The organism is Shewanella sp. SW32 (genome assembly GCF_025653365.1).
Lineage (GTDB): Bacteria > Pseudomonadota > Gammaproteobacteria > Enterobacterales > Shewanellaceae > Shewanella > Shewanella oncorhynchi.
The window spans coordinates 1-115343 of record NZ_JAKKSJ010000007.1; the positions used below are offsets into that span (position 1 = coordinate 1).

The 115343-nt window shown below is 43.1% G+C and carries 112 protein-coding genes and 4 pseudogenes (1 of these 116 running past the window's edge); 61 read left to right on the forward strand and 55 right to left on the reverse strand.

The genetic code is table 11. The features are described from left to right. The first annotated feature begins 281 nt into the window (after window positions 1–281). Both L5M28_RS05270 and L5M28_RS05275 read left to right on the forward strand, forming a co-directional pair. On the forward strand, window positions 282–1007 hold the full coding sequence (locus L5M28_RS05270; RefSeq protein ID WP_225741049.1) for a DUF3313 family protein: 726 nt from the start codon (window positions 282–284) through the stop codon (window positions 1005–1007). 116 nt (window positions 1008–1123) lie between these two features. Next, on the forward strand, window positions 1124–2617 hold the full coding sequence (locus tag L5M28_RS05275) for a patatin-like phospholipase family protein (protein WP_263202690.1): 1494 nt from the start codon (window positions 1124–1126) through the stop codon (window positions 2615–2617). Here L5M28_RS05275 and L5M28_RS05280 read toward each other — a convergent pair. The 6 genes and pseudogenes from L5M28_RS05280 to L5M28_RS05305 form a co-directional block, all read right to left on the reverse strand. After that, window positions 2610–3140, reverse strand: a pseudogene (locus L5M28_RS05280) (DUF3363 domain-containing protein); the annotation flags it as partial. The gene L5M28_RS05275 and the pseudogene L5M28_RS05280 sit on opposite strands and share 8 nt — an antisense overlap. Beyond that, on the reverse strand, window positions 3085–3207 hold the full coding sequence (locus L5M28_RS05285) for a hypothetical protein (RefSeq protein WP_263202692.1): 123 nt from the start codon (window positions 3205–3207) through the stop codon (window positions 3085–3087). The pseudogene L5M28_RS05280 and the gene L5M28_RS05285, both read right to left, overlap by 56 nt. After that, the gene (locus L5M28_RS05290) at window positions 3204–3752 is read right to left on the reverse strand and encodes a TnsA endonuclease N-terminal domain-containing protein (RefSeq protein ID WP_244096581.1); all 549 of its coding nucleotides are present in this window, start codon (window positions 3750–3752) and stop codon (window positions 3204–3206) included. Before L5M28_RS05290 ends, L5M28_RS05285 begins: the two co-directional genes overlap by 4 nt. A 274-nt stretch (window positions 3753–4026) precedes the next feature. After that, window positions 4027–4458, reverse strand: coding sequence for a hypothetical protein (locus tag L5M28_RS05295; RefSeq protein WP_263202693.1), 432 nt, complete (start codon window positions 4456–4458; stop codon window positions 4027–4029). Between the two features lie 503 nt (window positions 4459–4961). Then, window positions 4962–5369: a DUF6884 domain-containing protein gene (locus L5M28_RS05300; protein WP_259560945.1), complete on the reverse strand. Its 408-nt coding sequence runs from the start codon at window positions 5367–5369 to the stop codon at window positions 4962–4964. Window positions 5370–5840: 471 nt separating this feature from the next. Beyond that, window positions 5841–7577 (reverse strand): DUF4942 domain-containing protein, encoded by a 1737-nt coding sequence (locus L5M28_RS05305; RefSeq protein WP_259560943.1) that lies wholly within the window; start codon window positions 7575–7577, stop codon window positions 5841–5843. 733 nt (window positions 7578–8310) lie between these two features. On the opposite strand from L5M28_RS05305, the gene L5M28_RS05310 reads away from it, so the two are divergent. After that, window positions 8311–9090: a hypothetical protein gene (locus L5M28_RS05310; RefSeq protein WP_088213021.1), complete on the forward strand. Its 780-nt coding sequence runs from the start codon at window positions 8311–8313 to the stop codon at window positions 9088–9090. Window positions 9091–9333: 243 nt separating this feature from the next. Next, complete coding sequence (locus tag L5M28_RS05315) at window positions 9334–9945, forward strand: hypothetical protein (RefSeq protein ID WP_218737387.1); 612 nt, start codon at window positions 9334–9336, stop codon at window positions 9943–9945. 343 nt (window positions 9946–10288) lie between these two features. Here the strand turns inward: L5M28_RS05315 and L5M28_RS05320 are convergent, their stop codons facing one another. The 3 genes from L5M28_RS05320 to L5M28_RS05330 all read right to left on the reverse strand — a co-directional run bounded on the left by L5M28_RS05320 (window position 10289) and on the right by L5M28_RS05330 (window position 14430). Then, window positions 10289–10612 (reverse strand): hypothetical protein, encoded by a 324-nt coding sequence (locus L5M28_RS05320; protein WP_088213179.1) that lies wholly within the window; start codon window positions 10610–10612, stop codon window positions 10289–10291. 45 nt (window positions 10613–10657) lie between these two features. Next, the gene (locus L5M28_RS05325) at window positions 10658–10990 is read right to left on the reverse strand and encodes a hypothetical protein (RefSeq protein WP_088213178.1); all 333 of its coding nucleotides are present in this window, start codon (window positions 10988–10990) and stop codon (window positions 10658–10660) included. A gap of 62 nt (window positions 10991–11052) precedes the next feature. Then, on the reverse strand, window positions 11053–14430 hold the full coding sequence (locus tag L5M28_RS05330) for a phosphoadenosine phosphosulfate reductase family protein (protein ID WP_263202695.1): 3378 nt from the start codon (window positions 14428–14430) through the stop codon (window positions 11053–11055). A gap of 163 nt (window positions 14431–14593) precedes the next feature. Between L5M28_RS05330 and L5M28_RS05335 the strand changes: the two genes are divergently transcribed. The 10 genes from L5M28_RS05335 (at window position 14594) to L5M28_RS05380 (ending at window position 19525) form a co-directional block, all read left to right on the forward strand. Further along, a complete protein-coding gene (locus tag L5M28_RS05335; protein WP_011711674.1) occupies window positions 14594–15742 on the forward strand; it encodes a DGQHR domain-containing protein in 1149 nt (382 codons plus the stop codon). Beyond that, on the forward strand, window positions 15739–16041 hold the full coding sequence (locus L5M28_RS05340) for a hypothetical protein (protein WP_041413373.1): 303 nt from the start codon (window positions 15739–15741) through the stop codon (window positions 16039–16041). Before L5M28_RS05335 ends, L5M28_RS05340 begins: the two co-directional genes overlap by 4 nt. A 108-nt stretch (window positions 16042–16149) precedes the next feature. Next, a complete protein-coding gene (locus L5M28_RS05345; protein WP_011711673.1) occupies window positions 16150–16452 on the forward strand; it encodes a hypothetical protein in 303 nt (100 codons plus the stop codon). Between the two features lie 231 nt (window positions 16453–16683). Further along, entirely contained in the window at window positions 16684–16920 is a 237-nt protein-coding gene (locus L5M28_RS05350; protein WP_049796112.1) for a hypothetical protein, read from the forward strand. A 43-nt stretch (window positions 16921–16963) separates the two neighbouring features. After that, window positions 16964–17311, forward strand: coding sequence for a hypothetical protein (locus L5M28_RS05355; protein WP_011711672.1), 348 nt, complete (start codon window positions 16964–16966; stop codon window positions 17309–17311). 137 nt (window positions 17312–17448) lie between these two features. Continuing rightward, window positions 17449–18114: a tyrosine-type recombinase/integrase gene (locus L5M28_RS05360; RefSeq protein WP_011711671.1), complete on the forward strand. Its 666-nt coding sequence runs from the start codon at window positions 17449–17451 to the stop codon at window positions 18112–18114. Between the two features lie 69 nt (window positions 18115–18183). Next, on the forward strand, window positions 18184–18372 hold the full coding sequence (locus tag L5M28_RS05365) for a hypothetical protein (RefSeq protein ID WP_041413370.1): 189 nt from the start codon (window positions 18184–18186) through the stop codon (window positions 18370–18372). A gap of 80 nt (window positions 18373–18452) precedes the next feature. After that, entirely contained in the window at window positions 18453–18632 is a 180-nt protein-coding gene (locus tag L5M28_RS05370; RefSeq protein ID WP_069453480.1) for a hypothetical protein, read from the forward strand. A gap of 3 nt (window positions 18633–18635) precedes the next feature. Continuing rightward, window positions 18636–19277, forward strand: a complete 642-nt coding sequence (locus tag L5M28_RS05375) for a hypothetical protein (protein WP_069453481.1) — start codon at window positions 18636–18638, stop codon at window positions 19275–19277. Window positions 19278–19297: 20 nt separating this feature from the next. Continuing rightward, entirely contained in the window at window positions 19298–19525 is a 228-nt protein-coding gene (locus L5M28_RS05380; RefSeq protein WP_069453482.1) for a hypothetical protein, read from the forward strand. A 451-nt stretch (window positions 19526–19976) separates the two neighbouring features. Here the strand turns inward: L5M28_RS05380 and L5M28_RS05385 are convergent, their stop codons facing one another. Together L5M28_RS05385 and L5M28_RS05390 are read right to left on the reverse strand one after the other, a co-directional pair. Next, window positions 19977–20786 (reverse strand): ImmA/IrrE family metallo-endopeptidase, encoded by an 810-nt coding sequence (locus L5M28_RS05385; RefSeq protein ID WP_011711670.1) that lies wholly within the window; start codon window positions 20784–20786, stop codon window positions 19977–19979. Between the two features lie 9 nt (window positions 20787–20795). After that, on the reverse strand, window positions 20796–21140 hold the full coding sequence (locus L5M28_RS05390; protein ID WP_011711669.1) for a helix-turn-helix domain-containing protein: 345 nt from the start codon (window positions 21138–21140) through the stop codon (window positions 20796–20798). A gap of 200 nt (window positions 21141–21340) precedes the next feature. Here L5M28_RS05390 and L5M28_RS05395 point away from each other — a divergent pair, with 200 nt between their 5' ends. From L5M28_RS05395 to L5M28_RS05420, 6 genes are all read left to right on the forward strand, one after another. Beyond that, entirely contained in the window at window positions 21341–22372 is a 1032-nt protein-coding gene (locus L5M28_RS05395; RefSeq protein ID WP_011711668.1) for a nucleotidyltransferase, read from the forward strand. Between the two features lie 85 nt (window positions 22373–22457). Beyond that, a complete protein-coding gene (locus L5M28_RS05400; protein WP_243578511.1) occupies window positions 22458–24101 on the forward strand; it encodes a ThiF family adenylyltransferase in 1644 nt (547 codons plus the stop codon). Then, window positions 24085–24570 carry a Mov34/MPN/PAD-1 family protein gene (locus L5M28_RS05405; RefSeq protein WP_049796111.1) on the forward strand — a complete coding sequence of 162 codons (486 nt, stop codon included), beginning with the start codon at window positions 24085–24087 and terminating at the stop codon, window positions 24568–24570. The genes L5M28_RS05400 and L5M28_RS05405 overlap by 17 nt, the downstream gene beginning before the upstream one ends. Continuing rightward, window positions 24563–26128 carry an SAVED domain-containing protein gene (locus tag L5M28_RS05410; RefSeq protein WP_011711665.1) on the forward strand — a complete coding sequence of 522 codons (1566 nt, stop codon included), beginning with the start codon at window positions 24563–24565 and terminating at the stop codon, window positions 26126–26128. The genes L5M28_RS05405 and L5M28_RS05410 overlap by 8 nt, the downstream gene beginning before the upstream one ends. Before the next feature lie 80 nt (window positions 26129–26208). Further along, entirely contained in the window at window positions 26209–27147 is a 939-nt protein-coding gene (locus tag L5M28_RS05415; protein WP_011711664.1) for a CBASS cGAMP-activated phospholipase, read from the forward strand. Next, window positions 27144–28676 carry a nucleotidyltransferase gene (locus tag L5M28_RS05420; RefSeq protein WP_011711663.1) on the forward strand — a complete coding sequence of 511 codons (1533 nt, stop codon included), beginning with the start codon at window positions 27144–27146 and terminating at the stop codon, window positions 28674–28676. Before L5M28_RS05415 ends, L5M28_RS05420 begins: the two co-directional genes overlap by 4 nt. Before the next feature lie 276 nt (window positions 28677–28952). Here the strand turns inward: L5M28_RS05420 and L5M28_RS05425 are convergent, their stop codons facing one another. The 9 genes and pseudogenes from L5M28_RS05425 to merT all read right to left on the reverse strand — a co-directional run bounded on the left by L5M28_RS05425 (window position 28953) and on the right by merT (window position 33833). Beyond that, a complete protein-coding gene (locus L5M28_RS05425; RefSeq protein ID WP_226770039.1) occupies window positions 28953–29108 on the reverse strand; it encodes a hypothetical protein in 156 nt (51 codons plus the stop codon). A 123-nt stretch (window positions 29109–29231) separates the two neighbouring features. Further along, window positions 29232–29918 (reverse strand): annotated as a pseudogene (locus L5M28_RS05430) (DUF4113 domain-containing protein); the annotation flags it as partial. A 157-nt stretch (window positions 29919–30075) separates the two neighbouring features. Further along, entirely contained in the window at window positions 30076–30288 is a 213-nt protein-coding gene (locus L5M28_RS05435; RefSeq protein ID WP_000993245.1) for a DUF3330 domain-containing protein, read from the reverse strand. Between the two features lie 65 nt (window positions 30289–30353). Beyond that, a complete protein-coding gene (merE, locus tag L5M28_RS05440) occupies window positions 30354–30590 on the reverse strand; it encodes a broad-spectrum mercury transporter MerE (protein WP_001087807.1) in 237 nt (78 codons plus the stop codon). Continuing rightward, the gene (merD, locus tag L5M28_RS05445) at window positions 30587–30952 is read right to left on the reverse strand and encodes a mercury resistance co-regulator MerD (RefSeq protein ID WP_001277466.1); all 366 of its coding nucleotides are present in this window, start codon (window positions 30950–30952) and stop codon (window positions 30587–30589) included. The genes merE and merD overlap by 4 nt, the downstream gene beginning before the upstream one ends. 17 nt (window positions 30953–30969) lie before the next feature. After that, on the reverse strand, window positions 30970–32655 hold the full coding sequence (merA, locus tag L5M28_RS05450; protein WP_000209296.1) for a mercury(II) reductase: 1686 nt from the start codon (window positions 32653–32655) through the stop codon (window positions 30970–30972). A 38-nt stretch (window positions 32656–32693) separates the two neighbouring features. Then, the gene (merC, locus tag L5M28_RS05455; RefSeq protein ID WP_000522996.1) at window positions 32694–33119 is read right to left on the reverse strand and encodes an organomercurial transporter MerC; all 426 of its coding nucleotides are present in this window, start codon (window positions 33117–33119) and stop codon (window positions 32694–32696) included. A 27-nt stretch (window positions 33120–33146) separates the two neighbouring features. Next, window positions 33147–33422, reverse strand: coding sequence for a mercury resistance system periplasmic binding protein MerP (gene merP, locus L5M28_RS05460; RefSeq protein WP_000732275.1), 276 nt, complete (start codon window positions 33420–33422; stop codon window positions 33147–33149). 15 nt (window positions 33423–33437) lie between these two features. After that, window positions 33438–33833: a mercuric ion transporter MerT gene (merT, locus tag L5M28_RS05465; RefSeq protein ID WP_001294653.1), complete on the reverse strand. Its 396-nt coding sequence runs from the start codon at window positions 33831–33833 to the stop codon at window positions 33438–33440. Window positions 33834–33904: 71 nt separating this feature from the next. On the opposite strand from merT, the gene merR reads away from it, so the two are divergent. Then, on the forward strand, window positions 33905–34360 hold the full coding sequence (gene merR, locus L5M28_RS05470) for an Hg(II)-responsive transcriptional regulator (protein ID WP_001166628.1): 456 nt from the start codon (window positions 33905–33907) through the stop codon (window positions 34358–34360). Between the two features lie 407 nt (window positions 34361–34767). On the opposite strand, the gene L5M28_RS05475 is transcribed toward merR, so the two are convergent. Further along, a complete protein-coding gene (locus tag L5M28_RS05475) occupies window positions 34768–35244 on the reverse strand; it encodes a DM13 domain-containing protein (RefSeq protein WP_011711661.1) in 477 nt (158 codons plus the stop codon). A gap of 72 nt (window positions 35245–35316) precedes the next feature. After that, window positions 35317–36345 (reverse strand): IS30-like element ISShes10 family transposase, encoded by a 1029-nt coding sequence (locus L5M28_RS05480; RefSeq protein ID WP_011711660.1) that lies wholly within the window; start codon window positions 36343–36345, stop codon window positions 35317–35319. A 366-nt stretch (window positions 36346–36711) separates the two neighbouring features. Between L5M28_RS05480 and L5M28_RS05485 the strand changes: the two genes are divergently transcribed. Next, window positions 36712–36999, forward strand: coding sequence for a hypothetical protein (locus L5M28_RS05485; protein WP_004911214.1), 288 nt, complete (start codon window positions 36712–36714; stop codon window positions 36997–36999). 186 nt (window positions 37000–37185) lie between these two features. Here L5M28_RS05485 and L5M28_RS05490 read toward each other — a convergent pair whose 3' ends face one another. Both L5M28_RS05490 and L5M28_RS05495 read right to left on the reverse strand, forming a co-directional pair. Then, entirely contained in the window at window positions 37186–37926 is a 741-nt protein-coding gene (locus tag L5M28_RS05490) for a hypothetical protein (protein WP_011711659.1), read from the reverse strand. A gap of 2 nt (window positions 37927–37928) precedes the next feature. Further along, complete coding sequence (locus L5M28_RS05495) at window positions 37929–38864, reverse strand: AraC family transcriptional regulator (RefSeq protein WP_002123001.1); 936 nt, start codon at window positions 38862–38864, stop codon at window positions 37929–37931. Between the two features lie 122 nt (window positions 38865–38986). Between L5M28_RS05495 and msrA (L5M28_RS05500) the strand changes: the two genes are divergently transcribed. The 5 genes from msrA (L5M28_RS05500) (at window position 38987) to L5M28_RS05520 (ending at window position 41379) form a co-directional block, all read left to right on the forward strand. Then, window positions 38987–39475 (forward strand): peptide-methionine (S)-S-oxide reductase MsrA, encoded by a 489-nt coding sequence (msrA, locus tag L5M28_RS05500; RefSeq protein WP_069785042.1) that lies wholly within the window; start codon window positions 38987–38989, stop codon window positions 39473–39475. Window positions 39476–39478: 3 nt separating this feature from the next. Continuing rightward, window positions 39479–39739 (forward strand): glutaredoxin, encoded by a 261-nt coding sequence (locus tag L5M28_RS05505; RefSeq protein ID WP_005403706.1) that lies wholly within the window; start codon window positions 39479–39481, stop codon window positions 39737–39739. Window positions 39740–39770: 31 nt separating this feature from the next. Further along, window positions 39771–40211, forward strand: a complete 441-nt coding sequence (gene msrB, locus L5M28_RS05510; protein ID WP_005403705.1) for a peptide-methionine (R)-S-oxide reductase MsrB — start codon at window positions 39771–39773, stop codon at window positions 40209–40211. 54 nt (window positions 40212–40265) lie between these two features. Next, window positions 40266–40511: a glutaredoxin family protein gene (locus L5M28_RS05515; RefSeq protein WP_011711656.1), complete on the forward strand. Its 246-nt coding sequence runs from the start codon at window positions 40266–40268 to the stop codon at window positions 40509–40511. A 220-nt stretch (window positions 40512–40731) separates the two neighbouring features. Further along, the gene (locus L5M28_RS05520; protein ID WP_223846397.1) at window positions 40732–41379 is read left to right on the forward strand and encodes a peptide-methionine (S)-S-oxide reductase MsrA; all 648 of its coding nucleotides are present in this window, start codon (window positions 40732–40734) and stop codon (window positions 41377–41379) included. Window positions 41380–41598: 219 nt separating this feature from the next. On the opposite strand, the gene L5M28_RS05525 is transcribed toward L5M28_RS05520, so the two are convergent. The 3 genes from L5M28_RS05525 to L5M28_RS05540 all read right to left on the reverse strand — a co-directional run bounded on the left by L5M28_RS05525 (window position 41599) and on the right by L5M28_RS05540 (window position 45209). Next, a complete protein-coding gene (locus L5M28_RS05525; protein ID WP_002119794.1) occupies window positions 41599–42576 on the reverse strand; it encodes a sensor domain-containing diguanylate cyclase in 978 nt (325 codons plus the stop codon). Between the two features lie 617 nt (window positions 42577–43193). Beyond that, window positions 43194–44480, reverse strand: coding sequence for a GAF domain-containing protein (locus tag L5M28_RS05535; RefSeq protein WP_000257537.1), 1287 nt, complete (start codon window positions 44478–44480; stop codon window positions 43194–43196). A gap of 474 nt (window positions 44481–44954) precedes the next feature. Beyond that, entirely contained in the window at window positions 44955–45209 is a 255-nt protein-coding gene (locus L5M28_RS05540; RefSeq protein ID WP_263202697.1) for a hypothetical protein, read from the reverse strand. A 138-nt stretch (window positions 45210–45347) separates the two neighbouring features. Between L5M28_RS05540 and L5M28_RS05545 the strand changes: the two genes are divergently transcribed. The 7 genes and pseudogenes from L5M28_RS05545 to L5M28_RS05575 form a co-directional block, all read left to right on the forward strand. Next, window positions 45348–45509, forward strand: coding sequence for a peptide-methionine (S)-S-oxide reductase (locus L5M28_RS05545; protein ID WP_223290059.1), 162 nt, complete (start codon window positions 45348–45350; stop codon window positions 45507–45509). A 157-nt stretch (window positions 45510–45666) separates the two neighbouring features. Then, a complete protein-coding gene (locus L5M28_RS05550) occupies window positions 45667–46122 on the forward strand; it encodes a carboxymuconolactone decarboxylase family protein (protein WP_258011845.1) in 456 nt (151 codons plus the stop codon). Between the two features lie 137 nt (window positions 46123–46259). Further along, window positions 46260–46775, forward strand: coding sequence for a YkgB family protein (locus L5M28_RS05555; protein WP_011711654.1), 516 nt, complete (start codon window positions 46260–46262; stop codon window positions 46773–46775). A gap of 236 nt (window positions 46776–47011) precedes the next feature. Beyond that, window positions 47012–47458: a peptide-methionine (R)-S-oxide reductase MsrB gene (gene msrB / locus L5M28_RS05560; protein ID WP_011711653.1), complete on the forward strand. Its 447-nt coding sequence runs from the start codon at window positions 47012–47014 to the stop codon at window positions 47456–47458. A 2-nt stretch (window positions 47459–47460) separates the two neighbouring features. Then, window positions 47461–47961: a peptide-methionine (S)-S-oxide reductase MsrA gene (gene msrA / locus L5M28_RS05565; protein WP_011711652.1), complete on the forward strand. Its 501-nt coding sequence runs from the start codon at window positions 47461–47463 to the stop codon at window positions 47959–47961. 29 nt (window positions 47962–47990) lie between these two features. After that, window positions 47991–48530: a peptide-methionine (S)-S-oxide reductase gene (locus L5M28_RS05570; RefSeq protein ID WP_041413416.1), complete on the forward strand. Its 540-nt coding sequence runs from the start codon at window positions 47991–47993 to the stop codon at window positions 48528–48530. A gap of 15 nt (window positions 48531–48545) precedes the next feature. Then, window positions 48546–48815 (forward strand): annotated as a pseudogene (locus L5M28_RS05575) (IS481 family transposase); the annotation flags it as partial. 465 nt (window positions 48816–49280) lie between these two features. Here L5M28_RS05575 and tnpC read toward each other — a convergent pair. The 5 genes from tnpC to L5M28_RS05600 all read right to left on the reverse strand — a co-directional run bounded on the left by tnpC (window position 49281) and on the right by L5M28_RS05600 (window position 54981). Continuing rightward, complete coding sequence (gene tnpC / locus L5M28_RS05580) at window positions 49281–50840, reverse strand: IS66 family transposase (protein ID WP_099458459.1); 1560 nt, start codon at window positions 50838–50840, stop codon at window positions 49281–49283. 92 nt (window positions 50841–50932) lie between these two features. Then, window positions 50933–51268 carry an IS66 family insertion sequence element accessory protein TnpB gene (gene tnpB, locus L5M28_RS05585; protein ID WP_192937895.1) on the reverse strand — a complete coding sequence of 112 codons (336 nt, stop codon included), beginning with the start codon at window positions 51266–51268 and terminating at the stop codon, window positions 50933–50935. A gap of 37 nt (window positions 51269–51305) precedes the next feature. Beyond that, window positions 51306–54386 (reverse strand): Tn3 family transposase, encoded by a 3081-nt coding sequence (locus L5M28_RS05590; RefSeq protein ID WP_011787830.1) that lies wholly within the window; start codon window positions 54384–54386, stop codon window positions 51306–51308. 23 nt (window positions 54387–54409) lie between these two features. Continuing rightward, window positions 54410–54721 (reverse strand): type II toxin-antitoxin system RelE/ParE family toxin, encoded by a 312-nt coding sequence (locus tag L5M28_RS05595; protein ID WP_099458567.1) that lies wholly within the window; start codon window positions 54719–54721, stop codon window positions 54410–54412. After that, window positions 54721–54981, reverse strand: coding sequence for a type II toxin-antitoxin system Phd/YefM family antitoxin (locus tag L5M28_RS05600; protein WP_011787805.1), 261 nt, complete (start codon window positions 54979–54981; stop codon window positions 54721–54723). The genes L5M28_RS05595 and L5M28_RS05600 overlap by 1 nt, the downstream gene beginning before the upstream one ends. Before the next feature lie 319 nt (window positions 54982–55300). Here L5M28_RS05600 and L5M28_RS05605 point away from each other — a divergent pair, with 319 nt between their 5' ends. From L5M28_RS05605 to L5M28_RS05615, 3 genes are all read left to right on the forward strand, one after another. Further along, entirely contained in the window at window positions 55301–56239 is a 939-nt protein-coding gene (locus L5M28_RS05605) for a DNA replication terminus site-binding protein (RefSeq protein WP_263202699.1), read from the forward strand. Next, window positions 56236–56598 carry a hypothetical protein gene (locus L5M28_RS05610; RefSeq protein ID WP_263185336.1) on the forward strand — a complete coding sequence of 121 codons (363 nt, stop codon included), beginning with the start codon at window positions 56236–56238 and terminating at the stop codon, window positions 56596–56598. Before L5M28_RS05605 ends, L5M28_RS05610 begins: the two co-directional genes overlap by 4 nt. Window positions 56599–57048: 450 nt before the next feature. Then, window positions 57049–57636 (forward strand): hypothetical protein, encoded by a 588-nt coding sequence (locus L5M28_RS05615; protein WP_263185335.1) that lies wholly within the window; start codon window positions 57049–57051, stop codon window positions 57634–57636. A 42-nt stretch (window positions 57637–57678) separates the two neighbouring features. On the opposite strand, the gene L5M28_RS05620 is transcribed toward L5M28_RS05615, so the two are convergent. From L5M28_RS05620 to L5M28_RS05640, 5 genes are all read right to left on the reverse strand, one after another. Further along, window positions 57679–61890, reverse strand: a complete 4212-nt coding sequence (locus L5M28_RS05620) for a conjugal transfer protein TraG N-terminal domain-containing protein (RefSeq protein ID WP_263202701.1) — start codon at window positions 61888–61890, stop codon at window positions 57679–57681. Between the two features lie 16 nt (window positions 61891–61906). Continuing rightward, entirely contained in the window at window positions 61907–63310 is a 1404-nt protein-coding gene (locus L5M28_RS05625) for a conjugal transfer protein TraH (protein ID WP_263185333.1), read from the reverse strand. Next, window positions 63310–64299 (reverse strand): conjugal transfer protein TraF, encoded by a 990-nt coding sequence (traF, locus tag L5M28_RS05630; RefSeq protein ID WP_263185332.1) that lies wholly within the window; start codon window positions 64297–64299, stop codon window positions 63310–63312. Before traF ends, L5M28_RS05625 begins: the two co-directional genes overlap by 1 nt. Before the next feature lie 260 nt (window positions 64300–64559). After that, complete coding sequence (locus L5M28_RS05635; RefSeq protein WP_263185331.1) at window positions 64560–65267, reverse strand: hypothetical protein; 708 nt, start codon at window positions 65265–65267, stop codon at window positions 64560–64562. A gap of 23 nt (window positions 65268–65290) precedes the next feature. Next, window positions 65291–65848, reverse strand: a complete 558-nt coding sequence (locus L5M28_RS05640) for a hypothetical protein (RefSeq protein ID WP_263202703.1) — start codon at window positions 65846–65848, stop codon at window positions 65291–65293. Between the two features lie 1148 nt (window positions 65849–66996). On the opposite strand from L5M28_RS05640, the gene mobI reads away from it, so the two are divergent. The 19 genes from mobI (at window position 66997) to tenpIN (ending at window position 89795) form a co-directional block, all read left to right on the forward strand. Continuing rightward, complete coding sequence (gene mobI, locus L5M28_RS05645; RefSeq protein WP_263185329.1) at window positions 66997–67467, forward strand: conjugative transfer protein MobI(A/C); 471 nt, start codon at window positions 66997–66999, stop codon at window positions 67465–67467. A gap of 10 nt (window positions 67468–67477) precedes the next feature. Next, window positions 67478–68203 carry a hypothetical protein gene (locus L5M28_RS05650; protein WP_263185328.1) on the forward strand — a complete coding sequence of 242 codons (726 nt, stop codon included), beginning with the start codon at window positions 67478–67480 and terminating at the stop codon, window positions 68201–68203. After that, a complete protein-coding gene (gene mobH / locus L5M28_RS05655; RefSeq protein WP_263185327.1) occupies window positions 68203–70668 on the forward strand; it encodes a MobH family relaxase in 2466 nt (821 codons plus the stop codon). Before L5M28_RS05650 ends, mobH begins: the two co-directional genes overlap by 1 nt. After that, window positions 70661–72562, forward strand: coding sequence for a conjugative transfer system coupling protein TraD (gene traD, locus L5M28_RS05660; protein ID WP_263185326.1), 1902 nt, complete (start codon window positions 70661–70663; stop codon window positions 72560–72562). Before mobH ends, traD begins: the two co-directional genes overlap by 8 nt. Before the next feature lie 2 nt (window positions 72563–72564). Further along, on the forward strand, window positions 72565–73110 hold the full coding sequence (locus L5M28_RS05665; protein ID WP_263185325.1) for a hypothetical protein: 546 nt from the start codon (window positions 72565–72567) through the stop codon (window positions 73108–73110). A 21-nt stretch (window positions 73111–73131) separates the two neighbouring features. Further along, the gene (locus L5M28_RS05670) at window positions 73132–73788 is read left to right on the forward strand and encodes a DUF4400 domain-containing protein (RefSeq protein ID WP_263185324.1); all 657 of its coding nucleotides are present in this window, start codon (window positions 73132–73134) and stop codon (window positions 73786–73788) included. Between the two features lie 13 nt (window positions 73789–73801). Further along, a complete protein-coding gene (locus L5M28_RS05675) occupies window positions 73802–74791 on the forward strand; it encodes a S49 family peptidase (RefSeq protein WP_263185323.1) in 990 nt (329 codons plus the stop codon). A gap of 141 nt (window positions 74792–74932) precedes the next feature. Continuing rightward, window positions 74933–75271, forward strand: coding sequence for a hypothetical protein (locus L5M28_RS05680; RefSeq protein ID WP_263185322.1), 339 nt, complete (start codon window positions 74933–74935; stop codon window positions 75269–75271). Between the two features lie 168 nt (window positions 75272–75439). Next, window positions 75440–75724: a type IV conjugative transfer system protein TraL gene (gene traL / locus L5M28_RS24195; protein WP_218679028.1), complete on the forward strand. Its 285-nt coding sequence runs from the start codon at window positions 75440–75442 to the stop codon at window positions 75722–75724. Continuing rightward, complete coding sequence (locus L5M28_RS05685; RefSeq protein WP_263185321.1) at window positions 75721–76416, forward strand: type IV conjugative transfer system protein TraE; 696 nt, start codon at window positions 75721–75723, stop codon at window positions 76414–76416. Before traL ends, L5M28_RS05685 begins: the two co-directional genes overlap by 4 nt. Then, window positions 76400–77500: a type-F conjugative transfer system secretin TraK gene (locus tag L5M28_RS05690; RefSeq protein WP_263202705.1), complete on the forward strand. Its 1101-nt coding sequence runs from the start codon at window positions 76400–76402 to the stop codon at window positions 77498–77500. Before L5M28_RS05685 ends, L5M28_RS05690 begins: the two co-directional genes overlap by 17 nt. Further along, window positions 77500–78828, forward strand: coding sequence for a TrbI/VirB10 family protein (locus L5M28_RS05695; RefSeq protein WP_263185319.1), 1329 nt, complete (start codon window positions 77500–77502; stop codon window positions 78826–78828). Before L5M28_RS05690 ends, L5M28_RS05695 begins: the two co-directional genes overlap by 1 nt. Before the next feature lies 1 nt (window position 78829). Beyond that, window positions 78830–79330, forward strand: coding sequence for a hypothetical protein (locus L5M28_RS05700; protein ID WP_263202707.1), 501 nt, complete (start codon window positions 78830–78832; stop codon window positions 79328–79330). 489 nt (window positions 79331–79819) lie between these two features. Next, a complete protein-coding gene (locus L5M28_RS05705) occupies window positions 79820–80542 on the forward strand; it encodes a thioredoxin fold domain-containing protein (protein WP_263185317.1) in 723 nt (240 codons plus the stop codon). Then, window positions 80539–81405: a hypothetical protein gene (locus L5M28_RS05710; protein WP_263185316.1), complete on the forward strand. Its 867-nt coding sequence runs from the start codon at window positions 80539–80541 to the stop codon at window positions 81403–81405. The genes L5M28_RS05705 and L5M28_RS05710 overlap by 4 nt, the downstream gene beginning before the upstream one ends. Then, a complete protein-coding gene (locus L5M28_RS05715; RefSeq protein ID WP_263185315.1) occupies window positions 81402–82172 on the forward strand; it encodes a TraV family lipoprotein in 771 nt (256 codons plus the stop codon). Before L5M28_RS05710 ends, L5M28_RS05715 begins: the two co-directional genes overlap by 4 nt. Then, on the forward strand, window positions 82172–84769 hold the full coding sequence (locus L5M28_RS05720; RefSeq protein ID WP_263185314.1) for a TraC family protein: 2598 nt from the start codon (window positions 82172–82174) through the stop codon (window positions 84767–84769). Before L5M28_RS05715 ends, L5M28_RS05720 begins: the two co-directional genes overlap by 1 nt. 1096 nt (window positions 84770–85865) lie before the next feature. Beyond that, window positions 85866–86951, forward strand: coding sequence for a replication initiation protein (locus tag L5M28_RS05725; protein ID WP_263185313.1), 1086 nt, complete (start codon window positions 85866–85868; stop codon window positions 86949–86951). A gap of 2361 nt (window positions 86952–89312) precedes the next feature. Continuing rightward, window positions 89313–89795, forward strand: a complete 483-nt coding sequence (gene tenpIN, locus L5M28_RS05730) for a type III toxin-antitoxin system TenpIN family toxin (protein WP_263185312.1) — start codon at window positions 89313–89315, stop codon at window positions 89793–89795. 332 nt (window positions 89796–90127) lie between these two features. On the opposite strand, the gene L5M28_RS05735 is transcribed toward tenpIN, so the two are convergent. From L5M28_RS05735 to L5M28_RS05750, 4 genes are all read right to left on the reverse strand, one after another. Then, window positions 90128–90373, reverse strand: coding sequence for a hypothetical protein (locus L5M28_RS05735; protein ID WP_263185311.1), 246 nt, complete (start codon window positions 90371–90373; stop codon window positions 90128–90130). A 71-nt stretch (window positions 90374–90444) separates the two neighbouring features. After that, window positions 90445–91635 carry a hypothetical protein gene (locus L5M28_RS05740; protein WP_263185310.1) on the reverse strand — a complete coding sequence of 397 codons (1191 nt, stop codon included), beginning with the start codon at window positions 91633–91635 and terminating at the stop codon, window positions 90445–90447. Window positions 91636–91855: 220 nt separating this feature from the next. Continuing rightward, entirely contained in the window at window positions 91856–92311 is a 456-nt protein-coding gene (locus L5M28_RS05745; RefSeq protein WP_263185309.1) for a hypothetical protein, read from the reverse strand. 11 nt (window positions 92312–92322) lie between these two features. Further along, window positions 92323–97326, reverse strand: a complete 5004-nt coding sequence (locus tag L5M28_RS05750) for a DEAD/DEAH box helicase family protein (RefSeq protein WP_263202709.1) — start codon at window positions 97324–97326, stop codon at window positions 92323–92325. Between the two features lie 262 nt (window positions 97327–97588). Here L5M28_RS05750 and L5M28_RS05755 point away from each other — a divergent pair, with 262 nt between their 5' ends. Together L5M28_RS05755 and L5M28_RS05760 are read left to right on the forward strand one after the other, a co-directional pair. Then, on the forward strand, window positions 97589–98683 hold the full coding sequence (locus L5M28_RS05755; RefSeq protein WP_263185307.1) for a DNA-binding protein: 1095 nt from the start codon (window positions 97589–97591) through the stop codon (window positions 98681–98683). Between the two features lie 208 nt (window positions 98684–98891). Further along, window positions 98892–99160, forward strand: a pseudogene (locus L5M28_RS05760) (transposase); the annotation flags it as partial. Window positions 99161–99190: 30 nt separating this feature from the next. Here the strand turns inward: L5M28_RS05760 and L5M28_RS05765 are convergent. The 4 genes from L5M28_RS05765 to L5M28_RS05780 form a co-directional block, all read right to left on the reverse strand. Continuing rightward, window positions 99191–100924, reverse strand: a complete 1734-nt coding sequence (locus L5M28_RS05765; protein ID WP_263185306.1) for a phosphoadenosine phosphosulfate reductase family protein — start codon at window positions 100922–100924, stop codon at window positions 99191–99193. Window positions 100925–101351: 427 nt separating this feature from the next. Further along, window positions 101352–102137, reverse strand: coding sequence for a PRTRC system ThiF family protein (locus L5M28_RS05770; protein ID WP_263185305.1), 786 nt, complete (start codon window positions 102135–102137; stop codon window positions 101352–101354). Between the two features lie 47 nt (window positions 102138–102184). Then, the gene (locus L5M28_RS05775) at window positions 102185–102625 is read right to left on the reverse strand and encodes a hypothetical protein (RefSeq protein WP_263185304.1); all 441 of its coding nucleotides are present in this window, start codon (window positions 102623–102625) and stop codon (window positions 102185–102187) included. 393 nt (window positions 102626–103018) lie between these two features. Further along, window positions 103019–104932, reverse strand: coding sequence for a BRCT domain-containing protein (locus tag L5M28_RS05780; RefSeq protein WP_263185303.1), 1914 nt, complete (start codon window positions 104930–104932; stop codon window positions 103019–103021). A gap of 114 nt (window positions 104933–105046) precedes the next feature. On the opposite strand from L5M28_RS05780, the gene L5M28_RS05785 reads away from it, so the two are divergent. Beyond that, window positions 105047–105370 (forward strand): hypothetical protein, encoded by a 324-nt coding sequence (locus tag L5M28_RS05785; RefSeq protein WP_263202711.1) that lies wholly within the window; start codon window positions 105047–105049, stop codon window positions 105368–105370. Window positions 105371–105386: 16 nt separating this feature from the next. Here the strand turns inward: L5M28_RS05785 and L5M28_RS05790 are convergent, their stop codons facing one another. The 8 genes from L5M28_RS05790 to L5M28_RS05825 form a co-directional block, all read right to left on the reverse strand. Continuing rightward, complete coding sequence (locus L5M28_RS05790; protein WP_263185301.1) at window positions 105387–105743, reverse strand: hypothetical protein; 357 nt, start codon at window positions 105741–105743, stop codon at window positions 105387–105389. Next, entirely contained in the window at window positions 105740–106048 is a 309-nt protein-coding gene (locus L5M28_RS05795) for a hypothetical protein (RefSeq protein WP_263185300.1), read from the reverse strand. The genes L5M28_RS05790 and L5M28_RS05795 overlap by 4 nt, the downstream gene beginning before the upstream one ends. A 2-nt stretch (window positions 106049–106050) precedes the next feature. After that, window positions 106051–106797, reverse strand: a complete 747-nt coding sequence (locus tag L5M28_RS05800; RefSeq protein ID WP_263185299.1) for a PRTRC system protein B — start codon at window positions 106795–106797, stop codon at window positions 106051–106053. Window positions 106798–106848: 51 nt separating this feature from the next. After that, window positions 106849–108075 (reverse strand): hypothetical protein, encoded by a 1227-nt coding sequence (locus L5M28_RS05805; RefSeq protein ID WP_263202713.1) that lies wholly within the window; start codon window positions 108073–108075, stop codon window positions 106849–106851. Window positions 108076–108329: 254 nt separating this feature from the next. Beyond that, on the reverse strand, window positions 108330–108551 hold the full coding sequence (locus L5M28_RS05810) for a hypothetical protein (protein WP_263185297.1): 222 nt from the start codon (window positions 108549–108551) through the stop codon (window positions 108330–108332). An 11-nt stretch (window positions 108552–108562) separates the two neighbouring features. Further along, a complete protein-coding gene (locus tag L5M28_RS05815) occupies window positions 108563–108913 on the reverse strand; it encodes a hypothetical protein (RefSeq protein WP_263202715.1) in 351 nt (116 codons plus the stop codon). Window positions 108914–109006: 93 nt separating this feature from the next. Beyond that, window positions 109007–110719: a PRTRC system ParB family protein gene (locus L5M28_RS05820; protein ID WP_263202716.1), complete on the reverse strand. Its 1713-nt coding sequence runs from the start codon at window positions 110717–110719 to the stop codon at window positions 109007–109009. Window positions 110720–110800: 81 nt separating this feature from the next. Further along, window positions 110801–111208: a hypothetical protein gene (locus L5M28_RS05825; protein ID WP_263202718.1), complete on the reverse strand. Its 408-nt coding sequence runs from the start codon at window positions 111206–111208 to the stop codon at window positions 110801–110803. A 652-nt stretch (window positions 111209–111860) separates the two neighbouring features. Between L5M28_RS05825 and L5M28_RS05830 the strand changes: the two genes are divergently transcribed. Then, window positions 111861–113060 (forward strand): ParA family protein, encoded by a 1200-nt coding sequence (locus L5M28_RS05830; RefSeq protein WP_263185293.1) that lies wholly within the window; start codon window positions 111861–111863, stop codon window positions 113058–113060. Continuing rightward, a complete protein-coding gene (locus L5M28_RS05835; RefSeq protein WP_263202720.1) occupies window positions 113057–113989 on the forward strand; it encodes a ParB N-terminal domain-containing protein in 933 nt (310 codons plus the stop codon). The genes L5M28_RS05830 and L5M28_RS05835 overlap by 4 nt, the downstream gene beginning before the upstream one ends. 300 nt (window positions 113990–114289) lie before the next feature. Here the strand turns inward: L5M28_RS05835 and L5M28_RS05840 are convergent, their stop codons facing one another. Together L5M28_RS05840 and dnaN are read right to left on the reverse strand one after the other, a co-directional pair. Next, window positions 114290–114820: a hypothetical protein gene (locus L5M28_RS05840; protein ID WP_263185291.1), complete on the reverse strand. Its 531-nt coding sequence runs from the start codon at window positions 114818–114820 to the stop codon at window positions 114290–114292. 174 nt (window positions 114821–114994) lie between these two features. Continuing rightward, a protein-coding gene (gene dnaN / locus L5M28_RS05845; RefSeq protein ID WP_263185290.1) for a DNA polymerase III subunit beta crosses the window boundary here: on the reverse strand, window positions 114995–115343 show its 3' end. It continues 746 nt past the right edge of the window; the window shows 349 of its 1095 coding nt (coding positions 747–1095); its start codon lies beyond the right edge, outside the window; its stop codon occupies window positions 114995–114997.

Consider the following 115343-nt stretch of genomic DNA (forward strand, 5'->3'; position numbering starts at 1 on the left):
GTGCTTGTGCTGGCACCTGCTGCACAGCCAGACCCGCTTCGTTCATGAATTTGGCCGGAACCTCAACGCGTGATGTCTCCACCCTGTGAGGCGAGTGGCTGCACGCGGCGAGAAGCGTGATCGATAGGAATGCAACAGCAGTAAGGCCGCGGCGGGCGTAGGGATCGGACATGTTGAGCCACTAGGTTGTGAATTGAGGAGGCCGTCTTGACGGGCATAGTTCATGGCGTGTACTATACCGTCCAGACGGTTCAAAAATCAAGCATCTTTGGAGTTTCACCATGGCAACTCGTATGAAATCAAGCCCAGAGGAGTCGCATTCGGCGGACAACGGCGCTGAAGCCCCCTCCATCTCTAAGAAAGCGCAACAAACACGGGAGCGCATCCTTATGAAACGCCCTATTTCATTAATCCATTTTGTGCTGCTGGCAGGCCTCACGGCAACCTTATCTGGCTGTGCTTCAAACGGAATGACTCGATCAGGGTTTCTTGGTGATTACGATGTATTGGGAAAAACGAAGTACGAAAATGTTCTGCTCTTCAAGGCGCCAGGCTTTGAACCCAGTCGTTACCGGGAAATATTAGTCGAGGATGCTCAGGTAGTGACGGCAACTGGACGCATAGGTGGGCTTGAAGCTGAGCAAGTGCGAGAGCTTCTCGATCACGTCAACAGTGAACTGCGACATCTCCAAACTAAGTCCGAAGCTCCCGCATCGTCAGGCCGCATACGTGTGCGTGTGGCAATTACGACCATTGAGACGCCCAATAGAGCAGTCAACACCCTAACGACGTTGCTTGTTGGACCAGTGACAACTGGGGGAGCTAGTTTGGAGTTTGAGGCAGTAGATGAACAAACAGATCGTCGGGTGGCTGCTGCTAGCTGCTTCGAGCACGGCAACGCTCTCGCGGATTTCAAAGGCTCCTACACACTGCTCGGGCATGCAAAGTCTGCAATCACCACCTGCCTTGAACGGATCAATAGCGCTTGGAGAAGTGCTGGCTCGTGAATAGCTGCTATTCCATAACTTCGCGCGGATCGCGAGGAGCCTCATCAAGGGGATTCGTAGGGTGCCGTTCTTGTAACGTCTGCAGCATTCTGGAGTGGCTCTGCTTCGTCGCAAAATTGCCGGCGTTTCTCGTTCTTGTCTATTCGAAACGCTGCGTGGTGCTGCTTGCAGAGGTAAAGCGCCTGGAGGTGTGTAAATTCACACGATGGAGTTTGGCCGGTGTGCTGGCAACGGTAGTTCTGACAGGGTGTTCCACTTACCGTCCTTGGATCAACCCGACACTTTCCGACGCCGCCTTAATGTCTCTCGCCGAGAACGACCAACGCATCAGGCCGTCGGAGGTCAACCAACCGGTGGTTGTAGCGGTGACACTGTCAGGCGGGGGCGCTCGGGCGGCGGCCTTCGGCCTGGGCGTGCTGCGCGAACTCAAGGCCACACGCTTCGCGCTAGAGGGCCAGGAGACCACTCTGTTGGATCAGGTGTTCCTGGTCAGCGGAGTGTCGGGGGGCAGCATCCTTGCCGCGCACTTCGCGGCCTTCGGCGATGCCACGCTGACTCGTTTCGAGCCGGATTTTCTGCTTGTGCCTTTTGAGGGGCGACTCATACGTGAAGCTCTGGGGCCTGAGCGTCTTTATAGACTAACTTCACCTTGGTTTGGGCGCAGCCAGATCCTGGCTCAACGCTTGGACGAACTTTTTGAAGGCCGCACCTTTGGTGACGTGCGCCGACGACCGGGCGCGCCCGAACTGATGATCACGGCAACCGACCTCACGACCGGTGCCCCTTTCGATTTCACCACCGAGCAATTCCGGCTAATCTGTTCCGACCTCGATGCAACGCCGCTGTCTTTCGCGGTGGCGGCCTCGTCGGCAGTACCGCTGGTGCTGTCGCCCGTAACGGTGCGAAACAACGCCAATACCTGTCCGCCGCCTCTCCGATCTTTGCCTGTCAGAGGGCAAAATTACAGATCACGCATCCTGCAAAGCGGCATAGACAGCTACCTCAATGCGCACGATCGGCCCTATATCCACCTCGTGGACGGTGGTGTCTCCGACAACCTCGGCGTACGTCTGATGCTAGACCGGCTAGTAGCTTCGGGCTCAATGAGCGCCAATTTCTCGGAGGTCAAGCCCGGAAGCTTGCGCCGACTCGTGTTGGTGACGGTGAACTCCGAACGAGGACTGAGCGAGAGAGTGGACAGTAGCGACCGAGTTCCCAGCACGACGCAAGTACTTGAGTCGCTGATCTTCGGTGCCGGCGCTCGCGAGACCCAGGTGACGCTGGCCATGCTTAACGACGACCTGCAACACTGGCGTTCCGAGATTGTCCGCACCCGTGGCCAAGCGGACAGCCCCTTTGCGGCCGACGCAGAAATCTACGTAGTAAGCGTAAGTCTGAACGACGTGCCGGACGACAAGATCCGGCATTCGCTGCTGCGCGTGCCCACAGCCTTCACGATCGAGGCTACGGATGTCTTGGACCTGCAAACTGCGGGAGGCGAAGCACTGAGGCAATCCAAGGAGTTTATGGCATTGATTGAATCTCTAAGAAGAATCACAGCAGCCAAGCAGACTGCGCCTGGTACTCAGCTTCCCTTGATATCTAACTGATACCGATACTGGGCTTTCGTCCAAGTTCCCAAGAGGCACTTCCGCCGATAACCTTTGCGGCAAGCTGTTGTCCCAGTCGCGGCTCAATTACCGGCCGCCACGGCACAAGGCTGAACCCCATGCCGTCATCGAGCATCGCGTAGCGCCCGCTGGCGAGCATAATGGAACGCCGGTAGATACCGGCTACGCGCTGCCCGTCGGCCACCGGGCGATGCTCTAGGCCGGTTTCCGCCGCAATGTCTTTCGCGGCCTGCACTAGTTCCCGATTGCGTAGCGTGCCCAGCAGGTTGCGCGCGAGGATGACGCGCTGCCCGCGGCGCTGTGCCAGCCCCTGTTCTTCGAGGAAATCGGCTCGCTGCTGTATGGCCTGCTTGGTATCACCGCCAAAGCCCAAGTTGCCCAGCCCACGGCCACCGCCGATCAGTTGCTGGTCAAGCCAAGTCGCGCCGATGACGCGGGCCTGCCGTTCAATAGGAAGGTGTGATTTCAGCTCTACGGCTACATCGCCCAGCCGTTGCGCGTCGTTGAATAGGGGTATCGGGCTGCTTGACTAATTCAGACTCACTGAACTCATCCTCGAAGTCCATCATTCAATGCACCATACCGCGGGGTTACAATCGAGATCATCTTGTTTTAAGTTAACCTTAATCAATCCTTTATGTATAAGAGAATACAGATGTGAGCGGGTTTCCCCTAGTGTTAATGATTGCTTTGTTGCCACATCGTTAACACTAATTTTCCCTGTTTTTTTTATAAGATTGAGCAGTTCAACTTGAATGTCGCTCAAGCCGTAAACTCCCGAATATCGATGCAAAATTTTAAGATTATTTAGAATCGGGTTTACACGGATTTGACGTTCAGTAACCAATATAAGATCTGCACCTAAAGACTGAGCAGCCGCCTTCTTTGCTAGAAATTTAGCCCTAAAGATTGGATCGAATGTTTTACTATAAGGTTTGTATTCGTGGAACTTTACCGTCCCATCGATAAAGTGAACTATCGTATCAGGTGTATAGGGCAATCTTTTGCCCTCAAAATAGTAATAAAACCCTTCAGGCTGGCTACCAAACATCTCTATACAATCATTGTATTCATGATGAAAGCACGCATCAAATTCCAATGAACTTTCACACATTATCGTTTCGCTTACTTTTGCGCTAGCGAATTTAAATACGTTTTTGTTCGGTGATGGTTTGCGTAAGCTTCTTATATACATGAGTATAATTCGAACGAATAGTGTACATTTAGTGTACTGGCATGCAGTTTTTTGTCAATCTATGGGTTATTAATTGTTCAACATACTAATATTAAAGAAAATAGCTTTTGTAACATGATTACAAAAGCCATTTTTATGTCATTGAATGAGTTAAATTTGTCAGACTATGGGTACATTATGTCAATGTATGGGTTCAGCGACATTTTGATAGCTGTTGGCTCACCACCTTCCAGACCAGTGGATTGCTTTGCAAGGCACTAACAATCTTATTCAGCATAGGGATGGCCCCTTGAAGAAGAGCTAATTCAACCGAGTTAATCGGTTCGAAGTCGCCAGACTTGATAGCCTCGATGTCCTCGACGTAGAAATTGGCACCATCCTCAATACCGTTACCTTGGCCAAGGTTAATGCCGTAGGTGAACACGATGGGGGCATGGTCGCTATCGGTCAGCACCTCGGCATTGACCATGACTGCGAGTTCCAGTTTAACCAGCGGGTTAGGCGTATCGACGTAAAAGCTGTATTCCTGATAGTAGCTATCCGCGTCGCCGTTGTCCTCTAGGAACGGCAGGGGAGCTAACAAACTGGTCGCTTGGTCAAGGTAAATACTTGGGCTAATTTGCATCTTATTTCTCTCAGTTATTAATGTAAGATCATCATTGCATAGGTTCAATTTCTGGCAAATTTTGAGTAAATTCTACAGGATTTTAATATTACAAACTTGCTTCAATCATGCCGTAACGGGCATTGCTTCACCGCTAAGGCCAAACCGTTTAATCCCCGCGCTAATGCTATACCTGCTCCATTGCTTGCCGTTTGTATCCCAGAAAGCGACGCAGCCGGAGGGTGAGCACTCTATAAACGCAATCTCGCATGGCTCGGCAAATGTGGCATCCTGACACGCACCAGCAAGTCAAGGGCGCACCCAACCCCCAACGCTAACGACATGATGCAGTTCTTGCATTGGGGGAGAATCGGTAAACGTCCTCACAACCGTTTGGAGCAATCTTGAGCGCTGCCTAGCTAAATCAATTTCATTTACGAGAAGCCTCTTTAACTGGCCACGCTGACTTAATATCCCGCCTGTAGCTGGGACGATTTGGCTAAATCTGCCAGTTGCTTGATCAGCTAACTCAGAAAAGGCCTTTTGATACCGTTTTGGTAGCATGAGGTATAGAGGGCATCGTAGTTCATGGATTGGATATGGCGCTGGGCTTTGCTAACCAGAACTTTGTTAGCGCCTAACGTCGATACCCGTTCATCAGTCATTACCTGTTCGTAGGGCTCAATCAGCTCCGATGCGTGGATTAACCCATGCTTGGCGCTAAGGAAAAATAGGTTAAAAACCTGCGATAACTCTACTTGTGACCATTGCTTCACGATACTCAGATACCCCGTGCCTTGGTAAAAATCAAAGGCGAGGGCGTGGTGGGGCAGCTTCTTCTCACTACAGAGCAAAATTAGCGTCGGCTTCAACGAAACCAGCTCTTGCTGTAACGCATAGAATTGGCCTGCAACCGCTTGAGTAGTCCACAATAATTCTATTAAAAATCACTCCCCAAATGATTCATACCAAAGTCATGATCAAAGTCGTGACCGCTATCGATGCCTGAATGAGTCAAGTCAGCTCCTAAAGGATTACCTGCCACATCCAAAGCGCCGTTCAGCGTAAGCAACCCTGTAGCTGGATTGATAAGATAATCATGGTAAGCGCCCGTTCTACGATTAAAACCAGCCTAATCATCACATCCATATTGGTATTGATTAGCCACACATGGGATCGTACTTGGGATGATATTAAGCGGTGCTGCACGAGGAATTGCCGCAGGTAATGGGTTACCTTTGTTGAGCAAAACAATTAGGCCCGCGACGAACCCAAACACACCTATAACCAAATATGCAGCAAACATAGTCACCTCTAACAACTGAATTTCTTATCTGAGTAAAGGATCTCACAAATGCAAAACGGCGCAAAAATTGTACTTTGCGCCGTCTGAATAGGAGGGATTAAGCCGCCATCAAAAGGTTTTGATAGTTATGCGTTAACGATAACGAATGGCCAAACATTTCAGTAACTTCCACGACCTGAGATGCTGGAACCTCCATTTCATCCGCCGCTTCTTCTGCGCTACGAACCCAGCCAAACAACTTACCAGCCACTACATTTAACTTTAGCGCCAACTTAGGGTTCATCTTAATATGTAGGTTACCGTTAAGGTACGCACGAACTGAGAACAGTACCTCGCTAGAGCCGTTAGATTGTATGTATCTAAAATCGTGGGCTTTGTTGCTGGCCCATTTGAACTCATAAGCCTTTGGTGTGCCGCGTGTATCGAAACCAAGATTACCAGCGATGGTGACCAAATCAGTGATAAATTCGATTGCACGACAAGACAGACCGCATTGGTTGTAATAGCTGTTATAGTCGTAACCATTAACGATGCCGCCTACATTTTCCATTACACAGCGGTAGTCCAATTTGAAATGGGAGATGTGACCATTCTTGACCAGCTCACGATATCGCCAGCCGTCGTATTTGAAGGTGCGTTGGTTCGAAACATAATTCACCACGTTTGCCGCTTGGCACATAGATAGGTAGAAATCCTTGAACTGATCATCTTGAAGAGCATCAGCATGTTTTATTGCCCATTGAGCTATCGCATAGGCGTTTTCGGCAGTGAAATCGACGCTTACATGACGCTCCAATAGCTCTAGTAACGCTTTGCGATTAGATGATGTCAGGCGAGAAGTCAGCGCATCAAATTTAGAGAATAATTCCTTCCAAAACAGACTCTTGAGGCTCTTGATTTTGAGCTTGAGACTTTCCAGAACCGAAGATTTAGATACTTCCAGTTCTCTCAGTAAATCAGGGTCAATTTCAGCGAGTGCGGAATAAGTACCCATTAGCTTGGCCATCTGGTGATCGTAAAGCGATTGCATAGCCTTAACCATGTCACCACCTGGCACCAATTCATTGAGCTTTTGTTGAGTAGAATCGGATGGCCCTCTGAATTTTGCAGAATAATCACTTTCAGCCAAATCTAGGTCAAAGTTAGCGTCAAAGAACGCTTTGAAGGGGTCTACCTTGCATTGACGATGGTTTTTATACCCTAAATTCACCCGAATAATGTCAACCGGCACTGAATGACGGGTTTCGCGATCACAATCATTTTGGAAATCGAATGTGCCAATGACCTCAGCTTCGGCTTCACGTACTTTAATCGCGTTTTCAATATCTCGACTGCCAGACCAACGCTGTGGCAATACCAGATAGCACACCTCGGCATTAGCCTCAGTGATGACGCGGGTTGCCCATTGCTCAAAGGCAGAATAAGGAGGGTTACAGAAAATGACGCCAACTGGCTTATCAACAAGGGTTTGTTGATTAAAGTCAGTGCCAATAACCAGCACTTTTTTATCGAGCTGGCTGCAATGGACTAGGCTCTTTTCAATGGCGTACAGGTTGTAAAATGGTGGGCTCATTTCGCCGCGACGATCTTCAAGTGGCATGTTAAGGGCGCTTAAAACTCGGCCATCTCCGGCGCCAATATCAAGCAAGGATGACTCTCTGTTGTAAGACTCTAAGAACTTAGACTCAACCAAGTCGCGTCGAACTACATCAATGATATGCTCAGACGAAGGATACCACTCAAAATCCTGCTCTTCCGCCTTCAAGTGCCTTACACGTTGTGCGGTTGAAAAGTTTAACTCACCTTGTTCGGCTAACATGACGGAATGAGACATTTGGAACACCCTCTTAAGTTTCGATGTTCAAACTATCTCACGCTTTAAAAATCACGCAAATTTTGACATTAATATAGTGTCACCATACTAAATATTTATGGTTTAGTGTGTCCCACGCACTAATCAATCATGAAAAATCACGGTTAACGCCTGACAAACATACAAGGTCCGAGTCAAATGGGGTTATACTCGGCAAAGCGAGCGCAAAATCATCCATCCCACCCAGTTTAATATAGTGACACCACACTAATGCATCATGGCACCAACGCCACGCAAACCCTTCAGTATTGTTTAGTATAATGACATCACACTAATATGGTTTTCGGCTGGTGGGTACTCGTGTCCGATAACTGTAATTATCGGACGCGAGTAAAAACAGACGGGCAGGGGCAAGCATTGACTCCGCGGGTGTACTGGAATCGATTGCTGAGCTTCAGATCCCACATCATGAAACAGAGAGCGCTTATTGTCTTTTAGCTGTATTGAAAAGACGAATCTAATAAAAAAGTAATAAATCAGTGACGGAACAGAAAAATGCTTAATTATAAGGAACATCGTCAAGAACTATTGACCGTAACTATTTATTTTGGCATCTTAGCACTGGGATTCAGCAACCATTTCCATGCCACGCGGACAAAAGCTGTAGTGTTAAATAACGTCTAATCATGCATACATGCATTGACTGACGTGAGTGGCGCGTCAGTTAAATCCAATTATTATGGAGTATGTATTCATGCATCAAAATATATTAAAAGTACGCAGAAAATTTCTTTCTCAAGCAATTAATTATACTGTCGGAGAAAAAATTGTTAGCGGCAGAGTTGCTGCTGATATTTACGCACAAATTCTTGGGTTTGATAATAATAACACCCTAAATTATTTGCTTGGTCAGAACGATTTTAGAGCTAGAATGCTGGTTGAAAATGATTGGAATTATAACAATCAAAGAGCATTCAAAGTTATATCACAGCATATTCCAAATTTAACTTCTAGCATGTTATACGCCATAGAACAAATGTCGAAGCCTTGGTATACAAATGATTTAGAATGGCGCCCTACGCTTATTTCACTATTGAAAGGCGTAGAACATGTTGAGTATTTACGCTTTCGAAATAAATATGACTTATGTGACGGTTTATCATATCTTTTCATTTATCTAGCAAGCGACCAAGCCTATAATAACAAAGCAAAAAATAGAATTTACATGATTTGCTGCCTACTTAGTGATCTTATTGAGTCTGGGAGAATATCAGCGATAAGATGGTCTGATATTGCTGCTCTATATAATGAAGAACATTTCGATTTAATGGTTGAGTGGGTATTACACTCACGCGAAAAACGTATTCGAGATATAGAGTTGTTAGAGCGATTTGAAAATTATGCGTTCAAAGATTTTTCGAATTTCAGCACAAATAGTATCGGAGTAGAACCGTTCCAAAATCTTTTCCGTGAATTAGGTGTTGATATTGATAATTTATGCTTACCACATTATTTAGAGATAGATTGGGTTTGAGTCGAAATTCGTATCACCTTGGCAAAGTATGACAGCAATGTATATTAATGGAGATGGGGATGATTTTGATGACCGATTTAAATTTCTAGTCCCAAATAAGGAGGATCTTGACTTTTCTGGACAACATTCATAGAGAATTGTAAACGTTTAGGGTTTGCATTTGTTTGAAGCGTCAATAGTGCAATTTAACCAACTGCAAAATTGGTTGAAAATTATCATACGAAGCTGAGTACGAGAAAAATTATGAAAAAATTTATAGAAGATACACTTTTGATGTTGCTAGGTGCTCTTATCACGATGCTGATCATAGGGCTAGGTGAGCTACCTACATTAAGTTTTGAAACACTCATTCAGCTTTCGTTAGCAGTGGGTCTGGGATTCTTTATCCGCTTTGTGGTTAACAAAACACGTAAGCCAAAGCTTGTTCTGAATAAATTGGATAGTATTTCTGAGTGGGGGGAGTTGTCGAAATATGAGGATTACCAAAACCAGCATCCACCGTTTGATCTGAATAAATTGGATATTTATTTTGAGCCGAGTGAGATGGTGAAATATGCTGTTAAGTTTGAAGATACAACAATTAACCCCGATAGAGGCAATAATGGAAAAACCTCATTAGGGTTGCCGATTGAGTTACTACCGCCAGAATTGGAAATATATGAAAAGCAATTTTTCGATAAATCATGCAAACATCTATCGGGAGTTCTTGTTGATTTTAATACTGCCCTTAAGTTGCGTTACATTGCTGGAATGAATGGAACTAACGCAATGATCCGTGACTGCAAAGAAAGTTATTGGCAGGATAAGATAACGTTAAGCGGTACGCTAGCCTATACGCCTTCAAGTGATTGTTAGGGAAAAAATATGTATCAAAGTAAATTGGTTACTTGCGTCATTCGTTGTTCATAGATTGGTTTGCAACAAAGCAAATGGAAGCTAAGCAACGTGTATATGTCCCATACGAGACATTCATAATTTCGTTAGGCGCTTACAAACAAGTGCATATTAAACTGGATATTAGTACGAGTATCTGAATTGCAATTGACACACCGACAGAGGAATTGGCAGGTGATTTTGTTCACTATTTTAATGCCTGATATGAATAATTGACGTTAAGGGGCAAGCAGCCCCTTAAACAAAGAGTTTATCTAATATCCCTGTTATTGATTGCTGTATTTAAACGGTTAGTTGGTTAGCTTTAATCAGAAGTCTCAGTAATAGCCTTAATAATATTAATCGCCCCGACAATTATCATTATCATCGTTATTATGAGACCGAAAGGCGCCAATTCATGCGTTATCAAAAGGAAAGCTATCGGCAAAACCATCCCTAGCAGTATTAAGGCTAAACCGTTTTTAACCTTGGGGTGATTTTCTTTACCTTTAATGGAGTTTTTGAAAGTGTAAATCATACCCAATATCGCTAATGGGTACGCCATTGCCGACCAATTTAGATCCGCCATTGCATAAACTGCTAGAACAATCATCAAAATAGACAGAGTGCCTAACGTCTTTTCTACCATTTCACCCCCTAAGCTGTTGTTAATCCAGCATAGCAAGTCCCTGAATTAATTGAATAGGGCTTTGAGGATATTTTTAATTTTATCGGGTATTGGGCGACTGGTGCAGTCCAATAGCGCGTCTAAATCCAACGCCTGAGTAAAGCGTTTATTCGACCACGAATCGCCATACATTGATTCGGCCCAAGTGAGAGCCTGAGCCAGCGAGTGAAATTGGCGCCTTCCGGTGTAGCCTAAGCGGTGATCTACAGTCACGCCTACAAAGTGGATGCGGTAACTTGGAGGGATGCGGTTCGCTAGCCGGATAAAGGGCGTTTGCCATACTTGCGGCTTTTCCGCCAAACGTGGATTGAGAGGGTCTTTAAAATCGAATCTGGGCATGGCAAGGCTCCTGTTTAATTAAATACAGGATCTCACCAAGTCCAAATCACGCAAATTTTGCCTTACGCTGCCTTCTGCTTCAATGCCGCCAAGCGTGCCCCCAGAGTCATCTTGTTAGCTGCCTGCGGCATTGCTAGGCGCAGTACTCGTTGTAACGATTGGTTAAGTGACTCAATAAAGCTCAAGTTCTCTTCCATTGTTTCTAACGCTTTTCCCAGCAACAATTTGAAGTTGTCAGGGTTTGGCTTCCACCACTCCAAAATGGATTGGTCGTACACGTCGGCTGGCACCAGGGAGCCGACGGCGACCTTGTACTCTTCCCGCGTTAAGCCTTTACATAATTGCTGTTTGAGCGTTGATATAGCGTCGCTCCAATCATGGGTTGCTCGGTTAATTTCAGCGACAATCAAATTCAACGACTTGGCCATGAGTCTGCTGACATTGAGGTAGTCGCTCGGATGCTCTTTGAGTTGAACTAGCTGAGCAGGCGATAGCAGCTGTTTCAGTAAATCATCAATCTGGGTCACGCCGCCGAACATCAGTGCCAGCCACAATTTAGACACTCCAGCTTTCTGGGTTACCCCTACGTCTGAGGTATCAAATCTTATATGGAGTAAATGGCTATTAAGACCATCTATCATTTCCCTTACTGCCCAACCTGCTTCCTGAATAACGCGCTCGATATTAAGTCCTAGGCGCTCTACTGTGTCATCGTTGGTTAGGGCGGTTTTAACCCCGTGGCGCTGGGCATTTCGCTCCGCTCTAATGATATTAAGGATTTCTGTCTTATCCCTGCGATGCTGGGTCATATCGATGGCGCGGGGATGGTTCGCAACATCGATGTAAGGCATAGACTGAAAGCTGAACATTCCGAGCTGCTGAAATATCTGTGTGCGCTTTAAAATGGCTTGCAGCTGGCCCCAATAGCTCGTTTTAATGGTGATCACGCCTTCAGCTAACAAGGTTTCAGCCACATGGGTGCCACAGTAGCGCCGCACATCAATTGCTTTGTAGCCGTAGCTGTGGCGGTTCCGCCAAAAATAGGCCATAAAGTCCCTGTGAAGCTGCAAGGCGCGTCTTGGGCCATCAATGGCATACCATTTCTCAAGCGACAATTCGGATAGCTGAATGTTTTCTACCGTGGCAGCTGGGTCAAATGACAGGTCTTCGTGGGTCGCGATAGCCTGCTGAGTAAAGCCAGAGAAGTTAGGCACTAACAAAGAAGAAGTCTGTTGGTGTGCCTCATGTAATCTGCAGTCCAATTTTGGTTTGTAAAACACCATCCTAGAATTGCCCTTCTCAATACCCTGTTTGCTGATTTTAACGACACGGCGGGAGAACTGGTTTGCGCTTTCGGTCTTACGAGCTTCCGGCCTGTAGCCTGTCAGTAGACTAATGCTTTGCAGATACGGAATATTCAGCGATTGTCGTTGTTTTCCACCAAGCGCACTAGATAATGAGTCCGTAAACGCCTTACAGAGATTTTCGCAGCCGGTGTGATGGTCTTCTGGGCCGTATTGCTCACACAACGTATTCTGCACACCACAAACCCTGCTATCTATCTGCTGCTGAATTGACGGTAGCAGCAATGCTTTGGCTACCTCGTTGACCGTCCGGCCATTTACCTTAACGCTTATCCCTTCGGCGCGATAGGCAAATCGGTATTGATTAAGGCCTGCCTTAGTCAATAACCAGCATTCTTTGACATTGGACAAAGTGGTTTTCTGACCTTCCGGCACGAACTCAAAATTAATCGCATACTCCACCACGATATCGCCATTATGCTGAGCAAAGCGCGAGATGGTGCAGTTACGGTCTTCGTCGTAAACGTCTGACATATCATGCGGCCGCGTCCACAAGTCCAACAGGTTAACCGGATGTTTTGCAAAATCCTCTGCAACCTCAGATTTGAGGATGGGCATCATTACCGCCTCGGGTAAGGTTTGATTTACCTGAGTGCTGGTATCGTCCATTTCAGAGTTGAGTTTGGGGTAAGGGATCCAGCCGTGGCCAGATTCTAATTGCTTGAAAATTGCGTAAGGACGGAATGGCGCGGCCCCGATACCGTCAATGCTCCAGCGAAAAGATAATAGCAGGCTTTGTGCTTCGTCAAATAGGTAATTCAAGCTCTTGGGGTCTTGAGCCCACTCGCGGTACATTTCCAAAAATAATCGCTTGGTCTTAGGTGGGATATTAGGGTCGTTGGCGATGTCGCGATACCCTTCATGCTCGATTTCTCGACCGTTAGCAACAAGCTCTGCGAACTCCTTAGCAATCCGAATGCTATCCAATGTCAGCTGGGCGGCGTAACGCACCATCTTCTCTAAATACTTGGGTTTAAGGGTGTTTGGCTGTAGCGCGACGCGATTGTAAGTGACCGGATCGTAAGCTCGAGCATGAAGGGCTCTGGCGTCCATATCATTGCTTAAACGCCAAAGGTAATCCCTCACTCGAAGTGCATTTTCACTGCCTAACGCATTCCAGCGGGGTAATTTTGAAAGTCCTGTAGCTGAATTATCGGTTTTACCAACAAGGGTGCAGGTCACGCAGCCAAACCGTGCCTTACCCCCACAACCACTGTTTTTCTGCCCCACAATGATGTCGCAAACCTCATTTGAGCCATTGCCATAAAGCTCTAACAGAAGACCGAAGTTAGTCAGGTAAGTATCGATGACGATACCTGGGACTCGTTTAATGGGATTGCTACCGGCTATCCGAAGCAGGTCAAATACCTGTTCAGTTTCCCAGTGTTTAATCGGCGCCAGCTTATACATTTTGGAGCCAGCGGCTTCTACCTGTGCCATATCAGCCAGAATTGAGCCTGCCGTAATCAAGCTAAGCCCCTGCTTCTTCATGTTGCCTGCGCGGTGATGACTTTCGGCAATGCGACTGCCTACACAGCTAACCAGTTTGTAGCAGCTGCATTCACTGTACTTTTTAATCGCTTGCTTAATGTAGCGCTCGGACGGGTCTATTTTGAGAATAATGCTGCAATCTTGGTGACGTGTAACCGAAGGCACCAGTTTTTGCCCCCCAGTATACTTGATAAAATACTGGTCATTGATTGGCGGCTGAATAATGTCGTAGCAGAGATTAATCCCAATTTGCTTTCCAAACTCCAGTAATCGCTTACGGACATAATGGACGTACATTTTAAGCGCGATGGCTTCAGCCCCCGTATCCACGGTGACGACGAGTAATGGTCTCGATGGCTCGACTAAGCCAGCCTGAATGGATTGGCGATAGGCTTCGACTGCCATTAACACCACGACTGAACTGTCTTTCCCTGAGAGCCCACAATGCAACACCACCGGCTCACTTTCAATGAGTGTGCGAAGCGCAGAAACACCTTGGTTGAATTGCTCATAGACTACTTTTAAATTTTCTTGGTCTTGTGCATCGAACTGGAAAATGTCTACGAGCTGTTGGGGGTTGTTCATTGTGAATGTCGCCTTGATCAGAGATGACTAGATGATCTCGCACATCGCAATTCACGCAAATTTCCGCTTTAAAGCCCCAGAAATAACCCATTCAATCAGCAAAATTTGCCAGATCTCGGGTTCGTGAAATCATGTCTCTATCAATTTCGATGGAGCTAAACCGATGGCCACAACAGAACATCAATCAACACTTTTGCCACTGACACTTTTCAAGGCTAAAGAAGGCCTAAGCAATAAAGCCGGAGTCACGATATACGAAGGCGTGATTACTTTCGAAGAGCTCGCCAAGCACTTTCCCGTAGAGGCCAACAGTGACGTTTTAAGCGAGCAACTGAAACGCCAGCGGGATGTGGACTCAGGTCGTGTTAACGCCCTAAAGCGGTACTGGCAGGAAACCGACGCGGCAGTATTCCCGAATATGACTTTCTTCTGTAATGAGTTGACCGTCTTAGAAGAAATGAAGATAGGTAATCGGTCCGTGGTCACTGCGGAACTTCCTGCAACGGCTGACAGATTTATTGCTGACGGCCAAGGCCGAGCCACTTTTATTAAATGGCTGTTAGCCCAATACAAAGATCATTTTAATGATTTCACCGTCAGCTTTAAGCTCATTCATATCGCTGACGAATCTCTTACCACTCCGTTTGCGACAAAGCTAATACGCCAATTATTCAGTGATTACCATGTATCACTAAAAAAACCAAATAAATCAATTAGTCACCACTTTAACAGCCGTACACCGTTTGCTGCGTTATGTCATGAATTGCTTGAAATGGAAATTAGCCAAGGCAAACGACTCAAAGACCGAATAGGGCTGCACGGTAAAATCAATTGTGGAACAATGTGGAAATTCGACCAATTCAAAGCGATGGTTCTGAAGTTCATAGGAGTCTCAGCTTCTACAGCTGACAAATCATTAGCTGACGCAGAGCACTTTGAAGTCACGCTAGGAATTTGCCGGGATTTTCTGAAGGAAGCAATCTCCAAATTCCCAGTAAACATGCTCGATGGCCAAGACTACAAATCTCAGCATGAGGCCGCCATGTTTACGAAAGTAGTGTTCACCAATGGCTTAGGTCTACTTGGTAGATCAATATTTGATGCAATTGTGGTGAACGGCACGGGGGATGACTCTTTCAGTGTGTTCCAAAATCTGAATCTACCCATTGCAGATAAAGCGGATAAATTTTGGATAAAGCACAGCGTAGTCACTCACGAAGACCACAAGATAGTTCGCGGTAGCGATAAACGAATTGGCGCTCTACTGTGTCAACACCTGAAGGTATTTCCTACGTTGGAGCTAATGGCATGATCGTCGACCTGAAAGATTATCGCTGTCCAAATGCGCAAGTGGCACTAACAAGAGTGCTTGAAGCATTTGAAATCTGCAGCACCAACGAGCTAACAATCATCACAATTGAGCCCTCTCTAGAGCGAGCACTGGTCCATAGGATTGAACACATGAGCTATACGATGTTGATAACCCAGGCAACATCGCGAGATATCACAGATGAGATTGTGACCGCTTGGGGTGTGGATGTTGACGAAGATGATATTTCAGATGTTGACCAACAACATACACTTGTTGTTACTAAGCAAAGAACGGTTTAGATGTATTTTAGGGTATAAATTTTTTCAATTGGTTGCTAATCAATAATCAGCGCGGTATATATCCTTAATGCGGCATTGTGTTTCTTTTATTTTTAGTCGAGGTATGGGATGGGTATTGGTTCGGATTTGATGGTCGAGTTCGGCGAGGAAGAGCACGAAGATAACATTAGACATGAGATTGCATACAGAGCTGCCGTCTATGTCTTGTTTAATGGCTCTGACAGATTAGCAGCTATTCAAGCTGCGACTGGGCATGTTCTAGCACAGCATGAAGCTATTGCTAATCAAGAATATGCAGAGGATGAAGATGTAATTACTTTTTATGATCCTCGCCTTAATGATAGCCCTGTGCCTTTTCAATATCAGGCACAGATATCAGCTATTCAAGCAGAATTGATTAATTTGATTTAAGTTGCCTCAAAGTAGTTAATTATCATAATAAGCGCCCTTCGGGCGTTTTTTGCTTTCCGTGACGTTCTGGCCATCGGCTAAAGGCCACGGAAACGATGGAAAATGCAAAAGTTTAAAAATATCGCTTGCCTCAGTATGACAATTGTCATACACTATGTTTAAGGTTAGTGCGTCGTGCGTTAACCATCGGAGAGCCGAAGCGCATAAGCGGGTGAGGCGAAGGAAAGTATCATGGCAAATCTATCAATCAAATCTCGTAAAACTGGTGAAACTTTTAACTTCTGGATGCCGTTAGACGGAGGATATATTCGTCTTGAATCCCAAGGTCGCAGCGGGACTTTAGGCAGACAAATTTGTGTGGGCGGTGGCTTCATGGGTAACACACTTTCCGCACGTTCTGAGGCCAGCTTTGAAAAGCAATGTCGTAGCTGGTATCGCGCTTACATGCGCAATCAATCAAATATCTAACATCAAATTTATTAAGCCCTGTAATACAGGGCTTTGGAGTCTTATGAGCCAATTACCGCGCAATCCGAGTTTTACCCCGTCCCCAAAATTAAGGGCAAACCTTGAGGAAAGGAGAGAAGGGACGACCGAGCGCCTAAATCAGATTTGGGATCGCTACGAATATTTGCAACTCCAAGCGGGGATTCACTTAGAGTCAGCAGAAAAGCAAGTGTTGTTAAATGTGCTTTCTGGCTCATTTATCGAGCCGTCTTTTATCGAGCATTTGGCGCATGAGATCATAGATTCTGATGATTACATCGAGGGAATAGATGCTGCCAAGACGCTCTACGAAAAAGTTAAAAACGCCACTTATGCTGAATTGTTAGCTACCGTAGAGCGGCTTGGATACTGAACAAGTCCTCCAAAACTAGCGCCCTTCGGGGCGCTTTTGCTTTCCGTGAAAGGCTTACGGAATACCGTGTTAAACTGATTAGGCAGTGAAAAAATCCTATTGTCTGCATATCCCCAAATAAAGAGGAAATACAGACAATGAGCCGCGCTGACGCACTAACACCTGCCCAAATCAATCGAGTCCTGAAAACCTGCCAACTCATGCAGCATAGCGAAGGTAAACGCTGTGCTGTTGTACTTTCTCACGCCGCTATGCGCGTGACTGAGATTGCACTACTCAAAACTGAACACATCCTTTTTGCCAATGGCAAAATCAAAGAAGAAATCCACCTACCAGCCAGCATTTGTAAGATGTTGAAACCAAGAACCGTTTGGCTTACAAACAAAACATCGATGGAGATTATTCAGCAATGGATTGATCACCGCTTAGTTAAAAAGTGGGGCGTATCTGGCCGCGCTGACTTCCAAGGATTAATACCCGAGTCACGGTTTCTGTATACAGTTCGTGGTGCTCCTTACTCGATACAGCCGAAACCAAGGAAGCTCGAATCAGGAGAGGTACGAGAGTATTGGGCTTGTGACTCGCTAGAGCAGGCTATGAGGGAGATCTACAGGAAATGCGGATTACCCTTGGCATCCTCACATTCAGGCCGTAAATCGCTTTCTACGAATGCAGTAGTCAATGGCGTCCCGATTGAAACAGTAGCGCGAATACTAGGCCACGCCAGCCCTGAAACTACTATCGACTATGTTGTTATTCAACCAAAGCGAATCGAAGAAATGTGCGGTCTTGATTGGGTTTAACTTGTTGCCATTTATGAGCGAATAGCGCACACTGTAAAGTTGTTAGTTTCGTAAAATTTTGAGGAATTTATGGCGGAATCCGCAGATAAAGAGGCTTTTTCGGCATATTGCCGCGCTCAAGTTGGACTTGATGCAAAAGAGGTGGCAGATCTTGCCAAAGTACCCCGCCGCACGTTCTATGATTGGTGGGCAACTCGACGTACTGCTGTTGAATTGATCGTAGATGGTATTAAACATCGCAATAGCAAAAATGTGTGAATATCGCACATTACTTGTTGACTTGTGAGCGGTATTCGCTCACAATAAGCTAAGTTGAGTAATTGTGCTGAGGCTACAAAATGAGTATAAGAGAAGTATTAGATTATTTTTCTGCTGCTGTTAGAAAGCGTTGGGATAATGCTTGTTACTCAGTAGCTTGTGATATAGAAGCTAACAAACATTATGGCGACAAAGACTCCTTAGTTTTCCAAGCAAAACTATTTATCAAGACCTTCTTTAAAATCAAACGGAAAGTCTAAAAAATGACTGTAATTGTATCGGCTCCGTCTTATTTCAAATTTATCACGCAAGATTGTAATGTGTTTTTTAATCGCCAGTGGGATGAGAAGCGAAAAGCATTAATGCTTAATTTGACTTGGATTGATGACTTAGAAAACAAGCTCGACGAGAAATTTAGTCGCGACTACGAAAGTGATGATTTTCCATGCTACGATCTTTGGCCGCGAATTTGGTTTAACACATTCAATCAGTGCTCTAGGGACTCACACATCGAAGCGAAAGAGTACCTAAGTAAATTTCAATACTTCAAGATTGAAAATTGCGAGTTGTACCTAGATGACGATAAAGAAGAAGTGTATTTCTCAACACCACACTACGATCATGGCTCTATTGTTAAGATGATGGCAACTGACGATTATGACTCTGCTTTAACTGCGGCTTACGCCTATCTGAACGAGTATCGAGAATGGGAGATTCAACACAAAGCTAATTGGGAACATGCAAATTTGCTTTCTATGACAAACAATTCTGCGGATCATGATTCGCTTGTTGGTACGTTGCAAGAATGTGATGGTTGCAGTGCGTATACAACGATAGTTAGAGAAGACTTAAACGGCAATGTTTTTTGTCAAGCGTGTTCCTTTGGCGATGTGACACATCGTTAATTAATCGCGGAAAATCACGAATGGAAGAAAAACATCATTACCATGTATTTTATATTGGTTTGTCAAATCAGACAGGTCAGCAAGTTCAATGCACAGTGACTATCCTGAGTGTAATGCCAATTCAGTATCAATCTGATTTAAATGACATAAAAGCGTACATTGAGACAAATTACAATGTGAGTGATGTGGCTATTGTTAATTGGATGCCCCTTCTTGGGTTGGAACGTGCAGAATCTAAGTGCAATTAAAACTAACGGAATTTAAAGAGTAATTCGTGTCGCTGAAACCAAACCATGACATAGCAGCATACCTAGGAACAAGTACTTAGCTAAAACATATAACCATACATTGACATAAAATGTACTCATAGTCTGACAAATAGGAGCAACTATAAAATAACTAAAGTGAGAAACTGTAATTTTACTACGAATGTCTATTAAACCTTAGCAAAATCACTTTGGGACAATTCTGAGTTAAAGTCTTAACTCTAATTCGTCAATTTCAGATAAAAATTTCTATGGGGATAATACCCTCTTAAAGTAATAGAAAAACAAACTCCTAAATGGGTATCTTTGAGATCCCAATCAATACTATGTACCGTATTGAAATTTTAACCTTACAGTCGTTTACGACTCAGAGAAAACCAAGTTTGTTGCTATGACTATGTAACTGGCCTATTAGGTTTGCAAACCGCAAAAATTAGATGTCAACTTCTTCCAGGCAGTCATCATCGTAACTAAGTAATGTATAAATAAACCCGTCTTTGAGTACAATTGAGCTTGCATATAACTCCAGTAACTTCATGCCATCTCGCTCTGGTGTAACCCAATCTATCGGGTCTACAACGTCAAAGTCACTAGGAAATGCCTCTTGGCTGACATTTGTACAAGAATCCAATTGCTCTGAGGATAGGTTAGTTTGGTTTATATAAAAATTAAAATGCTTTGTAGGAACAAAACGCTTAAATTGCTTGTTTTGGTGGATTACCATCGCCACAGGCGCTTTCTCAAGCCATGATAGTCTTCTAAAAACAGCCTCCAAAGAGGTGTCGCATAGATCGGATATTTGTTTGATGTTATGCCAGTTTACGTCGCCATCAGTCAAAGACTTAACCAATCGCTTTGGCATTAGTAGCCCAGATGCAAAGCCATTAGCTTGGCGTTCGAGCGGATCTTTAAAATAATCTCCAAGCTCAGAGTTGCCACACGCAAAATCTTGAGAGGAGCCTTGCATTATGTGCATACAAACGTGGCCTGCTTCATGTGCCGCAGTGAAATTTAGCCGCCGAGAATCTGGAATATTGCTATTAATAATAATTCCAGCCCCATCTTGACTACCGATTGCCTTACCTAAAAACTGATCGGATACAAATGCATGGAATTCCATTCTGATAGGAAAGCTTTCGTCTGAAACGGCATTAATAAATTGAATTACTTTGATCGGTAACTGATCAAAACCCAGATCTTCAAGTAAAGATTCGGCCTCCATTGCTCCTTTTTGTTCTTCCATACCAACTCCTTACTTCTTGGTGAAGCGTTCCATCATTTCTCGCAATATACGCTGATCCTGTTCTGGCAGCTTATCAAGTTCTCCCCATTTTCGGTAGAACTCAATCGTTTTATCTCCAGAATCTTCTGGTGCATCTTCTCCTGTTATTTCATAAGGTTTAACACCCAATGCCGAAGCGATTTTCCTCAGCACAACAATAGTTGGCATTCGGCCTTCGTCCTTTTCGATCATGCTCAGTGCTGCCGCTGTTATCCCAGCTTCGCTAGCGAGCCTTGCCTGTGTCCAGCCAAGTAATTCTCGCATGTGCTTTATGTTTTTGCTGATAAGTGCGGCTTGCTGAAGTTTGTCAGCCATAAAATAACCCTCCGTTAATTTTTATATTAACAGCAGTTGATCTATTTAGCTAGAAGGCGTATGTTTGTAAACGATGGTTAATAAATTAACTTCTGTTAATAACCAGCGAGAGCGACATAGGTGTAGGTGCAGACCTTGTTCACCTGTGAGTTTGTCTTAGAGAGATTTGCAGTGAACAAATTTATAAGAGGTAGCTAACTATGTCTTTACAAAACCAATTCTCAAAATTTCACGACAAAATTAAATTAGGACGAGAGGATGATACTTACCGGGAAGCCAGGTCGAAGGACTCTAGTATCCTGGATGATTTAAGGGATGAATTTAAAAACGCAGGTTATCCAATAATTGAAACGTTTATTCAAGGTTCTTTAAGCACGCATACAGGCATAAAGCACCCAGTGGCTGACTTTGATATCGATAGAGCAGTTGTTATTGATGCAGATAATGCTCCTGATGATCCGGTTGAAGTTAAAAAACTTGTTCTAAAAGTTTTGGAAAAGCGTGGTTTTAAAAACGCAAGAATAAAAAAGCCTTGTGTCACTGCTGACTACATGAATTTAAACCTACATATCGACATAGTCATATACCGGAAACTAGGTCAGCAGTATGAACTGGCAGTCGGTAAGTTGAACTCAAATGTAGAAAACCGTGTGTGGTCTCCTGCAGAGCCAAAAAAACTGATAGAACATATTAATGATAGCAGCCAATACATCGGCTCTGCAGACCTGAAAATCAGACAGGTCAAACGTTTGGTCAGATACGTAAAACGCTGGAGAGATGAAAAATTCGGCCAAAATGTAGGCAAAAAAGTGTTTTCAATTGGACTCACACTAATGTTGAAAGATAAGTTCAGTCCATCTATCAGCAATGACGGTAAACTCAGTGACTTGCAATCGCTACGCGACACTGTTTCAGCAATTTTGAATGCCAATTATTTCCAGTGGGTTGATGATGGTAAGTACAAAATCGATGTGCGGTTACCGGTTCAACCATACAGAAATGTTTTTGAAAACAGTAGTATTGACACAGGAACACAGCTCTATAACAAGCTAAATGCAATGTTGACTAAACTCGATCAAGCATTAAACGAAGATTCTTTGCGTAAACAATGTGAAATCTTGCAAGGACTGTTCGGTGGTGACTTTGAAGTACCAGAAAAGGAGCAAGACAGTAATGCCAAAAAAGTGGCTTACAGTAGCGCTGGGGTAGTTGGAACGTCACAGGGGGCATAGTGTGCTAAGCGAAATAAAACAGCACCTTATCAACCAGGGCTTCAACTGCACAACCAGTGAAGTAGCTGGAGGTGAGAGGATCGTAGTGGAAACAACGATCCTTAATCATGGTATACAATTAATGCTGGTAGCAGATCCTCCCTACTACCGCCTGCCCGAATTTTTCTTAATTAACCCTGATTCCATTGGCAGGTTGGCTCATGTCTCTGTTCATGAATATGCAGGGATTCAGATTGGCACTGTTTGTGTTAATGCTCCAGAGTCACTGTCAGTAAATTTCGAACAACCACTATTAGTCGTAGAAGAATCGCTTCGGAGGCATATCTTGTTGTTAGAGAAATGCATAACGAATCCAGATTGGAACCATAGTGAATTGCTTCGTGAGTTCTCCAGTGAATGGTTGCGAATCTGTGCTCCAGATAGCTTTAAACCCCTACTGGCAAATATCGCAAGGCCGGTTCTACAAACATTATCGGTATATAGGCCAGTAGGTGGCAAGCAATTTGGCATCGAAAGCCACTATATGGTTCATCCGGCTGACGATTCGCTTTCGGTTATCAGTGATATTCAATTATCTATAGATAAGGGTAATCGACGCATAGCAGGAAAAGCGGTTGTTATTCCAATCGAGACACTTACTCCTGCACCTAAACATTCAGATGCTCTCGATGAATGGTATTTAAATACAATATCTTCGCTACCGGTAAAGGTTAGAAGTGATTTACAACAAAAATACGGTCAATGGCGTGAAACTGCTTATTGGCTCGTGTTTACTGCCAAAACTGTTAATGATGAACGTACTTGGTTCGCACTGAAACTTAGCGGTAAAACCAAAAATGCGCTACCACTATCAGATGAAAAGCTGAAAAACTGGAAATTGGAAGCTTTACCAATACGGCTATTCAATCAAGAGAATACTGTGGAACGTGGTGGAGGCATTCTGTCGTTAGCAGACAAAAAGGTAGCAGTGATAGGTGTTGGCTCAGTAGGCTGTGAAATTGCGCATAAGTTATCTGCTGCCGGAGTCAGGCATCTTACGTTAGTAGATCCTGATGTATACGAAATCAATAATCTGTATCGCCATGTTTTAGAACAGCATTGGGTAGGAGCACCTAAAACCGCAGCCCTAAGTGTCGCTCTTCAACGACAATTCCCCTGGTCTTGTGCACAATGGAAATTAGATAAACTGATGGAGTTTGCTCGCAGTAGCCGTATGAATGATTTTGACCTGATTGTCATTGCTATAGGCAATCCGACCCAGGAACGGTTGTTTAAACAATACCTTTTGGATAACAACTCAAAAGTTGCTGTCATGAACAGTTGGTTGGAAGGTTTTGGCGTTGGCGGCCACGCAACATTAGATATCCCTAGTTCAGAGGGATGTTTATTGTGCTCTTACGTTTGCCAAGAAACAGGTGTAAGAGGGCTTGTGTCAAATATGAATTTTATCGAACCCAATCAGGTAACCATGAAAAATATCGCTGGCTGTGGGGAACAATTTATTTCATATGGCGCAGCAAGTTCGGCTCAAACAGCTGTAATGGCAGCAAATTTGGCCATTCGGTATTTGGAAGGCAAACAAGCAAAGTCATGTAAAGTCAGTTGGAAGGGCTTAGATGAAGATGCAATGGCGGAGGGCATCAGGCTGACTCATCGTTACTACAATTTCAGCAGTTCGCTTGAATACTTACCTTTGGTTGATGAGGACTGTGATGTCTGCACTCATTGAGCAAGATACGGGCATCAAAGATACGAAAATTTACCTTTCCGAAGAACTAATTGACGTTTGGTATTCTTACAGGCAGATGTCACGTGATAGAAGTGAAGCTTTTGGAGCATTAATTGGTTCTCAGTCCGCTGACGCTAATGAATTTTGGCTAGAACACTGTACTACCCCTCAGAAAGAAGATTCTGCCACCAGAGTTAACTTTAATATGCGTGCTCCTCATCACCAGAAATCAGTTAATTCTTATTACGAAAGTTCGCATGGCAAACTAGGCTACTTGGGTACATGGCACACACATCCTGAACCAACACCCACCCCATCGTATATAGATATTGCAGATTGGAAGAAATGCATAAAACGTAACCCTGACAGAGAATTAGTCTTTGTAATTGTTGGTCAGAAAGACGTCTGTATCTTTCGGGAAATTAACGGGTCATTTAAACGAATTTTTAAGGAACAAATCGATGACTGACGAGAGGCTACATTTTCATCAAGCATGTTTTTATCCCATAGAGTCAATTGACAAGCTCGCAGAGTTTCTATTGGGCATTAAGACTTTTTTTGTGTGGGAGCATGTTGGATTACTTACCGATGAGCGTGTAAAAAACCAGATATATATATTGTATTCACATGAGTTCCGAGCCAGTTTTCGGCTTAACGTAATTGATGCGGAGCTTAAGGATGCTCTAACATTGATGGATTGTGGGGATAGTCTTGAGGTTCGCCACCTCCAGGGTCGCAACATATCTCAAAACGAATATGGAACAATAGAGTCGCTATTTAAAATATGGAATTCCTGTGTTAGCCAATCTAGAGTCTTGCCAGTCAATGACGTTATCGACTATATCTCTAGGAATATCGAACAGCGATTTAATAAAGGTCGTGGTAAAGATTTCACACAGTCCACAATTAATCAAGTGATGCGTGATAGTCATGGCTATTGTATGTTTGAAGGCTGCGGGGATAGATTGGATATTGATGATCTGACGGGGACATCTGGTAACTATTCATACTTGGCTCACAATGTTGCGTCATCCGAGAGTGGCCCAAGGGGTATACCTTATCTATCCGAAGAACTTTCTAATGAGCCAGCTAATATCTTGCTTCTATGCGACAAACACCACCGATTAATAGATCGAGTTGCGTGTGCTGATTACCCTGCATCCAGACTTACTCAAATGCGAACCGAGTTTTTAATTAATACTGAGAAATTACTTGAAGGACTGAGTTTCCAGCCTATTCCTGTATTTTCAGTTCTTTGGCCGGTAGGAGGCCATGTTGTTTCTCCCCCTGAATCAAGAGACATTGCAGGAAGCTTATCTAGGTTAAGAACTCGCATGAGAGGAGCATTGAATAATCTTAGTGACAATGAACGCCGATACAGAACCAAACCTGAACGGTTTACCAAAGAAATGGATGAAATTGTTACAGAGGAAGCAGAAACCATAGTTAATCAAACAAAAAATTATGGATATCGAGCGGCGCTATTCGCATTTGGGCCAATGCCTGCTTTGATCGGATTAGGAGCGTGTCTAGGAAATAAATCTGAAATCACGCCAATGCTCAGATACCGAGATGGAAACTGCTGGGTTTGGCCTCAGGATTCTCGCTCAGAAACACCTTACAAGGTGAACTGGAAGAGCGAAATAGGAAAATCATCAGAAGTCACGATCTCTATAGCATTAACTCAATATCCTGAAGTAATGAAAAAGACTGCAACAGCTCTCGGTTATCCTGAGATTGAAATCGTAGCCAAGCAAATGGGTAATGCGGCGATCCCGCATCCGGAAAACGGGTTAGAATTAAAAAGTGAACTTCATGCAATACTGCAAAAACTTCATGACCAATTTTCTGTGAAGCGTGTTCACTTGCTCATCTGTGCATCTAACGCTGCTTGTGTATTCATAGGTCAAGCCTTTGATCTCTATCAGCCAGCACTTCTTGTATATGACTTCGATGGTGACGAAATGAGGTCTAAACTGTCGATAACTCAAGTAAACGGAAAAGTTAATCTATCAATACCTCAATGAGTAGCCATCGTTAGAAGAGCCACTCTGTAGCATTACTAAAATTTGGTCAACTGGCGGTTTACAGAGGAGTAAGGATACATATGACTTTTAAGATTTTAAGCATTGATGGCGGTGGAATACGAGGGGTTTACCCTGCGCACATACTTAAATGTTTCGAAGAAAAACTCGGAATCAATCTCTTAGAGTCATTCGACATGATAGCTGGCACTAGTACGGGTTCCATAATAGCGGCTGGTGTTGCCTGCGACATCCGCGCAACCGAAATAGTTAACATGTACAAAGAACATGGCGAAGATATTTTCAAAAAGAAAAAGTCGAGAATACCTTTTAAGAAGCTTCGAAACATTACGCAACCGTTGCTTGAAAGCGTCTATGACTGTGGCAGTTTATATAAAGTTCTTAAAGGTGTTTTCAACGATAGTACGCTTGGGCAAATTGCCAAGCCTCTGATTCTACCTGCAACGGATGTTGGTAACGGCGGAGTTCATGTATTTAAATCGGCTTATGACCCAACGTTTAATCGCGATAGGTTGGTCAAAGTCAGAGATGCTGTTCTAGCATCTTGCTCAGCCCCAACATATTTTGACCCTCATAAAGTTGATGAGTACTTGTTATCAGATGGTGGTCTGTGGGCAAACAACCCAGCATTAGTGGCTGTTATCGATGCCCAAAAACGACTGGGGATAAATTACGATGATATACAAGTGGTATCCATCGGCACCGGTCATTCCAAAGTCGCCTATGGTTTAAAGCACAAGGGAGACTGGGGTCTTGCAACGGGCTGGAGGCATAAAGAATTTATAAGTTTCATGCTATCGCTTCAGAGCCAAAGCGCGTTGAATTATCTAAAGCTTCATTTGAAGCCTGAGCAAATATTAAGAATTGATTTTGAGTCAGATACTGATCTGCCACTCGATGACGTTTCTGAAATCGATAATTTGATCAGTTTAGCCGACAAGAATTTTACATATGGAAGTAAAGAGATTAGCAACTTTGTCTTAGGAGGAAATGTATCGTGACTCAAATAGTTTCTAGGGAAGAGGCCCTATTAACAGCGGCGAAAAAGTTGGATATTTCACCGACTAAATATAAGCAAGCGATTGATCGCTTTAATTCAATGAAAACGCACCTAGAGCAAGGTAACTATCCTGGAACATTTCGTGTCCCAGAGGTATACCTTCAAGGCTCTTTTAAGCTTGGAACAGAAATCCGCCCATTCAAAAATAGTAAAGATGCAGATTATGACATTGATTTGGTCTGCAACTTGGGGCATTCAAAACAGGCTGTACTAGCCTCCACTGTAAAAAATCAGGTTGGGGAACGGATTAAAGAGAATGGCACTTATTCCCGATTGTTAGATGATGAAGGAAAGCGCTGCTGGACTCTTAACTATGCTGAAGATGATGGGGTTGGATTCCATATGGATATACTCCCTTCTGTTGTAGAAAACAGTTTATTAGCCCGACCTCAATCAATTGCAGCTACAAATAAAGATCAAGAAAACAGCTACTCTTGGACAACGAGCAACCCGAAAGGATTTGCTGCATGGTTTTACGAAAGAAATGGCACTGTATTTGAACAAGCAAAATTAACTCAGAAACAACGCATCTTCAACAATCAAAGACAGTTGTACAATTCGATTGACGATGTTCCAAATATCCACGTTAAAACGCCGTTGCAGAGGGCCATTCAGCTATTAAAGAGACACCGTGACGTAAGGTTTTCACAATCAGATATTGAAACCTTCAAACCAATCTCAATGATCATTACTGTATTAGCTGCCAATAGTTATAACAATGAAGCAACTATCTATGACACGTTGAGAAATCTAATATCATCTTTAAACCAGCACTCTCATCAATTAAGCAATAGCTTTGTTTTTAATGATTACTACGCAAGAAATACCTACACATTGATAACTCGCACATCTGATGGGAAGTGGCTTATCCCCAACCCTGCTAATCCGGGAGAAAACTTCGCTGACCGATGGCATGAGGATGATAACGCAAGAGCAAAAGCTTTTTTCCGATGGGTGGATTGGCTCAGAGACGATTTCATCAATATTGATACCTTTATCGAGGAAGATAAGTTAACTAAGTCACTTGTTGATGTATACAAACCAACAAATCTACCTGCACTAAGCTTTAATGTGCCCCATAAGGAACAACTTCGATACCCTATTGTTGCAAACATATATTCAGCGAATATAAAAGCAAGTTATAAATCCAACATATATTGGAAAGAGTTTCAGTCTGGACAGCCTTTACTCAAAGGAAAGGAGTTAAAGTTCAAACTTAAGACTAATGTTCCGGCACCGTTCGACGTTTATTGGCAGGTAGTAAACACAGGTCAAGAGGCGGCAAATGTAGGGCAGCTTAGGGGGGAAATATCTACTCAATCAAACACGTCTGCAGACGAAATTTATCGAACAGAATCCACCTCCTACACTGGTGATCATTGGGTTGAGGGATTCGTCATCAAAGATCGTGTATGCGTTGCGAGAACTGGTGAATTTGTCGTAAGCGTCAGAGATAGGTTCGCTGTATGAATAACGTGAACTTCCAAGAAGAATTAAGTGCAAAAACTACAACACTTACGCTGCTAACTAATCTAGGCGTTGTAACATTACAAAAATTTGGTCAACTGATGAAATTCTGTAATGACGGCAAAAAGTTTCTCTGGCACGCTTTGGGGCAATATTGATTTACATTGGGAAGTGGTCATTTTCATATGATTCAATCAACGAAATCCATTTTTCAAGTTCGTCACCTTCGGCGGTATTAGGCAATGCATCAAACAGTTCGTCAATTCGCTTTAAAGCAGCTCAATACTCTTCTTCAGAACTTATTGATTTCTCTACACTATAAGGAATGACCTCTTTTCCAACAGAGGGGGCATCAAGCAATTCTGCTAAATCATTAGGTATTGGGGCCGTTGGATCACATTTTGAGAGCAATGTATTGAATTTCGAATTCTTCATTTAGTTCCTCCAGTCAAATCGCAAATGATCCTGAATACAATGTGGAGCAATACCAAAATATGGTCAACCCAACAGGACCGAACATTACAACTTCGGCCACAGATAAATTGAAAAGGGTCAAAATTAGCATTTTATCATAGGCAAACAGTCCCACTTGGTTGTGTACTGAGGGCTAAGCAGTTCTCGCCGCATAGCCCACTTTTGTTCGATTCCCTGTGCAGCTAAGAACAGCGTATCACGGCCATACCTAAAGTTAATGCCATCAAGCGCTTGCATCAAAGCAGGATTAGCTTTTGGCGCATTAAATAAGTCGAATTGCTGACGCTTGTCACAAACGAGGTTGATGAGCCCAACTCCGATTTTGTAGTAACGTACACCTTCTCTGAATAATTTGGGTGCAGCCGCTGAGACAGCCTGCGTCATTTCGACCGTGCTATTTGTCGCACATGGGAAATGGATCAGCGTTTTAAAGCTTTTAGGTTGATCATCAAAAGGCGAATTACTGGCGAACAGTAGCATTGATTTGCAACTAGATCCCTGTGCCCTTGCCTTCGCTGCTGCAATTCCAACATGCTTACTCAATGCCTGCAGTAAAGAGTTAAAATCGGTTATCCGCTCACCAACTGAACGAGTTGAAAATATCTGCTGTTTATCGGCTCTTGCCTGATCCCATTGTTTGCACTCGATGCCATTTAGCTCACGAACCGTACGCTCGATTTCAATGCTAAATTGCTTACGAGCATGCCCTGCAGGCATTTGTGCTAGGTCGTAGGCCGTTTTAATATTCATCAACTCTAGTTTTTTACTAATAGGGGACGATAGAGAAAACGGACAAAATCGTACGCTAAGCGTGCGGCCTGTCAGGTTGAGGCCCTAGAGGTTGCAGGCGAGTCGTCAGAAAATGCTGGAATCGGCCCTATTCTGACACTGCCCAAGGTTCCGGCCTGACGCCCAGTTAGGGCATGCCTCAATCTGACGGCTGCGAACCGCCAGGGACAGGCGCAATGTCAGATTCTGTCGCGGCCTTGGCGCGTGCCTGGAAGCGTTCATAGCAATCCAGCCCGCAGAAATGTTCGACGTATTCCGCGCCTTCCGGGGTGAAGGCGGCATCGAGCGGAATTTCTTTGCAGCATACGCAGCAGGTGGTGCAACTGGCAGTGTTCGGGGCGTTTGCGTTCATGGTGGTACTCCTCCAGATTGGTAGCGAAGCTCAAAGCTGCCCACTCTCGGCTGGCTGGGAAGCGGTCATGATCTTCCCTTGAAGGCCCGCAGCAGCCGCGTCACAGACAGGACAAACAAGCCGGTCAGCGTGAGGGCTGCAATACCCCAGTGCTCCCCGATGAACGCGCCGGCCGTCGTGCCGGCTAGCACAATGGCGAGAATCGGCAAATGGCAGGGACAGGTGAGCACGGCCAGCGCGCCCCACAAGTAGCCGGTGATCGGTTTGTGCGTCTCAGACGGCAAGTGCTCTGGGCTGTTCATGGCAGACTCTCCGCGTGCTGTGCCGGTTCGGTTGGCATGGCGGCCAGTTGCATTTCGAGGCTGGCCAGGGCCTCGCGCCGACGCTCGACGAGTTGCCGCAACACGGCAAGCTGCGCAGACGCACCGTCACCGTCCGCAGCATCCAGCGCCCGGCACAGCCGCGCCAGTGCGTCCAGGCCGATACCCGCTTCGAAGGCAGCCCGTACAAAGCGCAGCCGTTGCAACGCGGTGTCATCGAACAAGCCGTAGCCGCCCGTGGTGTACGCGACCGGCCGTAGCAATCCGCGCAGCAGGTAGTCGCGCACGATATGCACGCTCACCCCGGCATCAAGGGCCAGCCGGGACACTGTGTAGGCGCTCATTGAACACCTCCTTTTCCTCATCCGGCGCAGCACGAAAGCTGCTTCACGTCCTTGCTGAAGGTCTGCGCCGCGAGCTTCAGCCCTTCGACCATGGTCAGGTAGGGGAACAATTGGTCGGCCAGTTCCTGCACGGTCATACGGTTGCGAATGGCGAGCACCGCCGTCTGGATCAGTTCACCCGCTTCCGGGGCCACCGCTTGCACGCCGATGAGCCGTCCGCTACCTTCCTCGATGACCAGCTTGATGAAGCCGCGTGTGTCGAAGTTGGCAAGCGCACGCGGCACGTTATCCAGTGTTAGCAGGCGACTGTCGGTCTCGATCCCGTCGTGATGTGCTTCCGCCTCGCTGTAGCCCACGGTGGCGACCTGCGGGTCGGTGAACACCACGGCCGGCATTGCGGTCAGGTCCAGGGCCGCATCGCCGCCAGTCATGTTGATCGCCGCACGAGTGCCGGCCGCTGCCGCCACATAGACGAACTGCGGCTGGTCGGTGCAGTCGCCGGCCGCGTAGATGTTCGGGCTACTGGTGCGCATGCCCTTGTCGATGACGATGGCCCCCTGCGCATTGACGGCTACCCCCGCCGCTTCCAATGCCAGGCTGCGCGTGTTCGGTGTCCGGCCGGTGGCGACCAGCAGCTTGTCGGCGCGCAATTCACCGTGCGTGGTGGTCAGCACGAATTCACCGTCCATATGGGCGACCTGGCTGGCTTGCGTGTGCTCCAGCACCTCGATGCCCTCGGCACGGAAAGCGGCTGTCACCGCCTCGCCGATGGCCGGGTCTTCACGGAAGAACAAGGTATTGCGCGCCAGGGCCGTGACCTTGCTGCCCAGCCGGGCAAAGGCTTGCGCCAGCTCCAGCGCCACCACCGACGAGCCGATTACGGCAAGGCGTTCGGGAATGGTGTCGCTCGCCAGGGCCTCGGTGGAAGTCCAGTAGGGTGACTCTTTCAAGCCCGGAATCGGCGGGACCGCCGGGCTGGCACCCGTGGCGACCAGGCAGCGGTCGAACATCACGACGCGCTCGCCACCCTCGTTCAAACTAACGATAAGGCTCTGGTCGTCCTTGAAACGCGCTTCACCGTGCAGAACGGTGATGGCTGAATTGCCGTCCAGGATGCCTTCGTACTTGGCATGACGGAGTTCTTCGACACGGGCCTGCTGCTGGGCCAGCAGCCGCTCGCGCAAGATCGTCGGCGGTGTGGGTGGCATGCCGCCGTCGAATGGGCTTTCCCGGCGCAGATGGGCGATGTGGGCGGCGCGGATCATGATCTTGGACGGCACACAACCGACGTTGACGCAGGTGCCGCCGATGGTGCCGCGCTCAATCAGCGTGACCTGCGCGCCTTGCTCGACGGCCTTCAGTGCTGCCGCCATCGCGGCTCCACCGCTACCAATGACGACGACCTGCAACGGGCGTTCGTTGCCACTGGGCTTATCAGCGGCCCCTATCCAGCCGCGCATCTTGTCGAGCAGGCCGGCGCGGTTGTCCGTCGGTGGCGCATCGGCAAGCGTTGCCTCGTAGCCCAGTCCGGCCACGGCGGTAGTCAGCGCATCCGATGACGTGCCCGCCTCAATGGCGAGTTGCGCTGTGCCCTTCGGATAGGACACCAGCGCCGATTGCACGCCGGGCACTTTCTCCAAGGCTTCCTTGACGTGAGCCGCGCACGAGTCGCAGGTCATCCCGGTGATTTTCAGGGTGGTCATGTATTTTTCCTTTTCTGTGGTGGCTACGGCTGTTGCCGTCAGCCACGTTGTTCTGGCAATTCACAGCTGTCCGGCCCGCAGCGGCGATGTGCTGGCGAGATGAAATCCCAGACCGACACCCCAACCATCAAGGCCAGGCCGACATAGAGCAGTCCACCGCTCTGCCAGCCGTAAGCCCGCATTAAAAACACCGCTGCCAGCACCAAGATCGGGCCTATCGTGCCGAGCGCCGTGCGTCGCCACTGTCGATGATTGAGCCAAGCGATAGCATTGGCGAGTAACGCGATGCCGGCGAACATCGGCAGCAGGATGCCAATGAATAGCCCCTCGTACTGGCTCAAGAAGCCCAGTCCGATGGCCGCGCCAAAGCTGGCGATGGCAGGAAAACAGGCGGCGCAGCCCATCGCGGAAACGACGCTGCCGAGCGCGCCGGTTTTGCCAGCGATGCGCGTGATGAGTCCCATGTGTCGCTCCCGAGTTCGGTTAACGGATCAGCGTTTGAGGCTGGACGGATAGCCCGCGTCCTCGGTCGCCTTGGTCAACTTCTGGACGTTGGTCTTGGCATCGTCGAAGGTGACGACGGCCTGGCGCTTGTCGAAACTTACGTCGGTCTTGCTCACGCCCTCAACCTTGGAAAGCGCGTGCTTGACAGTGATCGGGCAAGAGGCGCAGGTCATGCCAGGCACGGACAGCGTGACGGTCTGGGTGGCGGCCCACACGGGGGCAACAACGGCAGCGAGGGCGAGGGCGGCAAACAGTTTTTTCATGATGAACTCCTGTGATTAATAGAAAAATGGCATGACGTAGGGAAATCCGAGCGAGACCAGGACCAGCGCGGCCACGATCCAGAAAATGAGCTTGTAAGTAGCTCGCACTTGGGGAATCGCGCAGACCTCACCCGGTTTGCAGGCTTGCGCCGGGCGGTAGATGCGCCGCCAGGCGAAAAACAGCGCGACCAGCGCTGCGCCGATGAAGATCGGGCGATAGGGTTCCAGCACCGTCAGGTTGCCGATCCATGCCCCGCTGAACCCCAAGGCGATCAAAACCAGCGGCCCCAGGCAGCAGGCCGACGCAAGAATGGCGGCCAGCCCACCGGCGAAGAGCGCGCCGCGCCCGTTTTGTGGTTCAGACTTTTGTGGTTCAGACTTTTGTGGTTCAGACTTTTGTGGTTCAGACATACGCTTGTCCTTTCAAATTTGGTTTGGATAGCTTAAGCTTACTTCCGTAGTTATGTACGGAGTCAAGCGATATGCAAATTAATTTTGAGAATCTGACCATTGGCGTTTTTGCCAAGGCGGCCGGGGTCAATGTGGAGACCATCCGGTTCTACCAGCGCAAGGGCCTGCTGCCGGAGCCAGACAAGCCCTATGGCAGCATTCGCCGCTATGGCGAGGCGGATGTAACACGAGTGCGGTTCGTGAAATCGGCCCAGCGGCTGGGCTTTAGCCTGGACGAAATCGCCGAGCTACTGCGGCTGGAGGATGGCACCCATTGCGAGGAAGCCAGCGGCCTGGCCGAGCACAAGCTCAAGGATGTGCGCGAGAAGATGGCCGACTTGGCACGCATGGAGGCCGTGCTGTCTGAACTGGTGTGCGCCTGCCATGCGCGGAAAGGGAACGTTTCCTGCCCGCTGATTGCGTCACTGCAAGACGGAACGAAGCTCGCTGCATCGGCGCGGGGGAGTCACGGGGTGACTACGCCTTAGCGTGCTTTATTTTCCGAATTCTGAGACGACCCCAACTAGCGAAATGTTACAGATTTAATAGGGGTCTTAGTCTGCGAATCTTCATGGGAGACGGGACTAATCAGAGCCCTCGCTCTTGGATAACATTAGACGCTCGCGCGCAAAATTCCACCCATTCCGATAAGGCGGCGTATAGAGCCTTAGCGGCATCTGAGGTTGGCGCGTACTTATCTCTGTCGCAAGCCCATCTGGTGAACCGCTTCAGGGTATGCAGGCATCGTAGTCAGTGTCTGAGGGTCGGTTGAGGTCAATTTTGACTTCAAGAATCTAGACGTGGAGGGGAGGCCTCATGCCCGGCAAGACTTTAATTTCCATTGGCATGAGGCGCATGTTATTCGTGAACAGGCAAGATCCAAGTTTAAGCTTGTTTACTGATATTTTGCGGAGCCGATGAACTTAGAGAAATGCTCGCACCATATTTGGACCGTTGTAAACTCGTTGACGTTGACGCTTGCAGGAATGGTTTTCTTGAAATTCCCGAAGTTTTTCAATTCGCCAATCAGAATTGCTTCTTTCTTTATGTCCAAAAACGATTCTTTGTCGGTGGCTTGTTTCTTTGTCAGGTAAATTTTGTAGTCTGGACCAGGTGCTACATCACCTTTAAATACAATTTCGTTATCCGTAACAAAAAGTTGTCCATTCGCCCAGTGAAGGGCGTCGCTGCCTTTCTGATCTTTCTTGAACTCTCCGCTATACTTTGCCACCTTTTGCACTTCTTCAATTTCGGCGATGGTGGCGTTTTCTTGTGCTGTCAAAATCGGAAGTATATAGATCCCTAGCCCAACTCCCGCGCCAAACAGAGCCAGGTGGGACGCGAGCAGAATTATTTTTAATTGCTTTTTCATGGGTTGCCTCATGCAGTGAGTTATTTGGTGTGTCCATCATAATAGCTGGTTGCAGGATCTGAGTGCAAGGGGTTATTGAATTGAAGCGGGAGCATCATGCCGCATCACCACGGCTTCTTGCATCACTTCGCCCATCACCTCGATCGGGCATTTGAAGTCGAAGCGTTTGCGCGGTCGCATATTCAGTTGCAAAGCGATGGCGTCCAGGGCTTCCTGACTATGCACCGACAAGTCCGTGCCCTTGGGCAGGTACTGGCGGATCAGTCCATTGATGTTCTCATTGCTGCCGCGTTGCCAGGGGCTGTGCGGGTCGCAGAAGTAGATCGCCACCCCGGTCCGCTGGGTGATCTCGGCGTGCCGCGCCATCTCCCGGCCCTGGTCGTAGGTCATGCTCTTGCGCACCGCCAGCGGCATGCCATTGAGCGCCGCACTGAAGCCCTCCAGCGCCGAGGTCGCCGTCGCGTCGGCCATCTTGATCAGCATCAGGTAGCCGCTGGTACGCTCCACCAAGGTGCCCACCGCCGAGGCATTGGCCTTGCCCTTGATCAGGTCGCCCTCCCAATGGCCTGGCATCAGCCGGTCTTCGACCTCCGGCGGGCGCACGTGGATGCTGAGCATTTCAGGGATCTGGCCGCGCCGATCGACGCCGCCAGAGCGCGGCCTGCGACTCGTCTTGCCCTGGCGCAGGCAGATGATCAGCTCCTTGCGCAGGCCACCGACCGGCAGGGCGTAGATCGCGTTATAGATCGTCTCGCGGCAGACGTAGGCCTCTCTGAGGCTGGGTATGTTCATGCTGCGCAGCTTGCCGGCAATCTGCTCGGGAGACAAACCCTCACGCAGCATATGGACGACCAGCTCGAAGCGCTCACTGCCCGGCAGCAGCTTGCACTGAGGCCTGCAGACCTGGCGGCGGACCTGCATCTGCTGCTGGGCAGCACAGGCCTGGTAGCGGGTGCCAGGGGCCCGGTTGCGGCGCAGCTCCCGGCTGATGGTCGAGGGGGAGCGGCCGAGCATCCGGGCAATTCGCCGCTGGCTGAAACCTTGGGCAAGGCCGAGTTGAAGGGTCGCACGTTCGGGGATACTGAGTTCGTGATAGGACATAGTGGCAGCACCGTACCGGAAAGGTCAGGTGTTGCACTCAGTTTTTGCGGCCGCCGTGCGTGATATGGCTTTGAGGGGAGGTAGTCGAAAGAATATTGGTATCTTTTGGGAGTTCTAAGTTTCGACCCGTCACTGGTAAATTCTGGCGCATAAGAGCCTCAAGGGTTGGCTGTTTTATTTTATTGTATTCGGCATTAAGCCCAATTTCTTGAGCGTTACGATAAAGCTAAATAACTGTGCGAAATAGTAGATCACTCAGGTAAGGGAACTCAATGCAGTTTGCGCGATCAGATCAGTCGCCAAACAAACCAAACCCACAAACGCATTGAGTATGAACAAAATAGCATTTTTGTACGGCGCTGAACAATGATTGACGATCTAACGCTCCAGAACCAAATCAGGGATCTGGCTTTAGCGAGTCGGAGCGAACCGACCGATGGTTGGCGTACCGAAGAGCTTGACCCTAAGTTGTGGAACGGTTGGCGTAAAATGATTCAGGGGGACCGGCTAGAAATCGCTGAATACGATCTGACGGCTAAGGTTAGCCAAGGGGACTCTCCTAGTGACAAGCCCGGAGTGGTTGAAGGTCTAAAACAAAGAATAAGGGCTTACAACTTTAGTAAACAAAGGACGTCATCAATAGCAGTGATATAAAAAGTTATCTTTGCCGCCCCGATAAGGCTTTACGGGGCGACTAAGTCTCACCCAACCGACAATTCCGATAGTTTCAGAATAAGCTTTGAGTTTTCTAAGATTGGAATTACTACACCACAGCACGTACTCGAGATACTACAAATAGCTTTTTGGTAGGACCGATACCGAATAAATATCCATAATACATCAGGAGAAACTTTTTTTAATTTTCTGTAACCGGTCATAAATCAGTGGCGGATAATTTGCATGATATTCACCACACTCTGGGCAATGCTCTTGTTTTAGGTACGCTTGATTGTCGAGATCTTGATAAGGAAAAACGCTGAAGAGAAGTTCGTGCTGCATAAGCGTTTTATAAAAACTCTTATGATAAGGTGCAATCTCGCTGTCTTTGATTTTGTCGAAATATAGGTCAACGCTGTTCAAAATGCTCATAATTTCTTTAACCCCGTCGAACCTTAAAATGTCGTCATCTTTGTGAATATCAACATCTAAGCTCTCTAGATCCTCAATGAAACATTTAATCGCTCGCCGGGAATGCAAAAGGATCATTTGCGACTTGCCATCAATCATCTTTTCCTGATCGTAGCTAAAATTTTTAATGTTTCTTTCGACGAACATATAAAGTTCGTGAAGCTGATTCAACTCGTGCCTCAGTTGCTCCTTCGTATATTCCTTTTCGATTTGCTGATGGAGGATGCCATTAGCGTCAATCTGAGCTTTTAACACCAGAAAGAGAAGCACTGAACCCAGAATTTGTACAAATGGGCTTGAAATACCTCCAAGAACATCTCCTATTTCGCCATAACCTTTCAAATATTGCAGCGGAAGAAGAGGTGCAAACAAAGGGATAAGCAGGCAAGCCGCACCACCAATGACTATGACCCAGAAAGCTATTTTGGTAACAGGAGAGTTATAGATATTCATTTTTACACCTTTTCAGAATTTTCTTTTCTGTACGCGCTAGGAGTTTTGCCAATTTTTTTCTTAAACAACTTTTGAAAGTGTTCATGTGCCGGATACCCAATGGCTTCACTCACTTCGGGAACAGACTTACCGGATTCTTTAAGCAGCTGCTTTGCTTTTTCAAGCCGACAATAGGTTAAATAATCAAGAGGTGTCATGCCTGACAGCTCCTTAAATTTGACGCTGTAGTTCGTACGCGACATCCCCGCAATCCCGGCGAGATCGTCAAGACCCCATTTTTTATCGAGACTATGATGAATAGCTTCCAAGGTTTTGCTGAGTTGCGGATTTTCGATCAGTTTGAAGAATCCAGCATTTTTATTGGATTTGTACATGTGGATTCTTAACGCTTGCACGAAGATAATTTCGGTCAGCTTTCTGACTAACGTGTTGCTTCCAGGAAGCCCTGATTTTGCTTCCTGCTCTATAATACTTAAAAGCATGGCAAGCCAAGGCGAGTGGGAGTTATCAGCACTCTTGATATGCACGACATTTGGCAGCGAATTTAAGAATGGATGATCGGGTCCGCCATTAAAACAAAAATGTCCGCAAACGACGTTGGCTTTGAGCTTGCTCTGATCACCGTATTCCAAAACTTGAGCTTCGGTGAGGTTGGCTTTAGCTCTAAATTCGACCGCAGGCTCGGCCTTGATTTTTGGTGCACTGGCCATGGTGTGCTCCATCCCTTTGAAAAAGATCAAAATATCGCCCTGCTCCGCCAATGCTTTAAGTTTAAGTTTTGGCACCTCATACCAAAACTCGCCATGAGTCACGATGTGAAATCTCGCTAGATTCTCTTCCTGCGGGAGGCTGATGCCCCAGTCTCCCGCAAATGAGGTTCTATACCAGTAGCTGCTAGTAAGCTCTACCTTATCTAAAATTTCACTGAGAACATCCATATATAGCTCCTACGTAAACTGTCCAATAGGTCATGTTATACGAACTATTGAACATATTATATCTATTTTACATGCTGTAAAGTCAGTCTAATCAGTAAGTGGATGAAAACTAAGGAGGCTTTATGAAACTAGATTATGTGATCGTTGCCGGAGGGTGTTTTTGGGGTCTCGAAGACCTCCTTAGGAGTCTGGACGGTGTGACGTCAACGAAGGTGGGCTACTCTGGCGGAGATTTTGATGATCCTACCTACGCCGATATTATAACAGGGAAAACGGGGCACGCCGAAGCGGTTCGCGTGGAATACGACCAAGACGAAATATCTCTCGAAGAGATTCTACATTACTTTTTCAAAATCCATGATCCGACTACGAAGAATCGCCAAGGAAATGATGTTGGCACTTCGTATCGCTCGGCAGCGTTCTATCGTGACGATGCACAGAAAGCGATTATCGAAAACGTGATTGATGAGGTCAATGAGATCGGTCGCTTCGAGAATGAAGTGGTCACGACCGTCACCCTGGAAAAAGAATTCTACGACGCTGAGGCATATCACCAAAACTATTTGCAGAGGAATCCCAGCGGATACTCTTGCCATTTTGAAAGAGACTAAATCATGAACCAAATGAACGAGGAAAAAATGAAAGCACTTAAGAATGTTGTTATTTATACGAAAGACCATTGTCCATTTTGCGCACGCGTGAAGAATTACCTAACTGCTGAAAAGGTCGATTTCAAACAAATTCGCGTAGACGACGATCCGAAGACTTACCTGGAGTTGAAGGAAAGAACAAATCTCCAAACTGTACCGCAAGTTTTTGTGGATGGAGAATTCATTGGTAGTGCTACAGACTTCTTCTCGTGGATTGATAGCTAAAGAGTGAACCCTAAAATAAAGGAGCAAATATATGTTCAATTGGAAAAGCATTTACAACTACCTGGATAACGGCACTCCCGCGCCTCCCAAAAAAGTAGAAAAGAGCGAGGAAGAGTGGAAAGAAATTCTGACGCCAGCGCAATTTCGGGTCATGCGGATGAAAGGCACCGAACGCGCGCACACCGGAGAACTCTGTTCATTTTATGAAGCTGGAAGGTACGCCTGTGTGGGCTGCGACACCGAACTCTTTGACTCGAACCTAAAGTTCGATTCGGGAACGGGATGGCCGAGTTTTTCTGAGCCAGTCGCAGACAACGTAATTCAATATGAACTGGATACGACCTTCGGGCGCAGAATCGAAGTGCTATGCAATGTGTGCGAAGCCCATCTGGGGCACGCTTTTCCAGACGGTCCTGAGCCATCAGGGGTCCGATTCTGTATTAACTCGGAGTCATTGAAGTTTGTAGAATAATTTTTAAATCGAGGGGGTTTATGAAAGTGAACCTTTTGAAAAAAGGAGCCGTTCGTGTTGATTAAGCTGTTCGGTCATAAAGACTGCCATAAAACCAAGATTTACCATTCGTACTTGCAAGAAAAAGGGAGCCAGTTTGTTTTTTTGGATGTTCATGAAGACGACGCGGCTGCTGATGAACTGTGCTCCCTCTATTCGAACGGAAAGCTGAATTTCCCGACAATAGTGGTTGGGACAAAGAAGCTGAGAAACCCCAAGTTCAAGGACCTTGACAGGTGGTTGGAAGCTTCAATGAAATAATGAGTTTTTTAGAATTATTAATAACTTAATAAGCAGTAAGATCAATGATTACAGCAATTTTCCGCAGTTGTGTTACCAAGAAACATGCTGCGGAGTTTTAGCAAAGATACTTCATCAAGCTGGTGTTGGAAAACGTGGTCTTATCGTCGTTTGCACGGCGTGAGGAATGGGAGTGGCTTCAATTTTTGAAAGTTAGGTGAAAAATATGTCGGATCTAAAAATGAATAAAGAAGACGGTGTTGAAAGCTATGAATTTGCAACCCCTGAAGCAATCGAAGAAGCATTGAAAATCGGGAAGCTTAGTCAAACGGTTTTCGGCATGGGTTGCTTTTGGGGACCGGATTCTAATTTTGGAGGGACGCAGGGAGTAGTGCAAACACGTGTTGGCTACGCTGGAGCATCAACTCTGGATCCGAGTTACCGCAACATCAACGGACACGCCGAAGTCGTCAGAGTGATCTACGATAAAGACCAAATCAGCTACAGGGAACTTCTTGGAAGTTTTGAATCATGGTCTGTTCATGGTAGAAAGCAGGGCCAGTATCGCCAGATACTTTTTGTTTTTGATCTGGAGCAAAAACAAGTAGCTGAAGAACTGATTCAAGCGATTGGAAAGGAGAAATCTCCCGAGGTGATTGAGGCCGGAGAACAAAATGGTTATTTTTGGCCCGCCGAAGATTACCATCAAAAGCATCGTCTTCGCAGAAACAAACAGCTTGTAAGTCTTGCAGAAGTAGATTTCGGTCCTCGCTGGGATGAACATCTGTATTTTACTAAATTAAATAGTACCGATAGAAAAGGCTTCAGTCTCTCAAGCTGGCTAAAAAAGTTGTCTCCGGAAATGCAGAAAGCTTACCGAATCGGTTAATCTGAAATTGCAGCTGGCTAAAGAACTCTATTTTCTATATGTAAAGAATGTGACGATCTCCTTCACATGGAGTCCAAGAGAGCATAAAAAATCTGTGTAAGTCGCATTACCCATGTATTTGAAAGGAATAAATAATGCCAATATCAGACCAGCTTATCGACCGAAGCAAGACCTCAGTTTTTATGAGGTCTTGAGATCAGCGCAGCATGAACAGATCTCTTACAGTGTGGCGAACACACTGGTTTGATTGCGGCCTTGGGTTTTAGCTTTGTATAACATCTGATCGGCGACTTCGAGCAACTGCTTTTTGTCGTCAAATAAATCAGCGCTGGCCAAACCTATGCTGACCGTTAATTGTCGTAATAACCACTCATGGTTAGCCACTACCAGCCTTAACTTTTCCAGTGTTTTATTTGCGGACGCTGTGTCTGTGCCTGGCAGGATCAGCACAAACTCTTCACCACCATAACGGGCGAAAAAGTCATAGTTCCTGCTATGGCGCTGAAACAGAGCCGCGACTTGACTCAGTGCCTCATCTCCTGCGGCATGACCATAGCTGTCGTTAAAACTCTTAAAGTGATCAATATCAATCAATGCCAGTACAAAAGATTGTCCTGTTCTTTGCCAGCGAGCAAATTCAGCTTCAAACTTGAGGTCAAAAGCTCTTCTGTTGTTCACCCCTGTCAGCGCATCCGTCATGCTGGTATTATGTAATTGTTCGCCGACTTTTTTCAGCTCCAGTATGGCGATCACTTGTCTGGACAGAGCCTGCAAAGAGCTTATCTGCCGCTGGTTCAGCTGCTTAGGAACATGATCATAGACACAAATAGTACCAATCACTGCACCTTCGGGATCAATCAGCGGCGAGCCAGCATAAAATCGGTAGCCAGGTCCTGAAATCACCATAGCATTGGTACTGAATCTGTGATCTAAAGTAGCGTCAGGGACCACCATTACCGCATCAGGTGTTTCCATTGCATACACGCAAAAGGACTCTTTAATTAATACAGAGGTACGCGAAATACCAACTTTTGCAATTAGATTCAGCTTTGTGTCATCGGTTCGCGTCACCATAGCCACTGGTGCATCACAGATATAACACGCCAGTTCAGTGATATCCCGCAGGTTCTGATCTGCTTCAGCAGGTGCTTTTAGTGTGGTTTCTGCACTAGCTGTTTGAGCTAAACTAAAGGTCATGTACTTCTCCGTTTTTCTACTGCATTTTTCAAAGATCCTGCATAGAAAAATGAATTAAATCGTTGATTTAACTCTAGCATAGATCTGTCAGACTTGAAGTTATCTCTGTAGCAATGGTATTGTTTTGTACAATATTCGCCTGCTTGATTTGAGTTTTAGCTGTATTTATAAACTTTTGGCTTTTCCGGTCGCAGGCTCTATAATTTGCTCGTTTAAATCCAACTCTTCGTCTAACGTCATCTATTTAGTGTGCATGCGGCCTCCGGAGCATTTTCCGTGGCTTATTTTACCGAAGCATCGGGATTGCTAAATAGAGCTGAACGCTGTAATGCGCTTTCGAACTGAGCTTTCCGTAACTTCGGCATTAGTTCATGTACCTTGCTTACTGGATGTTGGTTGACGCGCAGCAGCACGTCCGTCAGATAATCGTAAACGTTAATAGCAGTGTTGACCTTGCTTTGAATGACGCCAACATGCTTAGCACCAAGCTCCGTTCAGCAGAATCACAGCCAGTTTTTCAGTTATCCCAAGTGTCACTCTCAGATTAAAGGCCGCCATACCGGATGTAGTGCCAACAAGAAAACTAAAACACAACTTCGCTGATCATCGCTGAGTGTTTATAAATCGTCTCCCATCACCGGTATCGATAAGCAGATAAGCCTGGTTATGCCATTAGCAGTTCTTGAAGCATTCCTGCTTTCAATGTCGTCAACGTGATCACGATTTGAGTTGAGATAACGACTCTGTTGCTGAAGACTCTCAGTTAATTGCCACTCACCAGATTCAAGAACAGCACCCGCTAACTCGGCACATACTGTTGCAAAACCATAAAGCGCTTGATTATCGCGGGTAAAACGCAGCGGCATCGTCTGGCCTTTTACAAGAAGGGACCATTCCAAAACTCTGTACTTACCTTTTAATCGGTTACTGACAAAAATAGTTATACTTGTACCGCTGGCGCCAACAACTAAAAAGCTCGTGATAGCTAGTCCTATCAGAGACCATAACTCTGGTTTCCCACTTAGTAACAGTGGATTAGGCAAATGACTCCTCAAAACGAGATCAGCACCAAGGGTCAGCGCTGTTTTATACACTGCTTGTTCTAATAATGGAGTTGCATTGACCAGTGACGCAACAGCATCACAACTATAAGGTTCTAGAACTGCCGTAGCTCTCAACCATTCTGTTTCATGGGCAATCGCCAACAAATTTGACCAAATTCGAACCAGTGCCGCTATATGAATGGAGTTTTCATCAGTCAGGACGGTTTGATTAAGCTGCTTATCCAGTTCCTGATGCCAGTATTGGTATTGGCTTGTCAAAAGTACAAACAACTCAGATTGAAGCAACTTATTATTAGTTACCGGTCTTATCCTATTTGACATCTCATTGAATAGTTGTATAAATTTTTTGTCTGCTTGTTGCTCACGCTTTAGCAGATCTTGCTGTTGTTGAAGCATCTGTAAATCGTATTCAATGGCCTGCTTAAAAAGTGTGAGTAAGGAACAGTGTTGTGATGCCCGATCTGGGCTTGAAAAGTCCAACATACACAAAGTACCGAAAGTTTTTCCGCTAGGCCAAAGCAATGGCAGGCCATAGTAATAACTAAAGCCTGCTGCAAATGTTGGGTTATTGTTTTCATATCGGGTACCGATTGCATTTTCAACTAGTAATGGCTGGTTACTGGAAATGACTTGGGAACAATAAGTGTTAAGTGCCAATGGAACAGGTTCACCGCAATAAAAAGTTGGTACTGACACACTGCCAACAGCCTGACAAATTTCGTTTTTATCTAATCGATTAATCAGCACACAAGGCACTTCCGCGACTTGAGCCATCGAGTTTACAATGCCTTGCCAGCGCTCTAGGAGCAGAGCGGTTTCTATGCTCAAATCTACTGCCATTTGTTCCCTCAGTATTTAAATAGTCCCCTTTTGCATCATTCGATCTTGTTTATCTCAGAGTATCAAACAGGAAACAAAGTGATTGATGTCAATCAGGGAATTAGCAGCATTGATGCATTAAGCGGCGCACATACACTCTAAGTAAAGTGCTTAAGTCTGATTATGGCAAGAAATTGTTACTTTGTCAGGGATAGTCAACACTTTATTAGCGAGAGACTTGCTTGGCTGACATTTAAGACAAATCGCGAGATTCCAAATCTGCCACCAACAGTCGGAACTGAGTAACTCACTTGAGCTTTAAAAAGTAAAGCATTGAAATATTTATGGTATTTATACATCCTACCTAGCTCACAGCAGAGTTTAGCATCGTGCATTAATATGACCTTACACTAAAAATACGTACTAGTTGACGTCTATCAAACTCGTTTACGAGATAGTGTAGTGGTCGACAAATTTTGGCCACATCGTTATTGCCTAATAACCGATGCTCTCTTTAAATGCGAAATGAGTAGTGCACGCATTTTTAGCCTTTTGGCAAAACGTTGATGTCTCGAAATTTTCAAGCGCTGTGCCTTGTTTATTTTCAGAAACGTCTGCTTTCAGTGAGTTCCTGATGCTCGGGCGCTCTAAATTATGGGTATAGACAATCTGATTTGCCCTATATTTGCAATTTTCGTGAACCCTTAATTTCACAACTCTTTTAATCTGATATCCAAAGTCTGCATCCATACATAGCCCCTACGTAAACTGTCTAATAAGTCACATTATACGAACTATTGAGCATGTTATATCTATTTTACATGCTGTAAATTCAGTTCCATTAGTAAATAGATAAAAACCAAGGAGGCTTTATGAAAAATAAATAATGTGATCGTTGCCGGAGGGTGTTTTTGGAGTCTCGAAGACCTCCTTAGAAATCAGGACGGCGTGACGTCAACGAAGGTGTGTAGTGGCACTGAAATGGCGACTGCGCAAGACGTGAAGATGAGCTGTCTGATAGCAACGGATTATCAAGCAGAACCTTCTTAAATACAATTTATTCCACGCCAATACAGCGTGCTGTCTTTCAAATCACTAGGAGAAATTTATGTCACGTTTGAACACCCCTACCACAATCGACGCCGCGCCTACTGCTACCCATACCTCACTCAAGGCTGTGGAAAAACAACTGGGCCGCGTTCCTAACATGTTCCGCGTCGTTGCCAACAGCCCTGCTGCGCTGACTGGCTACCTGCAATTGAGCGCAGCATCAGCACAGGGCGGCTTGGGTACAGCGACTCTTGAGCGTATTGCCCTAGCCGTCGCTGAGATCAACGGCTGCGATTATTGCCTTGCTGGCCATTCCTTCCTAGGCCGTAAGGTGGCCAAGCTTGATGATGCTGAACTCACTGCCAACCGCAGCGGTGCATCAAATGACCCTAAGGCCGACGCAGCCGTGCGTTTTGCTGCCGCCGTAGTCCGCCAGCGCGGGCAAGTCAGCAATGACCAGGTCCAAGCGGTGCTGAACGCTGGCTACAGTGATGCACATGTAGTGGATATTCTGTTGGCTGTTGCCCTGAACACTTTCACTAACTACGTTAACGAAGTGACACAGACCGAGGTCGACTTCCCGGCCGTTCAACCACTAGGCATTGATGTCTAATCCATTGGTGCTCAACTACAGCAATTACCTAAGTTAGGTTCGACTCGAGTAAACATATAGTTTTTCTCAAGAGTCATATCATTTTAGTGGGCTACATAGAGTGAGTCCACATGGCTAAAAATAATTGGAGATATAAGATGACTATTCCCGAAATTGAAAATGGTGTCCAGACTACCAATATCCTTAGTAATAATCTCGGTGCAAAAGTCACTAAGTTTGGTATAGGTGGCATCTACGTTGCCATGACGATAATATATTTGTGGTTTGGTGGTATGAAATTCACTAGCTACGAAGCAAACGGTATACATGGTTTTGTTAGTAATAGCCCTCTGCTTTCATGGATGTATAGTTTCCTCAGCATTCAAGGATTCTCAAATTTTCTGGGTGTGCTTGAAATTTCAGTTGGCCTGTTAATCGCTGCACGAGTTTTCTCCCCTAAGCTCGCAATCTTGGGCGGTGTACTTTCAACCGGACTCTTTTTTACGACATTGTCGTTCATGCTGACTACACCCGGTGTTTTTGAGGCATCTCTTGGGTTTCCTGCGATCTCTGTGGTTCCTGGCCAGTTTTTGCTAAAAGATTTAGGCTTGTTTGTCGTGTCTATATTTATCGTAGGCACATCACTTACAGCACTGGAGCACAAAAACAAATAAGCCGCATCCGAAACAACTATAAGTTAGAGGGCCTTAAATTCTGCGGTATAGGTCTTGCAGTTCTTTTTAGCTGTCATAGGCACCTCGTTATGTGATTTTACTCACTTAGCGCGGTGTACAGAACTACTGGATCAGATCATTTTTTCGGGTTAACGGCCTAAGTGAAATAAATTCTGTAAACAGAAGGTCTCTTATAATCTGAAAGGCACATGGCTCTACTCTATAAGAGGACATTTATGAATACCTATCAAAAATCTATGAATGCGATTTCTGCTCTGACTAAGGAGCAGTATCGGGTGACGCAAGAAAATGGTACAGAGCGTCCAGGGACTGGTGAATTGCTAAAGAACACCAAGCCCGGCATTTACGTGGATATCGTGTCAGGTGAGCCTTTATTTGCGTCTTCTGCCAAGTATGAATCAGGGTGTGGTTGGCCGAGCTTTACCAAAGCGATAGACTCTGTCAACGTAATTGAAATCACTGATAGGTCGCACGGCATGACCCGCACAGAAGTGCGCTCAACTCATGGCGACAGTCACTTAGGCCATGTATTTTCAGACGGTCCCAAAGACCAGGGTGGCCTACGTTATTGTATTAACTCAGCGTCATTACGTTTTATTCCTAGGGAAGAAATGGCAAGTAAAGGTTACGCAGAGTATTTAGACCAAGTAGAGGACATTTAATTATGGCAATTGAACGCGCAGTATTAGCCGGTGGCTGCTTTTGGGGCATGCAGGATCTTATCCGCAAACGTCCCGGTATCACTTCAACCCGAGTAGGTTATACCGGTGGTGAAGTGGCTAATGCTACCTACCGCAATCATGGTAACCATGCTGAAGGCATTGAAATAATGTTCGATAATGAAATCACCAGCTATCGACAAATTTTAGAGTTTTTCTTTCAGATTCATGACCCTAGTACAGTAAATAGACAAGGTAATGACAAGGGCACATCTTATCGCTCAGCCATTTATTATACCTCTGAGGCACAGCATGCTGAGGCAGTAAAAACCATTGCTGACGTGGATGCTTCGGGATTATGGCCTGGAAAAGTAGTGACTGAAGTCGAACCTGCAAGTGATTTTTGGGAAGCGGAGGCTATGCATCAGGACTATTTGGAACTCCGACCAAATGGCTATACCTGCCACTTCCCCAGACCAGACTGGAAGTTGCCCTCATCTCAATGAGTTTGCAGCAGCCCACACAGACTTGCAATTTGCATACGACAACCACCCTTAATACAATCGGCTTAGGCGGTGGTTGTCACTGGTGCACCGAAGGCGTATTTTCATCACTTATTGGCATTGCTACTGTCAATCAAGGTTGGATCGCCTCAATTGGTGACAACGCTCAGTTCAGCGAAGCCATTGAAGTGGTTTTTGATCCGACTGTTATTTCTTTATCAACCTTGATCGAAATCCATTTACATACTCACGCGAGCACATCAAACCACTCAATGCGTGGTAAATATCGTTCAGCGATATACGCTTATGATGAGGTTCAGTATAACCAGGCTGTAAACATATTAGATGCCTGTAGAGCTGATTTTGAGCAGCCAGTCATTACTCAGGTTTATTTTTTTAAGGATTTTAAAGCGAATAAAACTGAGCTTATCGACTACTTTTATACAGCACCCAACAGACCATTTTGTCAAAGGTACATTCATCCAAAACTCACCTTCTTATTAGCACGTTTCAGCCACTATGTTGATACGCATAAATTGACAGAGTCAGGTGTAGAGTTAACATCGATATAGGCTGTGCTACTCTGCAAGTTCGAGCGTCATGATTACCAACTCTAGTAGTGGCATCGATCACACGAAAACTAAAACGATGTCACCGCAAACGAATGGGATCTGCGAGCAGTTTGATAAGGCGATCCTGAACGAGTTTTATCAGGTGGCTTTTCGCAACAAGTTAATCAAACGCTGGAGACGCGGCAAAATGATCAGGATGAGTGGCTGTCTTACAACAATGAACGAACTCATCAGGGCAAAATGTGCAACGGCAGAACGTCAGTTGAAACTGATCTGATCCAGTAGTTCTGTACACCGCGCTAAGTGAGTAAAATCACATAACGATACAACAACGTTACCCTACATAATCCCAAACTAATTTATCGTTGGAAACGCGAGTTATCCGTGAAGATGATAGAGCTTCTACGCGAGATCCTTTCCAACTGAGTCTGTTCGATGCTCTGTTATACCAATATCTTTGGAAACGCCCTTCGATGGTAGCTTGTTGCTTCTATCAACATTCATACACTTTTGTGAAAAAAATTTCCTGTGTATTTATCGGTATAGCATAAAGTCCATAATCAAATTAAAACGCTACCTAGTACAAAATTGCCTATTATTTAACCTTGACACTACCAATATGCACTGATCTGATATATATTGATTTAATGTATATTTTGCAGGCGATTTTTATGAAAAGTGCACTACTGCGGATCATCACCAACCAGAGGTAAGCGTAACGCCAACCACACCTTGCGGTGTGGCTGGTGATCAGTAAGGCAGGAGTTGCTGTAGTTTCTCTTGGGTGTTGGCTTTGGGTAGCTCGGTTAATAAGCGGCATAGGTAATCATACGGCTCCAGTCCGTTGATTTTTGAGGTCTCGACCAGGCTGTACAGTGCCGCACTGGCTTGTGCTCCCGTCTTGGTATTAGCGAACAACCACGCCTTGCGACCAATCACGAACGGTTTGATGGCGCGCTCCGCACGATTGTTGTCGATATTCAGACAGCCATCATCCAGATAGCGGACAAGCTTGGGCCACTGATTCAGGCTATACGTAATAGCCGCTCCCAGTAAACTTTCTTTCGTGACACTCTCGCTTGATTTATCCAACCAGCTTTTGAATTGCGCGAGCAACGGCTTGGCTAGCGTTTGCCTGGCTTCATATTTCTTATCAGGCGGCGCAGTTTTTAATTTACTCTCCAGCGCATAGAGTTTCTGGATATGGTTAAGGGCCACATCGGCCTTACCCGTTTTGCCTTTGCCCTGCGCTTTTTGGGCTTCGACGAACTTGCGTCTGGCATGCGCCCAGCAGCCGACTAAGGTTGCGTGGGTTTTCTCATATCCGGCATAACCGTCGACCTGCAGATAACCGTTAAACCCCGCCAGGAAGTCGGTGGGATGTTTACTGCTGCGACTATCCTGATAATCAAACAGCACGAGCTTGGGGCCGGTACTTTTTTCTAAGCCACAGCCATATACCCACATATAACAGGTGCTTTTCTCAACATCCAGCACATTAACCGTGGTTTCATCTGCCCACAGCACGGGCTGTTTCAGAAGCTCAGCTTTCATTAACGCCAGTAACGGTTTCAGTTTCTCTGCACAGCTTATCAGCCAGCGGCTCATCGTTTGACGGCTAAGCTCAATACCGGCCTGATTAAACAACTGCTCCTGACGATAAAGCGGTAAGCCATAGTGCATTTTGCTGCTGATGATTTGGGCAAGCAGACTCGGTGTGGTCATGCTCTTAGGGATAACCGCCGGTGGCACATCGGCAATTTTAATGTCGACCTTGGTGTCCGTGGTTTCACACTGCCGGCAGCTGTATTTCAGCCGCACGTTTCTGAGCACCCGGATTTGTGCCGGTACGAACTCGATTTGCTCACTGACTTCCTCACCCATTTGATGTAGCGCATGGCCACAGCAAGCACAGGTTTTATCGTCAATGTCATGGATAACATCAACGCGCGGCAGCTCAGGGGCAATCCGTGGGCGGCGTGGCTTAGCAGCTTTCTTAGCGCTCTCGGTCGTCTGAGTATCTGGCTCTGTCGCTACTGACTCGTCTTCAATAAGCTGTTCGGCCTCATTTAACACCTCGCCTTCACCTTCATAGGTTTCACTGCTGGGGCTAAATTTCTGGTACTTCTTCAGGTTGTAACGCTCCAGCAACTGCTGCAACTTGTCCGACAGTTGCTGGTTAACCCGCTCTAATTTGGCGATGCGTTTATCTTTTTGCGCCAGTTTGCGCTCAAGCTTTTGCGTCTGCTCAAGCAGCATTTTCTTGAGCAGTGCAACGTCATCAGGTAAGGTGTCTGGTATCTTTTTCATGGCCGCCATTATAACGGCCAATTTAGCTAAGTGCTTGGTAAGATTTAGATTGTTTTGGATGCGATCATAAGGATTTATAGCCGATCGTCATATCAGCCCACACTCTGGTAATGCAGTGGCTGATGGGCGGTGATTTTTTGGATATCGACACCTTGCAACAGCCAATGCCATTGCTGCTCGCTAATAGACAGTATTTTGCCAGGCATCTGCCGTGGCCAGCGGAACTTGTCTTTTTCAAGCCGTTTGTACCACAGGCAAAACCCGGTGCTATCCCAGTACAGTACTTTTAACCGGGTACGCTGCTGATTACAAAACACAAACAGTGCGCCGCTAAATGGCGAGAGCTGCATCTCTTGCTCGACCAGCAACGATAAGCCATTAATGGATTTACGAAAGTCGACCGGCTGTTTATGGCTAAATTTGCCCAACGCGCCAAAAATGTAAAGTTAGCTTTAAATTCTAAAATCACTCACTTGAATTCTCGTTCTCAATCAGCGCTTGCTTCCAATATTCTGGTTCAGCATATCGAGCAACCAATGCATCGATATCTATTTTTGAGGTTGATGGACTAAACTCAAAATTGCCATACATATTGATGTGCTGCCATGCAACGGGCGAAATACTGTGAAGCTGAGCCAGTGCATTTTGATCTCCTACTGTTTGCTTCTGTTCATAGACACGAGATAGCAGCACTGTGTTGTAGTAAATGACCGCGTTGGTGATGAGCCGAGAGCATTCATTCCATATTTGCTGCTCCTCTTCTGTTTTTACTCTGAATTTTCCACCGTTAACAAATGCAACTGCTCGTCTAAGACGATGATAGGCTTCGCCACGATTTAATGCTTTTTGTACACATTGACGTAAGCCAACATCGTCGACAAAGTCGAGAATGTATAGCGTTCGGCATATGTTTTCCAACTCCCATAATGCTTTCTTGGTCTGATTCTGACGCGAATAGCTCGAGAGTTTGCGAACAATCGTGGCTTGAGTAACATCTTTTTGAGCTAGCGATGCCATGATCCGTTGAATATTGGGCCATTCACGTTCAATCAATTCATCGTTGGTTTTTCGGGCAGGCTTTATTAGCCAGTCACCACACTCATTGGGATGTTGTGAGCCGACTAACGTATCCATTTTCTTATGCAAATCACGATAACGAGGTGCAAAATGATATCCAAATGCATGCAAAATCCAAAAATTAACCTGATTGGTGCCATGGGTGTCAGTGGAATGCCGTTCTGGCTTTATATCAGAGGTATTGTTATGCAATAAATCGAAAACGTAATGGCTTTCATGTTCGTGAGTCCCAATAATCTTTGCATTTATAGGAACATGATTTGCAACCAACGTGTAGGCGCTGACACCTTTCTGTAAACCAAAATACTTGGGAGAATATCGAGCGTTAAGGGTGTTAATTTGCGTTTCTATCCGCTGACCATCGCTACTTGAATGAAGTGTGTCCTGAATATCATAGAGATGAAATGCGGGTAGCTGGCTGGTCGCATTACTAATCGCATCATTAGCCGCTCGTAATGTCTCCAAGCGTAGATAATTTCTTGATGTCCCCGCCATTGATGCTGAGCTAAGGCCTGAAACCTCAGCCATTTTTGCTAACCCCATGTTTGTTCCCATCGCAACAATACAGGCGAAAATTTCACGGGGATCAGCTTCATGCTTTACATAACGATCTAATACATGGGTAAATGCATTTAAAAATCCAGTATTACCCGCAACAAACCACAGTAGATCCGCAATACCAATTCCTGGTAACTGGCTGTAAAAATCGCTATTAACGGATTCATCACTGCTCGGATAAAGCAGCTTCCAACGACGCTTTTCGGCAGCCCCAATTACTTTAATATGTTTGTTGACCCCATCAGAAATATGTTGGTTAATCGCACTATAACGTGCTGCTAGCATAGTATGAAATACAGCCAGAGTATCTTGGATAGGGGCCAATAAAATGGGTGCACCAATATCTTGCAATACTCGTTCTTTATCCTGCCATCTAAGATCGCTTATTAAGTCATCTTCAAAGCGGCGAAATTCATTACTATGTTTAACGTACACATCACCCGCTTCCAGTGAGTTGCGTAGTAGGCGATAGACCAAAAACTCATAGCGATCTACATCAAGCGTTTTAAATGTTTTGCCCTCTTTACTAAACAAATATCGGCGTAAACCTTTAGGAATAATCTCAGTCGGAAATGAATTAGGGTCAGTTTGCCTTGGTGATTTTTCTGTGCGCAATAAGTTTTGTAAAAACGCGATAGCTTCAAGCAAAGGAGAGTCTTCTACACGTCCGGCAAAATCCAGATCAGTAAAAAGTTGCCTTAAGTTACGTTTGAATGTGGCGGATAATTTTGTGTAATGTGACCATTCAAATGCCGTTTTGTCGAAAGCAATATTGCGTAAGTAATCAGCAACTAATGGGAATCTCTCTTGTTCAAGCAATGCATAGGCTTTTTCTTTAATAATGGAAAAAGGTGTGTCATCGGTGATGGTGTCATCCGTAAACAGGCTCAATACATGACCCGCAGCCTGTAAATTTTTCGCTGCATTGGTAACCGCATTATTCATTGCTTCTTCAGCGGCACGCTTGGCCTGTTTCTCGTATTGATCGACCCAATGGAGCAATGCTTCAATTAAGTTGTCATTAATTTGCTGAAACCGATGAAAAGCAAAAAACAGCAGATATAACTGAGCAGTCTCTTTTTTCATGCGTTGAAGTTTATAAGTGGTATAAAACTTAACCATAGAAGCATAATACTTGCCGCTTTCATTGGAGATCCCCGCTGTTATGAGGAACTGCTTGGCAAACTCATGTAGAGGCTGGAAAAACTGCCGCCGTGCGACTTCATGTCGCAATTCTTTATAACTGAAATCTTTAGCTTCATGTTTTAATGCGCTGACGCGAAATACTCCTGACTCAGCCCGAAGCAAAGCCGCTAATTGCTGATCGATAAGTGAAGTCATGCAAGTGCTAAGTAATCGAGCAATACGGGTGCGTTCATAAGCCACCACTCTACCAATCATCTCTTGCATATACCGATAACTGGGCATGACAATACGGTGTAATGCTAAGTATTGGGTTAATTCACGAAAGATAAAGATAGGTTGTGTCGATAACATCGCAACCCGCTGTGCTTTATCTTCCAAATCAACTTTTACCTCATTATCACATTGTTTATACTGGAATAAATCAAGAATTGCTCGTTGTTGTTCAGCCCTAATCGGTCTTGAGGGACTTTTCAGTCTTGAAAGCGTTTTGGTGGGAAAGTACAGCGCGGCAATGTAATCCAAGTCATTTAGTACTGACGATTCTTGTTCATAACTGAAAAACTGCCGTTTGGCTTTGAAATAGCCCAGTTGCAATACTAAATGGGCTGCCACAGAAAACGTTCGGGTATTGTCGAATAGCTCGCGCTCTTTAGCACTTAAGTCAAAATATAATCGACGATCATCATCTGAGAAATGAGGTAATCCAAACAGTTCATCTATTTCATCAGTTGACAAAATAGATAGCCGCCGAACATCATTTTTCATGGTGCCCTCCCTATTTCACTACATCAAATAATTTCCCGCTCCGCGAGATGTGCAAGTGGAATCATACTTTTATGTAAGATCCCAAATACAACGAATTGATGCTCATGTTGGATGTAATAGATGACATGACTTGAATAAGGGAAGCTAAACACATTCATGCGTACCTCGGGTCTATTTTTCCCAAGGGTGGGTGTTTCAGCCAGCAGTTGAATCGTTTGTCTAAGTCCTGATAAATAGGTCTTCGACTGAGTCGTTCCCCATTGGGCTAACGTAAAGCGGTGAATACCTATCAGATCAGATTGTGCATCGGGCGTTAAATGATAAGTTACCGGCATTAGTCATACTGCCCTGCGGCCAGCTCATCAAAAAAGGTATTACCATCAACCAAATTGCCCATTTTGATGTCAGTTATGGCTTTCACCGCTTTGGATTGAAGCAAATGTAATTTTAGTGTCTCGATACTTTGGTATGCATCAGCTGAAATAACAACGGCCACAGGCTTGCCATTTTTATTAATTTGGATTGGAGCTTGTTGAGCTTTGAGCAACAAATCTCCAAAGTGAATTTTTGCTTCATTGGCTGAAAGAGTGTTCATTTATCACCTTTAAACGAATCGTTCGATTCGCTCAATTTACACCAGTTGGGCGATAAAAGTCAAAAATGCACCCTATCAAAATGTATACAATTTGATAGAGTAATTTATCACCTATCAAAACTACTATCATAAGTCGGTTATCAAAATCTCTAAAGAGATTATGGCAAATTTTTAATGTTTAGGTTTAAGGTGTATTTGATATTGAAAACAAGTTGTTACCTCGTGCATAAATCTAACTTTACACTTTTGGCGCGTTGGGCAAATTTAGCCAAGGTGTACTATAATTTAAGTATAAAAGGGTCAGTATGCGGTAGCATGAATGAAAAATCGCGCTCACAATAATTCAATCATGAAGAGTAACTTTTTACAGTTACAATCAATGCTCGATGAATTTTCGGCGTTGTTAAGTGATTGCGCCATTGATTTACAGCTTTTCAAACTGCCAAGGATACTATTAGATGAAAGCCATGCAGAGCCCGAGATTATTTCTATCCTTCAAAGGCATACGCTCGATGACCAAGGGAAGGAATTCTTACGCAAAGCCTTCTCTACACTCAAAATAGACGCGTTAAAATACAGTACTTATCTTGCACATCGATTCCCAGGCTTTGTTGTGTTGCCAACAGCAAGTCAGGCTGAGGTTGTCAGCTATATTAATGAGATAAATAAGCGAAAAGACGAGTTTCACGATTCCGTAAAGCAGGATTTTAAAAAGCGCCAAAACGCTCACGAAAACTTGCATAAAAACATTGAGAACGTGGTTTTATTGTCTGCAACAAGACATATTCGTTGCACAAATGTTGCTGTGAACACAGTCAATTTTTATTGGCAGCACAAAACAATTCAACGAATTGTGCCTCTCGATGAGGCTAAGTTAAGTCTTGAAAACGCGAAAAATAATCATGTTTTTGAATACACACTCAGCAACCGTGATGACAAGCAGGCTTTCATCGATAAAGAAATAGAGCTGCTTTCTCATGTACCAGTAGGTCATAACATTGTCGAAATAAGACAAACCCGAGTTCAACCATTTATCGACCTATGGACCAGGCATGTTGGTGCCACTGCGAACAAAAAAATATCATCGACCAACGCCTCTTTGCCCATGATTCTTTTTGGTGAACCGCCGAGCAAGGTAAACGCTTTATCGGACTATAACCGCGGTAATGTTAATTTTAAAGAAATACCATACCCTTTGATTAACGCTAGAAAATACTGGTACGCCGTACCTTGCAAACAACCTAGGAGTTCATCATGATTAATTTGATCATCGCGAGTGCAGCGTTATTGGTTTTCCAATCACCGGTAGGGTTACCTGCTGGCCTAAAGGTAAATGACAGTTCACTTCAGCTTTCTCATCAAATGAAAAGCTATTTTGAAAAAACATACCCAAAACCCAAGCTGACAGAACAACAGGTGTACATTGACAACCTGTACCGCAAACAGATGGAGGCTATGCCTGCTAATACGCTCGTTTTTAATTCAAGATTTCAAATACCAAAAAATGATACCATTGGTAAAATACTCGTCACCTTCAAAAATTCCAATGGTGAAGGAATAAAAACAGCTTATGTTGGTCTGGATCATTATTATCGGTTCAACGAAGGTAAGGAATGAGAGAAAGTTATTACGCATTTGTAAAATTTAGCTTGTTCAGGGTTAGTGTTCTGGCCCTATCTTTTCCTTTTCTTTTTATATGTTTAGTAAATTTAACGAATACATCTTTATATGACTACGGCATACCACTGAGCTGGATTTTCATTTCAAGCATCCCAATTTTGTTTTTTTGGTACAAGATAGACATCGAGTGTAAAGATGATACTGTTTTTATAACTCGCAGCTTATTCACTATTCCTATCTTTAAACGAATATACAAAATGGATGTTAATACTGTAGTTCAGTGGCTACCATCACAGTTCAATAAAGGTACTTTTAAATTGATGGCTGGTGCAATAGATTTGGGTTTGACTATCGATAGGTGAAGTCTGTTACAATAAAAATTGCTTAGATGGGTAATTTTACATTTAGCATAAAGGCCAGGAGCATTAATCATAAAGGTCTATCCCTATGGTTCCTCATAGAAAGAATCAAGAAAAACTATCATTTGAACAAGCTAAAGAGCTTGTTCGGGATTTTAAGATATTTACAGCGAAAGAATATTTGCGCTTTCGTGCATCTTCGACTGACTTCCAAAACATCCTTCCATACCAGCCAAGCATTTACTATAAAACTGAATGGAAAGGGTGGTGCAATTTTACTGGAATGGATAATAGTCCAGAGGTAGAAATCGACATTGAGGAAATCCAACAGATTGCTGTTTCGTTAAACATTCGAACAAAAGAAGAGTGGCGGCTTGCTGTTTCCACTAATTTAATCAATGGTCCTTTGCACATTTCTAAAGTGGAAGGTTTTAGTAATTGGGCGCAATTCTTAGCTTGTGATAAATATCTAAATTTTAAAGATTTGTTATCTTTCACTCGAAAACTCGGATTGAGAACTCAAACTGATTGGCGTCAATGGTGTAGAGATAATGAACGCCCTGATAATGTGCCTTTTGATTTACATGGACATTACAAGACGGATTTTCAAAGTATTACGCCTATGGTAACCAAAAGCTTTTGGCATTACTTGTTTGTCGAAGAAACAAGCGAATAAGAGTTTAATTATCGCCTTATTCACTTGTTACATTTTAGCCTGCTATCTCCCTCCAACGCTCGCATTTGTAAAGCCCATGGCAACTGGGGCGTGGTCGTTACTACTTACATTACTACTCACAGAGATTGTGCTCGTCGCTGGTGGCTGTGTAGTGTCTATATTGGCTGCAGATCCACCGGGGCTTGCAGAAGCGGGATAGATGCTTGAACCACCGAACTGTTCGCTGAGTTTGTTCAAATCAGCTTCAATTTTACCTTGGCTATCATGACTTATGAAAGGCTTAGAATTTTCATACATTGTGGCTAACTGCGTTACATCTTTAGCCGATTCAACATGGGAAGCAACATCATCAAAACTTTTGGTAGGGCGTGCATCATATCGAACATGCTCAGGGGTCATATTAGCGTCAATAAGGGCGTTATATGCATTTTTAGCATTACTCGTAAACGACTCATCAGAGGCAACTCTAGTGCCTGCAAGCCTTGCAGACTGGATGTTATCTTTATCCTGAGACGCGTTATTCTGTAACTTGTCATCAATAGAAGGGATTTCCTGCTCGAATTGAGAGAGTGCATTTTCTAGCACTTGTTGCTTATCCTCGCTTAATGACGGTTTAATTATCGCTGCCAATTCTTTAATATCTGCTAAATTATTTGCGTTACTATCGTGGTCTCCCTTAGTCAGATTCATCGACCGACCTTCAGCATATTGCAACGTAAATACCTTATCGTCTTTGATAATATCGCTAACATTCTCCCCGTTAAGTACCTTATTTAGCACGTCAGCAGTTTTGTTTTTATCATTTAGAGAGTTAGTAGCATTGTCAGAATTGAACGAATTAACAACTCCATCATTAGATAAAGCATTCAAAATTGGATTGCCGGAAGACGTATCGGCCATCCCATTAGCATTCTGCTTAATCACTTCATTAATAGCTTTTTCGCCGCCATTATTGCCTTGCGTATAGCTTTGATACCAACTATTCAGTTCGCTCAACTTAGCTAATTCTTCCTCTTTGAAATTTTGTTTCGCCAAAGGAGTACCTTGTCCATCTTCCCCTAAAAGTCCTCGCATTAACTGGGGATTATCTAACGATTGCAGTAAAGATTGGTACTGACGCCCTTCATCGCCGGGAACCTGAACCCCTCTATTGAATTTTTCAGTGGGATCGCCTTTGAAGTCAGATAATAGATTCATGCCATTAGCAGTATCTCCCTTAACATTCTCCCCGACCCACTTAGCACCTTCCTCACTTGAAGCGAGCTGAGTGATTAAATTATTCATCGCTCTGTCGCCTTCAGGCTTAGTCATTTCTCCTAACTTTGCAGGAATATCACCGATGGTATTGAAGAGTTGTGCTGTCGCGCTATGAGTTCTATCCAGTTTGTCTATTTTCTTCTCAAAATTTTCTGGCGCAGAACCAACACCATCAACTCCGCCGGTTAACTGTTCACCTTGTTTCTTGAATTGCGCCTTGTTATCTTCGGCCGCATTAGCAACATTAGCATGTCCATTTAACGTTTCATGAAGAGCACTGTTAACCATAGCTTGAGAGCCCTGTTCACGAGCCCCATACGCATTCGTAAATTCATCGGCCGTTGGCATTTTTGGCGCCACTTGTTCTAAAGGTGCCTTACTTTGATCTAAGTAAGATGATGTGTTGCCCATAGCATCGAGTGTGTTGACTTTATTTTGATAGAGATCGCCTGCGGCAGTAGTATTCACTACTCCATTAGCAGCCATAGATTGAAAAATATCACGGTTCATCTCGGCATCGGCCTTTTCCTTGCCAATGTCAATTCCTCTGCCGCCTTCCTGCATGTTAATCTTGTCGTTCTCTTTCATCAGTTCTTGAAGAGCAAGTGCGCGACCTTCACCAATGGCATTCGCACTCTTTGACTCTCGTTCCTGAGCAAAGGACACTGTTTTTTCATCCAACCACTTATCGCCAGACATGCCATCCACTTGCAAATCCTTAATTTTCTCCCACAGTTCAGGGTTCTTTTTAGAAAGAAATGAACCTATATCTTGTTTACTTAATGAGGCACTAAGCCCTGCAAAATCAATATCTCTGGATGTGGAGACTTGACCAGAATTCGTAGCCATCTGAGTCAACATGAGGCCTTGTTGCTCAAGCGCCTGTGATTGACGAGTATAGGCAGCACTTTGTTTTGCTGCTTCTTGGACTGCTGCGGTATCCGAGAAAGATGCGACATCCGAGGCTGTTGTAATCTTGGATAAATTTTGGTTAATGGCATCTTTGTTCGATACTAACTCTTGGAGGTTTTTATTGTACGATTCTTTAGCTTCTTCCGACGAATTAGCATTCGCTTGGGCTGTTGCTTTCAAGTCAGCACTAAAGCTTGCACCCACTTTCGCAGCCATACTTGGGCCTTGTCCTTTCCCGCCGAAACCTGCGCTTAAAGACAATCCCCCTTTTGCATCGGCACTTACGGCACCTGACGCTACAAGTTGCTGTGCTTCAGAAAATGACATCCCTGTAGCCTTGCTTATGGCATTAGCAGCAGACGATGCCCACTCAGAAACAGATGATGCTTGAAACGACTGGCTTTCACCCGTGTTTTTAGAAAAATTTCCCCCTTTTGATTCGTTGAAAATAGAGTCCAAAGATTGTTGTGCATTTTGAGCTAAAGTTGCCGCCTGACTTCGGAGGCTGCTCGCCCCAGATGAAACGCTCGAACCTATTGATTCACCCACTGAGAATTTCCCCGCGGAACTAGAAACCAGCGAATCACCGTTTAAATGGCGCCCAGTGTTAGTTTCATACTGAGATGTTTGATTACCGAATTGAGCATTACCGTTTTGTATTGACGTGCCGGTATCAGGGGACAGGCGTTTAGAATCGATAGAAGGATCGGCCATAGCCTGTTTAGCCATGCCCTGCATTGCATGAACACCTCGATAGAGCACAAAGACACAAATAGCGGGAATGAAAGTGTAAAGCATACCGGAGATACCGATATAACTGTTAGCTGTAGCAAATTGGCTGTCGATCGCCGTTAAACTAAATTGGCTTTTGCCTGCAGCAACAGCGTCATTGAAACGATTCGTCATAGCCAAAGCGGTGAACAAGTTGACCAAGACAATCATGATTGACCACATTTGGACAAACATCCATGCAGCAAAATATTGCCCTACGGCTAGAAGTCCCTGACCAGAAATAGCCAAAACCAATCCAAGGAAAGGCGTTAAAAAGACCGTTAATGCTTCAAAAAACGACTGCATCACTTCCGCATTTTCCATCCAATACTCCTTTTTGGATGCATTAGCTAATTGGCGTTGTCTTATCGTATCAAACATGGCGTGTGACACTTGTTGGCCATACGGGGTGCTTGGGAAATAGTTATTAAAAACACTACCGATGAACGCGGCATTCGCGAGATCAAAAGATGACTCTGCAGAAGGGATAACCCCTTGCATACTATATTGATTTAAAAATTGGCTGACTTTCGCCAGACTTGAACCTTGAGCTGATAAGGACTTCTCCAAGTTATCCCTATACTGCCCTGACTTCATTTGGCTATCCAGTTTACTCCAAGCCAACTCACAACTAATCTTCTCCCCCTGCGAGTTCCCTGGCACAAGATAACTCGTGGTATTAAGGTTTGGGTTGGTAACTTTCAGTAACCCCATAATATCAGCTGGTTTTGCACTTAGTACCGGTTCTATAGGGTTAGTTGCTCCGGGGGAAACCATGTTCGCGACGACATAACACTCATCAAGATAGACATTAAATGATTTACAAACATTTATATTGTTATCCAAAGGATTGGGCGTGCACACGTCAGCAAAATTAACTGCAGAAAGGCCGACAAAATGCTGAATAGGGCTCAAAGCCTCCCAAGAATCAATCCCAACAATGGAAAAAGCCTGAGCCATAATATCAGCAATTGCTGTACCTGTATTTGTGATAAACCAACCGCCCACGGCGGGTAAAAGTGGTACGTTATTGATTTCTTGAAACGAATAATCGCGTTTTGATGTAACTCGTACATCGACAAGCGACTGAGGACCTAATAAGCCGACTACAAAAATAATAGATAGAATAAAACCTTTAGCTGGGAAAGGCATTTTCTCTTGGTTGGTAGCCCATTGAAGAGAATTCCACAGTAAACCAATCACTAATGCGATGGATAGTAATACGTAGATATCGCCAGTTGACCATAGGCGAGCTAATCCGTTAAAGACTTCAATAAGGAACGTCGGATTACCAACAGAATAAATTTCCCACATGCTGATCGACTCCTAATTATTTCTTGGTACTTAGTGTGACCGTCAATGCCGCGTCTAACCTTGCACGGTCTTCAAACACTCTTTTTTGTATGTCAGTATTTCGGCTTACGGTATAAGCCTCCTTAAACCACAGTAAATCGTCTTGCGCTTGGTTTAAGCCAACCGGATACAATTGCTCACCTGTTTGCTGATTCTTTGAGGTAACGAGAGATGTTCTAACTTGAGAGACAAGATCATTGGCCATGTAATCCATAATGATCAATGTGGCTTCTAGCGCTTTATAACGAGCATAACTCCTACCAAACTCATCGTGTGGTCCAAACACTTGCATCATTAGATACATATCGTTTCCGAACCAGTACATGATCTTTGCTTCTGTATCGGTATATTTAACCGTGGGGGTTTTATACGTTTTTTGCCAGATATCGAATATGGTTTTTCTGATCATAGGCAATATGCGTTTCGTTGTAATAGTGGCATTAACAACATTGATACAGTCCACATCGGCACATTTGTAATATTTAAGCTCTACATCATCAACATCGGAATCAATGTCGTCAGCATCGTAAAACAGATCAATGAAAAATGGCGCTCCCTTTCCCGGTACACGGCTAATACAAGTACCTTCATCAGTGATAGGTGTGGTGCAATTAGAAAGGTCAGTTGAGGTCAATACAGCGCCAAGTATGGTCAATATCAATTCGTTATCCTTCACACTGCTAAAGGATTTGAATAGATCCCCATTGGGTTGATTTTCAGATAACGGCTTTATTAGAGAGTTATTATTAATTTTTTTGCCAACTTGAGAAGCCAAGGCCGATGCCGATTTTTGAGACTCTGCCCCATACGTTGCATCGTTCATGTCTGCCGCAAAACCCAGTGACATATTGATAGATTGCAATTTTTTTGCGACAAACCCTATTTCTGTTGACGGAGCTGATGGAGTGTCAGACGCTAGAGCATTAGCCGCCCATTCAGCACCTTTTTTACAACCATCAATATTGAACTGATTGGCGCCATTTATGAGGGTTCTTAACTCATCGACAACTCCAGCTGCCATAGGTGAGATTGACTGTAATGCAAGATTAAAGGCGTAAGTTGCCGCCCCCTGCATAATCCCTCGACTTAATTGAGCAAGTTCGTCGCCGGAAATAAGACTAAAGCTTCCTGCAAATATATCAATTTCACCACAAGGGCCAAGGCTAGCGTTCGGTAATCGCGCACTGACAATTGGAGCACCATCACTTAGCTTCGGGCGATAAGTAAATCCCCCGAGGTTTACACCATAACGCCCGTTTCCATGTTGGGAAGCACTCGGGGCTGTAGTCGAATACATATCATTAAATATGTCCTGCATTGGATCTGCGACAACACTGAACACCGTTAATGATAGAAACAAACATATTTTACTTAATTTCATTAGTTTGGAGCTCCAATTCTTAAAGGTGTCCCAATGGGGGAGTTCGTTAAATCCACTCGACTCTGAAGCACATCATAGAGAAATGCTGGATTAGATAATTCGCTTTCTTTGACCTGCAGCTGTCCATTAGCCAACACATTTGTCCCACGAACTGCTTGAACTGATTGAAAATCAGCATCAGTGATCCAATTATATTTATGTGCAACATCAACCAATGCATTTTGTAATTTTGGCAATGATGAAACCCCATTACTCAACAACTCAAATTTCGTCGCATCATTCGACACAAGAAATGTTGTAGGGGTAACCGTGACGTTAAATTGGCTCGAAGCACGTCCGTCAACATCAATCACGATCTTATCTTCTGGAATGCCAGGAATAGTGCCTCCATCTAAAGACACGTAAAGAACGTTCAATTGATATCGAGTAGCAAGGAAGTTAATGAGTGGAAGTTGTTTGACACAGTACGGGCAGGCACTCGAATAAAAAAACCAAATACCTGCTTGAGTGGATATTTTTTCAATCACGGGTTCCTGTGCTTTCTGAACATCATTTTTAAATCTGGACAACATAAACGCTTCAGTCGGACGGCGATGATCTTCAGACAACCAACTGGCCTCTTTGCGAAAGAAATCGCTGGTATTGGTGGCAAATTTTGAACTGATATCGAGCATTAAGCGTTGAGCCGCATAAAATGCACCAAGATTTTCGGTAGTAGGATTGTTGATAGCATTCGCTTGAAGTTGTGGTAAATTTTTCTTCAACCATTCTGCATCGATGTTAACCATCCGTTCTTCCGTTGGCGTTGAAGTTGTGGCCTTACTTTCATCGGGTTCAACCTTCGGTTCAATTTCAGGAACGGGAGTCGGCTCATGCCAGAACCATCCTTTTTGAGATTGGTTATAAAAGTCGTCACCCGCCAAAACTACCGTCTGACAGCCAAACATAAATATAAGTAAAGTTGTTTTTAATGCTGATTTGCTAAACATACACCCCCCCCTCAATTCTGACCATATTACCAATCGAAAGTAGAATGCAGCTTCGTTTCAGGCTCGATTTACGTCGCTGAAATAAAAATCTTAACTATTTTGTACAAACTGACTAAACGAAGAACTCAGGATAGATGACAGAGGCAGCACTAAACGAAAGGGTTTGGAGATTTCTACACATCAAAGGTAACAACAGAAAAATTTAGTATTAAAATTAATATAATGGAAACAAAACAAGCTACCGAAGTAGCTTGTTTTGTTTATCTCGAAGACACTAACCTTAATGGTTCACTTAAACTATCTGCGGGAATATATTCTTCTTGCTTAGGCTTACACAATAAAAGGAATAAGTTAGACACCATTTCCGTATCAGAGTAAACGTCTTGATGATTTTGTTGTGAGAAGTGATGGAGTCGTCTTGAAGCATTTGCATCCGCTAGTTCTAATGAATCGCTTGCTTTTTTACTTTTCAATAATTTGTTTTCTTCACAAGCCCAACAATGTGTTCGTTCACAATTTTCGTGGATAACAAATTTATTATTACAATTACTAGAGCAGCACGAATAAACTAAATATTCGTTAGAAGCTACTTTTTGAAGCATATAGGCAAATCTAGAAATGTCGCAAATCTTATCTTCCAATAATTCAGGATATTGATAAACAGCAACTTCCCATGCAGACGCTAAATAACAAATATTGATACCTTTTTTTAAGGTTGGATCACCTGAAACCAAACCATACATTCTAAAAAGAATATTCGAGAGTTTGAAACCACGATTAGACCTTGCCCATGTCTTAGAATATCCTCTTGAGAATGATACATCAGGATTTGCATCATTAAATGTTCTAACTAATGAAGCTGTGCCAGGTACGTATTTAGATATAATGGTTGGCATTAGACCTAATTCATGTAGACGCCTTGCTAATGAATAGTTTTGAACAAGCGACACATCCGTTGGTTGCCTCATGATAATCCCTCAAAAGTTAAAGTTTATGAAGCCATCGTAAATAGAGATTGCTCAACATTCGCATACCCTATCGCACCGAGGTTCAACAGTTTAGTAAAATCTAGATTTCTATTTAGAACAAACAACGGCAATAGCGGGTCATTAAAGTGCAATTTATTCGAAATAGGGAATTTTTTTTGTATAGTGTTTATCGTTGAATCACTCAAAAACAAAAGCCCTTTGGCGAATAACGGGTCAAACTCAGCACACATGCAAATATTCATCATTATCGATGACTGACACCTCGACATTGTTTCTAATCCATTAATGCTATGAGTTATTCTTTTGCCCAATGCAATTCTTGAGTTTATTTGATTGGCTATAGATTTTTCGGCATGAATATTGTTCAACCAATAATCGAAAAGACAAGTGTTTGTAATGTCCTTTCTTGGCGTCAATATCCAGCTTTTCAATCCAGCAACAAAACCCGCCCATTCATCCTCGCTATGGCTAACCATCACTGAAACGTGAGAACTTTTCATATCAAATAAATCACAACAGATATTTGGATGAAGACTCGCAAACTCGTGCAGTGCAATCAAATATATCTGCTGTGAAAAGAACAATGATTTATAAAAGCCTGACCTGTTAGTCATAGATTAATTATGTGGTTGCCATTGACTGATTTCGCCAAGTTTACATACACCTGTTTGTGTAATCAATGCTATTACGAAATACTTGTTAAAAAAATAGGAATCGATCACACTAAAAAGTAAAGATACATTATAAATCGAAAGCGGTATCACAGCTATGGTACTGATTTACAAGACTTTAAATCGTGGTGGCGGAGAGAGATTTACAGTTGGAAAACTCTCGATAAATAGTCTTTATTTTTCCAACAAAGAAACAACAAAGGAACATAGCTACGTTGGAGGCAATGAAGTCAATAGCATACAGGACGATAAACTGATAAAAGAAGACTTTCATAAATATTAAAGACGTAGGCAGAAGCCATAAATAAACCTTAAATTCCTACCAATTAAACTTGCATCTGTAAATAGAAACATACGTATTTGAACAATTTTTTCTTATCTCAAAAATATAGAAGATATACGGACATTAAGAATGGCATTCAACATTCTCCCGAAATGGTACAGGTGCGAATTTAAACGAACAGCAATACTCACAACATCTTGATAAAATACGAAAAACACTCATTTTCACGCAAAGCATTTCCAATGTGGAAAAAAGCTGCAAAATTCATAGAACATTCCAATATTGCAAAGAACACTTCCAGTCACTCAAGATTAAGGTTAGAAGACCCATCCCTACACCCACAACTTCCGTACACGATGTGCAGCATCGGTGATTAAATGAATGGCTGAAAGACAGTTATGGAAACGTTCAGAAACGATTTAATAGAAGGTGTAGGGAAACGCTGTAAGCACATTTTCGAAGGTAGTCCTTTCCAATGACCACCATTTAAAACGGCAAGCTCAGCCGTCGGCGTTCAATCATGAGATTAAGAAAGTATGTCTAGTTGGAAAATGCAATGCTTTTCCAACAGGTAGTTATCTTGGATAAAACAACATATCAGACCCTTCTTTTTAGAAAGATACCTCCGGATCTATTGTGCGATGAGAACCCCTCAATATCTGTTTCAGCGACGTAAATTGCATCTGAAATGAAGTTGACCTTCCTTTTTCTGTGGCATTCTCATCCGACAGCTTTGAAGGGGGGAATGATGTAAATGTCCATTGAGTCAGAGAATGTAAAAAAAACGTTGGTTGAGATATCGAGTCTCTATGACGAGCTCGTAGATAGAGCGCAGCTACTTGTGGATGGTTACTGGAGCGAGTGGAAAGAGCAGAATAAAAAGATTGTGACATCTGGTTTGCAACCAAGCCAGGAAGGTTATCAGAGAGCGGGAAGAATTGCGCCAAGGCTGAAGAAGCTCAAGAACACGCACCGAGTATATCTTGAATGGTGGGATTGGAAGCAAACGCCTTACAGGAAATTCCAGAATCCCCGTTCTGGAATACAAATTAAACCCAATGTCAGAACAGGTTTTACTTGGTCTGTCATGTCCAAACACGCTAACACATGGGAAAAAGTATTATTCGATAAATACGAACCATTATTTAAGAAAATTCGTAAGGCACTAGCAATGCTGGCCGACCAAATTACCAACCTAAACAAAATTATCCCAACACTAATGTGAGGAATAGAAGATGCCTAGTATCAAAAAAAGCAAGGAAGACGTTGTTGAATCAGTAAGAAGAAAAACAGGTGTTGCTGAAATGCAACTTAAATCAGAATCAATATACCTCTATATGCGCGGCCAATCAGGAGGCACGCTTAATAATGCCATGTATCGTTTAGGCGAACTATTCAAAATGACAAGTCGTTCTGCAAATAAAACCACTCACAACATGATTAAAGAGTGGTTTGAAAACGATATTGTTTCGGCGGCTAAGTTGGAAACTGAAAGCCTAATGGCTTCACTCGAAGCGCTTCAAGAACAAATTATTCCAGGCATTAGCTTTATAGACATAAAAAACCCTGACATGACTATTCCTGTTAATATTATTCATAAAAGTCATTTAGAAATTATCAATTTGGTTTCTCAAATCGATTTTATAATGGATGAAATTGAAACTATATCTCTTTCATGCCCGTGGGATGAAGAAATAGAGCAGACCTCTCGCACACAAGCATTGTTGGTCCTTAATAATATTGCGTCGAAAATCTTTAAAGTAACAAAGCCGGGTAAACGAGACGGAGGACAATTCTCTCCAATATTCTTTATTGAAGGGTTAAACAAAGGTGTATTTACTTTGTACCCTGATTTAATTGAAAAGAAAAATAATGTGGTAAACATTAAAAAATCTAAAATTGATAATGAAACATCCATAACCGAAAGTAATGATGATAATGGTTTAACAGAGGAAGTGTGATGGCAACTTTATCAATACGTGCATACAAATTTAAAATGATGTTGAGTTCGTTATTATCACGTATTGATAATGTGTGGGCTAGTCAATCAACACGTCCACACAAAGATGAACAGAGATTAGATGCCGTTCTGCATTATCCACTTAAAGCGGCATCAATCCCTATTGTAGATATAGAATTATTGCTTGAAAGACAATTATCAAAAATTCGCCAAATAGAAAGGGACGTTGGTTTAATTCACCAAGGTTGCGAGTTTAATTTTGTTGATTTAGTGGAAAGCACAATACGTTCTTACATCGGGTACTGTCACTTAATACCCGCTTCCGAAATGGATCATCACCAGTATATAGGTGGATTACTAGAGCACTCTTTAGATGTCTCAATAAAGGCATTACAGAATGCAATGAGTTATATGCTGGACGAAATGGGATTAATTGATGAAGACCAAGCAAGACGCCCACGGTATGAATTTGCAGCGTGGGTGTGTGGCTTATTGCATGATTCAGGAAAAATTATTTCTAATGTGCAAGTAATCGGTTCAAATGGTGACATTTGGAGGCCGCTTAACGAATCAATATTTGATTGGGCAAAACGTTGCGACATTAGTGAGTACACTGTTGTTCATCAGAAAGAGCGACTGAATAGAGATCATGAAACTAATTCCGTCCACTTCCTTCCTCTGGTACTAAACGAATCTGCAAAAAATTACTTGTTAGGCTCGCATGATGACCTGTATTCAATGATTACACAGACGTTAGTACATTATCACTCATACAAAGGCTATCTGTTTAACGCTGTCAGAAAAGCAGACTCGGACTCGACGTATGAAGACTATGCGCGAGTGTGGCTGCACGACTCATCACGCCAAAAATCCATCACAATGGGCGTAGTCAATGCTATGAGGTCTTTGTACTTGAACTGGGTGGTAAACAAGCCAGGCGCCGACTTATTTGTATTTAACGGATTAGTTTTCATTGCAGGTGATAGACCGATAAATGAAGTCATCAAGAAGTGTATCGATTACGGTATTAAGCTCCCGACATCATCCAAGGCACTCATTTCGATTTTGCTCGATAAACGCATCCTTTCAATGGTCAGTGATAAAAGCACTTATGCTAGCTTGTATTTAGGCGAGTTTACTGAGGAAGATGTTAAACAGTTTACCGAATTAAAAAACGGACCATTAAGCAAAGTTTCACCCGTTTCAGTGATTATGGTCGAGTGGCCTAACTTTGTTATTGGTGATAATCCTATACCAAGTAACGTGCTTGGCGCCCTTAGATATAACACTGCCAAATCATCCAACGTGTACCAGATTTATAACCGTGAAGGTCACAAACTCGTTATGCCGTCTGAATCGCAATCGAATACGGCTAATTCAGAACAGCTTCAGCCAGCGACGCATGGCATGGTCAAGCCATCTAGCGAAAAACCGTTAGAACAGCATCCGACGAATAACAATGATGAGTTACCGCAAGCAAATGACAAGGCTAACTCAGCTGACGAGTCACAACCAGAATCGGTGCAACCAAAGCAAAAGGCCAAACCAAAAGCCAAACCTAAGGCCAAAGCGAGCCCAAAACCTGAGGGGGTAATTCCTGCAGTGGAGAATTCAAATCCCAAACCTGACACTACAGCGCCCGTTGCGGAGATATTGAGTCCCGTACCTGATACAACCACAAAGTCATTAGTTCAGAACGAGACTGCAACAAGTGAAATGGACTCCGCACCTTCTGCTTTGAACCCTGAATATCCTTGGGTCATAAAGAATCGCATGTTAAAGCCTGTGGACGCTGCGCTTTTAGCCTTAATGCAATCGGCCAATCAGCATTATTTATGGATGGAAGGGGAATCCGTTTGCGTCGACACTGATTTTTTAATTCAACACACCAATCAAAGCCTGCCCCAACTGCTAAACGCACTGAATTACCTGAAGCTAATCAAGAAAAACGAACAAAAAAAGGACGCTTCCGTTTTAATGAAGGACGGAAAAAAGGTGACTTACATATTACTCAGCGATGAGGTGGGAATTCATTTTTGCACTGTAGTACCAACGGTAGATATTGAAAATGGAAATCAAAGTAACTCGGGAGTATCGAACAATGAAGAAGATGTTGCGAGTGGTCAAGAAAAACCAAATTCACAAATAGAGATAATCGAAGATAAAAGCGCCAAGACTGATAAACCTACCGGAGTGGTGAAAACAGACGAACCGACCGCGCCAGATGATGATTACGGAGACCCTCACAATGTTCGGCAGGCAGGAGATGAGTGGGACATGCCATACCCTGAATTACTCGCAGAACTTCAAAAAGGATGTCCTGAAATGTCTACATCCCAGTTAACCAAATTTTGCCGGGCTCAAGGTGTTAAAGCAAATATTTCCAACGAAGGGGAAATTACCGCCAAAATGACGGAGGTTCAACTTGACGAATTGAAGTGGAAACTAAGGGAAAACAATGAATAACAGAAACAATATTACTTACATCGAAAGCCTGTTTAGACCGCTTTATGAGTTGAATGCTGCGTATGTGTATGTCGGGGCCGGCGTGGTGACAGGTATCGTCAGTAAAGTAGGTGATTTCAGCACAAGTGCCATAGACATTCCAACGATTATATCTGGTGGGTTAATGGGTGTTGGTCTGTATAAATTGATCAGCGTTTACCCGAAAATGCGTCAGCAACTAAAATTATTTATAAACAAATTAGAGTTCATTGACATTGAATTGTTGCGCTACATCAACAAGTGGGATTTCAATTCCAAAGTTGAAAACTTCAAATATGAAGATAAACGAGAAATGTATATTGGTACCGGCTTTGAATGGGGGCCACAACACGCACAACGCGCATATCAAATTCTCGATATGTCGGTAGATTTACGGGAATTGGAGTTGCCGTTTGCTTTGAAGCCTTTGGTTTACAAATACCAGAAACACACTAGAAGCATGGGTGGCAAAACTTGGATACACGCCATCGGCGAAGATAAGCCCATAATCGTTAATGAAGAAACGTTCTTTGGCCATAGTTTTATATCCGGGGTAGTAGGTTCAGGCAAAACTACATTATTGAGAATGCTAGGCACTGGCTTTATGCACATGGGAAATTCTATCGTAGTGATTGATCCCAAAGACGATAAAAATCTAAAAGAAGGTTTACGTGCCGAAGCAAAGAAATTAGGAATTGAGCATAAATTTTATGAGTTCTGCCCAGCTCGACCAAGTGAATCTTGTGCAATTGACATTCTCAAAAACTTTGCAACACCTTCAGAAATCCCTACTCGTATCGCAAGCTTATTAAAGTCTGGCAGTGGCGCAACAGACTCATTCATCGAGTTCGGCTGGCAAACAATTTCACAGGTCACTGACGGAATGATTTATTGCACAGAAAGCCCAAAATTGACTGAGATCTATCGTTACATGCGAACGGGTAAATCAGAATTGCTCGAAAAAGTATTATGCAAATTTTATGAAAAAAAATATGGGATGCACTGGAAAGCGGAAAAATTAGATCAGATGTTGGGGATGGGCGATTCACCATTGCAAGGGATGTTGAACTACTACAACCAAAAAATACCGAGTAAAGAAACGGTTGCAGCCGTGGATGACGTTATTCAGTTTGTGACACACAACCATGAACATGCTCAAAAAATGCTTGCGAGTGTATTTCCCCTATTCAAAGTATTATGCAGTAACCCTCTGGACAAGCTGTTATCCCCAAATCGAGAGGATGATATTGAAGTCATCGATATAAAACGAGTGATCATGGATGGGGGCATTATCTATTGTGCACTTAACTCGATGAACGACCCACGAACGGCAGGACATCTAGCCAAGTTACTTCTAGCTGATATTTCGTCATGTTTAGGCGACAGATATAACTATGGTTCTGGACAAGAACGTCGAATATCTATTCTGGTTGATGAAGTACATGCTGCAGTTGCTGGGAACGATAGTTTGATAAACAACCTTGCTCAAGGTCGGGCCGCGAAATGCCAATTTGTACTATCTACTCAAACTATCCCTGACCTTATCGATATGACTGACGAGGCAACGGCTAACCGTTACTTAGGGTTATGTAATAATTTTTTCAGCATGAAAGTTACCGATACGATAACGCAAGAGTATGTCGCTAAACAATTTAGTCAAACAAACATCAGTGACGTTGGGATTCAATACTCAATTCAATCAGCCACAGGGCAAGGTTTAACAGAATTCAGCGGCGGGTATAAGGAGAACATAACCAAAACCAGAGAGGATATGTTTCCGACATCGTTAATCGGTGACTTACCCAAGTTGCAATATGTAGCGCGACTATCAAATGGCCAAAAGCTGAAATGCAAACTGCAAATCATTAGAGGTTAGTAATGGATATCACTCGGATAACTCAAACGAATGAAGGGATCAGCGAGATTGTTAACCGACTAGAAGATTTGGTGGGAGGTAATAAATACTTGATCAATCATAGCACTCCCATCATCGACGTTATTTTGCTTAAAGCGATGTTAGCGTGGGATCGAGCCGAAGAAGATGGATATGAGGAACAATGCACCCAATTTGCAAAATCGGTGTTACATGATCTTTATAAAGTCGCTAATTACAAAGTGTCGGTGGATATTGGCAATGATGAAACTATGTTTTGGGACTGTGTATCACAGACATTTAATGATTTCAAAACCTCTGTAAACAAAGCTAAAAAACCCAAGAAATGTGATTGTTTTTCTGACGGTACGAGCACTAAATCTTGCAATTGCTTAAAAGTTGAATTCATAGAAAAACAATCAAAAATTTCAAATGAAGCGATTTCAATGCTTTTAGCAAGACACGTATTCAACCGGAGGCATCTTAACCTTCTTGGTTTACCCCTTCCTAATCAACAGACCGTTTATTCACTGAGCCAATCATTAACTTAGTGATGCATTGAGGTAAACACGATGTCAGAACTCATTAAAGACCATGGTGTAACAAAGCTACTAACACTCATGCTACTTATTTTTACTGTGAGTCTATTTATTATTTTAACTATGGTCCCAAGCAGCATTTTTCAACGAGAAATGGAGGTTGAAGTAAAATCATTGTCTTCATTAATGACTGAATCCAGATGGTTAGAAGTCACGTTGCAAGTAGAAAGGTCATACAGACAATCGTACATCGATAGTGGTCTGCAAAAAATGGTTGAGGATACTCTTTTGCCGAAGGGTAACTTCAAAATTAAGGAGTTAGTAGAGAAGTACAAGGGTGACTTTGTTCTGCAGAGAGTAGTCAACAACATCCACATTATGAGCTACCAAATGGTATATCGGATGACGATGATGAAATACTGGATTTGGGTCATGGTGCCGCTTTTTTTCGCCTTAATCTATGACGGATACATGATCAGAAAAATCCGCATGTATGAGCCCAAGCAAATATCCATTAAGAGCTCACGTATATGGACACGTTCGATTGTGTACATTATCGTTTTCACTTTTTGCTATATGTTAATCCCCAATATTCTAGGACAAAAAGCGCCTTGGTTTCCGGTGTTGATGCTCATTCTGACGGGTGTAGCGTTCAAGAATATTATCCAAAACTATATGAAAGTAGCATAGGAAGTTAGAAATCATGCTTTCTCAAAATAACCAGCCAGAGCTAGTCAATCTGTTAAACCAACATTTAACCATCTATAAGCGCACTAATTATGGGAAGCTAATGCTTCTTGGCGGGGTGATTTTGATAGGAATTGTGAGCAATTTGGTCAGCCTTATAGAGCATGAAGAAGAGCACATTGCTGTAGTACAAATAAGCGGGGAAATAGGTAGCGAAGAAGATACCGGTAACGGGAAAAAGATAACAGACCACATTTTAGCAGCCATGAAAAATGAAAAGGCCAAGGTTATCGTAATCGAGGCGAACAGTCCGGGGGGGGCACCGACCGACTCACAGACAATTAATGAAGTCATCGTTAAATATAAACAATGGAAAGCGCCGTTATCGCAAGACGTTAGGGCGACAATTCTTGAGTCGATAAAAAATCCTTCAGTGATGTTTGAAGAGATAAAGACCGGGAAGTTATTTGGTGATCTAGAAAGAAAGCCGATTATCGCTGTTATTACTAAACAATGTGCTTCAGCCTGCATTCAGGCTGTGATTAACGCCGATGTCATCATAGCACAGCGAGCATCGTTGGTTGGCTCCATTGGTGTGAGGATGGATGCACTTAACTGGTCTGAGTTAGCGGGGAAATTAGGCATAACAAACACCGTTATCACGAGTGGTGAGCTAAAAGACGCGCTTAACCCTTGGAAAGCCATCGATTCAAATCAACAACAGATCATCAAAGACAAAATTCTACAACCAATCTTTGAACAGTTTAAGAATGACGTACTGCTTGGGCGCGGAGATAAGCTGAAAGTTGATACTGAAATCTTGTGGTCAGGTTTGGCATGGACAGGCAGCGACGCAGTTGCATTTGGTTTAGTCGATATAACCAGTAACCCCATTGAAACCCAAGCGGCCTTAGAGTCAGTGTTTGGACGCAAATACCAAACCTACTCAAAGAGCACGTTCAACCTTGGGGCTTTCATATCAAATCCATTTTCGTCCCAGTTTTAAGCATTAATGAGCTAAAAAAACATCGAAAACCTTAAAAATTTATTTGAACAACGAATATTGCATCTGAAACGAAGTTGACTGCATTTAATAGAGAGTAAATTAGTTATGGATTTATTTAAACAAACCATTGAGGATTGATTCATGGAAAACACAATTGCGTTACCCAAGTTTGAAAAAGTAAGTGCTGGCGACAAGCAAATGATGCTATTGGGCCTCATAATTGCCTTTGCGCTTGTTATGCTTCTATCATTTGAATCTCAAGCTGGTTCTGGTGGTGCGGCCTTTACTTCTATTTGGACGGAAATTTCTGGTTGGGCTGATGGTGTCCCAGGAAAAATCATTACGCTATTAGCGTTTTTCGCTAGTCTTTTCAATGTTTTAAAGCAGAACTATTATTTAGCCGTAGGCGCTTTTATCGGCGGTATGTTATTGAGTCAGTCCGTTGCAATCATCAACATCTTCCTGACAGCGACAATCTAAAATCGAGACTATCAAGTTCACAAACTGATGCAAGGCCGTTAGATAATTCAATATCTAACGGCCTTTTTTGTTTCAGCGACGAATATTAACGCTGAATCAAACAACCTACCTCTTATTGGATGTCAAAATACATTTCAAATCCCCTACTAACACATGGGCCAACTTGAAATGAGCACTTATCGAATTCCGTTCCGAGTAAACAAACCATTATTGGTTTTGTTCTTTACTCTTGATCAATTCATACCTATCGCGATTGCGCTCGCACTGGGTTACACATTCAGAGCCGTTTTTGAGGCATCCATCTTCGCGATCATGTATTTCAAAATCACGAGTTACTTTAGTGAAAATCACCCGAGAGGTTATGTAGAACACGTTCTTTGGTATTGGGGAGTCATGCCACTGAAACTAGGCTTCACCGTACCTGATCCACTTAAAAGAGAGTTTATAAAATGAAATCAATGATGGGTAATGCAGAAGAAATCCGAAAGTCTATTGGCGACGCAATTTCGACAAGAAATGTTAGCTTGCTTAGTAACCTGATTTTGAGCATAGCGTTGCTAATTATTGCTATTCGGTTCGCCACCTTTGAGCCTGGGGCTGTGGTATTACCTAATGTACCGATCACCGAAGTTATAGAAGTTAAAGGGGATTGGGCCAACGCATCATTCAAAAAAGGACACGCGACGGCATTTGCGGAATTAATCGGAAATATCAGTAAGACAAACATCAATTTTGTCAAAGAGCGGTTCCTTGCCAGTTCGACACCTTATTTACGCGAACAATTCCAAGATGAGATAGATCGTCAAGTCTCGATTATTAATGCCAGAAAACTGAAGCAACGATTTGTTATAGAAGACATCTATTTCGACGAACATCAAGATGTTGTTTGGATTTGGGGTTCAAGAGAAATCACACTGCCAGGGCAAGCCCCGATGACTCAAACATGGACGTATGAATTCAGAATTGGGGTCGCAAGTGGTATGCCAAAAATATCTTACTTCAAACAATATCCGGGCAAACCGAACACCCGTCAACGCACCGTACCATCTGAAGACACGATACCAGAGCTGACCTCAGATATGCGTGAAGGGCTTATAGAATCAGGTTCACAAGTTAAGGAAGTTCCAAATGAAACAAATAAATAAGTGCTTAAATTTGTCTTTACTGTTCTGTGCAATGATGAGCCACACGGTTTTAGCTGTGCCTGAAAGTGACCCCATAAATGAGTTTGTACTTCCCGTCAACACATCGAATGAACGCTTACCGCCAGAACGCATCGAAAATAAGAGTTCTAGCCCTGTATCATTCATTTTTGACTCTCTTAAATCGGCAGTACCAGAAGACAGTCCATCGTCGCAGGCAGCGGCCAAAACAGACTTGTATGGGCGCCCGATACAATCTGGCACAGAAGGCGGTTTTGCTAACCAATTGCAAGCACAATACAAGCCCGTTCAAAACTACCATCTGAAACCCGGAGAAAATATTGCTGTGGCGGTTGCAGCTGGACTAATGAACCGCATTAAGACCAATTTCTCCATGGTAGCAATTCGCACTTCCGATGAAGAATCCATCATTGAGGCATCGAATGGTTATATTTATATTACAACCAATTCAATGGTTCCTGTGGGGATTATGGTGTATGAAGAAGGTTTGCCAGAAACCGCTATATCGTTGGTGCTACAGCCAGACAATAACCCGCCAGCCATGGTCAATGTGGATGTTGATTTAACCGCAGATCAGCAATATAAAATCGCAGAAAGAGAGCGTGAAAGAGAGCGTCTAAAGAAGATTGATGAATTATCCAGTGTTACGGAAGAACATCTAAACACAGCTTCTCACATCACAAGATTAAAGTCGATGTTGTTGCCTATCGCTCAAAACGGCATTCCACCAGGGTTCACCGAATCAACAGAAGTACCTTCAACATTAGTAAAACCATGTTCTGTGGCCATAAGGCAAAAGACAGCACAGCGTTATGCCGGCTCAAGAGAGTATATCGATGTCGTTGTTATGTATAACCATACTTCATACGCCTATCAAATCAAAGAAGAACAATGTCTAACACGAGATACGTTAGCCGTGGCGTTTATTGACCAATCGATATTACAGCCTGGAGAGTCAACTGAGGTGTATATCGTAAGAGACAAGCTTTACATAGAAAAACATGAGAAAAATAACCGTCGTAGACAGATAAGCGCAGAAGAACTTGGTTTAACGGGAGGTGAATAATGTCCAAGATAATTGTTAAAGAGTTTTGGCAAGACCCCAAAAAGCGACAAATAGTGATATGGGCAGTGGTTCTTTGCGCTCTGTATTTTTTAGTGCCATTGTTTTTCACCCAAACCAAAAAGCCTGTGGTGAACAATGAAAAAGACAACGGCACCGAGCTATTCTCTGTTGCAGAAGTTTCTCAAATGGAAGAGAAAAAAACAAAGGAGATGTTTGATCAATTAGCTGCCGACTCACAAAACCGTGAATTGGCGGCATTCGCGCAGGAAAATAGACTTAAAGAACGTGAAAAAAAGATAGAAATGGAGATGTTCAAGTTCCGAAATGAAATTAACCAGCAAAAAACATTAATTGAACAACTTAAAAGCGAATTGGCCAGCAACAAGAATGTGCAATCTGCTGGTACACAAGCTGGTGGAGATGGGACCATAATCCGTCATGATCAAAATGGGAATGTAGCCCAAATAGTTGAGCGGCCTCAAACACAAATAATAACGAGACAGCCAATTATCAAAGGTAATATTTTACGTACCGTCACCCAAGGAAAAGTGCGCTCTGTAAAGGAAACTGGTCATATCGAAGAGCAAGAGGTCAAGTTAGTCACAGTCACAGAAAACTCGCAGACAGTTAACAACAATGCCCAAAGTGCAGCAGTGGTAGATAAGGGTAGTAAAAAAGAAGCGGAAGATATTTCTTCTTGGTTGTCTGCAGGTTCAATACTCACAGGTACGTTGCTTAATGGTGTTGATGCCCCGACATCGGGAGGTCAACAAAGCAAAATGCCTATGCCAATCTTAATCAGAGTTAAGCACGACGCTCTCATGCCCAACAACTACACGCTTGATATTCGAGAATGTTTCGTCATTGGGACCGCGGTTGGCGATCTTGCGACGGCTAGAGCTTTCATTCGCGCAGAAACATTGTCTTGTATCACTGAGGACAGCAAAGCTATTGAGGTACCCTTGACCGCTTATGCTGTAGGTAGAGACGGTAAGAACGGAATAGATGGCAAGTTAGTGACCAAATCTGGCGGGTTAATGGGTAATGCAATGGCAGCAGGATTCTTATCAGGGTTATCTAAAGCCGCGGCGCCGCAATCGATCAATGTGCTGAATACCAATCCTGGGGATGAATCTATCTTCCAAAAAACCGACTGGACAAGCATGGGCCAATCAGCGGCACTAAATGGTGCCAGCACTTCATTTGATATGATAGCAAAATATTATTTAGAACTGGTTGATGCTTCATGGCCCGTTGTTGAAGTGTTGGGTGGTCGTGAGGTGGATTTTATCGTTCAACGTGGTATTGCACTTAAAATAGGGAAATAGCATGAATAACACAGATCCAGAAACGACCACTGAACGCCGTAAAGTAACAGAAAAACAATCAGACTTTTACAGTGTTGCACTTTTCATCATGTTGATAGGCGGAATTTTCATTGTTTTGAATATCGTCGATTACAAAATCAAACCACTGCATGATGAAATCGCTCAGTTAAGAAGTGAAATAGCGCAAAAGCCCACGATAAAGGTCATCAACACAAAAGATCTTGCGGGGCATTTTTCGATGTCAGGATACGACACTGTGACGCAGCTAGAGTATATGGATATTCTCAAAATTTTACTTGAGAAAAGTAATATCGTGGCGGTCAACGAAGATGCTCTTCTATTTAAAAGCCAAAGTAATAATATGAAAATTAATGATATAGCCGATCTCAGGGCGCATCTTCAGCAATTGAATATTCAAAACCCTAGAATTGTTAACGAAGAACAGTACAAGCAGCGCGAACAACAACAGCGCGAACTTTTGGAACGCTTAACGGGACAATAATCAGAAGATAAGGCCGAGATGAACACCGGCCTTCTTATTACGCAGCTAAGTCATCGTTTAATGTAAGTGCCAACTGGAGCAAAACCAACTTGTCGACTTGCAACTGGATAGGAGAACGATTTAGTAAGTAGAGATTATTACATCTAGATAAGTATGCCTTTATTTTATGTTTAAGCTCTTTTTGTGTCCGCGTAGCCCCAACAAAACGTCTGAAAGCGGATAAATTAACAAAGTAAATCTGCAACACTTTTAGGTACGAATTGGACGATATTAGATCCGGATCTTCTACCACTGCAACATCCATTTCCACGCCTTTATTCATTACCACCTCTCTATCTGAAAAATCATCGGGTCATTACGATGGAAGGAGATTTTCTCACACACTAAAGCCCCATAAATTTGGTTCAGCGACGAAAATCGTTCCTGAATCAGAAAACTGTGAAGTTTTCATGAGTGATAATGCCCCAACTTAATTAGCGAGGGGCAGAAATGAAAATATCAAACGTTAAGATACTGGCAACCGTGATAAGCATGGCCATAACCGCACCATCATTTGCGGCCAATGTAGCCAAAGATGAGGTAAAAGCAAAATTCGAAAACCTGCTGCCATTTAAAGTCAGCAAAGTAACAGACTCCCCTCTTGCTGATTTTTACCAAATTGAGTCAGAAAAAGGGATTTTCTATGCTTCTAACGATGGCAAATACATTTTCTCGGGCTCACTTCACAAATTTTCAGATGGATTAATGAATGTGACGGCGATTAGGCAGCGAGAACTTGCTAACGAGCAAATGGCGGTACTCCAAGGTGATCTAATCTTATTCCCTGCTAAAAGTGAAAAATATCGTGTGACAGTCTTTACCGATCCAACATGCGGCTATTGTCGCAAGTTCCATTCAGAAATACAGCAATACAATGAACTGGGCATCACCATCGCTTATGCGGCGTTCCCTCGCGGTGGTGTCAAATCAGAAATGGCCACTCTCCTAAGAAATGTCTGGTGCTCAGAGAACCAAGCAGAAGCATTGACGAAATCAAAAAATGACATCCCGGTTGTGGCCAAAGCCTGCACTGACCCTGTAGATAAGATGTATCACTTAGGGGAGTCTTTAGGCATCAGTGGCACCCCTTCCATCATTTTACCCAATGGTGAAATGCTGCCCGGATACCAACCTCCCCAACAATTACTTCAAACATTGGAGAATGCAGGATGAGATGGATCACTGGAATAGCTTTAGCTTTGACAATCAATAGCCCGATGACAATGGCATTAGATCTCGAAGAAGCTGCCAAGATGAAAGACTCTCAAACCTCGGTAGAGACAAGTTTTTCTGACGAAGTAAAAAAAATGATGAGCGAATTGGGCGATGTTGAAATTGTGCGAATGATGCCAATTAAAAACGTAATGCTTATACAGCTCAAAGGTAAGCCCCCTATGTTTATATCTTCCAATGGTCGATTTCTTATTGATGGGGAAATTAAAGACTTATGGAACATGACTCCCGTAAAAACGGCTAAACAAGCAGATGATACGTGGCTACTTAACTTAGATTCATTTGCTAACGGCACACTAATGAATCAAATGGCGGTCATCCCATTTGGTAACCCAAACATAGCAAAGCAAGCCAGAGTATTCGTTAGTCCGACATCAAAAGAATCTCAAGAATTTTTAAGCAACCTTGACCCGTTTAAAGTCAATCTTGATTTAATAATCATGCCGCACGACAAAGCTTCTATCAATTCAGCGATGAAAGCTTGGTGTGGATACTCTACAACGGACAGTATTCAAGTGCTCACTACTGGGAGTGTTGAGGGTATTGGACAACGAGAATGTTCAGAAGAAGATTTGAAAAAAGTCATGACTCCAATGCTCATGGCCATGTACTTGGACATCAATAAAGTACCCTATTTCGTCCGTACAGATGGGCGTCGTTACGCAGGTATTCCAGAAAAACAACAGGAATGGCTAGAAAACAAACCCAAAGAACCTGCTGTTACTGAAAAACAATCACCCCCAGTTACCAGCGATTCTACAACAACACAGCCTACACCCAATGCTGAGGAAATCTTTCAATGAGAAATTTAGCCATCATAGTTCCATTCGCGTTAAGCATTCTAAGCTCTGGTTGTTCACTACAGGTTGGAGAAGATGAATTTTCATGTCCTAACGACTCAAAAGGCGCGGCTTGTTCATCAGCTCGACAAATACATGACTTAACCAATGACAGGTCAAACCTTGAGGGGCTCAATGTCTCTATGGGTAAAATTCAAAAACCAGTAGAAGAAAAAGAAGTTGAAACAAACGCAGCTATGACAGATGGAGATGATTCCTTCCTATCTGATAATCCTGTTAAACCAAATATAAATGCTGAAACCAATCAAACTGTTTCAATAGATAAAGGTCATGCAACAAACGAAGTCTATGAGCCTTTATCGCATCTTCGCCATGACACAATGCCAGAAGCCGAATTAGTCCCTGAGCCTCTTAATAGAACGTTCGGCGCGGTTACTGGCGTCCAAGATGAACATGGACAACTCATGGTACACAGACAATCCCCGATGGCATTAGCACCAGAGCCATTAGCCGTTATCCAACAACCTAAAACAATGCGGATATTAGTTGCAGCATGGACAGACTCAGACGGTGATCTTCACATGCCGGGCTTTGTTTATGTCGAAGTTGCGCCAAAGAAATGGTTGGTAGGTGAGCAAGCTAATGACCGCCCAGGCCGAATAGTCCCACTACAAATCCAGCAGCTTACCCAAGAAGAAGAACGACGTCAGGCCCACACAAAACAGGGCTCAAGTAGTTTAGGCGTAACAGAGAAACAAGGAATTAAATGATGAGTGTTTTTTCTAGTTACTTCAATAAAATCCGCCAACTTTCAAATTACGACAAAATTGACGAAATGTTTGGTTTTATAGGTTATGAAACCGATTATTTCATAATGGAAGGCGGCGGAATGGCCGTGGTCTTTTGCTGCCAGCCTACTCCGGGTTGCAATGAAGAGCTAAAAAACACTTGGGATGCCATATATAAAAAGGACTTCCCTGCAGACACCACTATTCAAACTCAATTGGTTGCTTTGCCGGACATAGGGTATTTCATTAGCCAATACGAACTAACACGCGGCAATCGAATGATGGGTAATGACAATGAACTGACCACATCGATGGCAGAGTCATTGGCTCAAGATTTGGAAAGCAAAGTATTCAAAGACATGCACAACGGTGGGCGCCTTAGAGATTTTGAGTTTTGGGTGACGATTAGAGTGCCTACATCGGAATTACTCGCAAACGATCGTGAAGAAAAACGCTTTAGAGCATTGATCCTTGACTTAGAAGAAAGCTTAAAGGGTGTTGGTTTTGGACCTAGAAAGTTACAACCGTCAGACTTGTTATGGCGCCTACAAGCACTATTCAATTCATCCAAAGATGCTCTTTGGCGAAATATCAATGCAAAGCCTAATGCAAGCCTGTCAATGTCTGAGCAGATTATTGAAAACGGCAACATCATTCACTTCACGCCTAATGGGATCGTGACCGGTAAGCCAAAGGATGTGAATAGTGAGGGGAAAATAATCTTTGAAGAAGATAACCAAACTCACATAAAAATTATGTCTTTAACCTCTTTGCCAGATGAAATTTACTACGGGCAAATGTTTGACTTGGTGGGTGACTGGCAGACTGGCTCCGTTTCTCACGGTGATCCATTTATGATATCTACTCTCATTCATTATCCAGAACAAGGCAAAGCCAAGAGTGATATAGGAGCGGGGCGAAAATGGTTACTAGGGCAAGCCAAAGGCAAAATCCTTGAATGGTTCCATGGCCTTGCGGATCAGAAACGAGATTACGACCAGCTTTGGACGGAAATTGATCAACGCGCGGCTAAGGTTGTTAACTCAGGTACTCATGTCATCGTATTTTCGTGCTCTGAAGAGAGAAGCGAACGCTCCGTTGCAAAAATGAAGCGCTACTTTGATGGGAAACGAATAACGTTTACGAAAGAATCGGTACTGACAGGGCCACTGTTTCTGCAAAACATACCTTGCATGATGGACAAGGGATACGCCAACTTTAGACGGCATTCAATTTATTCATCGGAAGCATTGGTATTCCTAACTCCCCACATGAGTAATTGGAAGGGCAACACAAACCTCCCTATTGTTCCGTTAGCCACCCGAAACGGACAGATATTCTTTTGGGATTTATTTAAAACCGACGGTGGGTACAATTTCTTACTGAGTGCGGCAACGGGATCAGGTAAATCAGTGTTGGTGAACTACATCGTAAACTGCTATCTCAATTCAGGAGTCAAAACAGGCGGGTCATTGCGCCGGTTACCGCATCAAAAGGGATATGAGATAGAGGAATTTGATGACGGTGCTCAGGTGTTCATTCTTGATAGTGGACGCTCATATCAGAACCTCGCAGAAATGTTCGTTGATAGCCAATTTATATCGTTTGATAGCAATTTCAAATTCTCCCTTAATCCGTTTCCCTCAATACACGAATGGACAGGTGATGACGGGCAAGGCCCAATGATCTTAACCATGTTTAAGGCTATGGCTGCACCGAAGCATGGTGTGTCTGAAGTACAACGTGCCGAGATGATGACAATGCTCACGGATATGTGGAAAGAGTTGGGTCAAAAATCCACAGTAACTATTTTTGTTGAGCGCTGTTTGCAGCATCCAGAGGATTACATGCGCCAAATAGGTAAACAGTTAAAGATTTTCGCTGAAGGTGGCGTGTATGGACATCTGTTTTCAGACCAGCGCCCCGCTATTAACTTTGACGGTCGGCTGGTGGTTGTTGAGCTAGAAGAATTACAGAACGATTTGCATCTGCAGCTCGTTGTAATCTTGGGGATCATTAATCAAATCCAACACAAAATATTCCAAGGCGGTACTGCTCGCAAGAGTCTCTTCTTGCTTGAGGAAGCTTGGCAATGGATGGCCGGCGATAAGGACGGTGACAAAGGCGCTCTTATTGAATTCGTTGGGGAATTCTTACAGGCTGCATTCCGTAAGTTCCGTAAAGTAAGGGCATCTGGTGGGGTCATTACACAGAACCTTTTGGACGCAACAAATAATGCTGTTGGACAAGCAATTTTGGCGAACACGGATTGGAAATTGTTCCTGGGTCAAGATCCATCATCCGTAGACAAAATCAAGAATACGAAGTCATTCACAGCGACGGACGCACAGTTCAACCAAATGAAATCAGTCCATACCAAGAAAGGCGCTTATTCAGAAATCATGATCTTTCACAAACAGATGAGTGAGATTTGCCGCTTAGAACTCGAACCTGAAACCTTAATGATTTTCTCTACCGACGCCGATGACCGCGAGTTAATGAAGAAGTATCGCAGCTTGGGGAACGGGGTAAAAGAAGCGGCGAGGTTGTCAGTGTTTGAAAAAATGAGGTCTGTGTAACTAAACAATACATGTTTTTGTCATTTGGAGTTAAAGATCATTTTCTTGTCAATGGCCAAGACTAAATGACATTAAATTGTCTTTAGTCATGGCTTAATTACATTTTCTTGTCTTAAATAATGACATCCCGAACTAAAATTACTTATACCAAATTGATTTATATACATATTTATAAAAAAGTTCAAAATTTCGCGATGACAAGAAAATGATCTTTAATTTTAGTGTGCATATCCTGGTAGTTAAAACCTCCCAATAAAATCATAAGAGACTGATAAATAATAACTAAATCAGAGTGAACAATCTTAAGCGGCCTTTAGTTAGAGTGTTAACCTAAAACATAGTAAAAATAAAATAACCTTATTAAACAATATTATACGCTGGAAAATTTGAATATTACATGAATTTGGCGTGCTGATATGACAAGTTTATGTAATCCAGTAAATCATATAAAATATTTTTCATAAATATCATATACATACACAAGTAAGCATTCAAGTTTTCCAGCGAAACACCTTGATGAATGACAAGAATATGATCAATTGAATGACAAGTTTATGCAAAATAGTTTGAAAAATAATTTATAGTTAATAATCATAGATATACACGTAAAACGCTTTTTTTTTACAGACGTAATCCTGTGATAAATGACAAGAATATGATCAATTGAAAGACAAGTTTATGTAATTTAGTTTGAAACAGTGAGCGTTACCATAATAATCAATAACTAGTAAGCACAACTAAATAATACCCTTGCAAATTAATGGCATAGCCATTAATCCAAGGTACATTTCTGGCATAATTTTGTGATGAATGACAAGAATATGATCGATTCAATGACAAGAATGTGATCTATTGGAAACTCCATTGATTGCATTTACATAAACTAAATGTTTTTCAGTGACATAGGTGACTAAAGCGGATGTATTGGAATGGCAGTCCTACGGAGTTGGCTTCATCCAGATTGACAGGTTTATGTAAAACAAAAGACAAGTTTATGTATTTATAACAGACAAGTTTACGTTTGCAATGAAGACAACATTATGTAATATTCATCGTTAATTGTCGTCCAAGAACTTATTTACACCAAAGGTTAAGCATGACTACAAGCGCTGACAAAAAAAACAACTCTAAGCATGTGGAATTGGGACTGCAAGAAACAATGCCAGATGTGTTCAAGAAGTCTCATGAATTAATTTTCTCTCGTCAGAGTCTCACATCTCATGAACAAAACATTTTTAACTTAATGATTGCTCACATGAAAGCAGACCATTGGGATACTTCAAAGCCAGGTCCTACTTATGAATTTCCAGCACAAACGCTTTCGGAATGGTTCGATATAGAGTCAAACCATTTAAGTACAACGCTTGCTCCTGTCGCTGACAGGCTAGCGGCGCGAACAGTAGGGTTTGCAAACAAGGACACTGGTGAATGGGATTACATTCCAATTTTGTCTCGGATCAGGTACAAGGACGCAAAACTTTTAATCACCCCCAATCACGAGCTTAAAGAACAGTATATTGATTATTCGATTAATGGATATGCATTAATCAATCGTAAACCTCTGTATAAGCTGAGAAAAACATACAGTAAGCGCCTGTATGAAGTGCTCAGCCGTTTTAAAAGTAGTGGGTACAAGCAGCGACCAATTACGATTATGGAATTAAAAGGCTATTTCGGTTTATTCGATGAAAAGGGGAATATTAGTAACACCTATAAAAGCCTTGAAAGTACAGGTGTTTTCATAAAAAGGTGTATCGCCGATTCGTTTGAAGAAATTTCAAAAATTTGCAAACACGAGTTATTGCTGTTCCCGGGAGATAAAGGAGATCTCGGTTATAGCCTTATTAAGAAAGGACGAACTACAACAGGGATTAAGTTCCATTATAAGTGGATAGACAACAAAGTTAGTATGGATGAGGTTACAGCTAAGGACGTCATCAAAGACATGGAAACCAGACGACTAATCAAGAAAGAATATCTGTCAATCGAAGATTTAAAGTTCTTAGCTGAAGCATACATGGTGTTAGAAGATATCGAGTCAGCAAGTGAAATCTACAAGGTAATTGAAGAAAAAGAGATTGCCAAGGCCGAAGATCCGGAAGAGCAAGCTGAGAACGAAAAGAAAGCCTTTTTAGACAAAATTAAACAGCTAAAAGCATCAAATGCTGATGTAACGTATTAGTTTGGAGTTTTTGTCACGCCAAGAAAATGATCTTTAGTCGCCAAGTAAATGATCCATTCAATTGCAGAGATAGGTATTTTTTGCCTGATAATTAAGAAGTTGACAAGTTTTTGTAATTTTGAAGACAATAAAACGATCTTTAATGACAAGAATATGCAATACAACATAAGAAAGCGTATATTTTTTCGACTACCCCTCAAAAAATGCTTATTATTTGTGCTTGTGGATAAGTGACAACAAAAAAAAGATCATGAATAACAATAAAACGATCCTCAATACCAAGAAAACGATCTTGAATAACAATAAAACGATCCTCAATGACAGCTATTTGATCGACAAAGACAAATAATTGTCATCTTTACATTTTTTTGTCGTCGCAACCACTTGATTTTTAAGGGTTAAATAGCAGTAGTAACGCTTCCTATATCTTTATATATTTAATATCTTTTTATAATTATATAGATCTTATAGAAGGGGCATTTTATTATTGAAAGAAGAATACGACATCGAAAAAAGCTTGCAGAAAAATTCAGCGATCTTTGTAATGGTAAGGATTACGATTAAAGCGAGTGTCACGAGTCCAAATATATTGTTTACGACTAACAACCGTAATTGAGTAACTTTCAACACTTCAGAGTATAACCTTACGATAGCAGCCATTCCGAACACTAACATTACCAATCCAATAATCAATTGAGAGAAATCGGCCTTACTTGGCACGCAATGTGCCAATAGAATATCTTAAAATAACCATACAGCGGTCAAATAACCATTGTACGGAGAGATAAGGATAACTTCGCATATTGCCATCAGATTTATAAGAACGAGGCTTATATCGCCGTTTAGAGTGATTTTTCTAAAAATAAATCGCTACATCGGGCCTTAGATGGGAAGTCACAAGATAGAACCCCCTATTCCTGCAAACAATGGTGCAATTCCAATTCCAATTACTGAATTGGTGATTGGTGATTGGTGATTGGTGAAAACCATAAAGGCCGGTAACCGTGAATGACATAGCCTAGCGTGTGATCCATCTGATTTGGTTTGAAAGGCTGAAAATCAACAATTTAATGTCTGAATCGCATTGCTGTTAACAAGCGAGCTGATTCATGAAGAACAATGCCAATTGACCTAAAAGCAACGTATAGGTAGTGGTTCGAGGATTGAGCGACGAGGTTTCTCAACACCACAATCATCACCAAATAATCCAATGTAGAAAGGATAACCATGAAATCCATTGTGCTTTCTGGCATTTCTAATGCGCAACAGTATTTTCAATTGGACACATACCAAGAAGATACGCATGGTGCCAGGCGTCGTAAACGATACCCTCATCCAACACCACGTCGAATTCTCGATTAAATAGTTCGTAAACCACTACAGAACTAATCTCATTGATTTGCAATTCACGGCTATATCCCCGGACCAAAAAAGCCTTATCTAGTTCAGCCAATGTCTGCCTACTGAAAGTCATTTTCATTTTTCTGAGAATTGACTTTGCAAGCAATGACACTCGAATCTCATATCGAATGTGTTTTTCGATGTCATGTACCGTCGTGGTGTCTAGGAAATATGGCACTAGAAATCTATCCATTGTATTTACTCAAAGATTAACAAAACCCCAATGATTTCGTAAGCAAATCCAGTAAAACATGGGGCTTAAATCGAGCAACGAAGACGAAAATGAATAAATGAGGGTAAATAGAAATTACAGTATGATATGAGCATACTCGTAAGTATTGATTCTTTGTCGATTCCGATGTTGTGGGGGAGGAATCAGTCTCATACTCAGTATTAAGTTTGATACTGAGTAATAAAGATTCATACTCGCCCAGTAATTCAGGGGTAAAGCATTGCGGCAGAATGGTAAACATGCGGGGATCTTGCTGGTAAGTTTTTGCAGGATTTCCGCTTTTTTGCAACAAACTGGTAAACATAAGTGGCTTCTTTACCGCCTGTTGCAGAAATGTGGTAAAGCGTTGCGAGTGTTCTCGGTTCTGCACCTGCATTAAAGACCGGGTTATAGGGTTTTGAGTATAAAGAATCATACTAAAAAGGCGGTAATGTCCTTCGTTACCACCTGTTTTGACTCGTTTTTACCCCGAAATGAATTATAACCTCTGCTGTATTTTGTTCTTAACGGTACTTCTAAAGACCTAACTCGTATTTGACATCTGCAAGTCTTTGATTGATACTAAGCATGTAGTTAGTGGCGGTAGGAACATCCCCACGTAAAAAACCTAAATTCCTGTTATTTTTGTGGCGGTAGGAACATCCCCACGTAAAAAACCTAAATTCCTTGTATTAACTACCCTAAAAACCTCGACTACTGTCGAGGTTTTTTTGTTTTAGGCGAAAGAAATGGAACTCAAAAAGCTAGCTACATCTTTTTACACCGATAATCCGGTACTTACACAAGCTCTCGATTTCGATATGAAAGCCCAAATGTGGTTTACGGGTGATAAAATTAGAGGTCACGGCATTGTTCAGATCAAGATCAGTGAGGGGTTAACCTTCGCTATCCCTGTACGCTCAAACATTCTGCACAAGGCGAGTTTCATTCTAGAAGTCTCAAAGGTTAAGGGTGTTAAAGGGATGGGGTTGGACTATTCCAAGGCAATGCTGATTAAGAGTGCTCAGCATGTCAGTGCTGATGTGTTCGTTTTGAGAACGAAAGCGTCAGGTAAAAAGCTGGTTGGTAAAGAGAATCATATCACTTCAATGTATCTGGCCTATGTTGAGAAGTACATCGCAGCCGTGAAAGCGTCCGATATAAATATTCTGAATAGTGCAGAATACCGATTTACCACGCTGGTCAATTATCATATTGAATTGGGCTTGTAATTAATACTTATCCTTTTCCGGCTAGGATACTTTAATGCTGTGATACTTCCTTATCCTGACACATTTTAAGTGGCTAGTATGAATCTTTATTATTCAACGCTTCATTTGATAGAAGGAATTCAACAGTAATCGGCAACTTAGTGTAAGAATCGGTGACAGTCCCGTCAGGAGCTACGTCGACAAAAAAAACATGGGTCATAGCAGAAGGATTTTTAATATGTATTGCTACTGACTAACCCTGATAGCGAGCGTTCAAAGTGTCAATGACTTCACGCGCGGAAATTGCAATAGAATCTTTACCAAATGATTTTATTTTGTACATAACAATCTTCCTAGAAAATACCACTGTCTGGATCAAAATGATGAAGTGGGTCAAATTTATCTTCATGGAAAAGACTTTTTTCGCCATAAAATTGGTTATTTCTTCGCGTTAATTTCGTAGGTGCTGGTTTATCAGATTTACACGCTTTGACGATAGACATAATTATCAAAATAACGATTAATAATAACGCAAATTTCACTGATGATGTCATGAAGCCAATAACGATACACCCAATAAATAATAAAAAACCTTTCATTATAGACACCTGTTGATTTACCTGAGAACAATTACAGTATCTCATAGTCAATGAATCGCACAACTATCCCGTCAAATTACACCCAATTTTGCGAGTGTTGTTACAGAATATTGGCGAATCTTGGGGCTTAAAAGGCGGCGGCACTCTGCTTCGTGAAACTGATATAGCAGATGATAGCTTAAATCCGCGTAGCCGAAATTAAGGCTATCGAGGTATTCATGTAAATCATCGTTGTCACAAGCGATTTTTAAATCGGTCGTAGAACAACCAAAGGTTACCGCTAATCGTTTTAGCTCGTTGTTAGAACAATGGGAAACGAAGTCATCTAAGTTGCCTAAAAACTCGGTGAAATCATACCCAATACCAGACTCTTCAAGATAAGGAACATTAGCCCCTGACCACACAGATTCGATAGCCGTGTCCACGATGGATCTTTGCATGGTGGTCAATATTTTACCCTCCCCTACCAGTTTTCGTAGCCGAGTCGAGTCACATGATAACTCAGTGCCAGGGCTTACATATTTTGCATGGTGTACAAGCTGAGATTCTGACGAACCAAGAAAATGTACGCGAATTGGCTGTGTGAGTTTCAAAAAGGAAATGATCTTGCTAGCTGAAAGCGCTTCAGCGTTCGATGGCAAACCAATCACTATTTGATGATGGTATTGAACTGGAATGACCGATAGAGCGAAGTCATAGCACTCTGTTAGCGTTTTAGGGCCATTTTGAAGAGGTATCATAATCGATGCGCCCTCAGCTAACAGCTGCTTAATCTGCTCAATGTATTTCAGCAATAATGACAATGAATGAGCTTGTTCGCCCACAACATCAGGAGCCACAAAGATAACTGTACCAGCATAAAAACAGCCATTTATTATTTCTGCGTAACGCTCAAATACTCGCTGAAAATCCAATGTGTTACTTAGCTCATGCTTTAGATTATATTTAAAAACCCTGAATGCCCCAGAATCAAGTAGCAGTTGCCCGTTGCGATTAGCGTACTTAATCAACAATTCTCGCCCCAATGCAGAAGTATCGAGCATATTGACGCATATAGGCACATTGGCATTGATAAGGCCGATCAGATCTGATTTTGAAGATGCACCCGATCGATACAGATTTGAAAGGTTATCATCGTTGATAAGCGTTATTTGTTTCCTATTTGTTTCGATGTTCTGCAACTGCCCTTGCCAATCATCACCTGCTGGTATTTGCAGAGGCGCTCGAATTTGGGGCGTAGTGTCAAATAAAGGGTATTGCATGGGCTCGTCACAATTGATTACTTGGACTTTTAGATTAAGCGCATCCTCAAAACGGGCTACCGAGTAATGCTCTCTTGCCCGGCACTCCTCCTGCCGATTGAGGATCACTGAGTAAGTAGATTGTCACAGAATATTATTGATGAACGGGTAGATATTTATTGTTATAGAAAAACATTGGAAATGCTCGGCGGGAAAACCGTTGTCATTAGTTCTATCTCGGTTACTCGTTAAATTGAATAGTTTTCTTGCATATACTAGCCTGAACAACATCGAATAAGCGTAAATCAGCCAATGTTGATGTAAATAATCCATCAATGACATTAGCATTAGACAAACTAAGATCTTCACGGATAACAGCCAGTGTGTAGCCGTCTTTTTGAATACCGACTATCACGCATTGGGTCAGCTCTGGCCGAACGAACGATACGCGAGCTCTTGCAGGCAAAGGTAAATCCAATTGTTTTTCTACGACAACAGAAACGAAAGGCTCGGATGTGACCGTTTTGATCATAGATAATGCGGTAGAAAGTGATTTGCTCCCGTTGAGCAGCATTTTATTTGCTTTACCCGCTGTATGTTGGCAAACATAAAACTGACCATTACAGTTTAGTAAATCCAACGACCAAGTATTAAGGTAGTCTTTGATTTTGGCGCTAAAATGTTGTGTGAATTTCATCTTTACCTACCTTATGCGGCCACATCAATAATGATTTCATCTTTATTTTCAATGGTTTCTGGCTCGTTTTCTAAATTGCTTATCAATGATTTCAATTCAATCATGCGTTGTTTGCACTCGATCAGTTGATCTAGTTCTTCAAAAGTAGCGTTAATCGCACTTTCGGCTACTTCTAGTGATGCTTGGTTGTTAGTGACATTCGCAGCAAAACGTTCAATATGGCGGTCAACTTGGGTTATGAAACTATTGATAGTCACCAATACTTGCTTACCAAGTGATGAAGGTTTGCTTACGTCAAGATTAAAACGATAGGTAGCAGATCCAGTGACAGAAAGTGTCATAGTGCGGCCAACGGTTGTAACTGCAACCTTGAACCCTGCGAACTCGCCTAAATTCACTTTAGAGTCACGATAAAAACCATTATTAATCGAATCTGCAAGTGGTCTAATCATTGTGTTAATTTCTGTCGTAGCCTCTTTGAACGTGTACAAGCAAACATCATGAGCATTACGATAGATAAATGATTCGGGTGTTTGGGCCACATGACATCCGCTGTTTTTATCGAGCAGCAAGGCGGTTACTAATTCTTGGTTACGAGCAAGGTTTGATTGAATGCGTTCAATGTTTAATGTTGCGTCTCGCTGGTTACGGATAAAGGCGTGTCTTTGCGCTTCTAAGCGTTGAATGGTCTTTGTGAGAGTGACCATTTCAAGAACAAGCGGTGATCCGCTAGTCTCTGCCTTTAGCTCTGCAAACGTTAACTCGGCAGATGATAGATCAACGGATTCATTACTAACGATAGTTGATGATGAATTAAAGTCAGATATGAATTTTTGCTTGTTTTCAAGCGTTTGAAAAAGAAAGCAGTCAAGACTATTTCTGGTCGCTATGTAGGTTACATCCAGTGTAAAGGTATCGAGATTTGCAAGGTAAAGCTTGTTTCCTTGGCGAATTCCGCGGCCCAAACGCTGAGTGAGGTCAGCGGGACGATATGGGGCATCGAGAATCGTTATACCAACTAAGCGTTGGTTAACATTTGCGCCGCATCCTAGCGTATTCGTTGACGCAATAATAACGCGAATGATCCCAGCGTTTAATTTTGCGTACAGTTCTGCTTTTTGTAGCGGGGTTTTGTAGGATTGGGCGTAGGCGATCTCGTTGCCCTTCACGCCAGCACTAATTAGACCATTACGAATATCATCATACACGCAATGACGACCATCGTTATTTGGAACACCGATATCGAGGAACAAGATTTGGGTACCGCTAACATCAGTTGTTGCATGATATTTTTCCGCAGTAATAGCAATAGCGGTTTTGATTTTGTGACCACTTTCGCTTGTGGAGACTGATTTATCTAGCAAGCGCATATCGATTGAGCTTTTCTTGGCATCAGACATGACTAAAAGCATGTTGTCATTATCAATAGGACTAGAGGCAAAACATTTGGCCCGTTTAACCAATGATTTTGAAAAATTTTCTTGTGCCTGTGTAGCATCAACGATGATCTGACGCGCTTTCCCTCCTGTTAATGGTGGAATTGAGCTATAAACCTGACCTTTAAAGGACAGTTTAGGCAAGAATTGCGCTAATTCTCTTTCATTAACAGAATCAGCGATAGTAGACCACAGGGATTTCAATTGAGGTATGTTGTTGAATTTGCGCAAGCGGGTGACAGACTTGAAATCACCGCTTGGCGATACTTCGAAATCACTACTGACAGTGGCATAAATAGAGACAAAATCATCAATTGATTCTATACCTTGTTCTGCAAGCCCTTCCTCGTTGAGATAACGTAAAAACGTGTAAGCCTCTAGTAGCGTATTAGAGATCGGCGTCCCCGTAGAAAAGATAACGCCAAGACCATTTTCATTGTCACGTTTCAACGATTGTATTTTCAAAAACCAGTCGAACGCCCTTTTCGAACCCACAGGATTACCGCAGCCCCTTACATTCGTTAATCTGCTGGATTCATACGCTAGATTTTTGATGTAATGCGCTTCATCCAAAATAAGCAGGTCTACACCTAGATCACTTATTGACAAGCCTTTCTTGCGGTTATCATTGGCGAGTTCTTCTAGTCGCGCTTTTAATTTAGCCTTTTTATTCTCAATGTTTTTAACGGTAAATCGAGCGCCGTTCTCTTTGGTTAGTGAAAATAGTGCTTCTTCTAGCTTGCTGATTTCAGATTCTATTACCATTTGTTCTATGTATTCATCGACAGGGATAGCAGCAAAAGAGCTCTCGGGGCAGATGATGATCTGACTTCCGGTTTTTAAGCGTAACAATGTTGCATTACGACAAGACGGGCTAAGGTCGTCAGGGTTTAAAACCGTGATTTGGTCTTGTGGGTAAAGTTGTAAGTAACCTGCTGCAAACTGACTCGTTAAGTGGTTTGGCACAACTAAAATAGCGCGTTGTTTAAGTCCTAATCTAAGGCATTCGTGAACGATAGCGCTAATTGTAAAGGTTTTGCCAGCCCCAACTTCGTGCGCGATCAATAAACGTCCTTCGGTGATAGCACGATAAACGGCATTTAATTGGTGCTGGCGTAATGTGATAGCCCTATTTGAATCGGGCAGAGTAATGGTGTTACCCGCCGCCGATAAAGGCGCGTAACGGTTAAATTTCTCGTTGTAAATAGTTGATAGTTTTTCTTGAATATCTAGTCGAGAGAGTAAGAAGCTATCCCACTCCCCTATAATTTTTTCGCCATTAATCTCATTTTCAAGCGAGGCTTGTTTATCGACAACTCGACGGCCATTTTCATCTTTAAACGTAACCTGAGTAGGCTTGCCGTTCATGAGGCAAGGCAGCAAACGACTAAAGCGATATGCAGAATTCGAGCCTAAGCGGGTTTCCAGTTGATACGGTATTCCCAATAACTCTACATTCCATGAACTAGCGGCATAGGCCATGGCTATTTTGGTGTGGCTATGATCTTTTCCATCACATAGAAGCATTACGAATTCTTGATAGACAATCGCTGGAACCCAATTAGCGCCAAGATTGACTTTGATATTTTCAAAAGGCACATCAAGCGGAATAACTGCATCTAAGGCTGACTCATAACGGGCTTTAGTATCCGCGTCATAAGGTAACAATGGAATTTGGCTTAACTTGGTTTTTACATCACCGGATAAGTACACATTTTTAGTCACCCACACTTGAGCATCCAAAAATATTAGCTCGCCGTTAGCACGATTAATAAACTCGTTTGGGGTAATACCAAGCAGATCGGCACAATACTGAATATCGAGTTTACCAAATACGTTCGTCGATGCGATCAACGCATCTTCAACTGAGTCTGCATGAGTAGGCTTAATCCAAGGTGTAAGCACTCGCTGGGTAAAAATCTCGGCCTTTTTGGCGGATGGACTAATAGCGCTCACACCTAGCTTTTTAGCGGCTGATTTGGTCAAGCCAGCGTTATAGCTAACTTCTAGAGATAAGAGGTTATAGTTAGTCGGGTCGAGCTTTGCGACTCGTTGATTAACAGCATCGTGAATAAATCCAAAGGTTTTTACAAATGCATCGTAACGCTGATTCATTTCGCTTCTTAGGCTATCTAGTTCGCTCTGATGGTGATCTGCTTGTTCTGCATCAAGCAGGCTCATTAGTGTGTGTCTAATGCCGCAAAGAGCCGTTAAACGTGCCTTTGCTGTACCTGTGAAATCGGTTATCTGCCAAGTTTCATTAGTAAGTTTGTAGATCTCATTGTCTGAGCCAATCGCAAAAGAGCCCTCTCTTGCTCCGTGAGTTTCATTCATTGATGCCGTAACCGACTTAACCGCTTCTTGGGTTGTAAAGAGGGTTTGACCGTTAAAGGTTAGATTGCTAAATAGGTCAGCTATAGCTTGAATGGTTACAGTTTCAAAATCGCTATCACCGATGCAATGCACGTTATTACCTTGAAAATCATTAAGTACCTGCATTTCACCTTTGATTTTCTCAGGGTTTTCTATGAAATATTGATTGATTTGATAATATTTACCGTTGGCATCTTGCACGTTCACAGCATTTAACCACGCTGCGTTTGTTGACTCGGCCCCTTGTTCAAAAATCAATATGTCAACGGTAGCGTTAGCCCCAGTCGCGACTTCAAACACCTGTTTTGGAAGACGGACAGCGGCTTTCAGGGAAGCATATTTTCCGACCAACTCACGGCTTTTAGATTGCTTGGCATCCATGAAAGCGCGAGAAACGATAGCGACCATCCAACCTTTTTTAGCGAGTAAAGAAACTGATTTAGTGAGAAAATAGTTATGTAGTGACAAGCCGCTAAAGTCTTTGTTGTTACGGTCGAATATTGGCGCTTGTCCAAAGGGCGGGTTATGAAAAATAAGCGACATAGGCTTATTGAAGTTAGCATTCTCAAACCCAGTATTTTGAATTCGTGCCGTTGGATAAAGTTTTTCCAAGATGTTGGCCGATATCTCGTCTTGTTCAACTAGATTTACATCCATTGAACGGTAAAGGGATTCCGGCATAGTGCGGATTAAACCGCCTACCCCTGCTGAGGTATCTAAAAAAGTCCCTGTTTGTAGTCCTGCAGTTTGTAAACCCTTATAAATAGCATGAGAGAGAAAGTCTGGCGTGTAAAAAGATGAAAGTGTTGAAGCTTGGGCTGCGGTCCATTCTTTCGCGGATAGTAAGCCTTTTAACTGCTGGTGGCGCTTAGTCCATTTAGCATCATTAAGATCGAAAACTTTAGCGCAACCACCCCACCCCACATATTTTGCCATGGAGAGTTGTTCTGCATGGGTAGCCTCGGCGTTAACCTCATTTAATGCCTTGAGGGTCTTAATGGCTGCAACGTTTAAGTTATAGCGTGTGACCTCACCAATTTTTGAGACTTGGAAGTGATGAAAAAAATCATTGGCTTGGACCTGAACTCGCAAAGATAACTTTTTGTTCTGTTGTGTTTGCTTAATAAAGCTGTGTAATGCCTCCTCGTCCCCGAAGAAGAACCCTGTTTGCCCGCCAACATACTCAATTGTGCTAACCGCTTCCATCAATCTGACCCTTTCGTTATCGCTTCTAGTTCCTATGAAAACATGGCAATAGAAAGCCGCAACTGAGAGGTTTAAGCATGTATTAGCGAACAAAACTTAAATATGTTCGACAGCATTAAAAAATATAATTATATTTTTCAGTTGATTAGATAAATATCAATGGCTATATATATGTTCGATTTTTGTCGAACAATGTTCGTTGAGAGTTAGGGATGGTTATCTTATAATCAGAACACATTCAGAATTAGTGCGGATAAGTGCCATGAACCAACAGATATCAACAGACGAACAATCACAATCTATCCGTGAACAAGTCTTCAAAATTTGCTATCAGCTTCATTCTCAAAGTATTAAACCCAAAATCCGCACTGTTCTTGATCTGCTTCCAAGTGTTAGCAGCACGTCGACAATTCACAAATATCATAAAGAGTGGCAAGAAGAGCTAAGGGCCAGCAAGGACAAGCTATTTGAGTCATTTGGTTTTAGTACTCAATTTCAAGATGCTTTTTTGACAGAAATTAACCGCTTCCATTCGGAGGCCAAAAATGAGTATGCAGAGAAAATTAGTGAACTGACGGAAGATAGAGACGCCGCAATAGGTAACTTAGAAGCCATTGAGCGTGAAAGAAACGTGCAGAAAACACGCGCTGATAAAGGTGAATCGGAAATTAAGGAGTTACAAGCTGAAATCCATAATCTGACTAGAGAGTTTAAAAATCAGTTAGAACAGCAGGAAAATAGTAAGCTGTCTGCTATCGAGAAGCTACAGCACCAGCTCCAAGAACAAGAGTCCAGGTTGATCAATGAAAAGGTGTTGGTGGTTGAGCAACTACAACAACAAATATCAACGTTGACTAGTAACAATAAAGAACTACGGGATGTGTGCGAAACTCAGCGTACCGAACTGGCTAAGGCGCAATTGAAAATTGAAAGTAATGGTGAATTGGTCAGTGATGTAAAAGCAAGAATCAAGGAAATTGAGGGACAGGGCAAGGAAAGGATAACGAAGCTGGAAAATGAACTTGTCGCGTTAAGCAGGGATTTCCAGAAAGAAGCACAGAACTTAGCTGTGGCCAATGAAAAAATTGCTGCCAAAGAAGAAATGTTTGCTGTCACAGTAAGACAATATGAAGCGTTGAGTAAAAATGAAGAAAATATGAGAGCCATGCTTGTTGAGGCAAATAAAACAAATAAAGATCTCTTAATACAGCTGGAGCGCAGCGAAACAGACGAACAAATTGCTCAAAATGAAGTCAGAAGATTAAGCGAAACATTGGGAGAAATGAAAAATATTATAAAAAATAAAGATATAATGATAGATAAGTTAGAAAAAACGCGGCAAAAACCTCAAGATTAGCAATTTTAATGTCCTATAAGCGCAATTAAGAGGAAGCAAATAGATTTGGGTGGCTATCTGTAGCGGATTGCACACATAATCCCTTCGGCGCGATTACATCCGTCAAACTGGGCTCACATTAATTGGCAATAAGCAGATCCGCCGACTCAGATTAATTGCCAATAAGCTAAATACAGCTTAAACAGAAGATTTAATGGCCTCCAAGTAGGCGCTGATATCGATGTATTTCAAATACATCGACTATGTTTGCAGCACCATTTACACAACTAATGCGATTGAAGCGGTACATAGGCAATTCAGAAGGTTAACTAAACCAAAGGTGGTTTTGCTAACGAGAACAGTTTATTCAAGCTGCTTTACGCGATTATATTGAAGACCTCTGAGTGCAGGACCAACCCCATTCAAAACTGGAGTTTGACGCTATCACAGCTCTCAATCCATTTTGAGGGGCGTTTAGAAAACCATATTGGTCTGTGAAATTAAACTGACACAGAATTATGAACAGCCTCAAAACAAGGTCTGTTGAGGGTTATCTTCAGCAACTCGAGAGGCAATCTCTAAATGCATTTGGCGCTCTGATACTGACAGCAACATGATTGCGTCAGGTATTGATACATCCAACGTTGCTCGTAAGCTATTTAAGGCTTGAGCTCTTCGCGCATCATCGTGAACACGCCCAATAGTGCCTTTAGCGACAGTTACAACGCCGGATTCAAGCAAATGTTTTAGCATAACCGTGGGGCATTTCGCTGTTAAGTGGCCATCTTCCACAAGTTCTATATAGAAATCTTCGACAAATACCATCGCTTTTGCATCGGCGGTCACGACATCGAATGATGGTGACTCGGTATAGCGAATAACTCTATGTGACTCGCCGTTTTTTTTAAACATTCTGGTAAGGGATTTGAATTTACCATCAAGCCCATCGTCGTCCAATCCCACTGGCTGATTACTTTCTACGAATTTTATTAACGGAAAATAGCGGTACTCTGGGGTAGGTGTTTGCCCAGTGTAAGTTGTTTCGGGGATGAAATGCCGTACACCTTCATTTACTACTTCATGCCAGATTTTCAGGGCCATGCCGGGTTCTGGCTCTCCCCCTTCTCTACTCCAGTGATATTGAATGGCTAATAGTTCACGATAATCAATCAAATCAATAATATGATTACCATTAAGTTCGTATGCGTCAGCTTGAATCGAAAGCACGTATCGCAGGAGATTCATGCGATACGTGAGGTTGTATTGATTCAGCCCTACTTTTATATAACCCTCATTTGTCAGCTTACGGCCAAGGGTGCTTCGATGGTTATAATCAAATAGAGTGTTAAGCATATATGTACGGAGTTCGTTGAGAGGCTTCATAAATCCGTATGTCTTTGGATCAATACTTATCTGATTTTCAAGTGAAGTATCTCGTTTTGTTTGGCAGCACAGAAAGCAGCCATGTCTCGCCCCGCATTTTTTAGCAGCAGCGTTGATCGACTTGCCTGCAAATAAATCACACACTCCGCCGTTTCCGGCAGAATAGTGTTTTTTCAACTGGTCGAAATGGTCAGAGTAACTTTCTATATCACCATCATCGATATTAGAGAACAACTGCCACACATCGTTGAGAGTCCAATTTTTTATTGGTGCCATAGTCCAGCCAAGTTCACTCATTACGGGTGCGAACTCAGTTTCATGCCGTTTTGCTAGGCTCGCAGCCCTCTTTAAACTTTCATCATCACGCGAACCCGATACTGAGCATATTTTTTCAGTTTGATGTTTTTTTACTAAATCGGTTAGAAATGTTTTGAGGGGCATAATTTTCCATGAGTATGCGCAATCTCGCGACTTTGAGGACGTTTCTGGGGTTCTCAGTAGTTTTCCTCGGCCAATGTACTCAACGAGTGGTTGAGAGCTAAGAGCAGGTTTGAGTACCCGGCATTCGATGGGAAGGTCATTTTCGATGGCATACGCATATATATCTTCATGCAACGTAAGCATGTAGTCATGAAGCACTACATTTTCAATAGTCGTATCAGTAGTAACAACATAAAGCGGGCCAACATCGGCATTCATCGCCCGAGCGCGTTTAAGCCCCTCAATTACACATACTGAGGTCGCAATGCTGTCTTTGCCTGAAAGTCCTAACACTACACGCCAACCATCGAGGAATAGCTTTTGGACGCGAGCAACGGTTGTCTCGTATTTGCCATGATCATGGCTGGATAGATATTGATATTCGATGGCGGTGTTCATAAATCTCGATGCGGTAACTGATTGACGAATTAATCATTGCACTCTTCTATCAAGGCGCAACCAGCCGAAAATGTTAAGCCGTATAAAATTTATAAATGAAAGGAATAGCACAAGTAAGAATATCAATTTCAGGACATTGCTTCGCAGTGACACACATAACCACAAGGATGTTCAGGATATGTGGACATTACTCCGCAAATGCCACACGTACCCTGAACAAAGAAAGGAAAATATGTAATTTTTAGATACAAAGCAAAAAAACAGGCTCATTTGGTAGATAATCTACTAGGGCTTTGTCTAAGGCAGCTCCCACCGCTTGTTTAGCGGGTTCATTACCACTTTTATTACTATGCAAAGTCAGAGTAGCCAAAGTCTATAGCGCCTCATTCTGCGGCCTTGTGAGCCATTTCTATTTGAAGGTTTGTGTTCATTGTTCAACCACATAACCGTAAACAGCCCAAAGTTGTGGATCAATCTTCATTGGTTGCACAGTCGCGGAAGCTACATCAACGAATGCGCCATGATGTGACACCTTGGCGTATCGCACTAATTGCCAAATTAATTGTGTTGCTTGTGCTGAAACGGCTCGGTTTACACCAAAGTCCTGCTTTTGTAATGCCATTTCGGTTGAGCATGAAGGGGTATCTTCGCTTGTGTCATCGACCTGTTCTAAGGCTGATGAATAAAGATCGTAAACATTCGGAAGTCTGATACCGTTGCTGTTAATCATTTTATAAGCGTGACCAAGAATGATTTGTCCATCGTTTTTTCCGTTTCCTACGTCTAGCCACAACAAGTCAGATTTAGCATTAGACTTGTTGAATATGTTACCTAGTTCGACTCTAAATTTAGCTCTATCTACTGCGGTAATCACTATATCCGTATTAACGAAGTCTTTAAGTTTGGGATCTAAATATTGGGGAATAGACTTCCAGTTTGTACCTCCAAAATTGTTAAAGCGATTAATAAGCACATCAGCTTTGTTGAAACCCACATCACCAAGATAGAAGCACTGACGCCCCACATTAAAGATGGACACATCATCCCCATCCACAAGCGTTAAGTTAATGTAGATTTCTTGATTTGATACCTGCCGAAATAGCGCATCCATCTGAAATAACTCAGTAGCAATTTGAGAACCAGACCCCCCTGCCCCAATTAACAAGATATTGATTGGTCGATTGAGCATGTTTTGAGGAATAAAGAAGTCCATTGGTTTGTGCCTTTTTCTTGTGTAGATAAGTTCACAATATGCCAAGTCTAATAATCGGCAACTGGTGATATGGATAACTCAATTTCAGTCCAGTTGGATGATGCAGTTTTCCATAATTCTGAAGGGGTTAGTTGAACCCTGCCTATAAAGGTAAGCCAATATGCAATTTGAAAAATGATATTAATTGACACATTTTTTTCGGAAATGATCTTGATTTCCGTCTCCACGAAATTAGCGTTGTTTTTCAAGACCAACGCAAAGAGTAATTTCTTGAATTTGGCATTATTGAGTAGAGGGGATTTGAGCTTTATTACGTAGTCATTATCATTTTTTTTACAGGTCTTAAGCAATTCTCCGAATGCCCGAATTGCACTTATAAGGTTTTTAGAAGAACCACTAAAATGAGGGGTGATTGTTGAGTCGTGAATTCCGAAAGTGAGCTTGGAATTATCCGAAAAACTCTTTAATTGCCAAAGTTGCTTATTCATCGTGTATAAGCCCCATAAATAGGAAATTAAAAACATAACCATGGATATAGTAAGCAATACGTTTGGGTAAATGAAGACCTCCGCATTAACAAAAACTAGCGTGATCAATAACGACAGTAGGCTCAAAGAGAATGACACTAATTTGATGCGGTCAATAATGTTGGGCATACGATCCACCCTAAGCAGATATTTACTTGAAATGTAAAGATTAAATAAATAAATCAATATAATAACTGGGAATAGGCTTAACTTGGCGTCTACGTCAAAAATCAACGAAGCAATACAGCAGATGGTCAATGTGATAGACGCATTTTTAAGATTGAACGGCATGATTTACCTCAAAATAAGTGCCCCACAAACAGCTTTGTAGGGAGCTTCATTAATAATATACAATTATGCAGCTATCATGTTCCGATATTCAGATTCAGTAATTATTTTAACGCCTTTATCCGTTGCGGCTTTCAGTTTTGTTTGACCTACATTTTGCCCGATAACCAGATAATTTGTGTTTTTACCAACGCTGGATTGCACGTTCGCCCCGAGTTTTTCTGCATTCGCGCTCATATCATCCCGGTTGCTTTCCATTTTGCCTGTGAATACAAGATTCAAGCCAATTAGAGGCAAAGCTCCATTTTTCGAGGCTTCAGCGGTAGAAGGAATAATGGAATCAGTCACGTTAAGCACGTTTGTTATGAATGCTAACTGACTGGCATTTTGCTGTATTCCGTTGCAGATGGATACCGATGTGGCGTCACCAAAGCCCTCTATGGCTTTTAATTGCTGGCTGCTTAGTTCACGGATATCGGCCAAGCGCACATGCTTTAAAATACGCTTGCTGGAGCCTCTACCGCAGGCGTGAATACCAATTGATGCAAGTACAAGATAATCGGGGACAGGCGTTGCTTTAATGCGATTAATCTCTGCGATCAGGTTAGCCGCTTGCCCTGCCCCAAAGCCACAAGTTAATAGGCATTGCTCGGTCATTGAGTAAACGGAAACAATCGTGTTAAAACCTCCTTCTACAATTTTACGTACTGATTGTCGACCGAATAGATCTGCTTGCACTAACTGAAAGTGATATTCAATCGAGCTGACTTGGCGCTCAGTGCAGTTATCATTCGTGCATACTATGAAGTCATTTTTCCATACCACAGGTGTTTTGCAGCAAGGGCATTCTGTTGGTATCTCAGCTACAACATTTGAGATCACAGATTTGGCAGATGGGATGATTTCACCAGATCTTACCACCTCTAGCAAAGCCCCCTTCCCTATTCCGTTAGCTTGAACATATCCTGCGTGATGGCCAGAGAGCTTGCTGATTGTCGCTCCACTGATCCAAGTTGGTACAATCTGGATAACAGGGGTGATTTTGTTTCGCCCAACCTGCCATTCGATACCAATTACCTCTACTTCTGCGGTTTCACCAACTGACTTTCGAGCGATTTGCCACAAATGATGATGATTGTTGTGACCTAATTTTTGCTTAACGGCTTCGTTTGTAACTTCGATAACGGTGCCATCGGTTAAATAAGGTGAGCCATTTCGCGCTTGGTCACAATATGAGTCTAAATTATTAATAAGTTCGCTGCCGGTTACAGATGGGCAGTCGATGGAGTCAAAGAACGCTAAATGTATCGCCCCGTCTTTTAACGCATTTAAACCAATATCGCTTAAAGTGTTACTGTTAGCGAGTCCTGCGACAAAGTTACGTGGGTGAGCAAACCCCTTAGCTTTGAGTACCTTTTCAAAATAGTCTTGCATCACAACCACCTCACCGATGTTGTTTTTATTGCTATCACCGACTAACTTCAAACCGTTTCGATACAAGTGAGTTATGCTGTTACCTTCGAACCCGTCCCCCCGCGAATAAATTTCTTCATCGGCGCTAATATAAGATGCCGCTAGACCGTCTAGCTTAGGGCTGACTCGATAGAGAAGTTCATCAGTGATCCCAAGTGCATCAGCCGCGTTCTTGCAGCGTTCGACGAAAGACTGGATATCATGTTGTTCATAGGCTTTTTGAGTCGAAAGCATTGGTTTGGTATGTTTGTAGCGGCCATTGCTACTAACTGCATTGAATGCTTCAGGTTGCACTTTGGTGATCAATGGATGTTCAGGCAAACGAGCTTTTAAGGCTGGCATATAGATGAAATCAAATGCCGCATCGGAGATCACAGGCGTACCTGCTCTATATTGGTCATTAAAATAGAACATCAATTGAGAAAGCTGATCGTTAGAGAGTAATGTTGTTGGAGTTGAAATTAGATTTTTCATATTGAGATACCTTTGTTTTTCAGAGACACCCAAATATTCGCACCTTCTCAATAACGCGCCACCACAGTGGACTGAGGATACATTAGTATAAATTCTGTTTTTAATATGATAGATATAGAATTTTACGAATGAGCAAGCAGGTTGGAAATGGATAGACTGGACGAGGTGAAACAATACGTTTTAGCTAATGTAGATGACATTGCGGATACGCAGGCGCATTTAAAATATCAACGAACCGGCTGTGAGCATAAATTTATACGGCTTTTAATCAACATTGATCTACGCGAGTACAGCATAATTAGCCTAGAGGATAGTGATATTGGCTATCACAGCACAGAATTTGGCGAAATGCTCACTAAATGCAGCTGCACCCACTTATCGTACATCCCTGACTTTCAATTGATAAATTTTGTGCCTGGATGGGAACACACAGCCGCATTAAGTTTTTTAACTTGGATACAAGAAAGATAATTCATAATCGATGTCACTACTTAACAATTGGATAGCTTTCACTGAACCGCATTAGGTCATCGATTGTTAATTTCTTATTGAAGTGCGCTTTTCGCCAGTGAACGTAAGGTAGTGTATTTGGGAAGAACGTATTAACACCTCCCCCAAGCCAAGTATAAAGTTGCTGAACATTATTGAATCTAGCCGAGCTATTAAACCCCAATTCTGGGTGTAATCGAATCCCTTTAAACTCATAGCGTAACGCTGGTGGAATTGTTTCGATTAAATCCCGCAATGGTGTTGCAATGGTGGGCTTGTAAGGTGGCGTCTTACCGAGTTTAAATGCTTCAAATGCTTTCGGGTTTCTCATTAAAAATGACACTAAGTTATTCATAATGGCCTCTTATTGTTTAGGGCATTTCGCAATTGATTAAACCAGCATAGTGTTTGTGTGTGTGAAGGAGCTTTAACCCAATCAAAGATGAGCATGTTGGCATATAGAGGATGCACACGCTCACGCCTTGCCAGTAATGCCAGATGGAATAGTGCTTCGATCAAAAGATAGTCGGGTGAACCCTCAAGCCATTTGTCTGCAATAGTCATGTACTCTTTCTCAAGTAATACATATTTAAATGCAAGGTTAGCGACTGTGAGTTGCGAAAGGTTTTGGGCAGTATCAACAACTTCTTGTGAGCACATGATTAACATCCTCTCAAGATTTGCCCGACCGTGGACTTGATTGGCATAAGTTCAGAAGTAAGTATTCGTTGACCAGACTTTTCTTTTTGACGATAGAATACTTCAATGTTGACGGGCTTGCGCGTTAATTGATTGTGGTTAGGGTGGGTAAATTTAGAACCAAAAAATTCTTTCTCCACCACTTCAATAATATTGCCTGACATTTGTTGAGGAATTTTCATCGTTCCAAGACACACGCTTCCATTCTGATAAATGTTCATCAATGGCGCGTGGTAGAGTTTTGTGTTGGTATTAGGTCGTTTATTAGAAGCAAGTGCAAAAACTGATAAAGAAGCGATACCATTGCCAATAGCGGGTTTGTAAACGTACAGCAAAGGTGGAAGTGTCACTAGAACACTCGACTTTGTTAAAAAGAGGGTCTGCTCTTTTCTTGGTGTATACCAAGCTAGTATTTTTGAGTTTTGAGCAATAATGTGTGGCTCAATGAAGTCGGCAAAAGCATTCAGGTTATTCGATTCATTGCGACTTTGCATATCCGTTACCGCTTCTGCTAAGTCATCAATTGAAATCACATCCCCCAACAACAGTTTGCCGTCATTGATTTTGTGGCGAGTAATACAGGTTCGTGAGCCCGTATTATTTCCGTGGATCACAATTGCCAACTGACTGCGGATTTCTTTTTCATCACCGAGGTTTGCTTGTATGAATTGCTCTACAAGAGAAGTTGGTGAAGTCATTTCAATATTCATAGCGCCATACCTAATGTAACTAAAGAGATAGAACTAGGTTAAAGCAAGCACCTAATCGCGCAACTCAATGACCGCCATGATTAAGCTCTTGAGGCAAGTCGTAATGGCGTAGTTATTAAAGTATTGAATAATGTCATGATCAAAGTTCATGTTTAATACGGCCAGTTCACCCATTGCGTAGAAGCGTTCCATTGCGTTTTCTATTGACCAAATTTCTGCTGGATGGTTGTATGAATAGAAAAATTGACTTGATGTATCAACGTCAGACGCTTCTTCAAACGGGTATATGGTAGGCGTGATATGTTGTTCAAAATAGGAAAACACATTGTTTAATGGTGTCAATTCAGGATATTTCTTTGACAATGATTTACTTTGCTCCTGCAATGTTGATAGTTTGACTTTTGAATGCTCATTGATTTCATCAACAAACCTGTTCATATATTCACAATCTAAAATGGAGTCAACGCCATAATCGTTCAGATAGTCGATCATTTCTCCGTCATTTATTTTTAGATCTATACACATCTGTTCTGTGTCTATTTCATCACTGCTGTTAAAACCTTTAGCATTGAAATAGTCCATAATGCTTTTAATCGTGCATTCATCCCATATTTCTTCGAGTAACCAATTATTGTCCGATTCGTGTAGGTAGGCTGTAGGACATTCAAATTGGTGAGGCATGATTTTTTCCACAAGTCCCACTAGGCAACTTTTTAAGTGCGGATCAAACGCATACTTTTGAACGTCGAATTGACTATTAACTGCGTCCCTGAAAGTGACTTTTACCGCAAAATCGAATTGATAATGTGTCCCTACAGCTTCGGGGTCGCTTAAAGATAACGATAAATCCATAACTTTTTCATAGAAACCAAGTATACCATCGTAACTCTCCAGCATATTTCGCTGTAAATCTGGATTATCTTTAAGCGAGTCGATGACCAGTAGGCGTATGTTGTTTTTATGGAGATTGATTATTTCAGATACTTGAGTCGTAAAACTACTCCAATAGTCTTTGGCCAGCAAATTTGAGATTGCTTCAATTTGCTTAATGTTATCTTGCTCATTCACAGCAAGCATTACTTGCTCTTGGCTCAGATAGCCCATTTTCAGACCATGCGAAAGAATGGAGACGATGTTATTAATATTGCGGTCAAATACGCTATAGCGATGGTTAAGGGTAATGAGTGCATCATGGGGGGGGGGGGGTACAGTTGCCCCGTTCATGGCAGAATACCAAATCTTCGACATGCTAGATAATGTTGGCGGGTTAAGACTCATTGTGTTGACCTTGTACGCTTAATCGGCTGATATGAACAAAGTACAACTGACTCAAAAACGCGCTACTGAAAAAAAGCGCCTCGAAAGGCGCTAAAAGTGTTGGGGGTTATCCAAGAGGGGGAATATCTCGGGATTCGACCAGTTGAGGAGAGCTAGGAATATTATTCAATCTTTGTATGAGTAGAACAGGCTTCGACTGTTTAACCTCTTTGCTTATTGCCGCTGCCCATTGAGTTAATTTTTCATCCATAACACTAGCCTTTAGTTTTGACAGGGATAAGTTGAAATTCGTATAAAAGTTCTGTTCCAGCTTCATTTAACTGACCGTCCTCTAAATAGAGGCGGGTGTGGCGGATCATTGGGAACTGTTGAGTTAATATCCGCTGTACTTCTTCTAAATCAGCGTTAGGGGCTGGATCAGTAATTGTTGCAGCACCGATTTTAAATGTTCTTGGCAACGTGTTCATCTTCAACATGCTATTACTCCTTATAGAGATTCTTTATCATCTTCAAACTCTAAATCGACCCAATTCCCGTCATCGTCAGGCTGCGCGTTTGTAGCCACATCATCAGTAGCTTCTCGTTGTGGTTGAGATTTGATGTTGTTGCTTTTCTCTGCCAAGTTAAACAACTCGTTGGTTAGCATCATGTCAATGTCGGCTAGACTCCCCATCATTACAATTGGAGTGCGAAGTAAGTCGGCTAGGTCGCCTGTTGCAGCCGCATTAATCTGAGAAGTTAGGATCACTCTAGCTTTGTTATCAGCCGTAAACTGGATTGAGAAGTTGATGCGCTCAGCACCACCGATTGTTTTTAATTGATTGAGTTGGTAAAGCATAGTGACCTCAAAAATGGATTTGGTTTAGATAAATTAATCATGCCGTAAGTCGGCAAACGGGCAACTCACCCGCCCGTCTGCCTGTGGCCGCACTTACTTGATCAACGCAATATATTCATCAGGCGCAAACCCAGACCAATCAAATTCTGCTGCGAGAATTGTCTCAACAAATTTGGCTTTACCTGCATTAGAAGCTGTCGTGAAGCTTCCCTCTTTTTTGCTATCCATTGCCTTATCAACGCCAGCTTTGATACATAACGCTGAAAGTGAGCCAATTGTGTATTCAGATAAGTTCTCTTTCGTTGGAATCCACTTAGCTACGGCTACCGCTTTTGCGTCTGTAGCAAAGGTGATGTTATCAATCATCATGTTAGTCATATTGATTGTTTGATCTGATTCCTTTGATGCCAAATGAAGCGTGATGTTTTGGATCTCAGATTTCAAGTCGCAGACATTCAACCGTAAAGCGGCTTTAAATGTGTCCTCGAAGCGGCAAGGGTTAGATAGCTCTTTGTTTATCGCTTTATAGTTAGAGGAGAGTCTCTTTAGGGCTGCATAGGTCATAGCAAGCTGGAAGCACTCTTGCGGCATTAGTAAATCAACAGAAGTCTGTCTCAGCATGGCTTTATTGGTTTCAATTACTTTCTTAGGAACAACACAGTTAACTTCTTTTTTAGCTTCTTTTGGCATTTTCGCTTTATTTTGTGCGACCACTACAGATTCAGAGGTATCACCTTGCTCATTTTCAAGCGGAGCAACCAATGATTCATCTTCTTTCTCGGTCACGACAGGTTGCGTCAATGCTTTAACACATTTAGAAAAACACAGGTTGTCGATGCACTGGTTTTCATAGGTTGTCCCTAACGCTCGGCCTAGTCGGTCATCTACAAGAACAACACGCTTCTCACAGGCTTGGCATCCTGTAGTAAATTGTTCTTCACCAACGGTAATCGCATCAACGGTATTACGGTCATTCTCATTGATCTGTTGGACGAGCAGGACTGTACCGTATTGATCTGCTAGCTCCGCTTTTCTTACTTCAAGCCATTCTGCTGTTTTTTCTTTAAAGCAATTTATATTTGAACATGCGGCTTTGTGGTCATCCAGACCAAACAAGCCTGATTGTGCGGCACTGTTATGAGGGCAAGTATTGCAAGCCGCTGTGTCAAATTTTGCTAGGTTTAAATATTGCTGCCCCTTAGATGCGCGTTCACGTAAATATGTGACCGTCCATTTTTCATCAATGATTTTCATTAACGTGCCTTTCTGCAACTTGGTTGAGAAGGGGGCTAATAACAGTGCGTGTCCCACAGTGATAGAACCATCTAAAACAGCATCCAACACTTCTTCGCAACACTTTAATATTTCAACCCGTTCATTAACTTTTCTCATTGTCCAAGATAAACGGTCAGCTATGGCCTGACGATCACCGTTATAAAACGCGCTGAGTTGTTGAACAGCCTTACATTCGTCAACTAAATTCAAATCCTCACGATTTAAATTTTCTTCAATTTGATGTTCAAGGGCTTCTGCATCCGAAAGAAGTTTAACCAATACTGGAATTTCTGTTAATCCAAGTTCTTTACTGGCAATAAAGCGACCTTCACCCGCCACAAGTTCAAAGCGGTCATCGGCTGGACGAACAAGCACAGGCTGAATAACGCCACGTATGCGAATGCTTTCCTTTAGCTCAGAGAATTTATTGTCATTACGTGAGCGTCTGCTATTACCAAAGGGGAGGGCGTCAATCCTGCTAATCGGCAGCATGGTGTTGTGTGTTGCTGTGTTTTGGATTGTTGCATTCATATAGTCACCTGTTAAATTGAGTTGTGTCGTTTCAATGTGATTAGATTCGCATGGTGTGAGAATCGAGCAACTGCCTATCATCTATGGGGTGGCATAGGCTTTTCCATGTTGAAGAATAACTTTGGTGGCAGTGGCAGTGGTAATGGGCTGTTGATTGGTTATGAATGCAAAGGTTGAATTTAAAAATGGGTTGTAAGTAATAGCTGAAAGCCTACCTAGAGCAGAATCATTGTGACACTTAAACGATGTCAATATCCCGATAGCAAATGCGTGGACATTGCGATTTCCTTCACGACAAGCACGAATCCTTGATGCCTCGGAAACGACAAACAGAACATCATGCAAGGTGACACACTCAGCATGTGCCACAATTTTGCCCTTAAACTCACCATTGACAGCAATTAAGCTGAACATCTTATTATTTAAGTTGCGGTAAACTTTATAACAGTCGCCTAAGTTAACAGTGCGTTCACGATAGGGGCTATACATGGCGGTTTATTCTGTCTTCAAGTTGGAAATAGTTAAATTTCAACTTGAACACGATCTCATTAATTATTTTAATTTCTTTATTGATAGCCAGTTTATCGGCTAGTGTAGGCGCAGTAATTGCCTTTTTTCGTAAAGATTTTGCTTTGCGGTTGAAAGTTTCAATGGTTTTGTCGATGTCTATAACCGATTTAAAGGTTGATATGATGTGGTCGTAATCCATAAAAGGTGCTCTTTGGTAAATAAGTTCAGCGTATTATTGCTCTCATTGAAAATTGCGCGACCAAATAACAAGGCGAGAGAAGGGCGTCTCCTTTTCGATTGTTGCAGTTCAACAACCAGTTTTGGTTGCATCAAAGTGGCATTCCATCTGTGACGGTGACGTAAAAACCTTGCGAAAATCGGGGCGAATCTTTTGGGGTGGTATCGCTATAAAGCTATAAAATACATGGTTTTACGGTTGTATTTTGCTTTGCGAATTTTTTGCATTTTTAGGTGTTTATTCAAGAGTTTTACTAACTGTGTTTATGGCTCGCCTATTTAATTTTTGTAAGCGCTTCGGGTTTATGCACACTTTTTGTGTGAAAACTCGTTTTTCGTGTTGAATGCTCGTTTGATGTGTATTAGTATCGTGCCATTAGCATAAGGGGTGTGTATGGAACTTAAAGATTTCGACTTTATATCGAGTAAAGCAGATACGTATTTAGAAGTTATGAATAAGCAGGTGTTGGACTTTAAGAAAGAGTTTAGCAAGCCTGAGTTTCACATGAGATATTCGAAAAAAACCATCGAGTCTTTCCCGTACCTATCTCGAAATGCAGTTGAAAAGGCGATGACTGAACTGGAAGCTCAGGGTTACGAGTTCAAACGTAAAGATAATGGCAATCTGGATTCATTTAGCCTGAAGGATGTCATTGCGATTTATGAGCAACGGAAAGTACCCAAATATCGCAACACTCATAGCAAAGGGTTTGTTCTTTATTTCAACAACTTAAAAGGTGGTTCTGGTAAAACTTCTGCCTGTGTAAATACTGCCCATGCGTTAAGGACGGAACCCACATTAATTCATCATGATTTGCGGGTGATCGTATTTGATTTAGACCCTCAAGCAAGTGCCACTATGTTTTATAAAAGCAACCTTGCTATCGGTGGGCAACCATTTACAACGGCCAAAGCGATGTTTACTAAAGAACTAACGCGAGAAGACCTGTTGCGTGATTACATCTTCGAAACCGACGTGCCGGGCGTGTATCTCATGCCAGCTGCGATTGATGATGCGTTTTTAACGACATCATGGCTGGAGCACTGTGAGGAAAAACTTGATAACCAAGAGCCACATTCGTTATTGAAAGAGAATGTCATTGAAAAACTGCTAGGAGACTTCGATATCCTTGCTGTCGATAGCGGTCCACATTTGGATTTTTCCTTATTAAACGGTATCGTCGCGGCTGATCTGCTCGTGACACCTCTTCCTCCTGCACCTGTTGATTTTCATTCGTCATTAAAATACCTATCGCAACTACCCCTGTTATTGAAATACCTGAGCAAGCAAGGGATTGATGTCTCAGGCAAGGAATTGATGGGTTTTATGAATAAATTTAGCTCTCACATCATGCAGCATCAGGAGTCTTTATCAGGTGCAACACTCTGTTTGGGTGAGAAAATGTTAGACGCACACATTCCTGAACTATCAGGTTTTCAGCGTTGTGGTGTGACACTGGACACAGTGATTTCAGTCGACCCGACTATGTACGATGGAGGGCGAAGTGCGCTTAAATCTTCTCAAGATGCCATTTACACTTTCGCCCGTTCATTTTTTGCGCGTACACAATTAATCAGGAGCCGTCAGCAATGAATGCGAAACTATTAAGGCAAAAACGTGGAGCCTCGATAACCGAAGAGGTGACGAAACTTATGGCTGAGAAACAGGCTGAAAAAGCCAATCAGCCAACGGTTTGGACATTAATCTCTGGCCGCAATGTGACCTTTACAGAGATCACTATTCCTGCCGAAGATGTAGAACGTCTAACGAAAGTTAATGAGCATAACCGGCGCGTACAAAACGAGCTGAAGAGTAAATCATTGGTTAACTCTATCAGGCGTCAACAGTATCAGAGTTGTATTGCAATACTAATTGACGGCATATATTCCTTCTACGATGGCTCACGCAGACGAGCCGCAGCAATCGAAGCCCATAGACCTTTACGGGTAATGTACTGCACAGAAACCTTAACGAATCAGGAAGTTAAGGGGTTAATTAAAGAATTGCAAAGTGCGGAAGAACATTCGTTGCGCGATCACGGTGCTTACTATGAGTCTTTATTGAATCATCCAACATCGCCCATGACTGAAGAAGAAATTATTTTTGAAGAAGAAATAAGCAAAAGTAAATTCGACCGATGTATGAAAGCTTGGTCAGTGCCAAGTCTTTTGATAGCACTATTTGAAGATAAAAAAGAGTTGGGCGATGGCAGCTATACGATATTAAAAAAGGTTGCTAAAAAATACGCCACGCAATCAGAGCTAGAGAGTTTTGTTGAAGGGTTAGACATGCAGCCAGGGACATCCTACAAGGAGACGATGGCCTTTATTGTGGAGGCCGCAGGTTTAAGCAAGAAAACCAACAACGAAAAACCGCGAAAAATTATCGATATTAGCAAGGATAAGTGGGTAAAAACTCGTAACAGTGGAGTTAAGCAGGTTTTTGAAATATCGAGAGCAACTAAAGAAGAGTTAGCCAAAATAGAGCAATATATTATTGAAGTATTAGCACCAAAAACATAACTCAGTGATAAAACAAAACGACGAACATGCTCAACCGCCAAGTAGCTCATGTTCGTCGCCATACCAACAAGGGAGTATTCACAATGTCAGTACAAGCGATGTTAGCAGTTGCAGATCAAATTGCAAAGGGGCAGCGAGTTAAGATGCCGGCAATGAAATTTTCGGATTGGCCATTGTTTTGTCGATGTCTTCAAGAGTCGAGGCAAAAAATAAGTAATTAAGTCAAGTTTCAGGCTATCCTAAAATGATTTAATTGGTTGATTGATAACAAAAAGCCTCTTTCAAAGAGGCTTTGTCTTATCAATGACTGCAGTTAATATCATCCAGTTCTAAGCGGTCAATGTACTGCATAATAGCTGCATTTGCTGTATCGATGGGTTCGTTCCAGTGAACAAGTAATGCCGCAACGCCAATGGTGAGCCAAGCGACAGCTATATCGATTTCTTTTAGCGTAACCCCTCGATGTAGCCGTTTTTCCAGAACAACAGCCAACTCCGAAATTTTATTCATTTCAACGCAGGAATCCTGACCAGCAAGCTGGTGGCGGCGGCCATCTTCGGTACATTGAGCTAAATGGCGAATGACCGTTGGCAGTAATTCATTGCGTGACAAGTCATCCAAAAAACCATAGGTCTGTAGTTTGATCTCATTACTGCTTTCGCGAAGGACGATCTGTTTTACTTTTAACGATTGTGCAATGAGCGTTGTTCCAAGCCATCCCAATGAAACATCTCTATGGTTGGTCAATAGCTCGGTGGTAAATGACTCTGCTAAAGCATTGCAATAGTCTGTGATCTCAGTTTTCCAAAGTTCATATTCGAAATTAATCATCGTAAGCCTAAGATAAAATGTACTAGATTGAGTTATTGATGCTCTGGTCACGTTGATTATATAGCTGTAGCAGGCGCTACGGCATCCAGATTTTCAAATTGAGCTTCAACGACCTGTAAGTTGTGATAAAGCCTATGTTATATAGGCTATATCAATTGCTCTGATCAGTTCAAATCAACAACGAACGGGCATGACTAGAGTGATCAATTCATGTATGTCACAAGTGATCAAAATCGCTGTTGATTGGTTGAAGTAAAAAGTTACTCTGTCGCCCCCTTGTTTTGCAAGGGCATCAGCAAGGTAACTAGGGTTCACTCCAATGGTTATCGCAGGACAGTGTAATTCAACATGGTCAATTGTTTCTGCAAATGAATTGGCTTCATCAATACTTGAAACAGATAATACAACTTCTTTATCAATGTCGAAGCGAAGTATGGGATTTTTCTCAAGGCTGGCGACAGCATGAAAGCGTTTAATAGTCTGTTTTAGATCGTCTAAATTGAAGGAAACAAACCCACCAGTT

What these genes read in the sequence shown, in the direction of transcription:
- L5M28_RS05270 (WP_225741049.1), top strand. Translation starts at nt 282, where the DNA reads ATGGCAACTCGTATGAAATCAAGCCCAGAGGAGTCGCATTCGGCGGAC.
- L5M28_RS05285 (WP_263202692.1), bottom strand. Translation starts at nt 3,207, where the DNA reads ATGATGGACTTCGAGGATGAGTTCAGTGAGTCTGAATTAGTCAAGCAG.
- L5M28_RS05290 (WP_244096581.1), bottom strand. Translation starts at nt 3,752, where the DNA reads ATGTGTGAAAGTTCATTGGAATTTGATGCGTGCTTTCATCATGAATAC.
- L5M28_RS05295 (WP_263202693.1), bottom strand. Translation starts at nt 4,458, where the DNA reads ATGCAAATTAGCCCAAGTATTTACCTTGACCAAGCGACCAGTTTGTTA.
- L5M28_RS05305 (WP_259560943.1), bottom strand. Translation starts at nt 7,577, where the DNA reads ATGTCTCATTCCGTCATGTTAGCCGAACAAGGTGAGTTAAACTTTTCA.
- L5M28_RS05310 (WP_088213021.1), top strand. Translation starts at nt 8,311, where the DNA reads ATGCATCAAAATATATTAAAAGTACGCAGAAAATTTCTTTCTCAAGCA.
- L5M28_RS05315 (WP_218737387.1), top strand. Translation starts at nt 9,334, where the DNA reads ATGAAAAAATTTATAGAAGATACACTTTTGATGTTGCTAGGTGCTCTT.
- L5M28_RS05320 (WP_088213179.1), bottom strand. Translation starts at nt 10,612, where the DNA reads ATGGTAGAAAAGACGTTAGGCACTCTGTCTATTTTGATGATTGTTCTA.
- L5M28_RS05325 (WP_088213178.1), bottom strand. Translation starts at nt 10,990, where the DNA reads ATGCCCAGATTCGATTTTAAAGACCCTCTCAATCCACGTTTGGCGGAA.
- L5M28_RS05330 (WP_263202695.1), bottom strand. Translation starts at nt 14,430, where the DNA reads ATGAACAACCCCCAACAGCTCGTAGACATTTTCCAGTTCGATGCACAA.
- L5M28_RS05335 (WP_011711674.1), top strand. Translation starts at nt 14,594, where the DNA reads ATGGCCACAACAGAACATCAATCAACACTTTTGCCACTGACACTTTTC.
- L5M28_RS05340 (WP_041413373.1), top strand. Translation starts at nt 15,739, where the DNA reads ATGATCGTCGACCTGAAAGATTATCGCTGTCCAAATGCGCAAGTGGCA.
- L5M28_RS05345 (WP_011711673.1), top strand. Translation starts at nt 16,150, where the DNA reads ATGGGTATTGGTTCGGATTTGATGGTCGAGTTCGGCGAGGAAGAGCAC.
- L5M28_RS05350 (WP_049796112.1), top strand. Translation starts at nt 16,684, where the DNA reads ATGGCAAATCTATCAATCAAATCTCGTAAAACTGGTGAAACTTTTAAC.
- L5M28_RS05355 (WP_011711672.1), top strand. Translation starts at nt 16,964, where the DNA reads ATGAGCCAATTACCGCGCAATCCGAGTTTTACCCCGTCCCCAAAATTA.
- L5M28_RS05360 (WP_011711671.1), top strand. Translation starts at nt 17,449, where the DNA reads ATGAGCCGCGCTGACGCACTAACACCTGCCCAAATCAATCGAGTCCTG.
- L5M28_RS05365 (WP_041413370.1), top strand. Translation starts at nt 18,184, where the DNA reads ATGGCGGAATCCGCAGATAAAGAGGCTTTTTCGGCATATTGCCGCGCT.
- L5M28_RS05370 (WP_069453480.1), top strand. Translation starts at nt 18,453, where the DNA reads ATGAGTATAAGAGAAGTATTAGATTATTTTTCTGCTGCTGTTAGAAAG.
- L5M28_RS05375 (WP_069453481.1), top strand. Translation starts at nt 18,636, where the DNA reads ATGACTGTAATTGTATCGGCTCCGTCTTATTTCAAATTTATCACGCAA.
- L5M28_RS05380 (WP_069453482.1), top strand. Translation starts at nt 19,298, where the DNA reads ATGGAAGAAAAACATCATTACCATGTATTTTATATTGGTTTGTCAAAT.
- L5M28_RS05385 (WP_011711670.1), bottom strand. Translation starts at nt 20,786, where the DNA reads ATGGAAGAACAAAAAGGAGCAATGGAGGCCGAATCTTTACTTGAAGAT.
- L5M28_RS05390 (WP_011711669.1), bottom strand. Translation starts at nt 21,140, where the DNA reads ATGGCTGACAAACTTCAGCAAGCCGCACTTATCAGCAAAAACATAAAG.
- L5M28_RS05395 (WP_011711668.1), top strand. Translation starts at nt 21,341, where the DNA reads ATGTCTTTACAAAACCAATTCTCAAAATTTCACGACAAAATTAAATTA.
- L5M28_RS05405 (WP_049796111.1), top strand. Translation starts at nt 24,085, where the DNA reads ATGTCTGCACTCATTGAGCAAGATACGGGCATCAAAGATACGAAAATT.
- L5M28_RS05410 (WP_011711665.1), top strand. Translation starts at nt 24,563, where the DNA reads ATGACTGACGAGAGGCTACATTTTCATCAAGCATGTTTTTATCCCATA.
- L5M28_RS05415 (WP_011711664.1), top strand. Translation starts at nt 26,209, where the DNA reads ATGACTTTTAAGATTTTAAGCATTGATGGCGGTGGAATACGAGGGGTT.
- L5M28_RS05425 (WP_226770039.1), bottom strand. Translation starts at nt 29,108, where the DNA reads ATGAAGAATTCGAAATTCAATACATTGCTCTCAAAATGTGATCCAACG.
- L5M28_RS05435 (WP_000993245.1), bottom strand. Translation starts at nt 30,288, where the DNA reads ATGAACGCAAACGCCCCGAACACTGCCAGTTGCACCACCTGCTGCGTA.
- merE (WP_001087807.1), bottom strand. Translation starts at nt 30,590, where the DNA reads ATGAACAGCCCAGAGCACTTGCCGTCTGAGACGCACAAACCGATCACC.
- merD (WP_001277466.1), bottom strand. Translation starts at nt 30,952, where the DNA reads ATGAGCGCCTACACAGTGTCCCGGCTGGCCCTTGATGCCGGGGTGAGC.
- merA (WP_000209296.1), bottom strand. Translation starts at nt 32,655, where the DNA reads ATGACCACCCTGAAAATCACCGGGATGACCTGCGACTCGTGCGCGGCT.
- merC (WP_000522996.1), bottom strand. Translation starts at nt 33,119, where the DNA reads ATGGGACTCATCACGCGCATCGCTGGCAAAACCGGCGCGCTCGGCAGC.
- merP (WP_000732275.1), bottom strand. Translation starts at nt 33,422, where the DNA reads ATGAAAAAACTGTTTGCCGCCCTCGCCCTCGCTGCCGTTGTTGCCCCC.
- merT (WP_001294653.1), bottom strand. Translation starts at nt 33,833, where the DNA reads ATGTCTGAACCACAAAAGTCTGAACCACAAAAGTCTGAACCACAAAAG.
- merR (WP_001166628.1), top strand. Translation starts at nt 33,905, where the DNA reads ATGCAAATTAATTTTGAGAATCTGACCATTGGCGTTTTTGCCAAGGCG.
- L5M28_RS05475 (WP_011711661.1), bottom strand. Translation starts at nt 35,244, where the DNA reads ATGAAAAAGCAATTAAAAATAATTCTGCTCGCGTCCCACCTGGCTCTG.
- L5M28_RS05480 (WP_011711660.1), bottom strand. Translation starts at nt 36,345, where the DNA reads ATGTCCTATCACGAACTCAGTATCCCCGAACGTGCGACCCTTCAACTC.
- L5M28_RS05485 (WP_004911214.1), top strand. Translation starts at nt 36,712, where the DNA reads ATGATTGACGATCTAACGCTCCAGAACCAAATCAGGGATCTGGCTTTA.
- L5M28_RS05490 (WP_011711659.1), bottom strand. Translation starts at nt 37,926, where the DNA reads ATGAATATCTATAACTCTCCTGTTACCAAAATAGCTTTCTGGGTCATA.
- L5M28_RS05495 (WP_002123001.1), bottom strand. Translation starts at nt 38,864, where the DNA reads ATGGATGTTCTCAGTGAAATTTTAGATAAGGTAGAGCTTACTAGCAGC.
- msrA (WP_069785042.1), top strand. Translation starts at nt 38,987, where the DNA reads ATGAAACTAGATTATGTGATCGTTGCCGGAGGGTGTTTTTGGGGTCTC.
- L5M28_RS05505 (WP_005403706.1), top strand. Translation starts at nt 39,479, where the DNA reads ATGAACCAAATGAACGAGGAAAAAATGAAAGCACTTAAGAATGTTGTT.
- msrB (WP_005403705.1), top strand. Translation starts at nt 39,771, where the DNA reads ATGTTCAATTGGAAAAGCATTTACAACTACCTGGATAACGGCACTCCC.
- L5M28_RS05520 (WP_223846397.1), top strand. Translation starts at nt 40,732, where the DNA reads ATGAATAAAGAAGACGGTGTTGAAAGCTATGAATTTGCAACCCCTGAA.
- L5M28_RS05525 (WP_002119794.1), bottom strand. Translation starts at nt 42,576, where the DNA reads ATGACCTTTAGTTTAGCTCAAACAGCTAGTGCAGAAACCACACTAAAA.
- L5M28_RS05535 (WP_000257537.1), bottom strand. Translation starts at nt 44,480, where the DNA reads ATGGCAGTAGATTTGAGCATAGAAACCGCTCTGCTCCTAGAGCGCTGG.
- L5M28_RS05540 (WP_263202697.1), bottom strand. Translation starts at nt 45,209, where the DNA reads ATGGATGCAGACTTTGGATATCAGATTAAAAGAGTTGTGAAATTAAGG.
- L5M28_RS05550 (WP_258011845.1), top strand. Translation starts at nt 45,667, where the DNA reads ATGTTCCGCGTCGTTGCCAACAGCCCTGCTGCGCTGACTGGCTACCTG.
- L5M28_RS05555 (WP_011711654.1), top strand. Translation starts at nt 46,260, where the DNA reads ATGACTATTCCCGAAATTGAAAATGGTGTCCAGACTACCAATATCCTT.
- msrB (WP_011711653.1), top strand. Translation starts at nt 47,012, where the DNA reads ATGAATACCTATCAAAAATCTATGAATGCGATTTCTGCTCTGACTAAG.
- msrA (WP_011711652.1), top strand. Translation starts at nt 47,461, where the DNA reads ATGGCAATTGAACGCGCAGTATTAGCCGGTGGCTGCTTTTGGGGCATG.
- tnpC (WP_099458459.1), bottom strand. Translation starts at nt 50,840, where the DNA reads ATGAAAAAGATACCAGACACCTTACCTGATGACGTTGCACTGCTCAAG.
- L5M28_RS05590 (WP_011787830.1), bottom strand. Translation starts at nt 54,386, where the DNA reads ATGAAAAATGATGTTCGGCGGCTATCTATTTTGTCAACTGATGAAATA.
- L5M28_RS05595 (WP_099458567.1), bottom strand. Translation starts at nt 54,721, where the DNA reads ATGCCGGTAACTTATCATTTAACGCCCGATGCACAATCTGATCTGATA.
- L5M28_RS05600 (WP_011787805.1), bottom strand. Translation starts at nt 54,981, where the DNA reads ATGAACACTCTTTCAGCCAATGAAGCAAAAATTCACTTTGGAGATTTG.
- L5M28_RS05605 (WP_263202699.1), top strand. Translation starts at nt 55,301, where the DNA reads ATGAAAAATCGCGCTCACAATAATTCAATCATGAAGAGTAACTTTTTA.
- L5M28_RS05610 (WP_263185336.1), top strand. Translation starts at nt 56,236, where the DNA reads ATGATTAATTTGATCATCGCGAGTGCAGCGTTATTGGTTTTCCAATCA.
- L5M28_RS05615 (WP_263185335.1), top strand. Translation starts at nt 57,049, where the DNA reads ATGGTTCCTCATAGAAAGAATCAAGAAAAACTATCATTTGAACAAGCT.
- L5M28_RS05620 (WP_263202701.1), bottom strand. Translation starts at nt 61,890, where the DNA reads ATGTGGGAAATTTATTCTGTTGGTAATCCGACGTTCCTTATTGAAGTC.
- L5M28_RS05625 (WP_263185333.1), bottom strand. Translation starts at nt 63,310, where the DNA reads ATGAAATTAAGTAAAATATGTTTGTTTCTATCATTAACGGTGTTCAGT.
- traF (WP_263185332.1), bottom strand. Translation starts at nt 64,299, where the DNA reads ATGTTTAGCAAATCAGCATTAAAAACAACTTTACTTATATTTATGTTT.
- L5M28_RS05635 (WP_263185331.1), bottom strand. Translation starts at nt 65,267, where the DNA reads ATGAGGCAACCAACGGATGTGTCGCTTGTTCAAAACTATTCATTAGCA.
- mobI (WP_263185329.1), top strand. Translation starts at nt 66,997, where the DNA reads ATGTCCATTGAGTCAGAGAATGTAAAAAAAACGTTGGTTGAGATATCG.
- L5M28_RS05650 (WP_263185328.1), top strand. Translation starts at nt 67,478, where the DNA reads ATGCCTAGTATCAAAAAAAGCAAGGAAGACGTTGTTGAATCAGTAAGA.
- mobH (WP_263185327.1), top strand. Translation starts at nt 68,203, where the DNA reads ATGGCAACTTTATCAATACGTGCATACAAATTTAAAATGATGTTGAGT.
- traD (WP_263185326.1), top strand. Translation starts at nt 70,661, where the DNA reads ATGAATAACAGAAACAATATTACTTACATCGAAAGCCTGTTTAGACCG.
- L5M28_RS05665 (WP_263185325.1), top strand. Translation starts at nt 72,565, where the DNA reads ATGGATATCACTCGGATAACTCAAACGAATGAAGGGATCAGCGAGATT.
- L5M28_RS05670 (WP_263185324.1), top strand. Translation starts at nt 73,132, where the DNA reads ATGTCAGAACTCATTAAAGACCATGGTGTAACAAAGCTACTAACACTC.
- L5M28_RS05675 (WP_263185323.1), top strand. Translation starts at nt 73,802, where the DNA reads ATGCTTTCTCAAAATAACCAGCCAGAGCTAGTCAATCTGTTAAACCAA.
- L5M28_RS05680 (WP_263185322.1), top strand. Translation starts at nt 74,933, where the DNA reads ATGGAAAACACAATTGCGTTACCCAAGTTTGAAAAAGTAAGTGCTGGC.
- traL (WP_218679028.1), top strand. Translation starts at nt 75,440, where the DNA reads ATGAGCACTTATCGAATTCCGTTCCGAGTAAACAAACCATTATTGGTT.
- L5M28_RS05685 (WP_263185321.1), top strand. Translation starts at nt 75,721, where the DNA reads ATGAAATCAATGATGGGTAATGCAGAAGAAATCCGAAAGTCTATTGGC.
- L5M28_RS05690 (WP_263202705.1), top strand. Translation starts at nt 76,400, where the DNA reads ATGAAACAAATAAATAAGTGCTTAAATTTGTCTTTACTGTTCTGTGCA.
- L5M28_RS05695 (WP_263185319.1), top strand. Translation starts at nt 77,500, where the DNA reads ATGTCCAAGATAATTGTTAAAGAGTTTTGGCAAGACCCCAAAAAGCGA.
- L5M28_RS05700 (WP_263202707.1), top strand. Translation starts at nt 78,830, where the DNA reads ATGAATAACACAGATCCAGAAACGACCACTGAACGCCGTAAAGTAACA.
- L5M28_RS05705 (WP_263185317.1), top strand. Translation starts at nt 79,820, where the DNA reads ATGAAAATATCAAACGTTAAGATACTGGCAACCGTGATAAGCATGGCC.
- L5M28_RS05710 (WP_263185316.1), top strand. Translation starts at nt 80,539, where the DNA reads ATGAGATGGATCACTGGAATAGCTTTAGCTTTGACAATCAATAGCCCG.
- L5M28_RS05715 (WP_263185315.1), top strand. Translation starts at nt 81,402, where the DNA reads ATGAGAAATTTAGCCATCATAGTTCCATTCGCGTTAAGCATTCTAAGC.
- L5M28_RS05720 (WP_263185314.1), top strand. Translation starts at nt 82,172, where the DNA reads ATGAGTGTTTTTTCTAGTTACTTCAATAAAATCCGCCAACTTTCAAAT.
- L5M28_RS05725 (WP_263185313.1), top strand. Translation starts at nt 85,866, where the DNA reads ATGACTACAAGCGCTGACAAAAAAAACAACTCTAAGCATGTGGAATTG.
- tenpIN (WP_263185312.1), top strand. Translation starts at nt 89,313, where the DNA reads ATGGAACTCAAAAAGCTAGCTACATCTTTTTACACCGATAATCCGGTA.
- L5M28_RS05735 (WP_263185311.1), bottom strand. Translation starts at nt 90,373, where the DNA reads ATGAAAGGTTTTTTATTATTTATTGGGTGTATCGTTATTGGCTTCATG.
- L5M28_RS05740 (WP_263185310.1), bottom strand. Translation starts at nt 91,635, where the DNA reads ATGCAATACCCTTTATTTGACACTACGCCCCAAATTCGAGCGCCTCTG.
- L5M28_RS05745 (WP_263185309.1), bottom strand. Translation starts at nt 92,311, where the DNA reads ATGAAATTCACACAACATTTTAGCGCCAAAATCAAAGACTACCTTAAT.
- L5M28_RS05750 (WP_263202709.1), bottom strand. Translation starts at nt 97,326, where the DNA reads ATGGAAGCGGTTAGCACAATTGAGTATGTTGGCGGGCAAACAGGGTTC.
- L5M28_RS05755 (WP_263185307.1), top strand. Translation starts at nt 97,589, where the DNA reads ATGAACCAACAGATATCAACAGACGAACAATCACAATCTATCCGTGAA.
- L5M28_RS05765 (WP_263185306.1), bottom strand. Translation starts at nt 100,924, where the DNA reads ATGAACACCGCCATCGAATATCAATATCTATCCAGCCATGATCATGGC.
- L5M28_RS05770 (WP_263185305.1), bottom strand. Translation starts at nt 102,137, where the DNA reads ATGGACTTCTTTATTCCTCAAAACATGCTCAATCGACCAATCAATATC.
- L5M28_RS05775 (WP_263185304.1), bottom strand. Translation starts at nt 102,625, where the DNA reads ATGAATAAGCAACTTTGGCAATTAAAGAGTTTTTCGGATAATTCCAAG.
- L5M28_RS05785 (WP_263202711.1), top strand. Translation starts at nt 105,047, where the DNA reads ATGGATAGACTGGACGAGGTGAAACAATACGTTTTAGCTAATGTAGAT.
- L5M28_RS05790 (WP_263185301.1), bottom strand. Translation starts at nt 105,743, where the DNA reads ATGAATAACTTAGTGTCATTTTTAATGAGAAACCCGAAAGCATTTGAA.
- L5M28_RS05795 (WP_263185300.1), bottom strand. Translation starts at nt 106,048, where the DNA reads ATGTGCTCACAAGAAGTTGTTGATACTGCCCAAAACCTTTCGCAACTC.
- L5M28_RS05800 (WP_263185299.1), bottom strand. Translation starts at nt 106,797, where the DNA reads ATGAATATTGAAATGACTTCACCAACTTCTCTTGTAGAGCAATTCATA.
- L5M28_RS05805 (WP_263202713.1), bottom strand. Translation starts at nt 108,075, where the DNA reads ATGAGTCTTAACCCGCCAACATTATCTAGCATGTCGAAGATTTGGTAT.
- L5M28_RS05810 (WP_263185297.1), bottom strand. Translation starts at nt 108,551, where the DNA reads ATGTTGAAGATGAACACGTTGCCAAGAACATTTAAAATCGGTGCTGCA.
- L5M28_RS05815 (WP_263202715.1), bottom strand. Translation starts at nt 108,913, where the DNA reads ATGCTTTACCAACTCAATCAATTAAAAACAATCGGTGGTGCTGAGCGC.
- L5M28_RS05820 (WP_263202716.1), bottom strand. Translation starts at nt 110,719, where the DNA reads ATGAATGCAACAATCCAAAACACAGCAACACACAACACCATGCTGCCG.
- L5M28_RS05825 (WP_263202718.1), bottom strand. Translation starts at nt 111,208, where the DNA reads ATGTATAGCCCCTATCGTGAACGCACTGTTAACTTAGGCGACTGTTAT.
- L5M28_RS05830 (WP_263185293.1), top strand. Translation starts at nt 111,861, where the DNA reads ATGGAACTTAAAGATTTCGACTTTATATCGAGTAAAGCAGATACGTAT.
- L5M28_RS05835 (WP_263202720.1), top strand. Translation starts at nt 113,057, where the DNA reads ATGAATGCGAAACTATTAAGGCAAAAACGTGGAGCCTCGATAACCGAA.
- L5M28_RS05840 (WP_263185291.1), bottom strand. Translation starts at nt 114,820, where the DNA reads ATGATTAATTTCGAATATGAACTTTGGAAAACTGAGATCACAGACTAT.